This window comes from Flavivirga aquimarina (assembly GCF_030540835.1).
In the GTDB taxonomy this organism is placed as follows: domain Bacteria; phylum Bacteroidota; class Bacteroidia; order Flavobacteriales; family Flavobacteriaceae; genus Flavivirga; species Flavivirga aquimarina.
Genome location: NZ_JAUOEK010000045.1, coordinates 57,672 through 150,951 on the forward strand (window position 1 = coordinate 57,672; position 93,280 = coordinate 150,951).

Sequence of the window (93,280 nt, forward strand, 5' to 3'; positions counted from 1 at the left end):
TTTAAAAGATATTAAACATTCTTCAGAGTTTTATATCTAGAATCTAAAATAATACAAGCTTACCCGCTTTAAACTTATTCTAAATCGAGATCTGTTATTCTTTTAATTATTTCCTTCAAACAACGGTATAAAGTGCAATGCACGTAAATTCATAAGATCGCCTTTAGGAATACTATCAGAATGAATCTTAATCACCTGCTTACCCGATAAGAGGTCTATATTCCCAAGATCATGTTTAATAAAACCTTTTTCATTGGATCTTGTTGTGTCCGATAATATAGCCTTCCCAGCCTCAATAATAAACTTATTTGATTGCTTGAAAGGTTTATATTCGGCTATGACTTTAAATTTACCTGCTTCAGAAAGATACACTGGCCATGTCATTAATTGATCATTATGTTTCCAACCAGAAACACCGTTATCTGTTGATTTACCGTTTCCGTATTTAAATTCACCGCCAACAGCTAATCCATCAAAAGCGCGAAGCATATTGTCTTGGGTTGTTGAAATTAGACGGTGTGAATCGACATTCTCTGCGTCATCTACCTCGACAACAATCACGCTGCTAGCTAAATCAGGAGCTTCCGTTGGAACCTCAAATTGTACAGTCATGTCATCAGTACGTTTATGTGCTATAGCTGTTTGATTTTTATCAGACAAAAGCCATGCTTTATTCACCTTTCCTAAAAATCCTCCTAATTTTAGAACGCCGTTGGTAGGCCAATTAAAGACATGTAAGTAAAATGTATTTTTCTTTCTTGTAGACTCACCCCACGCTTGTACCGGGAGTGTGGTACGAACCGTACCACGTATACTCGCTTCATTAACATCCATCCACTTACCGATGCTTTCAAGTATATTAATATCTGGTGTATCAATTACTCCGTCTCCTTTAGGGCCAATATTAAGAAGCATATTTCCACCTCTTGCTACTGCTTTTACCAAAACACGAGTAAGGTATTCAGGTGTTTTGTGGCTACGATCTGATTCACTATAACCATATGATTCATTGGTAGTAGGAATGGCTTCCCAATCACCATCTCTTGTTGGGAAATCAACTGCTCGATCACCAGTACTCCTATAATCACCAAAATGACTTGGCATACCATCATAGGGCTGAACACCACGACTATTGATCACAATGCTTGGTTTGGCGGCACGTGCAGCTTTTAAAATACGAAGATTCTCTTCGGGTGGTAGCTTATGTGGTGTGTCAAACCATAAGAAATCAGGATCATACTTATTGATGAGTTCTAAAACTTGCGGTATTGACTTCTCTTCTACATATTTACGAATTCGAGGAGCGATCTCTGGGTGCTCATCATACCATTTAGTTTCTCTTGTTGCAAATAAATGTTTGTCGCCTCCAGGGTTTTCATAATCCCAGTCATTTCCAGATCCATTAGGTTCTCCCCAATCAAATGCATGTGAATAATAAAATCCAAATTTTAATCCATTTTTATCACAAGCTGCTTTTAGTTCAGCCATTGGATCACGACCAAAGGGAGTGGCTTTTAGCATATTATAATCGCTAACATCCGAATCATACACTGCAAATCCATCGTGATGTTTAGCTGTGATTATTACATATCGCATGCCTGCTTTTTGAATAGTATTTGCCCATTCATCGGCATTGAATTTGGTGGGGTTAAATTTACCAACAACATCGCGTCGGTATTCCTCACAAGGTATTTTTGCCATTCGTTGTATATGCTCTCCATAACCACGATAGGCTTTTCCTTTCCAGGTACTTCCCAGCAATGCAGAGGCATTCCAATGAATAAAACAACCAAATCGAGCATCACGCCAGTCTACTAAACGCTGTTCTCGAGTTATTTTAGCATCACGCCACCATTGTAAATCAGGACTACCCGCTGCTATATCCACCTGTAATCGTGGTTTTGGTGGAATAATTGGTTTATGACTAGATTGTTTGTCCGTCTTTACTGTATTATTACATCCAACAAATACCAATAACATCGCAATGTTAATGACTGCTATTAAGGTTGTTTTTAAATTATTTTTCATTTGCATTCTTTTACTTTTTATATAAAAACACTAATACAATTTTACTAATTTACGTGTTTTCCACTTACTTAATATTCATTATACTTTGCTTAAATCTTCTAGTCGTTTTCTATTAGAAGACACATCACAAATAGTTATTGTTTCCTTGAAAATAATAGATCTGTAATGTAATAAAAAGTCTTATTAATTAAAAGACAATTTTAACTAAATAATTATACAATACTGCTAATTAATTGTGAGTAAAATATTAGGCTTGGACTAAATTACGAACCTTAACTCTACCTGAATAAACACACGTTAATAAAAAACACATAAAACACTAATAATAAACTAATTAACAAAATCAATCTAAAATGATTCTTCAATAAATTCTAAAGCGCGTTTTTCATTGTAATAGACGTTTCTTTTATCAACAAACCCTACGTGACCTCCATATTTTGGCATTTCTAAAAAGAGGTTAGAATTTTCTTTAGCTTCTTTTACAGGATAACATTCTGGTGGTAAAAAAGAATCATTAAGAGCGTTTATAATAAGTGTTGGTATTTTTATTTTATTTAGAAACTGCAAACTACTACACTTTTCATAATAGTCTAAAGCATCTGTAAATCCATGTGCTTTAGAGGTGTATACATCATCAAAATCTAATAACGTTTTAATAGACTTTATATCTTCTATACTTAGGTTCTTTTCAAACTTTTGTTGTTTTATTTTTAACCTACCTACTAAATGCTTTTTAAAACGGTCATGATATAATTTATTCTTTATTTTATGCAGTTCTTTAGAAGATCCATACAAATCACATGGTACTGATATTGCTATTGCTGCTTTTATTTGGTTATGAATTGTATTTCGTTCTCCTAAGTATTTTAAAATTAAATTGGCTCCCAGACTAATACCCTTCAAATAAATTTCGGTGTAATGTTTTGATGAAATTACATGTTCAATTACTGCTTCTAAATCTTCTGTTGCACCAGAATGATAACTTCTATATTTCAAATTATCTTCGCCACTGCAACCTCTAAAATTAACACAAACGGCATCTATTCCTTTAGTATTAAAAAGTTTAGCCGTGCCTGTAACGTATGGCCTTTGTCCATGCCCTTCTAATCCGTGTAATAAAACAATGAGTTTATTACTTTTTTCTTTCGAATAACTCCAATCTAAATCTAAAAAATCACCATCATTCAAAGTAATACGTTCTCGTTCTTGCTTTAAAGAAACACGTCTTGCTAAACCTGAATATACTGTTGAAACAAATCCATTTTTAAAATAAAATGGTGGCTTGTAGGTTGGTTCTATTATTGGCATATGTTAGTTTTCGGTTTTCGGTGGTCAGTGGTCAGTGTTCAGTGTTCTGTATTTTGCGCTTTGTGTTTGGTGATTAATTAGACCTCTAGGGAAGTAAATTTAAAATCGGTGCCGTTAAACAACCCTTTATCACTTAGTTTTAATGATGGGATGACTAACAATGCCATAAACGATAGAGTCATATAGGGGGCATTTAATTTGCTTCCTAGTTGCTTTGCCATAATATCTAATTCGGCATATTGTTTTCCTACGGTTTCACCATCTTTATCGCTCATAATACCTGCTATGGGAAGTGGAACTGTTTTCTCCTCGGAATTTGAAATAGCGCAAATACCTCCTTTATCCTCAATAAGTAAGTTTACTGCTTTACAAATAGCTTCATCACTAACGCCAACTGCTATAATATTATGAGAATCGTGACCAACAGATGAGGCTATAGCACCTTCTTTTAATCCGAAATTTTTAATAAAAGCAATAGCGGGTTTTTGATTTTGGTATCTATTTACAACTGTCATTTTAAGAACATCAGCCTCGATATTGGAAACCAGATTTCCGTCTTGTACAGAGGCTTCTTCTATGAGTTCATTTGTTACTAGCTGTCCTTCTAAGGCCTCTATTACACGGATTTGTTTTAATGATGGTTCAAATCGGAAATCTGATATTTCTTTTTTATTACAATTAAAGTTATTAAGTTTTTTAAAAGCTACTGATTGTATTAAAGAGGTTCCTTTATCGAACACCAATTCACCGTTTATATAGGTTTGAATCGTTTTAAAGTCGATGAGATCTTCAACAACTATAAAGTCTGCAAAGTCATCTTCTTGCAGTAAACCAACATCTAAACCATAATGCTTTACGGGATTAACACATGCTACTTTTAATACTTTGAAAACGTCTACCCCTTTTGAGACAGCTCTGGCGCATAAATTATTAATATGGTGTAATAGTAAGTCGTCGGGATGTTTATCGTCACTGCAAAACATCATTTCTTCAAAATGCTCAGGTAGTAAATCTATTAAAGCGTCAAAGTTTTTAGCTGCACTTCCTTCTCGAAGGATAACTTTCATGCCTTTTTCAAGCTTTTCTAAAGCTTCTTCATAAGTAAAGCATTCATGGTCTGTAGAAATTCCAGCATTAATATATTTTGTAATATCATCGCCTCTTAAACCGGGAGCATGGCCATCAATAGGCTTATTATAATGCTTAGCCCAAGCTATCTTTTTCATCACTTCGGCATCATCAAACAACACCCCGGGGTAATTCATCATTTCTGCTAAATACTTGATATCTAGGTTTTCAAGAAGTGTTTTTATGGCATCTGAATCTATAGTGGCTCCTGCCGATTCAAAATTTGTTGCCGGCACACAAGATGGCGCTCCAAAATTGAATTTAAAGGGTACTTCCTTTCCGTTTTCAATCATGAATTCGACACCTTCTATGCCTAGAACATTGGCTATTTCGTGTGGATCGGAAACCGTTGCTACTGTGCCGTGCGTAACTGCCAAACGTGCAAATTCACTAGGTACCAGCATAGAGCTTTCTATATGGATATGTGCATCTACAAAACCAGGAAGAATGTATTGATCTACATTATGTTCTTTTTCTTGAATTGTAGAAATCTTTCCGTTTTCAAAAGTAATTTCTCCTTTAAAAATGCGTTTATTTTGTATGTCTACTATATTTCCTTGAAGTTTCAATTTATATTGTTTTTTAAACTAAAGTTTGCTTTTCTATGTTTTTTTCAAAGCAAATACTGTTTTCAGCATTTATATATTCTCCAAAATTTGGAATTATTTTATAATTATTCTTTTTGTAAAACTTAATGACAAAAGTTAACAAATGAAGCTACTTTTTTAATTCAATTTTTAGAATGTTTTTCGTCTTCTTAGCAACTCTAAATCTGTTATCTGCTCTTCTATTAATTATCCAAACAATGTTCCCCTTCGAACATAATAACCATGTGTTTTCTTTATCTAAAAGTGATAATTTTTCGTCTTTAAAATATTTGCTCAACTTCTTTTTACCTGTCATTCCAAACGGATAAAAATAATCGCCTTCTTGCCATTTTCTAACTGTTAATGGAAACTCTAACAAATCTTTATCTACATAAATAGCCTTTGATATTTTTTGTAATACATCATCGCCTTTTTCAAAGTGTAAAACGCCTAAAGAGATGCTTTTTTTTTCTTCTTTGTCACTTATAAAAAACACGTCACTTTCGCTTAGAATAACATCTGGTTTTAGTTCTGTTAAAAGTAGAAACTCTCTATCCTTTATTAAACGGTGTGTTGAAGAAAGTATCTGTTTTCCAGATTGAGCATCTAATAAATTAGTAACATCATTCCATTCCGTGAATCCGTACGCCTTAAACGCTTCAAATAAATAAGCTTTTGAATTATTTACTTTTTTAAATTCTGAAATCTTGTATGTTACTTGATTATTTTTGATTGTTTTGGCTCGTTTTAATAGCGCTTCTACACTTTCTTTAACAAGGTCTACTGTATCGTTTAAGTGACTTAGTGTATTCTGGAAGTTTTGTAATAATTGTGGGTTGATCTCTTTTAAAACAGGTACGACATCATGTCGCAGCTTATTCCTTAAATATTTTGTAGAGGCGTTACTACTATCTTCTCGCCATTTTAAATGGTTGTCTTTTGCATACGTTTCAATAACGTCTCTTGAGAATGGCAGCAATGGTCTAACGATATTATCATTCACTTCTGGAATCCCTTTTAAACCATCCAATCCAGTTCCTCTGGATAAGTTGATTAAAAAAGTTTCTAAATTATCGTCTGCATGATGTGCCGTTAATATATAATCGAATTGTAATTGTGCTGCTAATGTTTCAAACCAATTATAACGGAGTTCTCGAGCTGCCATTTGTGTTGACAGCTTATTTTTATTAGCATAATTTTCAGTATCAAAATTTTCAATAAAAACTTCTAAGTCTAAATCTTCTGCTAATTGTAACACAAAATCTTCATCGGCATCACTTTCTTGTCCTCTTAAATTAAAATTACAATGTGCTAAGGCAATGTTTAAGTTTAATTGATGACATAAATGAGTTAAAGCGACACTATCTAATCCTCCGGAAATGGCTAAAAGAAGTTTGTTCTTTTTTAAGAATGAAAACTTAGAATTTAAGTGTTGCTGAAATTGCTCAATCATGTTTCAAATATACAACTTTGAATATTCAATTTAGTATCATAAACTAATTATCAAATGACATTTATCATGTTAAAATATAGCAGGTTTTGTAACTTTAAAAGTATTAATTCTAATCCTTTTTATTATGTGTTCTATAGATAAATTAAATGATAAAACAACGCAAACTACTTTTGATAAAAAAGTGGTTTCTGCTACGCAACATTTAAAACCTTACGTAAAGCATCGATTATATGTTGCCGAATCTACTGGTGTCATTCCAATAAACATGTATACCTCCAATGATCTTATTGATGAATGTATTGCTAAATTTTATGAGAGTGGGTATGATATAGATTTAGACACGATGTCTATAAAAATTAAACTATTTAAAATTGTGGACTATGATCTAGATGAGCTTTTTAAAAAAGAAGATTTTCATAAAAACACAGTGAGTACTAATTCTATTTTAGAAGAAGAATTGGATTCTTTGGAAGAAAAATATACTATTGATGAGGGGTTTGATTTTATTATGAATGAAGAGTTAGACGATATTTCATATCATCAAAATACCAAACACAAACATTTATTTTTGTACGATGATAATTCTACATCTGTTTTAAGTGCTTTTGAAGTAGGAGATACATCATCTATAAATACGAAAAAAGTATTAGGTAAGTTTTACTCGTGGCTTCCATTAAATATTACTAATGTTGTTGATCTATTCGTGTTTGGAAAATTACAATTTGAGGAAATATCAAAAATTAAGAATATTGAAATTGGTCGCATTGTAAATATAATGGATGCTGTTGAAAAAAGTTTAAGAAAGCATTTGAGTTAATTTTCTAAAACTTCTCTCATTGCTTTTGCTTTGACTAAACATTCTTCATATTCTTTTAACGGATCACTTTTTGCTGTTATAGCGCCTCCTACCGAATAAGACACGTATTTTTTGGTTTCGTTATAAAGAATACTTCTTATAACCACATTAAAATCGAAATCGCCAGTTGGAGAAAAGTACCCCACAGACCCAGAATATAAACCTCGTTTGGTTTCTTCTAAATCTTCAATAATTCGCATGGCCGAAATTTTTGGTGCCCCTGTCATACTTCCCATGGGGAATGTACTCTTAATAACATCGACTGCATGTGTTGTTGCTTCAATCTTTGAGGTTACTGTAGAAATCATTTGATGTACTTGATCGAACGTATATACTTTAGTTAGTTCTTCGACTTCTACACTGCCTTTTATAGCCGTTTTTGATAAATCGTTACGCACCAAATCAACTATCATAATATTTTCACTGCGCTCTTTTATGTCTTGGGATAAGGCTTCTTTTAACGCCTCATCTTCCAGTATATTCTCCGAACGTTTAGCCGTTCCTTTTATAGGTTGCGAAATAACGGTTTGCACTTCCTTTTTTAAATAACGCTCTGGCGATGCAGACAACAAATATTTATCTCCACACTTTAAAAATGTTGCAAATGGTGGTTTGGAAATTCTGTTAAGCTTTAAATAGGTTTCCAATGGATTAATACGTGTGTTTTCTGCGTAAAACTCCTGACAAAAATTAGCCTCGTAAATATCACCTCTATGAATGTGTGCCAGCATTTTATTTACTTTATCAAAATAGGCATCTTTATGTATACGAAGCTTTATTTTTACTTGGTTTTCTTTATTATTATCTCGTTCCTCTCTGCAATGATGTATGCTTTTTAAATCGTCTTCTAATTCATCATCAACACAATTTAAATATTGTATTTCAACCTGATTTCCTTTAAATAGAAACAGTTTTTTAGGTTGAAAAAAATACAAATCTGGAAACCCTAAACTATCAAAATTGTTAGAGTTTAAATCTTCAACATCGTTTTTTAAATCGTAAGTTAAATACCCAAAAATCCAATCGTTTACATTGGTTTGATATTCTTTAAGCATGTCAAAACTGCCTTCAAAATGCGTTTGAATACTTGTGAAAGCATCCACGGCCAATACTGCTTCGTAGTTTGAATAATTTTGTTCGTAGTTGTTAGAATCTAACCAAACTACATCATCAAATTGCTGACTCCAAATCAATAATTGATTTTTAAATTGATCAGCATTATCTAATTTGTGAATTTGTGTTGTTCTCAATAATAAAATTTAATGTGTAAAGTTAGTTAGAATCCTTAAAAAATTAAGAATTTTGCGAATTAGTTTAAATATTGGTTTCTATGTACACTATACAAAACGATACACTTAAAATAAGCGTAAAAAAAATTGGGGCTGAACTATGTCAAATTTCATCAGTAAAAAACAATACCCAATTTATGTGGGATGCCAATCCAAAGGTTTGGGGAAGTTATGCTCCTAACCTATTCCCTATTATTGGTGCATTAAAAGACAATACCTATTTTTTCGAAAATAAAAAATACGCCTTACCTAAACATGGTTTTATAAGACACAATGGTAACATAGCTTTGCACGAGCAAAATCAGGATTCTTTAACCTTTAAATTGAGTTATGATGTCGACTTATTAAAAATATACCCTTTTAAATTTGAGTTTTATATTACTTATAAATTAGTAGATAATACTATTGAAGTTATACATAACATTAAAAACTGCGATATAAACCCCATGTATTTTTCACTTGGCGGACACCCTGCTTTTAAATGTCCGCTTTATGACGATGAAAAATATAACGATTATATTTTAGAGTTCGATCATATTGAAAATTCTGAAACTCATTTAATAAATGCTGATAACGGACTTGCAAATTCGAAAACCAGACCTTGTTTAGAAAATTCAAATCATATCCAATTAGAATATAATTTATTTAATGATGATGCACTTATTTTTAAAGATTTAAAGTCTAAACGCATTACTTTAAAAAGTAAATTACGGGGTGAAATTGTTTCGGTAAGCTATAATGATTTTCCATATTTAGGTATTTGGGCTAAACCAAATGCTAATTATGTTTGTATTGAACCTTGGTTGGGTATTGCCGATAACGAAAATACCAATCAGGAGCTTACTACTAAAGAAGGGGTTATAAAACTAAACGGCAATGATACTTTTACGGCATCTTATACTATTGAGATACATAACAAGCATCTTAGTTAAACGAAATATTAAGTGTAACTTTGCCTGCTAAATAACAGATTGTGACATCATTTCAAGATTTAAATTTAAATACGCCGCTAAATAATGCTTTAGACGATTTAGGGTTTACTATACCTACGCCTATTCAAGCCCAAGCATTTAATGTTGTTTCTTCCGGGAAAGATATGGTCGGTATTGCGCAAACTGGTACAGGAAAGACATTTGCTTACATGCTTCCTATTTTAAAAAACTTGAAATATTCAACACAGGAAAATCCACGTGTTTTAATTTTAGTACCAACTCGAGAATTGGTGGTACAAGTTGTTGAAGAGGTTGAAAAACTTTCAAAATATATTAATAATCGCATTTTAGGTGTTTACGGTGGTACTAATATAAATACCCAAAAAGAGGCTATTGCCGCTGGTTTAGATATTTTAGTGGCTACTCCCGGACGTCTTTATGATTTGGCTTTAACACGTGTTTTACAACTTAAATCGATTCAGAAATTAGTGATAGATGAAGTTGATGTGATGCTCGATTTAGGTTTTAGGCATCAACTGATTAATATTTTTGATATTTTACCAGAACGTCGACAAAACATTATGTTTTCGGCAACGATGACACATGATGTTGATGTGTTGATTCATGAGTTTTTTAAAAGCCCGGAACGTGTTTCTATTGCTGTTTCGGGAACTCCGCTTGATAATATTTCACAAAAACGTTATAACGTTCCAAACTTTTACACCAAAGTAAATTTATTAACACATCTGCTAAACGATACGGAACACTACAATAGGGTTTTAATTTTTGTGGCTTATAAACGCATGGCAGATCGTTTGTTTGATAAATTAGACAGCATTTTTCACGAAGAACTCTGTGTGATTCATTCTAATAAAACACAGAATTATAGATTACGTAGTATAGAGCAATTTAGAAATGGAGAGAACCGTATTTTAATTGCTACCGACGTAATGGCTCGTGGTTTAGATATTGACAACGTTTCTCATGTTATTAATTTTGATACGCCTGATTACCCCGAAAATTACATGCATCGTATTGGTAGAACAGGACGTGCTGAACGCGAAGGTGAAGCTCTGGTTTTTTCTACGGAGAAAGAACTGGAAGCTATTGAAAACATAGAGAACTTAATGAAAATGGAAATTCCTGTTTTAGAAATTCCAGAATTTGTTGAAATTTCTACTGAACTTATTGAAGAAGAGCGTCCGCAAATAAAAGAACGTAACAATCCTTTAAAACGAAGGGACGACGATACTTCCGGACCTGCTTTTCATGAGAAGAAAGCTAAAAACCAAAAAGAAAATTTAGGGGGTTCTTATAAGTTTAAAATGGCTGCTAAGTACAAAAAGCCTAAAACGAAGGGTGACAAGAATTATAATAAGAGGAATAAGAGGAAGTAGTTGGTTTAGTTGTTAATTGGCAGTAATCAAGTTCATTGTGTTCAGTTATCAGTTACGCTTTTCTAATTCATTATCGTTGCTTTAAGTCGTTTTCGATATCACTGAGATGGTGTTTCAATGCTTTTGACGAGATTTGTATTTCCCATATCAAAAAACCCAGAGATATAATTAATAGTATCAAAGCGATACCAAATACCCAAACAGCTATAACATTATAGTCTACATAGATTAAAAACATGGTTAGTACACAAAGCAAAAGGCTTGTAATTCCAAAGATTTGCATATAACGTGTTAGGTTTAATCTAATTTTCAAATTATTTATTTGCCTTAATAAAGACGCTTCTTGCCTTTGCAAATATTTATCTCTTAAATCTCTAATAACAGCAGCGTATGCCAAAAACCTATTGGTATAAGCAAGCATAATCAATGAAATTGCTGAGAATAAAAGTGCTGGTGTCGTAAGGGTTAGTGCTTCCATAATTATACTGTTTTTTCAAAAGTAAAGAATAAAATATAGAGGTATAAAAAATTGATGAATTTATGAAAGAGTCATAAAAAAAGTATTAATGGGTTATTCCCTTGAAAACCTTACTTTATTAGACTTAAGTTTTCCCCCGTCAATAAGCACGGTTTTTGAAGTAATATAGGCAAAAACAAAATCTTTAAATCTTGTATTATCAAAAGTTATATTGAATTCAAGTTGTATTCTGCTTAATGAATCTGATATTTTTTGAATTTCTCCTATTTGCCTTACGTTTTCAATTTCACCTCTCTCACTTAACTTAAAATCAATTAAATTTTCTGAAGTATAATTCTTTAATTGAAGCGTTATATCTTCGTTAAACTTAGTATGTTGATTTTTTAACTTCACTAAATCAAAATACTCCTTAAGCTTCTCAATTGACAAAGTCTCGTAGCTATTAATTTCAGACAACTCAAGAGTATTACTTTCTATTACTGTTTCATAATCAATATCTGCCGCTTCAAATAAAGGCGCTTTGTTAGATTCTCTTTTACATGAAAAACCTAAAACAATTAATAATATATAAGCTCCCTTTTTCATTTCATTATAAATTTTAGCTTAACTATTTTTCCGTTTCTCATTCCCTTACCTAAAACCTTAACTCGTTTTAAACTTTTCGTTGGAATAGTTAACAATCTTATAAACTCGTCTTTAGTAAATAATTCAACACCAAAATTATTATCAAACAATTGATAAATTTCTGCATCATCTGCTATAAGATTACTTAGTTGTTGTTTATGCTTTTTCCAATCTTTTACATTTCCATTCGAATAATAATGAAGCATTAAAGCATAATCATCAGTTATAAGTTTTACTATTTGATTTGAATTAGAATCGATAAATCTTATAATAGTGTCTGTTTTATGGTAAGGAGATTGAACCACAAACTTAATACGGTTATCTTTAGTTTTATAATCGAAACAACCTAAAGTATCGGTTTTAAAATACAAAGGAGACTCTTCGTTTTGTAATATTTTTATATTTATGGGAATACTAGTAATAGGTTGATTTTTAATATCATCAACAAAACAAAAGTGAAATTGATTTTTATTGAATACAAATAGAAAAAAAGCAGTAATTATTAGACTTATTAATAGTAAAAATACATAAACTAATTTTTTACTTGTTATGGTAAGTTTATTTTTGTGTGAAGCTTTAAATGTATTCCAATTTTTTAATCCAACATACTCACTTAATAAATTAAGTATATCTATTCTAGGTAATTTTTTAGCATCATTTTTAAAGTAGGTATAAAACCATTTTTCACTCACTTTGGCTTTAACTTTTACAAACAAGTCTTCTTGAAATGCCACAATATCTTCGCCTTTCCATTCTTCTATTAAAATAGATGCATTGTTATCCTTTAAAAAAGTATTAGTAACTGACTTTTTTAAAAGATTGAAATAGTATAGATCTTGTTTATTCAAATTATAAATACACTGAAAACCAAACAAAAACGCTTTGTAAAACAATTTACAAACCTTTTACAGCCATTTTACAATACTGTATTCCGGTTGTATTATATGTTTACTCATAATCTTTAAAAATATAAAATTATGAAAGTAAATCAGTCAAAAACAATATTTAAATTTTTCTTAATTAGTTTAATTCTATTTTCATTTTTAGCTTGTAATAATTCTTCAAATTATAAAGAAGATATTATGGTAGCCGATGTTGATATAAATGAAGACTTTGAATCTGTGAAAGAGGATGATTATAATTTTGCGCTAAATCAAGACGCATCAACAAATTCGCTTCCCGAAAATTTAAAAATAATTAAATCTGCTAAAGCAAAGTATAAAGTTAAGAATGTAAAAAAAGCAACAGATCAAATTAAAAAATTAGCTCAAAAACACAATGCTTATATCTCTGATTTAAGGTTTAAAAGCAATTTATATAACAAAGAGAATAGATTTACTATAAAAGTTCCTAAACAATATTTTGAGTCTATAATGGATTCTGTAAGCTCTCTTGTTGAGTTTATAGACTATGAGAATATAACAACTCAAGATGTTACTGAAGAGTATATCGATATACAAACCCGCCTTAAAACAAAACTAGAAGTTAAAGCTCGTTATGAATCTATTTTACGCAAAAATGCTAAAACAGTTGAAGATATTTTAGCGACTGAGGATAAACTACGAATTATTCAGGAAGAGATTGAAGCTGCTCAAGGAAGGCTAAAATATTTAACGAATAAAGTTTCATATAGTACAATACAAATTGATTTGTATGAAACTGTAGAATATAAAGAAGAGCCTAACACTTACAACAAAACATTTTGGTCTAAATTTAAAGAAGGTATATCTTTTGGTTGGGATTTTATTGAATCTTTAGTTATAGGCATCATTCATATATGGCCAGTAATTATTATTGGATTACTAACTTTTATTTTTATAAAAAAACGACTAAAACACAAAAGTTAAACACTCTAAAAAAGTATTTAATAATCTTTATAAAAAAGCCCCTTTTCTTAATTGATGAAAAGAGGCTTTGACTCTATTATTTATTTACATTGAAAGTTACAGCGATTATTTAAAAATCCATTTAAATAAAGAATTTCTTGAAACCAACTATCCTCGAGGCAGAGCCATAGAGGTATTTCACTGGTTTCATTTTGACCTAAAAAGGTCAAAAACCGAAATTCTGTATTTAGATTCCCGTTTTCACGGGAATGACAATTTCAACGGAAACCCCGAGGCAGAGCCTCGAGGAATTCTTTTCGATTAAAGAAACCTTAATAACTCGGAAAACCATTAGTGCTATTGAGGCTAAACTACCAACTAAAAAGTTTATAAGAATTCATTACCCATTAGTCGAGGTTATAAAAAAGAAGTATTACAAATCTTGGAAAAGTTTAAAAAAAGACGCCCCTTTCCAAACCTGATAGTTATCGAGAAATGAAAAGGGGTTTTTATAGAAAGTTGCTAAAAACTCAGAAAAGTAACCAACCAAAACTTTAACCCTAACTAAAGTTAATCCTTAATTTTTACTTGGCTCTCTACAATATCTTTTATAGGAACGACTAATTTTCCTTCCTTTGTTTTTAACGTAATAGATATACTATCTATTGTCTCAACTTCACCTTTAATATTGTTAAATTCGATAACCTGTCCTATTTCGTAAAGTTTTCTGGTATAAAAAGCTTTTAAAACATCCCCGACTACCCTTTGTGCACCAAACCCAAATGCTAAAGCGAATGCCAATAAAAAGGCTGCCAAAATCATAGTTAAATTACTTGTAATGATTTCTGTATTAACACCTGCCTGATTTAATGCCGTAATTGAAACAAAAATTAATATGATAAAGAATACGACCTGACTTACAATTTTTGCTCCAGATAAATCCATGGATTCAAAAAATCCTTTTATACCTTTTTTGAGAGCATTTGCTAATACTAATCCGACTGTGAATATGACTAATGCAGCAAATAATTGTGGTAAGTAACCTAAAAGATTATTAATCTGTTCAGAAATCATCGTTAAATTCATGATATCTGATACTATAATAATCAACATAATGTACATGATCCATTTCACAAAGTTTGAAATAACTTTAATGGCGTTAAAGTTTAACTTTTTGCCTTCAACAATTTCAATGTCATTTAATTTATCATCTAACTTATTAACTTTAGCCAGTTTTAAAGCTTTCCTAATAATACGAACCACTAATTTCGTAACTAACCATCCTACAAATATGATAACCAGCACTACTATTAAATTAAAAAGTATTTTGGTTATTTCAGGCCACATATTAGCTATAGATTCCATGGTCTTATCTCTCAATCCTGTTACTTTTTCCATGTTTTATTATTTTTTGTTAGGTTATATATATTTAGTTATTTTTTATCTTTTCTTTGTTTCATAACAGATTCGATTAAGTCACCAATGTTATAAGAAAATAGCGCAGCTAGATCCATAAGTAACTTAGCCATAGCAATATCACTCATAACTTTAGACTTAAGTTCCTTTGGAACATGCTTAAGCGGCTTGTTTATGTCTTTAAACGGATTATTTTCCATTATTTAAGATATTATCGTTATACACTGTTACCAATTTATCTTTAGCACGTTTAATTCTCATTTTAACGGCACTTTCTCCAATTTCCAAAACACTTTCAATCTCTTTAATAGAAAGAAAATCTTGGTATTTTAGTAATAAAATCATTTTCTCGTCAGGAGAAATTAGTTCCAAAGCTTCTTTTAGCTTATCTACTTTCATATCCAGAAAATCATAATCATCATTATCATCTTCAGAAAGGTTTTCAATATCTTTATAATCTACAGATTGTTTTTCGAATTTTTTAGCTGTATTTCTAGTTACATAATTTACACAATGGTTATATGTAAAAGCATACAGCCATGTTGAAAATTTGGCTTTTTCTTTAAAACTCCCCAGCTTAACAAAAAGTTTTAAAAAGACATCTTGAGTTAAATCCTGGGCTTCAGCTTCATCTTTAGCAAAACCAAAACACTTATTATATACCAACTTAGCATACCTATCGTATAAAATCTCAAAAAGCAATGTGTTATTATCTTTAACAATTGCTTTTACCAGATCTTCATCGGATAGTTTATTAATATCTTCGAGGGTTTTCAAGTGTTATGCAGACTCTTTTAGCTGTTCATGGTTTTTAAGACAAATAATACCTTAAAAGTAATATTTTTTACATAATTCATCGGGAAAAATTAAATTAAATATGCATTTTCTTAAAAGCATTTAAAAAAGTTTATTATTTTGTAAATCAACTTTTTACTAAAAGAAGTGATTTAAACTTTTTATAATTGGCTACAAAAATGTGCTTTCATCTCAGCATTTTATCTTTTTTTACTCCGTAGCGATGCTATGTAGCTCAAAAAAGTCTTTATTCGGAAATGAAGTTACCATGTTTCAATCTAAAAAATTTAGACTACTTCAAATAAAACTTTACAAAATGAAAAAAGGTATATTATTATTCATTTCCCTAAATTTATTTTTTTCTTGTAAAAAGACTAACGAACAACCTCAAGAGCTTAAAGCAAAAACCACAGCTTCTTCTAAGTACGCTTGTGTGCCACAAATTACAGATGCAGCATGGTACAAAAAAGATAATATAGCTCCGCTTTTAGATGGCTATGATGCTGTAAACTATAAAATTACGACTAAAAATGCTTTAGCTCAACGTTATTTTAATCAAGGTATGACCTTAGCTTATGGCTTTAATCATGCAGAAGCGGCTCGCTCTTTCTTCTATGCCACCAAGCTAGATCCTAACTGTGCCATGGCATTTTGGGGGTATGCTTATGTATTAGGCCCAAATTATAATGCCGGTATGGAAGATGATAACTATGAACGTGCTTATGAGGCCATACAGAAGGCAAAAGCATTATCTAAAAATGCTACCGAAAAAGAAAAACAATTTATAAATGCCATGGCTTTGCGTTATGCACCCGAACCTCCGGAAGACAGAACGGCATTAGACACCAAGTATTCTGAAGCCATGAAAACGTTATATGCGCAATACCCTGAAGATACAGAGATTAGTGCTTTATATGCCGAATCGCTTATGAATTTACATCCTTGGGATTTAAATGAAAAAGATGGTACTGAAAAACCTTGGACTGTGAAAATTGTTACCCTTTTAGAAAAGCTCATTGCTCAAAATCCAAAACATCCCGGAGCGCATCATTTTTATATTCATGCTGTTGAAGCTTCGGGCACACCGGATCGTTCTTATATATCTGCAAAAGCTTTTGATGATGGTTTGGTTCCCGGTTCTGGGCATTTATTACACATGCCTTCTCATACCTACATAAGAACTGGAGATTACCATAAAGGAACCTTATCTAATATCGCTGCTGTTAAAGCAGATAGTGCTTATGTTACCACCTGCCATGCACAAGGAGCTTACCCACTTGCCTACTATCCGCATAATTATCATTTTATGGCAGCTACTGCAACTCTAGAGGGTAATAGCCACTGGGCTATGATAGGTGCCAATAAAGTATCGGAACATGTGCACCCTGAAATTATGAAACAACCCGGTTGGGGCACGTTACAGCATTATTACACCATTCCATACTATGTCGCTGTTAAATTTAAACAATGGGATACTATTTTAAATATGAAACTAGAAACCTACGATTTAAAATACCCAAAAGCGATTAGGCATTATGCAGAAGGTATGGCGTATTTAGGAAAAGGTGATTTAGATAAAGCCAAAGCTGAATTATTGGAACTTGAGATATTAGCAAAAGACGAAACATTAAGTGAAGTAACTGTTTGGGACATTAACTCGGTTTACGAATTAGTTAAGATAGCCGAAAAAGTTTTAAAAGCTGAAATACTAGCTAATGAAGGTGATTTAAAAGCAAGTATTATTTTATTAAAAGATGCTATAATAATGGAAGATGCTTTAAATTATAACGAGCCACCAGATTGGTTTTTTTCTATTCGACATCATTTAGGCCCCATTTATATGCTTAACGGACAACATAAATTGGCCATTGAATTATATCTTGAAGACCTTGCTCGTTTGCCTAAAAATGGATGGGCATACCATGGTATAAAAGCTGCTTATAACGCATTAAATGATGAAGAAAACATGAACCATTATGATGCACTTTTTAAAGAAAGTTGGAAACATGCCGATTTTAAATTGTGATCATTCACTTTAATTCTTAAAAAAACAAAACCACCAATTATATAAAAATTGGTGGTTTTCTGTTTTTATTTAAAGACTAAATTTATTGAAATGTATAACTCGTTCGTACAACTTGTGTTAATCTAAAATATCCAAAAGCATAATTATCTGCATTTGTAGTATTAATACAGTTTCCTCTTAAAGGCACTGGTGTTGTGCTAAAAAGACCTGCTCCCCAAGACTGTTCTATTAGAATTCCAATATAATTTGAATAGCTTTCAGAAATACCGAAAAAATCGATATTTACTGTATCTCCAGGAAGAAATGCTTCAATTTTATCAGTCTCATCATCTTCTTCTTTTTCGAACCACCAGGTAATTTCATTGCCATTAACAAACTCATCATCCCCTTCTTCTAATACCGGTAGTAAATCTCCCTGTTTATGGAATTTGAATAAATAGTAGTTTTCTTGCTCTTCTGGATCTGTAAAAATTACATTAACTTCTAAATCTTCTTCATCAAAACCACTTTCTATTGATTGTGTAATACCATCAATATCCACAACCGGCATTAAGGTTTCATTTGCTATATAAGTTTCTCCTTCATGAACAACTTCTAAAGTATAAGATTGACCTATTACAGGAATAAAATTAGTAGTTGTATATTCTCCATTGCCTTGATGCGTAAAAACAAATTCTGTATTGTCATTATCATTAGTCACTCTTACCGAAGCATTTGTAACACCTGTATTTGTTGTAGTATCGTAATAAGGTGTCGATTTACTTAATTTTATGGTCTGATTATTTCCTGTAGTTCCTTTTTCCCAATCAAGAGATGCTTCTATGACCAATCTACTTGGTCCTGTTTGTACATCTACATCTATCACATCTTCACAAGACGTAAACACAATAGTTAAAAACAGTATGGTTAATTTAAAATATATTTTCATTTCCTTAAAATTTAAAGTTGTAAGTTACTGATGGTACCATTCCAAAAATAGCTGTTCTGGTAGCTTCGTTATTTCCAAAATCTTCGTTTTGAGTAAAAGAAATTGAAGCTGCGTTTTTATGATTATAAACATTGTATATACCAAATACCCATTCGCCTTTCCATCGTTTATTAGGCTTTCTATTAGGTTTATAAGTCGCAGAAACATCTAATCTATGGTATGCTGGTAATCGATCTGAATTTCTATCTGAAAAACTAGCCACAGATTGTCCTTCGTATTGATATTGACCATTTGGATAGGTTACAGGTCTTCCTGTTTGGAATACTAGATTACTACCAAAACTCCATTTATCGTTTAACTCATAAGCTCCGGTAATTGATAAATCTTGTGTTCTATCAAATGCCGAATTATACCAGTTACCATTATTAATTCCGGGGCCTCCAGCAATTCCACCTAAGGTTCTCTGTTCTGCTTTCGATATAGTATATGCTAACCAACCGGTAAACCTGCCTTCATTTTTTCGAACTAAAAATTCTAAACCATAAGCGCGAGCTTCGCCATGTAAAATTTCGGTTTCAATAGTATTTTGTCCGATTAAATCTGATCCGTCTATATAATCGATTCGGTTATCTGTCGTTTTATAATATGCCTCCACTTCTAAGGAATAGATTTTATCTTTAAAATTTCTAAAATACCCTAAAGCAAACTGATCGGATATTTGTGGTTTTATATATTTTCCACTTGTTGTCCAAACATCTAAAGGAGTTATAGAGGTTGTATTTGATAATAGATGAATGTATTGTGCAGATCTGGAATACCCTGCTTTTACAGAAGCATTTTCATTTAGTTGATAAGCTAATGATGCTCTAGGTTCTAAGTTTGAAAACTTTTTTATGGTTTCATCTTTTTCATAGTTGGTCTCTCCTATTTCTGTACCGCGTTCATAAATTCCTAAAGTATTATTATAAACTACAGGTTGGTTGTTGGCATAATCTACCATAGCTTGCCCTCCTAAACGACTAAAACTACTTAACCTTACTCCGTATTGTGCTGTTAGCTTATCTGTTAACTTATGTTCTGCATTAATATATAAGCCGCTTTCTAATGCTTTTTTACGGTCTAGGGATAACGGGTTTATAGGAGATGTTTCTGAAGTAGGTCGTACTTGTCCTGGATCAAAATCATAATAAATGGCACTGGCTCCAAAATCTAATTTAAACTTGTCGCTGGCATAATACTTAAGGTCGTACTTTGCATTGTAATTTTTAATTGAAGAAATCCAATCAAATTCATCGTCTGTAATCCCTAAATCGTAGTCATATTTACTATAAATTAAAGACAGGTTAGAAAATAAACGATCGTTAAAAATATGGTTCCATCTTATATTTCCTGAGGCATTTCCGTAGCTACTTCTAAAGCTTTCACCAAATCTAAATGAATCTCTTCCAAAATATCCTGAAAGGTATAATTTGTTGTTCGCATTTAGTTTATAATTAGTTTTTAGGTTTAAGTCATAAAAACCTAGCCTGTTTTTTTCATCGGCTGCTTTTAAAAACAGGTTTATATACGAACTCCTGCCTGCAATTAAAAAAGAGCCTTTATCTTTAAACATAGGCCCTTCTACTGCCAATCTACTGGATATTAAACCTAATCCTCCCGTAAAAGTAAAGTTCTTGCTATTTCCATCTTTTTGACGGATGTCTAATACTGAAGAGGTTCTTCCTCCAAATCGTGCAGGAATACCACCTTTATACAATTTAATATCTTTAATAGCATCTGCGTTAAATACAGAAAAGAAACCTAGCATATGCGAGGTATTGTATATAATTGCTTCATCTAACAATACCAAATTTTGATCTGCAGCACCTCCTCTTACATGAAAACCTCCACTTCCTTCTCCATTTTTAGTAACTCCCGGAAGCATCTGCAACGATTTTATTACATCTACTTCTCCTAAAACCACTGGCATTTGCTTTACGGTTCTAATGTTTAATTTAGAAACACTCATTTCTGGTTTTTTAAGGTTTGCGCGTTCGGTTTCTTCAGCTACAACTATGACCTCATCTAATTGGGTTGATGCTTCCTCCATTTCAAAATTTACTTTTTGATTTTGGTCTAAAGTTATTTCCTGACTCATATTTTCGAACCCCATATAAGACACTACGAGCGTATAAGTCCCTTTTGGTGCTGTTATGGAAAAGAACCCATACTCGTTACTAATAGAACCTATACTGGTTCCTTTTAAAAATACTGATGCCCCAAAGGCGGTTTCTCCGTTTTTTGCCTCCTTAATAATACCGCTAACAGTATAATTTTCTTGGGCCGACAAAACTGCGGTACATAACATAAATAATAATACTAAGTTTTTCATTCTTTTTTGATTAATGATTTTTCTAACAACTTATCTATAGACAAGAAAAATGATTAAAGGTTGCACGAATTGATCTTTTATTTTTTTGTTAAAAAGCTCTTGTTTGAGTTATTGGTAAAATTGCTACAGATTTAAATACTTAAAAACCAAGTTTACAAAGTGCTTTAAAACAATAGTAAACGCCTGCAAGGACACATTTTTAAAGGGTTAAAACCAGCAAATTAACTCGTATTTAACACATAAAATCAGGTATGAGCACTTAGGGAAGAGAAAATATCTGGCTAAACACTTCTTGTTTTAAAATATTCGGTAGTGCTTTGCCTTTGTATAATTTAAAATGTTTGTTAAATGTAGGTTTTGTACCAAAACCACAATTATAGACTAAAGAAATCATGGTGTGTGTTTTGTTCTCAGAATGTGATGTCAACGCAATAAACTCTTTTTTAACGCACTAACATAATTTTAAAAATTCTTCCTGCCATTTCATTAATAACTTGCAATAAATGGTTTGGGTGAATCTCTGAAAACGTTGACCATGATAATTTAAAAAGCTCTTTAGAAATTATTCTAAAGAGCTTTTTAATGAAATAACATTTACTTACTCATATTAAAAGAGTATCAATATTTTGATAAAGTAAGTAAATGTTATTTATTCTATTTCTGATATTTTAACACATAATTATTTGTGCCATCACTACCATCTAATGCAACACCACTAGGACAATAAAGGTACTCTGGTTCATTATTAGCATTCATTAACAACTGAGGCCGTTCGAATTTAACTTTTTTACCACCATAGCGTATATTAGCTTCTTTTGGAAAACTACCTTTAAGGTAAAAATCCTGATAATTATGAAACCCTGATAAAGGTTTAGAATTAAATTTAAGCCCATCTTCAGAAACCCAAAGTAAACCTCCCCCTTTTTCTAAAATCCCATGATTATCTGTAGTTAACAAACATACTTTGTTTTTCCACATGAAAGCATAGCCATCTTCAATTCTAGTTTTATTTGTTGTGATGGGTTCTGGTTGAATTTTATATGGCCCCTCTAATTTCTCAGAAACCGCTACTCCCATACTAACTTTTGCACCTGTACCTTTAGGACCAGCCATAGCTTTAAAATACAAATAATATTTCCCATTAGGGTGCTTAATAAGTCCAGGATTATTTACACCTAAACCACTATTATAACACCAAATTTTATCATCATCTGGAGGGCTTAATAAAGGTTTGGTTTTATTTGGAACTTCTACCCAAGGTCCATTAATAGCATCGCTAATAAGCATACCTATTCTTTGACTAGGGCCATGTTTGTCTGAACCATCATTGGCAATAAAAATTAACACATATTTATTATCAATTTTTTTTACGCTAGGGTTATGAAAACCTGCTGCATTCCATTTTCCATCGTTCTTTCCTTTTCTAACTGTTTCAACATATTTAAAAGGCCCTTCTGGTTTTTGAGCTACATAATGAGCAATTTCACTATTGTAACGCCATGCTTTTTTAAAAGGGATATCAGAAGACCATCTTGCACTAAAGAGATGAACATTTCCATGGTCGTCTCTTATTGGAGAACTTCCCCATACATCATACCCAGGTTCGTTTACTGCTTCTCCAATAAATTTCCAGTAATCTGACAAGGCAGTTGGAATTTGTTTTTCTTTTTGAGAAGTCTCATTTTTTTTAGTTTCTGAGTTCTTACTTTCTTTGTTTTGACAAGAAACAACAAACATTGAAAGTATTATGGTGCTTAATATTATTTTTTTCATTAGTGGTTTAATTAAAAAACTTTAGATTATTTAAATAAAAAAATTCTTGAAAACTGACTATCCCCGAGGCAAGCCATAGGGGTATACTTCGGCTCCGCTCAGCACAGGTTTTCGCCAGTTTCATTTTGCCTTTATAGAGGCGAAAATCGAATTTTGTTATTTTGCCTCACCCAGAACTGCCTTTTTTTGCAGTTCTGACCCTCTCCAAAGGAGAGGTTAATTGGAAACCCCGACCCAAGGGTCGGAGAATTTTTAGATTAAAATGTCCAGTCTTATTGTGTTATCTTAAATGAAACATGTGTAAATGAACCTGTTGTTATGTCTATAAGAAATTGATTTTCTGTTATAGGTTTAATAACAAAAGATTCTCCTGAAGGTTGATCATCATCATCCCATTGAGTTACACTTATATTACCATCAATTTTAAAACCATCTAGAATCCCAACAGGGTATTCTTCGTAAAAAGGAGGTGTGAAAGTTGTATTACATGGACTCACAGTATTAATAAAAAACACATTTACTTCATTATCTCTTATATATGCTCTACTATGAAGTTTCAACCTACTTAGTACTTCTTCTCCATCATGATCTAACATTCTTATAGGTTGCGAACCAATCAATGATTCAGTATAAGCTCTCATTATATAATTTCTTGGTGAATTACCTCCAGATAAAGAATAGTCCCACCAGCTTACTAGATCTAATCCAAGATCAGTCCAATCAAACATACATCCAATAGCATATTCAGAAGTCCAGATATCTGATTTTTTTTCATAATTTGAACTACACCTAATTTTATCCCAATGCGCTTCAGTAGCCCATGCTTCACGATATTTATCACTTTGAGCTAATTCATATTCGAATTTTAGATCTGGATGATTTGTTACATTATGGTGATTTAAGTAATAGTGATTCCCAAACACATCGAATCTATCTTGTCCATTAATTTTGTATAAATCGTTAAAAGATCCAGATTCACCTAATGGTTTATAGAATTCTGGAGCCACAATTTTAGGTACCACATAACCAAGGCTTGCAGTCCTTGCTCTTAGTTCATCAACAGCTATCGTAAAATCTGTAACATCCATTCTAGCAGCTTCTTTATCAAAAGCGACATAATTTACTTCATGTCCATGTTCATGCATAAACTCAATATAGTCAACAACCAATTGTGCATATTTTACAGGATTAGGCACAGTTGGTGCTTCTGTTGTTACCCAATCAGGAAAATACTCTGCTTTATCTGATGTTAACACTTTTAATCCTGCAAAAATCATAAAAGGTTCAGCACCACTATAAGCTGCTTTAGCATTCTCTATAGATTTTAAAACAGTTGTGTAAACACTTTCTACTACCACGCCTTCTTCAGGATGTCCTCCAAAAGCATCACCACAATATAATGGGACTCTAAGACCATTCATTTTAGCTTCACCAAAAGCTCTCTCTGCATTACTTATGTTATTTAAAGCTCCAGCATTATGATTCATATCAAACATATGGTATTTTGTAACCCTTCCAAATTTTTCAAGTGGAGCTATGGTTGCTTTATTTTCATACGTACGTTCTACATAATCAGGAATTTCAATGGTATACTCTTCATAGGCTTTATTAGAATGAAGTCTAAACTTTTCTATAGTAGTCCATTTACTGATTATTGTTGATGGATTTGGAGTTATTAATAAAACATCTTCTGAATATTTGTAATCAACAGAGACAATATCTAAAGGTTCCTCTATACCATTTAATAATATACGCTTGTTTTCTTCATCAATGATTCCGATGGATTTTTCTCCTGTTGATAATGTTATATCAAATTGAGTGAATTTCAAATCTACTTCAATAATCTCATCATCTTTAGCATCTTTATCACAACTTATCAATATAAAGAAGGATACAAAGGATACAATTAATAAAATTTTATTTCTCATAAGTATTTAAATTATATGGTTAACAGACAATAAAACTACAACAATTGAATACTTCATTTTTTTCAAAAAAGGGTGTAATATGTTGCATATTCTTTGAAAATCAATAAGATATTAGCCTATTAAGTGTTAATACAGGTGATATTTAATAATTGAATTCTAAAACTTCTCCTTTTTTAGTCTCTATTTTCTTTACTTCATTATTATAACGAAGGTTTAGTGTATTACCTAACTTAGATATAACAACTAAAGTTTTTAACTTACTTTCTTCCCATTTCATATCAATCTCAAATCCTTTTTTTGCAACAAGACCTTTGATACTTCCTGATACCCATGTTGAAGGTAATGCAGGCAATATGTGAACCTCATCATTGTGGCTTTGTAGTAACATTTCTGTAATTCCAGATACTACACCAAAATTACCATCAATCTGAAAAGGAGGATGTACATCTAAAAGGTTTGGCAATGTTGATTTTCTTTGCAATGCTAAAATATTTTCATAAGCTTTATCTCCCTCTAACAACCTCGCATAAAAATTAATAATCCAAGCGCGGCTCCAACCTGTATGTCCACCTCCTTTAGATAATCTTCCTTCAATTGTTTTTTTAGCAGCTTCAAACAATTCTGGGGTTTTTGATTTCGTAATTTGGTTTGAAGGGTGCAAGGCATATAAATGAGAAATATGTCTGTGACCTGGTTCAGCCTCTTTTAATTCATCTGCCCATTCTAATAACCTACCATCACTACCAACTTTAAGAGGAGAAATTTGTTTTATTTTACTTTTTAAAATAGCACTAAAATCATAATCTATATTTAAAATATCTGCTGCTTTAACACAATTACGGAATAACTCTAAAATAATAGCACGATCCATAGTAGGCCCCATGTTTAATGTCGCCTTTTCTCCATCTTTTGTCATAAATCTATTTTCAGGAGAAATAGAAGGTCCACTAACTAAAAAACCTGTGTTAGGATCTGTGACCATAAAATCAATAAAGAACAAAGCTGCTTCTTTCATAATAGGATATGCTTTGTTTTTTAAATATTCTTGATCTTCTGTATATTCATAATGCGTAAATAAATGTTGGCAGCACCAAGCTGCTCCCATAGGCCACATCGCATGTCTGGCTTTTCCAAATGCAGCTGTAGAATGCCAAGCATCACTAGTATGGTGTGCAACAAATCCCCTTGCATTATAAGTTCTCTCTGCAGTAAGACGTCCCATTTCGCGTAAGTTGTCTATATAATCTAAGAAAGGTTCATGACATTCTGCTAAATTTGTCATCTCTGCCATCCAATAATTCATTTGAATATTGATGTTAATATGGTAGTCTGAATTCCAAGGAGGTCTAAATCCATTAGCCCAAATGCCTTGTAAATTGGCAGGTAAGTTGCCAGGTCTTGAACTACTAATTAATAAATACCTTCCAAATTGATATTGTAATTGTGTTAAATAATTATCTGTAGCTCCTTTTTTAACTTTTTTCAATCTAACATCTGTAGGGAATTCTTCTCCAGTATGGTCTGATATTTTAAAAGAAACTCTATTGAATAAAGATTGATAGTCCGTTATATGTCTATCTAGAAGGGCCTTATATGGTACTTTTATTATTTTATTTAATGCAATGTCACATGCTTTTTTAGGATTTAAACCACGATAATTACTAGAGCCCACTACTTTAATTAATAATTCATCTGCATTTGTAATTATTAATTTACCATTTTCTACTTTTGAAATTCCTCCTTTATTTTCAAAATAAACAATGGCATGAAATTTAACTCCATGACCGTTACCCACATGTTCAGAAAATTCAATACGATTTTCTGATACTAAAATTTGGGTTTTCTCATTACGTTTTACCTGAGCAGAAATATTGATTTCTCCTTTGGTATCTGCTGTATATTTGTAAACCATAACTTTATCTGGAAAGCTAGAAAAATATTCTCTTTTAAAAGCAATACCGTTATTCTTGAAAGTAGTGGTAACCATAGATTTATTAATATCTAGCTCTCTTTTATAATTTGTTACAGAATCTAAATCAGGCGCTTCAATAAATAAATTACCCAACATTTGATACGTGTTTTTTTCTCTAGGATATGCCTTGTTTAAAATCTTATCTTGGACCATCTTTTCTGCACCAACATATTCTTGAGCAAACAACAGTTTTTGAATGCTATCAATATATTTACCAGCATCTTTTTTGTCTCTATCATAGTTTTTACCTCCGGTCCAAATGGTTTCTTCATTTAAACAAATAATTTCTTTTTTAGGCGTACCGTAAATCATAGCTCCCAAATTTCCGTTCCCAATAGGAAGGCCTTGGTTCCATTTAGTTGTAGGTTGTTCAAACCATATTTTTAAAGGTGTATTAGGTGAATCTTCTTTAAGTTGCTCACAACTGATAAAGGTAATGAGCAGGAAAAAGGATAAAATTAGTTTCATTAGTGTTTTAGTTTTTGTGTCTTTCTTAAGTTTGTTTATTATCATAGCGCTTTGTAATCTTTATCATTAATTATTTTCTTTTAATGGAATGAAAATGGTATAAGAATCGTTTCCTTTTTTAATAGCAAGACATAAAGTCTTAGGCTGATTGTTTTCTGTGTAAACAAAAGGACGTTCCATACGGCCAGGGGTTAAAAAAGAACCATCTTCAAGTAGTATTTTTTTATCGGTAATGTGATAGTGTTTTGCTTTTCCCCAATTCAAACCATCACTAGATGTCATCAACCCGATATAAGAGTGTGCATGAAAAACAGCATAAAAAACAGATTGCTCATTATCATACCACATAGAAACATCTTCGGTATCTAAATTACCTATCACAGGGTTGGTATGTATAGCAAAAGGGCCTTCTGGGGTTTTAGACACCGCTATTGCTTGATTTCTGACAAACCTTTTTTCATCGGGTTTATCTCCTTTTATTATTAGATAATAACGATCATCTTTTCCTTGACAAATTGCTGGGTTTACTGCTATAGTTTCAATAGGTCCAGAGGGCTCTATCAATGCTTTGTCCATTCTTTTCCATGGGCCGTTAATAGAATTAGAAACAGCCACTCCTGTTCTTTGGTTTTTACGAAGTGTTCCTCTATCTTTATTTTTTAATGATTTTGTGCTTAGGGCTACTAAATCTTGATGTGTGTATTCTTCGCCGTTTAAATTTGTAGCGATATAGTACAGATAGTATTGGCCATTAAAATATTTAATTTTAGGATTGTGAGCAGTAATTTCGTCCCAATTACCTTTACCTCTACCTTTTAAAACCGTTTCTTTATATTCCCATGGTCCAGTAGAATTAGTTGATACGGCATGTGCAATTTCAGAAAAAGTTAGCCATCCATTAAATGTATATTTTCTCTTCCATCGTGAATAAAACAAATGGTATTTACCACATTGTTCTTTTATGATGGAACCTCCCCAATTATAATATAATGAATCACGAAAAACTCCTTCTTTTTTTAAAGGCTTTATCTTTTTAGCAATATCGAGCTCTGCTACAGTTTTTTTCTGACTGAACACCCAATCAATCAATTTTGCTTCTTTCCATGCTAATTCATAAGAATTATGTCCCACATTTTTATAGACAGTTAAGCGAGCTTTGTTATTTTTTTGATTATAAAGAGATTCTATCATATCTGTAGATCCAGAAAGTGGTACCGTTGGGTCTTTATCACCATGAAATGCCCAAATAGGAATTTTGCTTATTTTGTTAGCCATAGAAGGATCACCAGCTCCGCAAATTGGAATAGCTGCTGCTATTTGTTCGTGGTAACGCATTAGAAAATTCCAAGCAGCATACCCACCCATTGAAACTCCCGTAACATAAATCCGATTCTTATCTACCGCGTTTTCATGTATAACTTTGTCAAATATTTCTTTAGCCAATTTCATAGGGGTGCTTAAAGGGATACTGTCTATTGAATATGAGCCCTTTTTCCAAGGAACATTTACCCATTTTTGTTTTACAGGGCATTGAGGCATTAAAATAATACACGGGTTTTCTTTTTGAACTTTTTCATCCATCCAACCTGCAACCCAAGAACGTAGCTGTTTTACATTATCATTTCCACGTGATCCCGCTCCATGAAAAGAAAGTAACAAAGGATATTTCTTTTTAGGGTTATAGTTAGGAGGCAAAAACAATCTATAAGGCATTTTCGTTCCATTGCTATCTGTATAAACATGAGCAGTTGTGTTTTGCACATAAAAAGATTGTTCTTTTTCTTTAAGGTTATGTATGGAAAAAGCCCCCTCTGAATAGATTGTTTGGGAAAACTGAAGCTGTGCTATTAAACACAAAAATAATACTATGACTTTTTTCACACTTATTCTATTTCAAATTGAACTAAATATTCCAACCCTTTCTTTTGAATTATTGAAACTCCCCAACTTGGAATTTCTTTTTCCAGATTCCCTCTTTTAAATGTGGACTATATAAACTTGGTGCTTTTAGTTGTTTTTTTAGACTATTGTATATTATTATATAATCTGCTCCGTCTTTTGCATAATTTATCTTGCATTACATAGATTAAGCTCAAGATCCTGTATTAATTTTTAAATAATAATGCTTTCATGTCTTTAGGATTATCATATAACACTTCCTTATTTTCCATTAACCTTTTATGTATATGATATGTAACATCCATCCAATCTCTGTCTTCAGCCCAAAGCGGTTTCATTAATTGTGTTTCCCATACCTTAAATTCATGTATTGCATCGTTAAAATCTTTCTTTTTTTCCTGAGACAAATCATTAGTTTCTGCTAAATCATGCTCAAGATTATAAAAGGTATAGCCATGGTTTTCTAAACCTATTAATTTATATAGCCCTATTCTTGCAGCAGATTCTTCCAACTTCCTCCAAAATAATTTTTTGTGAGGGTTTCCTTTTTTTTCTCCTTTTAAATAGGGTAATAAATTAACACCATCTAAAATTAAACCTTCTTCTTTATTTATATTGGCTGCTGCAATAGATGTTGTAAAAATATCTAGCGAGGAACTCAATCCAGAAAACATTTGATCTGACTTAATTACCGAAGGCCAACTTACAACAAATGGTACACGATGTCCTCCTTCAAATTCATTCCCTTTCCACCCTTTTAAAGGGCCTCCGCTAGAGTTGTTATTTGCTGCTCCCCCATTATCGCTTAAAAAATAGATAAGTGTGTTTTCTTCTAATTTTAAAGCTTTTAGTTTTTCTTGAATTTTTCCAATATTCTCATCTAAAGACCAAGTCATGGCTGCTAACTTTTGTCTTGGATGATTTTTATATTTTTCTAAATGTTCTCGCTTAGCTTCCATTGGTGTATGTACAGCATTGTAAGCTATATACATAAAAAAAGGTGTATCCTTATTTTGTTGTATGTATTTAACTGATTGATCACCTAATACATCTGTCATATATCCTTCAAAAACAACCCGCTCTCCATTATGCTGTAACATTTGTTTTTTTTGTGGGTTCTTTAATGGAAAATAAGATCGACTTCCTGTCTCAAAGCCATAAAACTCATCAAATCCTCTTTCATTTGGGTGATCAGATGTATCAAACCCTAAATGCCATTTCCCTAAGGCTATTGTTTTATATTCATTCTTCTTAAAAACATCTGCTATAGTTATTATATCGTCTGGAAGTCCAATATCACCCACATGGTGATCACCGGTGTTATTGGCTTCAAACCCATAACGCTGTTGATATTTTCCCGTTATTAAACCTGCCCTAGAAGGTGCACAAACCGAAGCACTTACATGAGCATCAGTTAAAATAACGCCACTTTTTGCTAATCTGTCAATGTTAGGAGTTTCAAGATCTTTACTCCCCATAAAACCAAAATCGGCATACCCAGCATCATCAATTAAAATGACAATGATATTGGGTTTTCTTATCTCCTTTTTTTCACTAACAACTACCTCATCTTTATTTTTTATTGTGGCGCCTATCATGAATACCGCAGTAATAATCAATGAGGTTATAACCCAAATTTTTATTTTAGTAATTAATTTTATAGTGTTTTTACTAAACATAGAAACTCTATTTTTTATGTAAAACATCTTTAAGATTCAATAAATACTCCAATACAGAAAGTTCAATCTCTTTAGTCTTCTTAATATTTGTTACTTTCATGTTTACATATTGATACACATTAGACCAAAATAAACACAATTACATTTCATCTTAAGCTTTTTCTTTTTTTGATTTTACTCAAAACTAATCTTAAACACATGCGAACTACTGCCATATCCAGGTTTAACCTGAACGCCTGTAGCTAGATATAAGTAAGAGGGTATACCATCTTTAAAAAGTAATTGTGCGCGTTCTAAATGACCATCTTTTTTTCCTCTATATGAAACAGCATCTTTTAAATGCTCTTCTCCAACATAATGAAGCAAATCTTCATAAGAACGTTCTGTTTTATCAGCAGGAAAAGAAAAACCATTTCCAGATTTCCACAACAAACCGCCTCCTCTATTTCCTAAAGAGCCTCTAAAATCTCGACTCATTAGATATACTGAATCTTTCATTGTAAATGCGTAAGCATCTTCAAGTGGCATTTTTTCTTCGGTTACTCTTGTAGGCTTATGCACATAAGGCCCTTCAACAGCATCGGCTATTACAACACCATAGGAATAAACATATCCTTTCGGTTCTTTTCTTACTACAGATTTATGATATAAAAGATATTTACCCTTGTACTTTATTAATGAGGGATTTGAAACTCCCAATCTTGCTGTATAATTCCAAACTGTTGAATCTTTTGTTTGTCGTAAGATCGTACCATCAGCTTCTGCTCCCTTAGCTGGTCTCCAGTTATCACTAAGATCATTGGCCACATACATGACAATACGCTGTGTTTTTAAATCGTTATTTTCATTTACTATAAAACAAAGTTGATATTGCCCGTCTATATTACTAATGGTTGGATTGTGCGGCGAATTGAAAAGACTGTCTTTATCTTGTACAGCCACACCTATATATTTAAAAGGGCCTTCTGGATTATCACTTACGTAATGCCCAATTTCACAATCTTTAAACCATCCACTAAAATTTTCAGGTTGCGTTTTAGTAGACCATTGAGCAGCATATAAATGGATTTTCCCATCTTTTCCTTTTATAGGTGATGATCCCCAGACATGCATACCTTCATTTTCAGCAGCGCGACCTATATATTCAAATTTCATTTTACCAGTAGTAATTTTTGTTACTTGTTTATCATTAGCATCTTCCGTTTTTGTTTTCTTAGCTATGTTATTACAAGATAAACACCCAAGTATGAGTATTAATAATAATATTTTTTGTGATTTCATTTTGTTCTTCATACTGGTATTTTCAATAATGATTCTTTATGTTGATTTAAAAAGTAAGATATACTTCTTATTTAGTTACTATCATCAATCTTTTCTATTTAGGTAGCCTCTAAAAAAACAAAACATAAAATTAATTAATGTTATCTCAAAAAGCGGGGTCATTTTGACTATAATTAGGGTGAATTATGTCTATTTAAAAGAGAAAACCGAAGATTTAAGTTCTAAGAAAATCTAACAATCATGGCTTTAAAAAGAAACATCTTTTTATGTACAGATTAATATTAACTCTCTTTTTTATATTCGAAGTAACTAAAGACCATTATATATACAAAATGATGAAATAACACAGAGTTACAAAAACCGTTTAAATAGATATTTCGAAAAAATTTAGACGATTTTATTGATTATATTATTTCACCATTTTGAATATAATAACTTAATCGTTTAAAAATATTTCAATTACAGGAATTTCAACATTTGGTTTGTTAACAGGTAATTTTAAGTTTATATCTTCTTTTTTCATTTTTTCTTTACCCCAGGCACCATGAGTTTTTCCTATTTTTATTTCTGAGGCATCGTGTAAAAATTGTGCATATTTTATTTTTCCTTTCATTCCTTTCATTAAAAAATTCTGAATTGGGTAATCCAATAAATGCACGTACAAACGATTTGTTTTAGGATTGTAAGTTAACAACGAATTGGGTGGTGTAACAAATCCTTCGGGAGCTTGTGTGCAACTATAAATGGATCTAGAATTGTATTTCATCCAATTCCCCATACCTTCTAAGGCTTCATCGGCACGATAATCAAATGTTCCTCTTGCTGTTGGTCCCACATTTAATAGCACATTTCCTCCTTTACTTACAGATTCAATTAATAGGGTTAATAATTGTTTGTTGTCTTTCCAAGTGTGTTCATCTCGGTAATATCCCCATGAACCAGAAAAGGTTTGACATGTTTCCCAAGGAACTTTTTTTCCATCTACTTCTGGCCATTTTTCTACTTTAAATTGTTCTGGAGTTGTAAAATCCCATCCACCAGCATACTCTTTTAAATCCAATCGGTCGTTAACCAAAATTTTTGGCTGAAGTTTACGAACCATTTTTATCAATTCAACAGATCCCCAATCGTCTCTACCTTTTCCAAACTCTCCTGGATAAGAAAAATCTAACCATAATAAGTCTACTTTTCCATAATTAGAAAGCAATTCTTTTACTTGATTTTTAAGGTATTTTCGATATACGGCCATATCGCGATTTTTGTTCAACTTGTCGTACTCTTCTTTATTATTTGCTTTTATAGAATGTCTACTATCGATGGTAAAATCTGGATGATGCCAGTCAATTAACGAATAATAAAACCCAATACCCAAGCCTTCTGCTCGAAAAGCTTCTACCCATTCTTTAAGAATATCTTTACCGTAAGGCGTCTTTGTAATGTTATAATCTGAATAATCAGAATTGAACATACTAAATCCTTCATGATGCTTTGTGGTAATAACAGCGTATTTCATCCCAGCTGCTTTTGCTTTTTTTGCCCATTCTCTAGGGTTAAATAGGTCTGGGTTAAATACATCAAAATACTTTTGATAATCTTTATCTGAAATACGTTCACGCTTTTTTACCCATTCGTGACGTGCAGGTTGTGCATACAAGCCCCAGTGAATAAACATTCCAAACCTAGCTTCTGTCCACCAAGCCATACGCTCGGTTTTTTCTTTTTCAGTTTCGTTCCATATTTTCTTTTGAGAAAAACTTGAACCCCCTATTGCTAAAGTCAATAGTAAAATAAGATGAATTTTTTTCATGTTTTTTGATATTATAATATATTATTCTTTGGATTGATTATTTACTTCACTTCCCCACCAATCTTTATTAGGTTGCCAATTTGGAGAAAGCATCTTTTTACGATGTTTTTCTTGATTTGGTAAAGACTTATTTTTTTGATTTTCCAGCCATTTTTTACGAGCAGCTTTGTCCCATAAAGGATCAACTTCTGCATAATGCGTATTCATAGATTCTAACCAATTTAAAAGTTGCGTCTCCATTTGTTTAGCAATTTCAGGGTTGTTTTTTGCAACGTTATTACGTTCACCTAAATCGGTTTCTAAATTGTACAATTCGGCGCGAAGATCTTCCCAATAATAAATAAGTTTCCATTTTCCTTTTCTAATAATTGAACTTGGTTCGCCTCCTTGATTTCCATAGTGAGGATAATGCCAATAAAGCGGTCTTTCATCAATATTTTCTCCTAATAAAAGTGGTTTTAAACTAACACCATCTTTATGTGCTTGTGGCTTAAGTGGTAAATCTGCTAAATCTAATAATGTTGGATATAAATCTGTACCAGACACAGGGGTATTAATACTTGCTCTATTTTGTTTTACCCATGGTACATGAATAAAATATGGAACTCTAGTTCCTCCTTCCCATTGGTATCCTTTTCCTCCTCTTAAACTAAGTTGATTGGTAGAAAAGTTATCTCCAGACGTAACGCCTCCATTATCTGAAGTAAAAACAACGATGGTGTTTTTATCTAAATTCAAATCTTTTAATGTTTTCATTACAGTTCCAATAGCTTCATCTACATGTTCAATTAAACCAGCATATACTGGGTTGTCTTGATATTTCCTTGCTGGTAAAACACGCTCCATTTCAAATCCTTTTTCATGGATTCCCATTTTTTCTGCTTTGTTACGATACTTTGTCCATTTTTCTTTAGTGGTTTGTATTCCTCCATGAACGGCATAAAAAGAAAGATATGCAAAAAACTGATTGTCTTTATTTTTCTCTATAAACTTACTAGTCTCATTTGCCAATTTCATAGATAAATTAAGTCCTTTTTCTTCTGGCAAATTTGGCAAGTTTGGATTTTTAAATGGAGAAAAATAGCCTCCATTTGGCCCTCCTGCATGGTTTCCACCTATATTAACATCAAATCCATGATCTGTTGGTAATGATCTTTGTGCTGCACTACCTAAGTGCCATTTGCCTGCAAAGAAAGTGGCATAACCGTTTTCTTTAAAAGCTTCTGGCAATGTTATAGCACTAGAGTCTAAATGATGTTTATATTCTGGTGGTAATAATTTGGTATAACGTTTACGCTCTTTCCAAGATTGACCACTATTTCTTTTTCCTTCAAATTGGGTGATTCCATGTCTTGCGGGATATTGCCCTGTCATTAAACTTGCTCTTGATGGGCTACAAACCGTACAAGCTGCGTATCCATTTGTAAAAACAGTTCCTGAATTTGCAATTTTGTCGATGTTTGGTGTTTCATAATATTTACTTCCCATCACACTTAAATCTGCATACCCTAAATCATCAACCAAAATAAATAAAATATTAGGCTTTTTCGAAGTTTCTACTTTGTTATTATCTTGTTTACAAGATAATAACAAAAATAATATTGCAATTATTGATATTGTTTTTTTCATATACTTGATTTTATTCAGGCCTAATCCACATACAATGACCTCCTCCAGGAGCCATTATTGCTTTTATTATATCTCCTTTTTTAACTTTTCCTGTTCTAACTTGATACGCCTCTGGGTTTTTCATACCATGAGTCTCTTCTGTATCTTCATAATAGGTTACAACATAAGTTTTACCGTCTTTTAAAAAATCTAAATCAATATCGAGTGTTCTTTCTTGTTTATTGGTCACAGAACCTATAAACCATTCTTCTTTATATCTTCTAGCTGTAGAAATATACGCGTCCATTTTACTATTTACTACCATACTCTCATCCCATTTCCCAACAGGCATTTTTTCAATAAATTCGAATAAATCTGATTTTTTATTGTACGCTTCTGGTGCATCGGGAAGACAAACGAGTCCACTAAAAATAATGAGTGTTCTTGCTGCTTCTGAAACTACTGTAGCGTAATAAGAATTTGGTTTCTTGGGGCCTTTTTGTCTATCGCCTCTATTAATACCTATTAAATCAAAATTTCCATTATTCATATCCAGAGGTCCTTGAATCGCATTAATTAGTGCCATTTTTATAAAGGATTCTGGAGTAAATGCTCTTCTAGAATCTTGTTGTGCATGACAATATTCTCTAGTTATTGCATTAGGAAATGTACGTTCTATTCCTGTGAAAGGCACAGGGGAATCATGAAAATTCACTAACAAATGATTTTTTGCGCTTTTCTGTATGGCATCACTCGTAAAAGACACATTATTACCCATAAAGCCATATTTAATACCGCTCATTCCTAGTGATTTGAAGTAAGAAAACAAGCCTTCATCTCCATAGTCACCTTTATGTCTATCATAATAAAGTATAAGTTTAACACCGCTTTCTTTTGCATAATTAGAAACTTTTTCAAGATCTAATTTATCAGTTATCTCAAAATGTCCTTTTGTAACTTTAGTAAACCAATTCGCATCAATTAAGAAATATTCAATGCCTTTTTCTGCAGCAAAATCAATAAACCGTACGTAACTTTCTGTATTTATACCATAGACAAAACCATCTTCTGTTTTATAGTCATGTACTCTCCAATCCCAAAGTGTTTTACCTGGTTTAATCCAAGAGGCATCTTCTATTTGGTTTGCTGTTGCTAAGTTTAATGGTATTGTGTTGGTAACTAAATCACCTATTTGTTCTTCTATTAATATAACTCGCCAAGGCGTTTTTATTTTTGCCCCTTTAAGTTTTGTTGTATTTGTAGAAACCAGAGCCTTTTTATCTTTAAGAAACTTAAATTTTATGGTACCAAATTCTGGAGCAACATATAAATCTGATTCTAAAATAGATAGATGATTTTTTTCAGATTTTTCTACAACCAAAGGCGTCATTAATTTAGGTTGTTTTTTAAGTTTAGTTAATTTTTCAATAGTTATAGGGCCTAAAGGTGATCTTTCTCCGTTTGGAGCATACAATGCATCGTTGTTATTTAAATTGTATTCACAATAAAAATTAGCCTCGACTCCTTCTTTATAATCTTCTAACTCATATCTAAAACCAACGCCTTTATTAAAAACACGTACATAAAGTTTAGCTGTTACGTTTTCTATTAATAGATTTAAAACAAGCTCATTATATTCGTTTTTAACTTCGCTAAACTGCCCCCAAACTGGTTGCCATGTTTTATTCTCAGAATTTAAGAATGTACCTTTAATTTCTGTGTGGGCATATGGAAGTATTGAAATTTCTGATGATTTTATAAGTTCTTTTTCATCTTTAAAAAGAGCGTAAGTAATTTTTCCTTTTTCATTAATTAATTTAACGGTTACATGACCATCGGAAGAACTTACTGAAAAATTAGTATCTTTTTTATCACATGCATTTATTGTGGCAATTAAAACAAGAAGAACTAAATTATATTTTATTTTTTTAAACATATTAAAAGTACATTCTGTGTCATAATTAATAAAAAAAATCTATAGTTTATTGCTATAACCTTGCTTTTTATATTTTTTTAAAAGTTGTTCTAATTCTTTAACAACTTCTGGATAATCTTTATAAAGGTTATTCTTTTCCTCCGGATCGTTTACCATATCATATAAAGTTCCTGAAGCTTCGTTCGCTTTTGGTTTTATTGATTTTGGTTTTGTAAATCCACCAGATCCTAAATTAGGCGTATATTTCCACTTGTCTTTCCTAATAGAAAACATGCCATTAAAAGAATGATGAACAATCGCTTCTCTTATTGGTGTAACTTTATTAGATAGGTATGCTGGCCAAAGATTATAACTATCTTCTGCCCCACTTTCTACATTTGGCTTATTTAATATACCAGATAGTGTAGAAAACAAATCTGTTGTACACATTATTTGGTTAGATTGAAGTCCTGCAGGAATAACCCCTGGCCATTGTGCAATGTATGGTACTCTATGTCCGCCTTCGTATATATCTGCTTTCTGGCCCTTAAATTTATAGTTTGCACGATGTGCAAACTCCTTTTTATCTTGAAGTTTCCAGTGTGAACCATTATCTGAAGTCACAATAATTAAAGTATTTTCTAATTTTCCTGCTTTTTCTAAAGCATCAACAACTGAGCCTACTGCATCATCAACCATAGTTACAAAATCACCATAACGCCCCGCTTTAGATTTCCCTACAACTTTACCTACTGGCAACCAAGGTGTATGTGGAGCCGTTAAAGAAAAATAGATAAAGAAAGGCGAATTAACTCTTTTTTGATTATCGATAAAAGAAACCGTTTTCTTTGTAATGTTATTTAGTACGTTTTCAAACACAAAACTAGGTGCTTTTTCCCCTTGTCTCCAACTTACACCACGACCTTCTTTATTTTGACTTTTTCCTTTAGTGTATGCTGAAGGTAATTCTAATACTTTTCCATTTTCTATATATACATAAGGAGGCATATCTAATGACGCTGGAATTATATATGAATAATCAAAACCTAAAGCATTCGGTCCTTTTATTTTTTTGCTAAAATCCACATTTGTATTAAGACCTTTTTTATTACCTATAGGTTTATTTGAATCTTCTGACTGGAGTCCCAATCCTAAATGCCATTTTCCTATACAAGCTGTTTTATAGCCATTAGTTTTAAGATATGAAGCTATAGTTGGTCTATCATCTTCAATTAAAGGTTTATCGTAACCATATAAAACACCTTCTTTTAAGCGGCTTCTCCATGCATAACGGCCTGTTAAAATACCATATCTGGTTGGTGTGCACACGGAAGAATTTGTATGCGCATCTGTAAAATGAACACCTTCTTTTACGATTTTATCCATATGTGGTGTTTGGATGCCTGATTCAGGATTTAAAGACGAAAGGTCTCCATACCCCATATCATCTGCCAGAATGTATACAATATTAGGTATTTTACTTTTAATAGTTATATTTTCTTTTTTAACATCTTTATTGTTTATACAAGAGGTTATCGAGATTAATAATGTGAAAAAAAATAATCTATTCATTACTATGATCTGCTTTTTTAATTTATAAAGGTGAAATATTCAAATTCTTATTCTCAGAAAGTAAAGCTTAATAAAACATGTCGTTTTAACTGTTATCTAAACCAGTATTATTAATTACTAAGACAAAAATATTCGCTTATAATAGTTTAATCTGTTTCTATACTTTTATGCGGTAACTTACTAAAAATACTTTTTCCATTAGTATTTATAAATGCTTTAATTGTGTACTTTGATTTTTTTTCCAATTCAGTACTTGGTATAAACACTTCAAAAACTTTCATGTTATGCGATAAATCTCTTCCTTGAATCAACTGTTCTTCAACTGTTAAGTAAGAGATGTTTTCTATTTTTATGCCATATGAATAGTCACCGTCTAACAAAATATTTTTAAACGCTACTTTTAACAAAAACCCCTCTTTTTGTTTTTCAATATCTGTTATTTCAATCGCATATTTTTTATCTGAACCAAATAGTGTTGCCGTATTTGGATAAAAATTACTTTCACCTGCTACAGTTTCTGCTTTTACGGTATAGAAATAAACAGTGTTTTTTTCAGCAGAAGTATCTTTAAAAAAAGGTCTCTTAATTCCGCTAGCTATTTTTTTATAATTATGAAGCTCCTTTCCTCGATAGACATTATAAGTTGTTTCTGGAAGTACGGAATCTTGCGTTATCCATTTTACAGATACACTACCGTCTGTATCTCTAATTGCGGACACATTTCTTGGACTTAGCGGAATTTTTTCTGATAAAATAAGTGTTACTGGTTTCGAAAAAATACCAACTCCCAAACCATTATAGGCTGCCACCGAAAATTTATAAGGCATATGATATTTTAAACCTTCTACCCTATACCCAAAAACATTATTAGCTTCTACTAAAGTTTCTTTGCCCGTATTAGTATTGATATATTTAAGTTTATACCCAGATGTATTTGGTACACTTTTCCAGAAAATAGTGGCTGTTGTATTTCTTTTAGATGTTTTAAATATTTCCGGTGTTTCTGGAACACTATTTTTTAGAACAATTTGATTTGAAAAGTCACTTATACCTTGCTTATTTTCAGCATTCATTTTAAAATAATAAGTAACATCGGTTTTCAAGTTTTTAATATCGATTGAATTTACCAAAGCTCCTTCAACTTTAATTTGTTCTTTTAAATCATTAGGATCTTCACCATAATAAATGGTATAATTTTCCACATTTTCAATAGCCCCCCAAGTAATATGAATACTTTTAGACAGTACTTCTCCCTTATAAATAGTTGGATTAGCAGGCTTGGTTACAAGCATTGATGTCCATTTAGCGACCGATACACTAAATGGTGGAATATTAATTTTTCCGTTATTAAAAGCTGCTGTTTTTATATCTGTATTTTCAACTTTTAGTGAGTCTGCTGTTATATAATTTACCTCAATTTCTTTATTCAAAGAAACACCGTCTATTTTTATATGAAAATCTTTAGACTGTTCTGTTCTATTAGTAAACACTAAATAATCGTAGCCATTAATCCCTCGATATGCTTGTGTAAAGAAACCTGTTTCAACAGTATTTTTCATACCAGATGCTACAAAACCATTTGTAACATTTGAGTTGAAAATAAAATCTGAATGATTGGTTACATCATGATAAATAGCATAAGCTTTTCCTTCTAGTGTTTTATCAATTCCTGTTAAAATACTATCGGTTTTAAGTTTAACACCATTTTTATAAGCAGCCTCTATTTCTTCATTGATATTTTTTTCTGGCGCATACTTACTACTAACTTCATGTGCACCTACAAACCAAGTATTCGTATGCTGCAATTGGCGCATCACATATTCAATATTATAAATACTAGAATATATACCATTTAAAGGCCTGTTCCACACTCCAAATTCGGTGATAACCATGGGTATATCTTTCCAATTATAATCTTCAATTTCTTGCATTGCTGCTGCAGAAGTTGCCTCTATAAGTTTTGTATTTGCTCTTTTATAAGCATTATCTATAGTTTCTTTTTTTCCTGCATGTGGTGCATAAGAGTGTTTAGAAAATACATTCCAATAAGCGCCATGTTTTTTTTGATAATCATTAATCTCTTTCATAAACCCCCAAATACCATCCCATGTACTGTTTAAAGTAAGAAATGCATCAGGAAAAACGGTTTTAATAGCATCTGCATGCGGTTTCATTTTAACGGCATAATCGTACCCATTATTCCACCAATATCGTTCTCTGTGTGGTACATAAAAATAAGGTTCGTTACAAAATTGCCATGTTGCTACTTCAATATTATTGTTTTTACAGAATCTCGCTAGCTCAAGGGTTATTTCTGGTGTTTCCGAAAATCCATTTATAGTAACTATTAATTTACCATTTATTTCTCTTAATAAATCATATAAATCGATAATGCGGTGTGGTCCTTTAACTTCTGTAAATCGGTAGCCTTTGAGGTATTGTTTCGAGTGGTCGAACATCATGGCATAATCGATATCATACTGCCCAGTGGCGCTGTTAAAGGCATCTCCCATAGTCCCAGAAAAATAACGAAGCCAACCTGGTTTTAATTGATGCACCGCTTTTCTAAAATCTGGATGTAAGTAACTCCAACTTTTATCTGCTATTCTAACATTAAATCCGCTAGAGCCTATTTTAATAGCATGTCCGTTTTTTGTGTCTATATTTATTATACCTGGGGCTTCTTGTGAATTCGACAACTGAAAAAGGGCATTAATAAACAGCAGTAGAATCAATTTTTTTATATTCATTTATTATAGGCTCATCAATTTTTAACTAAAGACAAACACAACGGATATGTGTTTAATTCTCTTTAAAACTTTTAATTTTTAACATGATAATAGACATGATATCTACCATCTATAGCTATTTCAAAAGTATTAACTCCAATGATAATAGAATTCTCATTTGAGGCCTCTAAATGTTGCACAATACTTAAAAATAAATTCATAAACATAACGATGTCAATAAAATATCAATTTCAATAAAAACGCCGAAAACAAAGCCTCTGCTTCTGGTTATTCTTTTCGAATAAATAAAAAGTATTAAACCTAGATCCCGCGATTAGTTCAAGATTATCTTAAACATAAAAAGGCAGCATCTATAAAAACAAGATGCTGCCCATTATGACTACTTTTATATTTTAATTTAGTCCTTAACTATCTTATAAGTTTTCGAATGTTCAACACCTTTTAGTTTTAATAAATAAATACCTTTTGAAAATTCACTTACGTTAATCTCAATCTCACGTACATTATCTATTGTATCACTTAATAGTTCCTGTCCATTAATGTTATATATAGTATACTGATTAAACTCAGCATTTGGAGATACTATGCTTAACTTATCAACAACTGGATTTGGATACATCGCTACTTTTATATTCTCATTATCTTCTGTTGATAATTGAGGTAAAGCTTTAACTTCTACTTCGGCTATATTCATATTTGTACCAACAATATTTGATTGAATTCTAACAAATCTCCCTGTTACACCTCCAGTTTCAGCTGTAACCGAAGGCTGAGGCTTAGCGGTATATTCTTTAGAATAAACCTCATCTCTATTGTTGTCTAATACTATTACTGTGAAATTGGTTAAATTGTCTGTACAACAATTAGTTCTATTATATACTTTAATATCACCTATTGTTTTCTCTGAACCAAGATCGACCTCCCACCAAGCATAATCTGTACTAGTCACAGGCCCTGGAATTGATATAGATCCATCTGCCCAATGACCACTAGTATTACCATCGTTTGCTTTATCTGCAGTAGCTCCATTATACCCTAAAGCCGATTGGCTAGCTGTACCAGTCACGGCATGGTTAACAAAAACGGGGATTGTATAATCTTTTAAATATAAAAGCATCATATCCTGTGCAGCTCTAGTTATTGAACCATCTGTTAAACTTATTGTGTTCCATACATTATATAAAACCAAACCATCTACTTCATTTTCTATTGCTTTTTCTAGACGTGTTCCGTTACCTTTTGCATCATTATGGTTAACCTCAGAATCCCAAACAGGTAAGCTTTCGGCATCAGCTAAAGCAATGAAGGTAGGCCATTGCCCATGATGAAAACCTAAATTATGTGTTGCAGCAACAGTAATATAATCGGCTATATCAGTATTTTGAAGCATATCAATACCTGCAGGAAGTCCCCAAGTACAAGGGCCTATTAATTCTGCACCGTTTACATTATTATAAAGCGCTGCATAAATGGCATGTATTTGGTCTATGGTCCAAGTACTACTAGTAGCCCTTCCATCTTCATTAAATGGATTCAGCCATTTACATTCTGGGTATTCAGCTGAAAACTCTAGCACTCTAGCTATTAATTCATCGGTAGCAGCTTGTACACCATTAACAGAAGGAACAGTTCCATTGAGCATATTATTCGCTACTCGAGCACCACCACCACCTTGAGCTGGGTTAGCAAAAATTGGTAGTCCTTGAGCTATAACTTGTGAATAAAAATAGTCAAAAATTGGTTTATTGGGGTTAAGATCATCTCCATTAACATCTCTCCCAAAAATAGGGATACGAATACCATTCACTTGCATCTCAATAAAACCTTTTAATAGGTTATCTGCATGTTCTTCTGTTTTTATTGCATTAGTAATAAAAGCTTGTTTACAATCTCCTATAACATAATCCATGTCATTGGTGTAAATGGTTTGGCTAAAAGCACTAATAGTACAGTAGATTAGTGTTAAAATAAAAAGCAATATTTTAATACTTGTCCTTTGGGTAGTTTTTTTCATTCTTTCTGGTTTTAATAAGTTGTGTTTTTTAATAAAGTTTTTATCAAAAAACATTGATTAGTCTGTATTTTCTTATGTAAATATCTAATAAACAGAAACATAAGAGGGTTTAAAATATTCACTAGAACAAAAAAAACATTTTTACACCTTTTAAAATTCTCAATTACGGAGTCTATTTGTTGCTAAAACACGACGTATAACAACTTTATGACGCAATTTTCTGTCATTTAAAGTCTTAACTACTAAAAATCGACACAGGGATATTCTGGTTATAAATCTTTAATGCAATAAAGAATTTCTTGAAACCAACTATCCTCGAGGCAGTCCCGATAGCTATCGGGACATAGAGGTATTTCGCTGGTTTCATACCCAATCAAGTTGAGCACAGGTTTTGACCTAAAAAGGTCAAAAACCGAAATTCTGTATTTAGATTCCCGTTTTCACGGGAATGACAACTTCAACGGAAACCCTGCCTTTGCCGGTAGGCAGGCCCGACGCAAGCATCGGAGAATTCTTTTAGATTAAAAGTTAATCCTTAACAACCTTGTAAACTTATAAAGATTTTACCCTATGGAATTTCAGAGAATACGTATATACGCCTATTGAATAATAATTTTTTCGGTGAAATATCTCAAACCAGATGTTATTTTAACAATATACAAACCACTAGAAAGTCTGTTAACATCAATTTTAGGGCTTAAGCCTGATACTTGCTTTACTAGTTGCCCTGCAGTGTTATAAATGGTTAATTCTATGTCGTTACTTTTAATTTCATCTGAATATTTCAAATTAAAAAACCCATCAGTAATTACTGTTGGAGACAATAAAACCTGAGATGAGATTGAATTGTCATTTGTAGATAGTGGTTCTCCCTGCTCGTAAGTTTCTTGTGTATAGGCTACTGGCGATTCGTGATTTGCATAAAACTCCCCTACAGAATTTAAAGTCACTGGGTTACGCACGGACATAAGGGAATGTCCACCACCTGGAGTTTGAGAAGGTTGCCATGTAAAGACACAATAACGCTCAACAAAATAAGTATCATCCAACATATTTATAAACGAAGTCAAACCTGCCAAAACTTGTGATTCTGTTAAGTTTGGATTATCATGAATATCTCCATAATTAAACTCCGTAATCCATAATGGTATTTGATAGGTATCGTAAAGGTTTTTTAGCCAATTATAAAAACTAGTAGTTGTTGGTTTTTTATAATAGTGCACTGGTAAGTAATCTATGCGATAACCAGCAGCAATTGCTTTTTCCATAAACTCATCAAGCCAAGCTCTACCTTTAGCACCATCGGTTACAGCTGGTGCACCCAACCTTAAACCTGAAGCTTGTAAAATTTTATATTGTGCAATAGCATTATCAACCGTCATATTTGCTTGATTTGAACCATCAGGTTCATTAAATGCAAGATGGTGCGTTACATCCATAATGCTCCCCAATGACTCCATTTTATCTATTCCACCACCACCACTCCAGTTCATCACAACATATTCAGTATCTGATGTACTAACATCTCCATTTCCCCAATCGTAAAACCAAGTAGAATTAAGAGCGGCTACCACATCGTTTCCTTTGCCACTTGCGCCTTTTTTATGCACATCATTCCATGGGGAAACACGAATAAAAGAAGCTTTCTTTTGTAAATCTTGAGTTAAGTTAATACTTAAATCATCCTCTGCAGCTACATACACTTTACTTGCTCCAGTCCCATTTATATTCTCTGCAAAAGTTGCCATATACCCTTTTTCTAGCGTAAATGAAACTGCCCAATCATCATACGCGCCTAGAGTGCCATTATAGTAGCCACAATATATTTCATGTTCTTCACCTGAAAAATCATAACCAGAATATATTTTAAGTACTGGATCATTAACTCTTGATGCTAAAAATACTTCTTGAGCCAATTCAAGGTTTGAAATTGAACTATCTATTGTAGCAGAAGTTGATTCACAATCTGCTATTACAGCAATTGCATCATCAATTACTAACTGAAAAGCATTGGCAGCAGATTGTGGATATTGATTATAAGCAGTACCTATAGTTACTGATTCTAATAAACTTTCTGCTGCATTTATATTGTTTGTTAAAAGCAAACGATTTTCTTCTCCACTTAATAAAGAGATATTATCAAAGTAAAATTGACCATTATTGGCATACATATAAATCAACTGAATATCAATTTTAGTAATATCTTCAGCATCTTCTAAAAAAGGAATATCGGTTGCCATTAATTCTCCATTACTATAGAAATTAACTTTTTTTGAATCAAAATCAACTTGAGTAGAAATCGTAAAAACAGTATTGGTAGGAAAACTTACTGCTGGTGTGCTTGATACAAAACTGCTTGGAACACCACTCTCCATTGCGGTTGCATATTTTATAGTAGCTGTACCAATACCAATAGCAATACTAGACAAATGCTTACCCGTTGATGAAACTAAATGTATCCGACAATTTACAGAATTTCGAGTAGCAGACACATCAAAAGAAAAAGTAGGGTTATTAGATGTAGGACTAAAAGTATGATACACAGAAGGCATATATGTATTGTGATCAAATTTCAACTTACCCGCTTCAACAGTAACTCGACCAGAAGTGTTGTACTCTGTCCAACCTTCTGGCAGATCTCCAGGGGTACTAAATGTATTATTTACTGTTATACCACAGGTATTTGTCTGTGCAAAATTACTAATAGTAAAAAGAAAAATTATCACATATAAAAACCTAGTTTTCATATACTTAAGTTTATTATTTATTAATAATAATTTTTTTAGTCACATCAACATCTTCAGAGGTTATTTTAACCAAGTAAAAACCATTACTTAAATTAGAAACATCTATTTGATGAGGTGCGCCAACCTTTATCATCACTTCTTGTCCATAGGCATTAAATAACTTAACAACTGCATCGTTTGAAACCGATAACTCCACATAATTAATAGTTAGTATTGGCGTGGTTACTGGATTAGGGTACAACAATAAATCATGCTTATTTTTTTTAAAATTGCTTGTACTTAACACGCCTTGTTCATATACTTCTTGAATATATGAAGGGACTCGTGAATCAAGGTCTCGATAGAATTGTCCAGTAATGTTCAGTTCCCCATTGTTCATGCCACCTATACCTGTAGCTGGTCCAAAGAAATAATACCAATTATAGCGCTCGATAAAATCAGCTCCTTCAAGAACTTCAGTCAAGCCTTTTATATTAGCATAACCTTGTTCTACTGTAAGATTTGCAGATCCAAAATTGGGGTTACCATAGTTATACTCTGTTACCCATATTGGAAGACCATATCGGTCATGAAGACCTTTGAAGCGCTCTAAAAATGCAGATTTTGAACGACGTACATAGTCATGTGCTGGAATAAAATCGACACGGTAACCACGTTCTATACACGCGTCCATAAATTCTTTAATCCAAGCGCCGTCATTAAACGAATCATTTGTTGTACTATATTGTACATTCTCAACACCTGGAGCTCCTAATCTAAGACCAGAAGCTAATAGTTTTGGATAAGCTTCTAAAGCCTCTTCTACCGTTAAGTTTGATTGATGTATGTTATCAGGTTCATTAAAAGCCAAGAGATGATTGAAAGACATATTCTGTCCAATTGCTTCCATATTTTCAAGCGATGTCCAATTATCACCCTTACTCCACGACATTGGGACAAATTCAACTCCACTTGACTGCTGGTCATTTAAGCCCCAGCTATAGTGCCAAGTGGTGTTATAATTATCTGCGCTACTCCATTTTATATCTCCTCCTAAGCTTCCTTTTTTACCTACAGGAAACCAAGGACTCACACGTATGAATGAAATAGAACGCTGCAAGTCAGCAGGCAAGTTAATTTCTAGAGCATCATCTTGAGCAATATATACTTTACTAAAACCTAATCCGTTGATGTCTTGCGCAAAAGTAGCCATATATCCTTTTTCTAATGTAAAAGACACCGCCCAATCTTCATAATCTCCTAAACCACCATTGTAATAACCACAATAAACTTCGTGTTCTTCTCCTGAAAAATTATAACCATCATAGAGTTTAAGAACCGGATCATTAACTCTGGAAGCAATAAAAATATCTTGTGCAGTTTGTAGTTCTGAAATTGAACTATCTATTGCACTAGAAGCTGAATCACAATTAGCAAGTACAGTATTAGCACTATCAATTGCTAACTGAAAAGCATCGGCAGCAGATTGCGGATATTGATTATAAATAGTACCTATAGATGCAGAAGTGAGTATGTTTTCTGCTGCATTTACATTAGTTTTTAATAATAAACGATTTTCAGCTCCACTTAACAAAGAGATATTATCAAAATAGACTTGACCATTATTATTGTACATGTAAAGCAATTGAATATCAATTTTAGCTATGTCTTCGGCTTCTTCTAAAAAAGGAATATCTGTAGTCATTAATTCTCCATTTACATAAATCTCAACTTTTTTAGTAGTAAAGTCTACCCGAGTAGAAATTGTAAAAGGCGTGTTTGCTGGAAAGCTTATTGCTGGTGCTCCTTCTGTAAAACTGCTCGGAACCCCATTTGCCATAGCTGCGGCATACTTTATTTTTGCAGTTCCAAGACCTAAACCAATACTAGATAAATATTCTCCTGTAGATGAAATTAGGTGTATTTGACAATTTAAAGCAGCACGAGAAGCTAATACATCAAAAGAAAAAGTAGAATTCTCAGATGTTGGTGTAAAATCATGAAAAACAGAAGGCTTATAAATATTGTGATTAAATTTTAACTTACCTGATTCAACTGTTATTCTTCCAGAAGTATTGTATTCTGTCCAATCTGATGGTAAAGCTCCTGCTTCATCAAATGTGTTGTCTACTGTTATTCCACAAGTATTCGTTTGAGAGAAACTTTCAACAACAAAAAAAAGAGCTATTACATATAGTAATTTTAGTTTCATATATCTTTAAATTTTAGTTTAACACTTAAAAACAAGTTTTTATCTACCTCTAAAACAAAGTAAGTGTTTACAAGGGAATTAAAATTCTCAATTAAGGTGTCTATTTGTTGCTAAAATTTTAAAGAATTACCTTTTATCAAAAAAACATTTACATTAATCGATCGTTAGTTAATTATCAATTCTGGTTGATAAATTTTATCAATATTCACTATTTTTAATATCAAATTATTGAAAACAGTATTTTACTTTATAATCTGTTAGTTCTAAAAACTAAAGTCATTAAAATATCTATTTAGAGCTTTATGAAAAAAAATGTAACTTAGGTCTTAAAATTTGTCCTACTTTTTGTTGCAAGTCTACAAACAGAATAAACTCAAAAGAATATAAAAACAAAAAAGGTAGCAATCTAAAATCACTACCTTATTATTTATTAATTCTGTAACACTATTTTAGAATGTTACATGACATACTACTGAACAACAATTTTCCCTCTTTCTATAGATTTAATATTTTGATCGTTTATATAAGTGGCTTGAAAAATAAAAATCCCTTTTTGTTTTCCTGATGGGATCCATGCTTCCTCCATATTGGATGTTGTGAATATAAGTTTCCCATCTAAACCATAAATATTCAAAGTATAATTAGACCTGTTTTCTAATAATGTTAGTGGTTCAAAATTAGGGTTTGATGAATTAATTAGACTTGGAAATGTAAGTTTCGATGTTGCTTGAACCTCAATTTCTTTTGAGTTAGAACTTTTTGATTGGCTACCAAATCCTAGGCTATTTTCATCAACGGCTGTTAATTTCCACTGTACAAATGGACCATTCCAACTACTTTGACCTACTGAAACTTCTTGAGAGTTATTTATATTTAATCTTGTGTTAAGTTGTTTATTCTGAATGAACCAGTTATCTCCTATAGGTATCATTTCCCATTGTACCAAATTACCAGTAAACGAAGAATTTATGATTCTAACAGAAGCCTCATCATTTAAAGTAGTAGACATTGCTTGTAACTTTTTTCCATTAGCAACATTTTGTACATAATAATAACCATTACCTGCATCTACAATATCCCAAAATCCTTTCGATCCAGTTTCATTTGTTCCTGAAGTTATTACATCTGTAGCAGCATCATTAGTTCTTAATCTTACATTTGTAGCAACATGATCGATATAGACCCTATTAGGTTTAGGCTCATTTATCTTAAATGAAACATGGGTAAATGAACCTGTTGGTATGTCTAGTAAAAATTGGTTCTGATTCTCTTCTACGGATTCTATAATAAAAGATTCTCCTGCAGGCTGATCATCATCATCCCATCGTGTTACACTTATATCACCATCAATTGTAAAACCTTCTAGAATTTCTACAGGGTATTCTTCGTAAAAAGGTGGTGTGAAACTTGTATTACATGGGCTTACAGCATTGATAAAAAACACATTTACTTCATTATCTCTTATATATGCTCTACTATGAAGTTTCAACCTACTTATTACTTCTTCTCCATCATGATCTAACATTCTTATAGGTTGTGAACCAATCAATGATTCAGTATAAGCTCTCATTATATAATGTCTTGGTGAATTACCTCCAGATAAAGGATAATCCCACCAGCTTACTAAATCTAACCCAAGATCAGTCCAATCAAACATACATCCAATAGCAAGTTCGGAAGTCCAAATATCTGATTCTTTTTCATAGTCTAAACTACACCTAATTTTATCCCAATGCGCTTCAGTAGCCCATGCTTCACGATATTTATCACTTTGAGCTAGTTCATATTCGTATTTTAAATCTGGATGATTGGTTGCATTATGGTGATTTAGGTAATAGTGATTCCCAAATACATCAAATCTATCTTCTCCATTAATGTCGTATAATTCATCTAAAGGCCCATTTTCTCCTAATGGCTTATATAATTCTGGAGCCACAATTCTAGGTACAACATAACCAAGACTTGCTGTTCTTGCTTTTAATTCATCAACAGCTATCTTAAAATCTTCAACATCCATTCTAGCAGCTTCTTTATCAAAAGCAAAAGCATCAATTGTATGTCCTTTTCCATGCATAAACTCAATAAAATCAACAACTAATTGTGCATATTTTAAAGGATTAGCTACAGTTGGTTCTTCTGTTGTTACCCAATCAGGAAAATATTCTGCTTTATCAGAAGTATTTACTTTAAGACCTGCAAAAATCATAAAAGGTTCAGTACCATTATAAGATGCTTTAGCATTCTCTATAGATTCTAAAACAGTTGTGTAAACACTTTCTACTACCACACCTTCTTCTGGATGTCCACCATAATAATCGCCACAATATAATGGAACTCTAAGGCTGTTCATTTTAGCTTCACCAAAAGCTGTTTCTGCATTACCGATATTATTTAAAGATCCAGGGTTATGATTCATATCTAACATATGGTATTTTGTAACCCTACCGAATTTTTCGAGCGGATTTATAGTCGCTTTATTAACAGTTTGTCCATAATTGTTGTTAATGGTAAAAAAAATGACCATTAAATAAAGTAATTTTAGTTTAATTTTCATGTTGGGTAAATTTTAAGTTAGTTTATAATTATACTTTGTATTATATTGATAATAAATACAAATACTCTTTAAAGTAAATATTTTTAAATGAAGTAAAAATCTCAATTTAGGGGTGAATTTGTTACTACATGATTGTAGCGTACTTTATATTTTCTGTTTGAATATTTACAAAAAATGATAAATATTTCCCTGTAGATGACATTAAATGTATTTAACAGTTTACAGAAGTATGCGTTAACAAACCATGGATTTGAAATCCATAGTTTTAAACAAAAGAATGAAATTCTTTTCTGAGAATAGCTTGTCATTCCGAATGCTACAGAAAGTAAAATGTATTTTACTTGAATGTATATAGCGTAGCTAACGAAGAGGAATCTCATTATTATAAGATGTCTCAAAAGTTTATAGAAACTAAAGTAACTGAAATAAAATTACAGGGTTTTATTACAATATAACCCATTTTCTTTCATTATTTACAAATGAGTAAATAATTTCAACATTTCTGTTTAACTGCTCTATTCAAGTTCATACTCTTAATCTATTTAGTTCTAAAGCAAAAAACGAAACAATATCTATTTTTGATTATTTAATAATAAATCTTAGCGAATTTGAAGTTTGATTTACAGATATTTTTAAAACATAAATGCCACTTTTAAATGCCTTAGTTTCAATACTAATTATATTATCTTCAATAGTGTAAACTCTCTTAATCAATATGATCTGTCCTAGTTGATTCATTATTTGAACGTCTACTTTTTCAGAATTAAAATTTGATTTTAATTGAAGATTATCGCCTTTTTTAACAGGATTAGGGTACGCTTTTATTTTATCGCTATTATTAATAATATCTGTAACACTTAGACTTTGCCCATCAAGTATTCTATTTATAAATCCAACCATTTCAATTAAAACATCTTCATATGCAGGCTTACCTGGATTAAAAAAAGCATGAACTTCTCCAGGATATATTACAGCTTCTGCATCTCCACCTTTGGCGTTTATAGCATCTGCAAATAAAGTACTTTGTTTGTGCGATATTGTTGTATCTGCATCACCATGCATCAGGATTACTGCAGGGGGTGTATCACTCAATTGAAAAATAGGAGAATTCGCTGCTTCACTTGGTATATTTTGTTTATACCAATTACCTACACCAAAGTCTCCTGCATCATTTACAAAATCATAAATACCATTGAATCCAATAAATCCTAAAACGCCTTCATACCGTTGAGCTATCAATGCAGCTAATGGTGTACCTGCAGAACCTCCGCTAAAAAACACTTTTGTCATATCAAAATTATATTGTTCAGCGTTTTCTAAAGCCCATTGATAGGCTGTATCTACATCTTCTAATGCTAAAGAGAAAGTTCCACTAGAACCTGAACATCTGTAAGACACGCCTAAAGAAGCAACACCTAAGTTCTCTGCTAAATACTCTCCATGAGGAGAATAAGAAGCATCAGAAGACTCTGGACGTCCACCAGCCCATCCACCTCCATGTACCCATATATGTACAGGAAACTTTTCAGTAGTGTTTTCATTAATAACTGGAGTTGTTAACCTTAAAGGCAACTCATGTCCTACAATAGGAAAATCTACTGTAGCTATAGGTTCGTCTAGTTGATAACTTACATATTCAAAAGTTTTTTCAGCCTCTACTATAAAATTATAAGTATTTCCTTTAGGTAAAGCAATTGAAAGATCATCAGTAGATTTTAGACCATCTTGTATTTGTACTGAAACCAATCCGTTATTTGGCCAATTTTCAGATGGAGTAAAAGTAAGAACGTTAGAAGGAGATAGAGTCCAAATTCCAGCAGCTTCTGTGTCACTTTTGTTTACATAAACTTTTGGGTAATCTGATGTTTCATCTATAGGTTGATCAAATATAATTGAAATAGGACTATCAACAGATAATCCTGTTTTGTCTTCGGGTAAAACTTCTCTAACAGAAAATTCAGGAATCACTAAATCACTATATTCAGTTGCCAAACGGTTATATTCATTTTGAAAATCAGTATCATTAAGGGTACCGTCATACAATGAAAACTCCACCATTTCTGTATGAGAATAAGTTTTTGCATCTCCTTTAATAGCAAAAAGATTAAATCTAAGACCATCATTACTGGTGATCATAGTATCATTAATTTTGCCTACAGTAATAATAGGAGACGTATTGTCAAAATACTTGTAATTTCCATTTGCATCTATTTTAAAACCAAAAAAGAAAAATCCATCTATAGGAACAGTCCCTAATGTTAAACGCCTATAATTACCTGTCTTAGAGTAGTCTAAGCAAACTCTACCATCAGAAGTTCTAACCAATCTTATTCCTGTAACAGAACTCCAGGTAGGGATGCTATAGTTGCTCACTAAAGAAGCTTCTTTATCTCCACTTTTTTGATCAAGCACACTACCTACATAAAATATACTATAAGTTTTATCTGAAACATATGCTCCACTTCCTTCTATTTTAAGAAAAGAACCATCTTTATTAAAACGTACAGTAGTTTTTCCTGGGTAAGTTTCATGAGATTGTTCAGCTCCAAGATTAGTATTACTCTGTGTGGCATCTGGGTAGCCATCAATTTGATTTTCCCAAAGCGTTACAGATCCTAAATTATCTGCTACAATGCCTTTAGCATTTTCTAATAGTACTACTTTTGTTTGGCTGAATCCGGCCAAACTAGATAATACAAATACAAAAATAAGAGCATTTAAGTTTTTCATAATTATTTATTTTAAAGAAAAAGAGAATGCTTCTATAGTTTCAACCCTTCAAAAATTTGAATCATTTCTTTTAACTTTTGGGGATTTTCTTTTGCTAAGTTCTTTTGTTGACCAATATCGTTTTTAAGATCGTACAGTTTGTATTCTAAAGAATTTCCAGTTTCGATCCCTACTTTTTTATTGATAGTATTTCCTTTATATGGCGGAATCATAATCCAATCGCCACTACGCAAAGCAGTATGAGATTTAGCTTCAATTATTAAATGATCACGACCTTTTTGAGATTTTCCTAATAAGGTGTTGAGTAAATCTTTACTATCTGTTGTACTCTCATCTATACCTACAAGATTCCCTAAGGAAGCCAATAAATCTATTTGGCATACTATAGCATCAGACACATTTGGTGTGATATGATTTTTCCAGTAAGTAATAAAGGGCACACGTGTACCTGCCTCAAAAAGACTGTATTTACCACCACGTAAACCACCTTTAGGATCATGATTCCCTAATTTCTCTACAGCTTCATCGTAATAACCATCATTTAAAACAGGGCCATTGTCACTAGAAAATACAATTAATGTATTTTCTAAAACGCCTTCTTCTTCTAATGTTTTCATAAATTCACCAATACACCAATCAGCTTCTAAAATAACATCACCTCTTGGTCCCATACCAGATTTTCCAACAAATCGAGGATGCGGTGTTCTAGGTACATGAGGTTGCTGCATGGCATAGTAAAGAAAAAATGGTTTGTCTTTATGTGTCTTTACATAGTTTTTTGCTTTTTCTAAAAAATGATCAGCCATATCTATATCGCTCCATTTTGCAGCTTCACCACCTTTCATATATCCAATTCTTGGAATGCCATTTACAATACTATTATTATGTCCATGATGCCATGTCATAGTTAGCATTTCTGGGTTAGATTTTGCTGTAGGTTCTCCTTTAAAATTCTTTTTATAATCAACTTCAATAGGATCCTTTTTGTCTAAGCCAACAACATGGCCATTATCAATATATACTGTCGGCACACGGTCTTGCGTAGCAGCTAGAATATAAGAGTCATCAAAACCAACTTCATTAGGGCCTGGTTTAATCGTTTCGTTCCAGTTTACATACCCAGAACCTAAGCCTAAATGCCATTTTCCTATAATAGCTGTTTGATACCCTGCTTTAGATAGCATTTTGGGTAACGTTTGTTGTTTTGTATCTATTAATAATGGCGCATTACCTGCTAATATTCTTGCTTTTTTATTTCGCCAAGGGTACACCCCCGTTAACAAAGCATAACGACTTGGTGTGCAAGTAGCTGAAGATGCATATCCATTGGTAAATTTCACACCTCCAGTTGCTAAGGCATCTATGTTAGGTGTTTGAAGCTCAGTAGCTCCATAACAACTTAAATCACCATATCCTAAATCATCTAAATAAATGACAATAATATTTGGTTTGTTATTTTTAGTATCAACAGCAGTTTGTGATTCCTTTGTACTGTTTTTACAACTAAAACTCACAAATATGATAGCTACTACTAATAATCTGTAAAATGTATTTCTCATTTTTTTTCATTTCTAAATACAAAGGCACATTCAAATATTCATTATTTATTGTTACAGCACTTATAAAACCTCTAACTGATAATATCCATATTGTATATCTCGTTAAAGGTTTTAAAGTCTGCTTTCGTACGTTTAAATAATCTTGCAAACAGTAAGTCTGGAGCAACTGTGAGCACTTACAATCACAGAAATCATTAGCACAAAAAAGGTTAGAGCAGGTTTTTCATTTTTATTTAATTTATGCTTTTGAGTCTCAAAAAAACTAATATCATCCTAATAACATAATCTGTTTCGTATAACTTATTTCTTATAAAAACTTAATTATAGCCTAATTACAAAGTTAATAGGTTTGATCTGGTTTAATTTCTCAATTTAGGGAGGAGAATGTTTCGCTTAAGTGTTTTTCTTACAAAAAAAGATATAAAACACTTTAAATTTCTAGTGTATTCTTTTTGACTAAATAGCCCCTAAAAAAGCAAACAATTAATATGAAACAAGCGATTAAGTATCTTTAGAATCTACGCATAAATTTAAGACTGAAATACCATTATATAATCACTTTAACATTTATTCTTACCGCAAGAATGCAAACACCAAAAGAATGTATATGTTGCAAATACTTGTTTTGCCTATTTTGCAACATATGTAGGTGGTTTTTGGTACGCAAAGAAACATTCAAGTTAATATATTTGAATATATTTCAAAACACATAACATTTACATTATATGAAAAAAACAATACGCATTAAGAACTTCGTTCTTCTTTTTGCTCTTAGCTTAGCATTATCAGGGTTTAACAACAACAATCCCAAAAACAGCATAATAGATAGAATTAGTTTTGATGCGAATTGGAAATTTATTCAACAAGATATACCTGGTGCAGAACAAATTGGTTTTAATGATGCTTCTTGGAAGACCTTAAATCTGCCCCATGATTGGAGTATTGAAGGTGCGTATAATGAAAATAATCCCATGGGAGGACAATGTGGTTATTTACCAGCAGGTTATGGGTGGTATAGAAAAACCATTACCGTTCCTCAAGATTGGAAAGGAAAACATATTGAAATTGCTTTTGATGGTGTCTTTATGAATAGTACCGTTTGGGCAAACGGACAAGAACTAGGAACTAGACCTTATGGATGGGTTTCTTTTGCTTATGATATTAGCGATATAGCACAAAAATCTGAGACCATCACTTTTGCAGTTCGTGTTGACAATAACAAACAACCTTCGGCGCGTTGGTACACAGGAAGTGGTATTTATGCACATACCTGGATAGACATAAAAAATAATACCCACATTGATAGAGATGGCATCTTTATAAGAACAGAAGGAGAAAATATATTTATAGAAACAGATCTGTTTAATAAAGACGAAAAATGCAAAAACGCCAAGCTAGTTACTTCTATTATTGATGAAAATGGGACAACGGTTGTCTCTACTAAAGACAAAATAAAATTAGAGAAAGATTTACTAGTCAAAACAAAATTACATATCGAAAACCCGAAACGTTGGTCAACTGAAACCCCATATTTATATACACTAAAAACAGAATTACTTAGGGGTAAAAAAGTTGTAGATGTTGTTGAAACAAAATTTGGTGTTCGAGATATTGAGTGGAAAGCAGAAACAGGCATGTGGTTAAATGGCAAAAACGTAAAACTGCAAGGCGTTTGTAACCACCAAGATGCTGGAGCTTTAGGAGCTGCTGTACCCTATAAAATTTTACGTTTCAGAATTCAACAATTAAAAGACATGGGGGTTAATGCTATTAGAACAGCCCACAATCCGCAAACACCCGATTTTTATGATATATGCGACGAATTAGGCATGCTGGTAATGGATGAGATTTTTGATGGTTGGATGAAAAAGGCTAAAAACGACTACGGAGCACATCATTTTGATACATGGTGGAAACAAGATTTAACCGATTGGATTAAAAGAGATAGAAACCATCCATCAATAGTTATTTATAGTGTTGGTAATGAAACACGAGGAGTTATAGGTAAAGATTTAGTTGCTACCTGTAACCTTTTAGACCCTACACGCCCAGTAACATCAGGACATTCTGGTTCGGAATATATGAATGTTTTAGGAGTAAACGGAAGTAGTGAAAAGAAAGGGTATTTAGAAAATTTGAAAACCAAACAAAAAGGAAAAGTTTTTATTGGTACAGAAAACACGCATACATGGCAAGTAAGAGGTTATTACCGAACTAAAACTTGGTTTAGAGATGGTTTTCCTAACAAAAACCAAAGACCTTATGCCATTGCGGATTTAACAGAAAAAGAAGTTTTTACACACGATTGGACCGAAGAAGCTGATAGAAAAAACAGAAAACAAATTTTTAATTCAAGCTATGATAATGCTACAGTACGAGTATCTTCTCGCTTAAACATAGCACAACTTCGTGATATTCCTGCTTATGCAGGATCTTTTCGTTGGACAGGTCATGATTATATTGGAGAAGCAGGCTATGTACACGGAGGCTGGCCTTTTAGAGCTTTTATGGGAGGTGCTATAGATTTAGCAAATTTCGAAAAAGACTTATTCTATTTATATCAAAGCCAATGGACCACTAAACCAATGGTACATGTATTACCGCATTGGACACATCCTAAAATGGCTTTAGGAACAGAAATTCCTGTTTGGGTGTATTCTAATTGTGATGAAGTGGAATTGTTCTTTAATAACACATCATTAGGAAAACAAAAGCCAGGGAAAAACTGGGAAAACATGCAATGCCAATGGATGGTAAAATGGCAACCAGGAACTTTAAAAGCTATAGGTTACAAAAACGGAACTGTTGTTTCTGAAAAAATTATAAAAACAGCTAATACGCCTTCTTCTATTGAATTATCTATAGACGGAGATCCTCTAGAAAATAAAACGGATGATATTGTACAAGTTCGTGTTACTACTACAGACAATAAAGGAACATTTTATCCGTATGGAGAAAACAGAACGTATTTTAATGTATTAGGTTCTGGTAAAATAAAAGCTTTAGATAATGGAAGTCCCGTAGATGTAGAACAGCATGTAGGGCCTAATCATAGAAAAGCATTTTATGGATTAACTCGCGCTTACATTATACCTACAAACTCATCGGGAAGTATCAACTTGTTAGCGAGCTGTATTTTAGGAGAAAAGAAACTAATTACCTCTAATAAAATAAGTATAGATACTAAAATCATCAATTTAAGAGGTGATAAAATCACTCCCAAAACTCAAATTTTCTACACAACAAATGGTGATACGCCAACACAGAAATCAACGCTCTATAATGGTAGTTTTGAAATTAGCATAGAAACTACAGTAAAAGCATTAGTGGTTGTTGACGGGAAACCAATACAAATTTTAGTAGAGACTTTCGGAAAAAATGAAGGGTTTACATGGAATAAAATAATAGGAAGCAATATTTTAATTGGAGAACAAGCTGAAGAAGCTACCTTAAATAACGCAATAATATCATCAAAAGGAACGAATTTTAACGGTAAAGGTTTTGTATCCCTAACTAAAAAAGACGCATCTATTTCATGGTATCAAGAAAATGATGGAGGTGCTGGTAAAGCAAATTTATTCATTCGCTATAGCTCTAACATAGAAAATGCTTCTGGAAATCATATCAAATTGACTGTGAATGGAAAAGTAATCAAAAACAAACTCTTTTTACCTAATACAAACCATCTAGGAAATTCGTGGAATAAAGTAAAAATCCCTATTCAAATAGATCGTGGAGCTAACACCATAAAATTAGAAACACTAAACAATAAAAAACTTTTAATTGACGAGATTTCAATCAATTAAATAAAATTAATAAACGCAATGCTGTTTTTTAAACAATTCTACTGCTATTTATAAAAAACTGACTACAAGACATTTAACAAGATTTATTAACGTTCTGGTAACATTTTAACCCCTTAATTGAGAAAACCAGAACATCTAAACCTTTTAAATTTGTCCATATAACACCCTGATTAAATTACTCTTAGTCAGGATTGAATAAAAACTAAACAATCAACAAACTAAATTAAATTATGAAATTAAAGTTAATTACACTTTTTCTATGCTGTTTTAGTCTTGTTTCGGCTTGGTCGCAGACCGTTACTGGTATAGTGATGGATGGATCAGGATTACCGCTAGCAGGTGTCAATGTTATTATTAAAGACACTCAAACAGGTGCTGTTACAGATTTTGACGGAAAATTTAGAATCAAGGCCAAACAAGGAGACGTCCTACAGTTTTCTTATATAGGTTACATTAACCAAGAGGTTACAATTGATTCTCAACAAAATGTAAGTGTCTCAATGAAAGAAAATCTTTCTGAATTAGACGAAATTGTAATTGTAGGTTATGGAGAACAAAAGAAAGAAAGCGTCGTAGGATCTATTGGGCAAGTAAAAGGGGCTGAGTTATTAGAAACGGGAACTCCAAATGTAACTAACGCTTTAAGTGGTATTTCACCAGGGCTTCTTATAGTTCAGGAGTCAGGAGAACCAGGAAATGATGATGGAGATATTTTTATTCGTGGTGTTGCAGAACCTTTAATATTGGTTGATGGTGTTGAAGTTGTTGGTGGGTTTTCCAATATTGACCCAAGAGATGTAGAAACTATTAGTATTTTAAAAGATGGGTCGGCAACAGCTGTTTACGGTATTAGAGGTGCAAATGGGGTTATTATTATAACAACTAAACGAGGTAAAATAGGAAAGCCTAAAGTAAGTTTTTCTAGTCAGTATTCTGTAAAAACATACCCAGACAGATATGATTCTTTAAATGCTTATGAAGCTGAAAGTCTTCGTAATGTTGCTCTGTATAATGATGCAGATTTCGGTAATGGATTTAATTCTCAAGAAGATTTAAATCATTGGAGAGATGGAAATTTACCATACCTCTATCCAGATACCGACTGGGTAGATTTTGCAACCGAAGATTTTGCTACTAGTTTTAATCAAACTGTATCTGTTAGAGGAGGGTCCGATTTTGTAAAATATTATGCTTCTGCTGGGTATTTACAAGAAGGTGACATTACGGCTTCAAGAAAATTTTTTAATTACGATCCTGAGTTTAAATTTAAGAGGTACTCATTCAGAGGGAATTTAGATTTTACCTTATCTAAATCAACACGATTAATAACAAGTATTAGTAGTCGTATAGAAGATAGAAACAAAGCTGGAACTGGTGAAGATAATGATAATAATAACTTTTTAGGATATTTCACAAATGCCCCAGGTACAATCCCTTTTTATCCTGCAGAAGCCTTAGAAAAATACCCAGATCCTTTTTTCCCAGGGGTGGAAGAAATTAGATTCCCTATTACAAGTCAAATAGGTAGCGATGTTAATGGAGCATCTAGACGTACTAAAACTATTTTTAATATAGATTTAGAACTGCAACAAGATTTAGATTTTATTACAGAGGGGTTAACTGCTAGTGTTAAATATAACTATGTAAGCAACTATACAACAAGGCAAATAATTAATTTTGACTCCTCTCTAGAAGTAAGGCCAGATAGACATGATTTATTGCGTGATGGTACATGGGACTCTTTTGAAAGTCCAGATTACGAACGTCCATTCGATTTTAATATAGGAAATGAAGCAACAAGCGGTACAGATGAGATATCTTATTTCAAAACACAACTAAACTATGGCCGTTCTTTTGGAAAACATAATGTAACAGGAACTGTACTTTTTAGCCGTAATAAAAGAATTAATGGAACTCAATTTCCCTTTTTTAATGAAGATTATGTAAGCCGTCTTACTTATGACTTTGATTCCAAGTATTTTTTAGAAGTTGCAGGAGCATATAATGGCGATGAAACTTTTTTTACAGGGAAGCGTTTTAAATTTTTTCCATCTATTTCCGGAGGAATTAATTTAGCTAAACTAAAGTTTGTAAATAATATTATTCCAGAACTTAATAATTTTAAAATTAGAGCCTCTTATGGTGAAACTGGAGATAAATCTGGTTTAAAAGTTAACAATGTACTATACCGTTGGCAATATTTAACATTCTTTGGCTATACAAGTGGTAATACTGATACAAGAGCAAATCAAAGATTCTTTTTTGGTGAAGGTGAGACTCAAGAAATTGATGTTATTGAAATAAAGCAATTAGGTAATGAAAATTTAACATGGGCTACAGTTATTAAAAAGAATATTGGAGTTGATTTTGGTTTTTTAAACAATAAAATATCTGGTAGTGTTGATTTTTTTAGAGAACAGCGAGAAGGCTCAATTGCTAGACCTACAAATGCCACCTCTCCAATTTTCTTAGGTTCTGTTGTTGAATTACCTTTTGCTAATTTAGGGGCTACAGATAGAAAAGGTTACGAGCTATCTCTAACTTATAAAAACAGAACAGCTGGTGGGTTGTCTTATTCTATAAATGGATTTTACGCATTTTATGAAAACCGTGTTATTTTTAGTCCAGCTGATGGACCTGGAACACCTCAATATACCACAGTAGCAGGTAAACCTAGTGGAACTACAGCTTTATTACAAACAGATGGTTATTTTCAAAATATAGATGAATTATTAAATTATCCTACCTATGCAGGCGCTCCTGGATTGGGAGACTTAAGATATATAGATTACAATGCTAACGGTACTGTAATAGGTGCTAGTGATGAAGACATGATAAGATTTGATTTACCAAAAGCACCTAAACATAGTTATAGTTTAAGGCTAAATGCATCCTATAAAGCATGGTCTTTTAGTGCTTTAATTAATGGTATAGAAGGGCATAAAGGTCTTGCCAATTCTAGTTTATATTATTCATTACCAGGAACCGCAGCGGCAGGACGTATTGATCATTTAGATTATTGGACACCAGATAATCCTAATGCAGAATTCCCTGCAGTACATATAGGTAGTAATAATCCTAATACTCTGGTTGCTACTACAGATAGAGTTGTTGATTTAGATTATATTAAATTAAGAAACGTGAATATAGGTTATAATTTTGATATGAGCGAAAGTGAAATCGGGATTAGCGCTTTAAAAGTCTACGTTAGCGGTAGTAACCTTCTTACTATTTCAGATTTAGGTTATGCAGATCCTGAAGGAAACAAACCAGGAGCTTACCCTACATTAACCAGGTTTAATTTAGGTTTAGATATTACTTTTTAAAAATTAAAAACAAAGAATTATGAAAAATAAAAAATATTTATATGTTTTAACCATAGCTATTTTGTTTTTTAGCTGTGAAGAATATTTAGACGAGCAACAACAATTTGAAGCTTTAGACCAGAACGATGTTTTTTCTGATATTCGTTTGGCAAGTGACTTCTTAGATGGTATTTACACAAGGATGGTAACCGAAGTATCGGCAATAGGTTCTAATCCTGATATATTACCTGCAATGGTAATGTCTGACGAAGGCTACCCTGGAAGGATGGATAGTAGTGTTCCTACAATTTATAACTCATATAAAAATTCAGACTATTTAGGTTTAATGAATCGCAATCCTGCAATCAATTCATTTACAACACCTCAATTTGTTTCTAGATATACTGAATCGTGGAAAGGTATCAATACTGTAAACACTTTTCTTGCAAATGTTGATAAAATTAATAACGGTACCGAAGAGGAAATTGATCGTTTAAAAGGGCAGGCTTATTTACTAAGAGCATACTATTATCATTTAATGACTAAACGCCATGGTGGTCTTATTTATTTAAAAGAAAATTTAAATCTAAATGAATCTTTTGATAGAGAACGAGAAAGTTATGCTAGTAATTTAGCAGATATTATAGAAGACCTAGATATTGCTTTTGATTTATTACCTGTAAGATGGGAGTCTGAAAATGTAGGAAGACCAACTAAAGGGTTTGCTTTAGCATTAAAATCTAGAGTTACACTCTTTGCAGCCAGCCCACTTGTAAACACTAATAACGATCAGCAAGCATGGGTTAATGCTGCCACAGCTGCTTCAGATTTAATTAATTATGCAAATGCAAATGGATTATATGAATTAGCAGATGCCTCTAATGCTATTAATATGGATGTGGATCATAATGGTGCTGATCTTTTCGTATCAGAAGCCGAAGAATTATTACCCTATAGAAGTATTTTTAACGGCCCAGGTCGGTCCAAAGTATTTCCTAACGAAGTTATTTTTATGGAAAGTATTGAACGTACTGCTGGAGGTGGTAATGCCACAAATCCTTTACCTAGATTGTATTTAACTGTTGGTTTTGATATAGCCAAAGGTAATAGTAGACCTATGAATGTTGGAGCTACAGCTAACATTGTTGCTAAATATGAAACTAAAAATGGTTTAGCTATTGAAGATGATCCTTCTTATAACCCTCAAGAACCTTTTATAAATAGAGACCCTAGGTTTTACAATAATATATTATTTCATGGAGTGCCTTGGATACATACAACATCTGGACCTAAAAACCCTACAAATGTTGCTGACTTAGCTCGAATAAATGAAAATGGGGTTCTTGGATTAGATTTACATGACCCAGCCACACCTGCTAATAGATTATGGGAAGTTAGGAATCACACGGGCTATCGCATACGAAAATGGGTACCAAATGGATATTATTTAACGGGAGGTAGTAGAGGTCAATTAGATTTTCATGTAAATACTATTGTATTTAGAATGGCAGAAGTGTATTTAAATTATGCTGAAGCTGCAAATGAAGCCTATGGCCCAAGTGGAACAGCCCCAGGAAGTACATTAACAGCTCTTGATGCGGTTAATAAAATACGAAATAGAGTAGGAATGCCTAACGTTAATGCCATGTATGCAGGGTCTAAAGAACTATTGAGAGAGCGTATTAGAAATGAACGTGCTGTAGAATTATGCTTTGAAGGCTTTAGATATGATGATATGAGACGATGGAAAATTGCACATTTAGATGAAAACAGAAAAGTAAAATATTTGTTTATGCGTTGGCAAGGTGGTGAGTCTGCCCTTTATCCAACAGGATTTAGTTATGAGGATGTTGAACAAATAGATCTTGAAAAAACGTTTACTGATAAAAATTATTGGTGGCCAATTCCATCTTCAGAAAATATAGCATCACCATCTTTTAATCAAACCGAAGGTTGGTAAAATGTAATTGTATTTTCATAAATATAATCTAGATATACTAAACTAAAAATTATAAAAACAAACAAATGAAACTAACCATAACAGAAATCAAAATTTTTATTTTCTGCTTACTTAATATGCTAGTCATTAATATTTGTGTTGCTCAAAACAACACATCATTAAATGCTTTAGCTGTTCAGGATTCATTACCAAAAAGCAACGACGAGATTCTGACTACACCGTTTGGAATTTTCAATTTAAGCAAAACTACAGCTCCTGTGTTCAGAATATCAGGAGATGTACTAAGACAGACACCTGGAGACCATGTGTATAATGCCTTAAGAGGAAGAGTGCCTGGTTTAAGAGTAACTAGAACCAGTAATACTCCTGGTGCAGATGGATATTCAATTAGTTTAAATGGTGGTTCACCAACAGTTTTAGTTGATGGATACCCAGTCGGTTTACAAGTGGATTTAAGGGAAGTTGAAGAGGTTATAGTCTTTACAGATGCAACGTTTAATTCTATACTTGGGAATTTAGGAGATAATGGCCTTATTTATATTGTTACTAAAGGTGGTAAACTAGGAAAGCCAACAGTTGAGGTTAATTATCACAGTGCGTTAAATTCAGCTACACGCTTACCTAGATTACTATCAGCATCAGAATACGCTACAGTAATAAATCAAGCTTCAAACAATGATGGATTTGGAGATATATATAGCCCTGAAGCTATAGCTGCTTACAATAATGGATCAGATCCTATAAGATTTCCTAATGTAGATCGTCAAGAAGCATATTTGGCTGGAACATCAATATCTAATTATGCCTCCCTTAATGTATATGGTGGACAAGACAATGTGGCTTATAGTGCTTTTGTTGCATATTCAGATTGGGAAGGTCTTGAAAATGTTGATGAAGGAAAAATAGACGGAAGAAATATTACTTTTAGAACAAAAATAAACGCTAAAGTTAGTGATATAATTGAGGCTCGTGCTAGTATCTATGGTAAATTTAGAGAAAACAAAAGACCTGTAATTGGACCAAATGATACTTTTAGCTTGATTAGTAATACACCGGCAAATGCTTTTCCTTTAAAAGTTGGAGATACTGCTTATGTAGTAAACAATCAATTTAGATCTAACTTATTATCTGAACTAGAAGCAGGTGGTATTTATACTGAATACGATGCCGCCTTAGTGTTTAATATCGGTATAGATGTTAATCTAAATAAGTATATTCCTGGCCTTAGATACAGCACTCATGGTATGATAAGAACTTCTAATGGAAAAGCACTTTTCACTAATAATAGACCAGGGTTATATACAATAGAAAATTTACAGGATAGTGATGGTCAAGATTCTTTAGCATTAAAAGTTCAAACCTTTGATGCTTTAGATCTTACTGTAGGTAGATCAGGTGCAGATGCAGATATACGAAAAACATTTACTTATGGAGGGTATTTAAATTACTCCAAAAAAATGAATCAATCTACATTAGACTTAAACTTAAATCATTTTTTATTTTATGAACCTAATATAAACGCTTCACAGCCAGATAATCGTAACCTAACTTTTAATTTAAATGCATCTTATGCACTTAAAGACAAGTACATGTTTTATGCTAACTTAAATACAAGTAGTAGTAGTAAATTTATTGGAAATAATAGGACTAGTTTTTTTCCTACAGCTGGCATAGCTTGGGTAGCTTCAAACGAAAATTTTCTAAAAAATAGTAAAACTATTGATTTTCTAAAATTTAGAGCTTCTTATGGAGAAATAGGAACAGAATATACTGCCGAAACGTTTTATTATTTAAATACATGGTCAGGTGGTTTAAATAACAATACTATTTATCTTGGTAATGCAAACACAACTCAAACACTAGATTTTGGTTATAGAATAGGCAATATAGCAAATGACGCTATAGACTGGATTGTCTATGATCAATTCTTTGCTGGTGTTCAATTAAGTATGCTTAAAAAATTAAGTTTAGAGGTAAATTATTTTAATATTGATATTAATAATCAAGTAACGAAAGCTAGTGCATTATTTGCAGATGCCTTAGGAGGTGATGCTTTTTTACCACAAATGAATTTTACAAAAAGAAACAATCAAGGTTTTAATGCAAACTTGATGTTTAACGATAATATTGGAGATTTTAAATATTATTTGAATGTAAATGCAGGCTATAACAAAATTACAGGAGAAACAATTGCAGAAATACCATATCCAGATGAATATAGACTGCAACAAGGAGACCCTGAAGATAATTTCATAGGCTATGTTAGTGACGGTTTATTTACAGCAGAGAATATAGGTAGTGCACTACCTCAATTTGGTGATGTACAAATTGGAGATATTAAATATGTAGATCTAAATGGTGATAATGTTATTGATTCTAGAGATAGAAGAGCTGTTGGAAATACAACTCCAAGATTTAATTATGGAGTAAATTTAGGCTTTGAATATAAAGGGTTTAATTTAGATGTTGTAGGCATGGGTGTTGGTGGTTATGATGTTAGTTTATCTGGAAGATCTTATTATACACATTATGGTTTAGGAACTTATTTTGCAAGTGTTGATAGTAACCTTCCTAATGGCAACGCTAACCCTAGGCTTAGTACAACACAAAGTATTAATAATTATGTAAATTCTGACTATTGGTTAGTAGACGGAAGTTATTTTAGAATTTCTAACTTAGAATTAGGGTATACCTTGCCAAAAAACTTAATGGACAAAAGTATATTTTCTAATGTAAAACTATTTTTAAGAGGTAGTAATTTAGCATTGTTTAGTAAGTTCGATGATTTAGATATAGAAGATCTATCGGCTGGAGTTTCTGAATATCCTATGATGAAGAGTTTCGTCTTAGGTTTTTCTATGGATTTTTAATAAGTAAATGGCAAAAAAATATAAAAAGATGAAATTAACTAATAAAGTATTAACAATTATTATCTTAGTATTATGTCTTTCTGGATGTAGTAGCTTCTTTGATGAGGAATTACAATATACACATGAAGAAGAAGTTTTAGACTCTGGAAGAAAATCTAGAGCTCTCATAGATGACATATATAGAGACTACTCATTTCGGTATTTTACGGATTTTGGAATAGAATACCTCACAGACAATAGCGTATTAAACTCATCAGAAACAAATTTGGCAACTGGCTATTGGGGACCTACAAGTAATCCTTTAAGCTATGTGTGGCAACAATCATATAATAACATAAGAGTTGTATATCAATATATAGATTTGGTCCATAACACAGGTTTACCCTATTTACCTTCTGAGGGTAGTGCAGACTTAAGTGATGCAATAGTACAAAGATATTATGGTGAAGCACACTTTTTAAAAGCCTGGGCAGAATGGGAATTACTTAAAGTGTTTGGAGGTCCAGACGAAAGTGGAAATATGCTAGGTTTCCCTATAGTAGATGGCATTTTAGAAAATGATGCTTATGCTACTTTAAGCAGAAATACTTTTGATGAATGTGTAGATCAAATTATGGCAGATTTAGATGTGGCAATTGATAATCTACCTCTTATATATACAGGTACTGAAGACACCGATGCTGGTACTAATTTAGGAACAGCTGCTGCCGAAACGGGAAGAGCAAGTGGTTTAGCTGCTTATGCATTAAAAGCTAAATTAGCACTATTTGCTGCAAGTCCAGCATTTAACCCTACAAATGATCTTACTAAATGGGAATTAGCAGCAAATTTAGCTCATGAAGTTATCGAACTAAACGGTGGTTTAAGATCATTACAAGCTTATGATTTTGACAGAGAAAACAATCCAGATCATATTTGGAGAATGCGTAATTCTAGAAATGATAATAGTCTTGAAAATCGTTTATATCCCCCAACATTATATGGTCAAGGAGAAGTAAATCCATCACAAAATTTAATTGATGCTTTTCCTGATGCAAATGGTTACCCAATAAATAATGCTTCTAGTTCTTATGATGCTAACGAACCATATACATCAAGAGATGCTAGATTCTATAAATTTTTCTTTTATAATGGTGACCAATGTTTTACTTCTGCAACATGCAACAATTATGATCCAATAGAAACTTTTCAGGGTGGTTTAGATAATTTTGGTGGTTTTATTCCTAATGAAGGGACAAGAACTGGATATTATTTAAAAAAGTTTTTAAATAATTTAAATTTTAATCCTTCAGAAGAGAATAGAGTGACTACGCTCCCTAAAGTATATGTACAATTAGGACTTACAGATATTTATTTAAGCTACGCAGAAGCGTTAAATGAAGTTTCTGGACCTGATGCTACTCCCCCAACTGGTTTTAATTTTTCTGCTAAAGACGTACTAGCTAGAGTTAGACAAAGAGCTAGCTTATTTTCAGACCCTTATTTAGATGAAGCTTCAATGAATCAATCTGATTTTAGAAATTTAGTTAAAAATGAAAGACGTATAGAATTATGTTTTACAGGAGAAAGATTTCATGACTTAAGAAGATGGAAAGACATAACAAATATTGAAAATCTAAATGGTGTTAAGATTACTAAAAACCCAGATGATTCATTTTCATATAACAATATAGAAGTAGAAAGAAGAAATTACGAAACTAAAAATTATTATTTACCATTACCATACGATGAGTTACAATTAAATAAAAATTTAAAGCAAAACCAAGGTTGGTAAACAAAAACAAATATTAAAGATTATGAAAAAAAATAAATTAAAAGTTATTGTACAATCCTTAGTTCTTTTCTTAGCTATAGTTATAAGTACAGCTTCATGTTCTTATGACGATTTTGTTGAAAATGAATTCGAATTCACATCTGTATATTTGCCTCATACTCAAATTGATAGATCTTTTATAATGGGAGAAGGTATGCAAATTGGTGTTGGTGTTGTATTAGGTGGAAGACTTTCTAATACTGAGAATGTGGAGGTTACTTTTTCACTAGTTGATTCTGTTGTAAACAATGCTGGTCTTACCATTTTACCTACAGATTATTATGAGTTAGTGGATAGTGAAGGTAACCCAGCAAATAACAAAATAGTTATTCCTGCGGGTAAAACTCAAGGGTTTGTTTATGTAAAAGCAGACTCTATTAATTTTCTTGCAGACCCAGTATCTTTAGGTAATAATTATGCACTAGGTTTTCAATTAGAGAATGTTGTTAAAGCAGACTCTATTCTATCAGATTTACAGAGGTCAATGATTACGTTTACTTACATTAATCAGTTGTATGGTAATTATGTTCAAAAAGGGCAGGTTATTAAAACAGGAACTTTAAATCAAACTTTTGTCTACCCAGCTGGTATTACTGATATTTTAGAATTAACAATGGAATCTCCAAATACACTAGTATGTAGCGGTCTTGCTGATTTAAGAGGAGCCGATAAAAAATTGAATGTTATTATTGCTGATGATAACACAATAACTATTGAAACTGCAACTGGTGGTGTAGCTGTTGTAGATAATGGAGGTTCGTTCTACGATCCATTAACAAGAGAAGTTACTCTTAATTACTCTTTTGACTTTAATGGTACAAGCTATACGGCAACTGATGTCTTAGAGTTTAGAAATAGAATTGTTGATGGTGTAAACCAGTTTGATTTGTAATTAATTTTGTTTTAGCCATAATTAAAAAGCCTCTCATGCCTTTCATAAAGTTTAAGCTCAAAACTTAATGAGAGGCTTTTTTTTGAAATAATAATAGAAATTTATTTTATACAACTTCTCTCCTTTTAGTTTTAATGGTTTTATAACTTTTTAACCAAACTAAAACTAGCTTCAATTCAAATATCCAATCAAAATTTAAATTGATAACTTAACTAACTACATATATACAATTCGTTTTCAGTTTTTAAAAACCTTTGACGTGAACCAGCCTGCCGGCTGGCAGGTTTCTCGAATTCACACGAATTCTGTTTTTATAATGCTTATTACTTTATATTGGTGTATGTAACACGACGCAAACTTTCAGGTTCATCAAACGAATCTATGTAACTTTCTTCATTCGACAGAAATCATTTTTGCTTAGTTTAAATTTAAAAGATAGATGAACGATTTCGGAGCAAAACCAAAGTCAGTCTATCGAAATATTATTAATTATTCTGATTATCCGTTTTGTGTCATAACAATGTTTTTGGGCGTCATTTAATTATAAAAGTATTGGGTTTTAACGTCCTCTTCCCCCCTATACAGAGTCTTTAAGAAACTCTTAGGCATCCATTTCATTTTCTAATGAAACGGTGAAATGATCTTATAACATTCCCATTAGGAACGTTGTTATTAACTTGGCTAATTCCTTTAATTTGTATAATATCCCAATGACCACCTCTCTGAGCCACTTTTCAATTTTTTCTAATCCGTTTTCTAGTATCTTGTAATTGCCTGTTCTTTTAAACTTTCTTTTACAAATGGAATATATCCAATAGAAATAGAATCACCAATTATTAGCACTCTTGGTTCTATTTTATAAATTATTTTAAGTCTAATTTATTTATTATTTCAAAGGAATTATTTTATATGAATATTCTAAATCTGCTGGTAGTATTCTAAACTCTTTATGTGCCAAAGCTTTTTTACTCCAACTGTTATCCCCTCCAATTCCTGTTTGCTTGTAATCAACATTAATGCTTACAAAATCTCTTTGAGGAATATCTGTTGTATGACGTTGTTGCTTTGTTTTTCCTGCATCAAAATCATCATTGTATTGGTGGTGTGCACTAAAACCCAGTAATTGAGTTCCCTCAATTTTAATGCCTTTACCTTCGCTATTTGTACATGTAAACCAACGTACATCTGTTTTATAGCCATTTTCTTGTGGACGAATATATGGGTAATACAAATCTGCAACAGACGACTTATAGACACCAACTAATGCAGCTGTATTTCTATCGTTATAATTTTCGTGAGGCCCTCTACCAAACCATTCTATATTTTGATATTCCTTTTTTATAATGACATTATTTCCAAACCTAGGTAAGTGTGGTAATTCAGAGCTTAGATTATTTAATTTATTCTTCACCATAATCTCACCAGAAGAATTTATAATATATTCAATAGCTAGTTGTCCTTTAACCGAAGTTAAATCAAAAATGGTCTGAATACGAATGTCTCCAGTTACTTTCGAATTTTCTGAAACTGGTAGCTCTTTTAAGTTGTTATATAATTTAACAGCATTAACAGATTGATTTTTAGTCGTTTCTTTCCAAACGTTTAATTTTTCTGGTGATTTGGCTCCAAAATCATTATCAGTCACCGCTCTCCAAAAATTAGGTGTGACACTTTCAATTAAAATATTTCCATTACCATAATTTAAAGACGTTATTTTACCTGTTTTAACATCCAATTTCAACTCAAAATTGGCACTATAAATTTTAGTAAGATCTCCATCTTTTTCTACCGAAATAGCTTCATTAGATTTTGATAACTTAGTATTAAAATGAGTTTCATTTAACTGAAATTGCTCAAAGGCTACAACATGATTTAATGGTAATAAAGCTGTTTCTTTCTTATTTAAAGCATAGATATTTAAATGATATTCTGCTTTTGGCTTTTCTAAATACGGTAAATTTATTTTTACTTTTTTGGTTTGATATGGTTCAATATCTAGCTGTGCTAATGTACCGGTTGTTTTTTCTATACCATCTTCTAGCAACGTCCATTTAAAATCGTAATCCTTTAAATTAGTAAAATCATAGATATTTTTTATTTCAATTTCACCAGCTTTCAAATTTGAAGCTTTAAATTTTACGTATTGGTATACTTTTTTAACCTCATATAATGCAGGGTGTGCCGTTCTATCTGGGTTTACAATACCGTTTAAACAAAAGTTTACATCATTACGAAAAACGTCACCCCCTAAATCACCACCATAAGCCCAAAAAGGTTCTCCCGCTTCATTTTTAGTTAATATACCCTGGTCTACCCAATCCCAAATAAAACCTCCTTGCATAATATCATACGATTCAATAACATCCCAGTATTTTTGTAAGTTCCCCGTACTATTTCCCATAGCATGCGCATATTCACACTGAATTAACGGACGATTGGGATTGTTCTCGGCATATTCTATCATTTTTTCAATAGTCCAATACATGGGTGCCTGAATATCTGTATTCGCGTAATTTGTTGCTCCTTCGTATTGTGTTGGTCTCGTCGTATCATTGTCTTTTAACCATTTATAGGTTGCAAAAAAGTTCTCGCCATTTCCAGCTTCATTTCCAAGTGACCATGTTACTATACATGGGAAATTTTTATCACGTTCAAACATTCTAACCGTTCTATCCATATGCATGGCTTTCCACTGTGGTAAATAAGCAGGATGTACAGCTTGCCCTTTTTTGTTTTTATCTAAACCTTGGTTGGTTGTTCCCATACCATGGGTTTCTATATTAGCCTCATCAACTACATAAAACCCATATGTATCGCACATTCTGTAAAAATGTGGGTCTTTTGGATAATGACTACAACGTATAGCATTTAGGTTATTTTGTTTCATAACCTGTAAATCTTTTAAAGTAAGCGCTTCAGATACAGTATGCCCTTCTGTATCGCTATGATCGTGAAGATTAGCGCCTTTTAAAAGTACTGGCCTTCCATTTACTAAAAACTGATTGTTTTCAATTTTAATATTTCTAAAACCAACTTTAATCGACGTTGCTTCTATTGTTTGATTCTCTCTATCTTTTAAATGAATAAGTAATGTGTATAAATTTGGTTTTTCTGCATTCCAAGTTTTAACATTATTTATAGTCTGTGCAAAATCAACCGTAGTCCTGCCTTCTTTTAGCTTAACGGTTTTCGATTCTGTATAAACAACTTCTGCCCCATCCATTAATTTTAACTCAATAGAATTTTCGGCTTCACTTTTAGTATTATTATCGACTTGCAAACTGGCATTAAATACACCATCAGTATAATTGTTTTCTAAATCGGCAATAATCCTAAAATCTCTAACAGTAATTTTATTTGATGCGTATACATACACATCACGATCAATACCACTCAATCTCCAAAAATCTTGATCTTCCATATAACTGGCATCAGACCAACGTAGTACTTGAACAGATACGCTGTTTTTTCCAGTTTTTACAAAATCGGTTATATTAAACTCGGCAGGTGTTTTACTACCTTCATTGTACCCTACTTTTTGCCCGTTCACCCACACATACATAGCACCACTTACACCCGCAAAATGAAGATAAATATCTTTACCATCCCAATCTTCCGAAATCTCAAAGTCTCTTTTATAGCTCCCTACATTATTAATATTATGTGGTATAAATGGAGGGTTTGCAGGAAAAATATAAATCCTATTGATATAAACCGGTATACCAAAACCTTGCATTTCCCAGTTTGAGGGCACATTAATTGTATCCCAGTTTTTTATATTGAAATCGGTTTTATAAAAATCTGTTGGACGTGCAGAAACGCTATCAGCATAATAAAAATTCCATTGGCCGTTTAAAGAATGATACAATGTAGAATTATTCCAGCTTTCATTTTTCAAGGCATCATCTACCGTTGAATATTTATAAAAAGAAGCGGTTGGCTCTTCTCTATTAATTTGAAAAATCTCAGGGTTTTCCCATTCTGGATTTTCCCATTTTTCGGCAAAATATATAGGCTTTTGGTTAACGTTATTACAAGATAGAACAACAAGACAAATTATTATTAGATAAGAGTACTTATTCATTTATAAGATTATTTATTTTTATATTGACTTATATGGTTGAAAAATAAAATTTTTAACCATCTTCAAATTTATAAGAAACAAAAGAAACTGTTTTATCATAAATGGAGTAAATATGTTGCAACTCTAAGATATATACACCTAATAAAGAAAGCTAAATATTTAAAGCTACTTTCTCAATACTTTCTGCCTTAACACTATAAGTTTGATATTAATGTTTCTCTTACCATTGATACATTATAGGGTTAATTTCAGAGTTATTTTCTACCACCAATGCAACATAATAGTTGTACAGCAACGTCATATTCCTTTTCTATATCTAAATGCTTTTATTTTCTAAATAATAACTTTGAATATCGTGAATAATTTATAAATAATTTGTTTTAGAAATTTTTTAATTTCTGTGAAGTAAAAAAACAAAGAAGAATGTATACACACTCTTCTTTGTTAAAAACAAAGAATTTCTTGAAACCAACTATCCTCGAGGCAGTCCCGATAGCTATCGGGACATAGAGGTATTTCGCTGGTTTCATTTTGACCTAAAAAGGTCAAAAACCGAAATTCTGTATTTAGATTCCCGTTTTCACGGGAATGACAATTTCAACGGAAACCCCGAGGCAGAGCCTCGAGGAATTCTTTTCGATTAATAGTGCAATTTAAAAATCTCTATAATTCCCATCTAAAAATGCATTGGCTTCTTTTTCACGAAATCTAGCAGTAGCATCATCCCAATGAAGTTTTTTGTTTGGAAACCTACTTGCTATAACCCCTAAAAGAATTGTTTCTGTTAAGCTAGATGCATAAGAAAAAGGAGCTGTACATGTGTCTTTTCCAAGACAAGCATCAACAAATTGATGGTAATGCTTTTTCCCTTCAACACCATAATTTCTTATAGGAGTTCCTAAATCTGGTACTAAGGACATATCTAATTCTTTGTATGCTCCATCAACAATCAGTTTTGGAAGTTTCATAAAATGTGGCAATAGTAATCTTCCTTTCTCTCCAATAAACATCGCACCTTGGTCGGGAAGCTTTTCTCCATTTGGTAATTTTAAATCTTTATGGGCTTCTGGTGCTCCCACGCCATCATACCATACCCATTTTAAGGTTTTGGATGTATGTTTTGTACCGGGAAATACATAAGTTACTGTATTCTTTTCCGGAAACCCAAACCCATTAGGTTTTCGGCAATTATTTTTAATTGTTTTAGGAACTTTCAATTCCAGAGCATTGTATGGTGTATCAAAAATATGTACTCCCATATCCCCTAAAGTTCCACAACCGTAATCTATAAGTTTTCTCCAATTTCCTGGATGATAAAAACCTTCTTTATAGGGTCTTTTAGCCGAAGTACCAAGCCATAAATTCCAGTCTAAATTTTCTGGTACAGGATCACTCCCAACTGGTTCCGGTCCGTCGTATCCCCAATTTTTTGGAGACCATGCTCTAACAGTTTTAACTTTTCCTATAATACCTGCTTGAATTAACAATGTGGCTAATTTATAATCATAAAAAGAATGTACCTGAATTCCCATTTGGGTAACTAAGTTTTTCTCTTTTGCTATTTTCTGCATAGCCCTTGCTTCTGAAACATGGTGTGTTAATGGTTTCTGACAATACACTTGTTTTCCTAGTTCCATAGCCATTATAGATACAGGAGCATGTGTATGGTCTGGTGTTGAAACAATAACAGCATCAATATCATTACCCATCTCTTTAAGAAGTACCCTGTAATCTGAAAAAAGTCTTGCATTTGGGTGTAGTTTTTTTGCTGCTTCTAAAGCATTAGAGTCTACATCACAAAGTGCCATAACCTCAACCATATCATGTGATGAGATTGCATCAAGATCTTCTGCCCCCATGCCTCCTACTCCAATATGTGCCGTTCTTAATTTTTTATTACTCCCCGAAATCATAGACGATGCAGCCGATGCCGGTAATTGTGTCAATAATGTTGCTAATGCAGTATTCCTTATAAAATGTCTTCTTTTCATTTTTACGAATTTTAATTATGATCCTTATCTATATTTTCAAAACCTAACTTTATGTTTTCTAAATTCCTCAATTTCATTAGAAGTTGTTGGCAATCTATTTCCTAATTTACGATAACCATCTTTTGTAATTAAAAAATCATCTTCTATACGTATGCCTCCAAAATCTTTATAGTGTTCTAATACCTCATAGTCAATAAACTCCATATACATGTTCTCACTTTTTCTCAACGCTATAAGTTCCGGAATAAAATAAATACCCGGTTCGACTGTCAATACCATGCCTTCTTCTAGCACTTTTCCTAGCCTAAGCGATTTAAATCCAAATGCTGTACTTTGTTTTAATGTATCTGTATACCCCACGTACTGTTCGCCCAGATTTTCCATATCATGCACATCAAGTCCTAACATATGGCCTAAACCACATTGAAAAAAAACCGTATGGGCACCTAATTCTACAGCTTTATCTACATCACCTTTCATAATACCCAATGCCATTAATCCTTCCGTTATTTTTTTACATGAAGCAAGATGAATGTTTTTAAATAATTGTCCGGGTTTTAAAAGATTTACAGCCGTTATATAAGAATCGTAAACAATATCATATATCTCCTTTTGCTTGTGAGTGAATTTTGTATCCACCGGAAATGTCCTTGTTAAATCTCCTGCATAACAAGAATAGGTTTCTGCACCGCAGTCACATAAAACCATATCTCCTTTTTTAAGCGTATTACCCCGATAGTGATTATGCAATATTTGACCGTTAATAGTCATTATAGTTGGAAAGGACGTACTATTTCCATTCGCTAATGCAACATCTTGTACAGCACCATATAAATTAGCTTCTGTAAGTCCTTCTGTAGCCATTTCCATGGCTTTATATTGCATATTAACCGTAGTGTTTACCGCTTTTTCAATTTCTTTAATTTCTTCACTAGATTTAATTGATCGTAATTTTACTATAGCCTTTATTAATTCTACCGATTCTTTATCCCTAACTTCTGTCGTTGAAACATTAAGGATTGATGCTAATTTCAACACATGATCTGGACGATAAGGCGATATAAAGTGAATTTGTTTTCCTTTAGCTATCGCTTCGGCCACGTAACCATTAATACCCAAAGAAGGGCTTATTTGGGAAACACCTACATTATGGGCCTGTTCTTCAATAGATTCAACAGGTCCCGTAAATACGATGTCATCAATAGAAAGATTATCGCCAAATATAATTTCGTCATTGGTATCCAAATCTATTGTCGCTATTAAACCAGGTTCATTTAAACCAAAGAAGTATAAAAATGTACTATCTTGCCTAAAAGGGTAATGGTTATCTTTAAAATTAATGCTACTTTCCTCATTTCCAAAAAAAATGATCAAGCCATGAGTCATTAACTTTTTAAGTTTTTCTCTTCTAGTTATATATTCTTCCTTTAGAAACATTAAATATTACTTTCTATCTACCTCCTGCGGGTAAGTTTGTTTTCCAAAAAGCCTCCATAGTTTGACGCAAATGATAGGATGTATTCTCTCTTTCATAAATTGAATGTGCCCGCATTGGATACGACATCATATCGAACATCTTATTATGTTTTATTAGCTTATTTACAAGCATTTCGAAACTTTGATAATGCACATTGTCATCGGCAGTTCCATGAATAATCATCAAATTACCCTCTAAGTGCTGTGCAAAATTAATTGGTGATCCATCGTGATACCCTTTAGCATTATCTTCTAAAAGCCCCATATAGCGTTCTTGATAAGTCGCATCATACAACCTTTGGTCTGATACAAAAGACACTGCTAATCCAGATTTATAAATTTCTGGATACCTAAACATACAGTTAAGTGTCATTTGGCCACCACCACTCCACCCCCAAATACCTAGTCTATCTGGATCTATAAAGTTGTATGTGCTCAATATTTTTTTTGCAGCTTTACTCTGATCTTCGGAAGCAAGTATACCTATTTGTCCGTAAATTGATTTACGCCATTTATTTCCTCTGGGAGTTTTTGTTCCTCTATTATCAATACTCATAACAATATAACCTTGTTGTGCCATATATTGATGCCACAAATCACCACCACTCCAGCTGTCTTGTACGGTAGAACCTGCTGGTTCTCCATAAACATAAAATAGTAACGGATATTTTTTATTAGGATCAAAATCAATAGGTTTAATCATCCACGCATCCAACACATCATCACCAATATCGATTTTTATAAAGTCTTTTGGCTTAAGCGCTAAAGCATCATATGTCTTCTTTAAGTCATTATTAGCTTCTAATACACGTATTTCTTTATGCTTTGGAAGGCTTACTAAAGCATATTTTGGAGGTGTTGTTGCATTTTGAAAAACTTGAATTCCCCATTTGGCATTAGCAGATATTTGATAGGCGTTTTGTCCAGAATTAGACACAGGTGTAATTCTTTCTGCCTCCCCTTTACCATTAATACGGCTTCTATATAGATAACGTTGTGTAAAATTATTAGGAGAAGCTATATAATATACATAGCCCCCTTTAGGATCGATACAATTAATTTTTACAACATCAAAATCACCCTTTGTAATCGGCTTTACCTCTTTGCCATCTCTTGAAACTTTAAATAAATGAAACCAGCCATCTCGCTCGCTAGACCAAGTAAAATATTGTTCATTTTCCAACCAACGAATATCATCATGGACATCAAGAAAAGCATCATCTTTTTCAACCAAAATATTATTAATAGCCATGGAGTAAATGTCTCCAACCCAAATTTTATTTGTGTTTTGACGGCGATTAAGTTGCTGAATCATAACTTCGTTGGAATTTGGAATAAAATCCATACGCGCCAGATAATTATTTTTTGGATCACCGGGGATATTAAACCACTTTGTCTCTCCACCGTTTGCTGAAATGACTCCAACTTTAACCGCAGACAATTTTGTTCCTACTTTTGGATATGGCAACGGAATTGGTTTTGAGTAAATAGAGTCAATATTATTAATCATATAAAATGTACCAACGTCTTTTGTGTCTGATTGCCAATAGGCAATATTTTCACCATCAGGACTCCAACGAAAACCATCTCTACAACTTAATTCCTCCTCATATACCCAATCAAACGTGCCATTAATTATATGATCACCCCCATCGGTAGTAATTTGTTTTATTGTATGCTTATTTAAATCTTCAACATAAATATTAAGATCACTTACATAAGCAATTTTAGAAGCGTCTGGTGAAAATTTAGCAAACATAAGCGTTGATGACGGTAAAGATTTCCCTAACCGATTTAAAGTGTTGGTTTTTAAATTCAGCACCCAATAATCACCACGCGTATGATACCTCCATACTTTACGGGTATTAGTAAAAATTAAAAGTTTACTATTATCTTCAGACCATACATAATCGTAAATTATGATAGGTTTTGTTTCTCCTTTTGGAACTAAACTGGAAGCAGAAACTATGATTGATTTTTTACCTGTCTTGGCTTCATATCTAACAATATCCTTACCTCCAACTTCTGTGTTTCTTTTTAATGTGGAATAACCAGCATTATCTTTCATCCACCTAACAGGACCAAATCTCTTTTGCTTAAAAACATTGTTTTTATAAATGTCTTCTAATTGTAGCGGTTTGTTTTTTTGGGCAAAGCCACTAATTGACACTAGTAAAACACATATAATTTTCACTAATACTCCTCTTCTCATACTCTAAATTTATATAAGTAACTTAGACAATATTACTAAGTATCCCTTATCTATTTATTGCTCATTTTAGCAAATAATAATACTAAACCACCTTTTGTTAATTTGAAATGACATTAACAAATTTCTATTTTATTGTTAATCTTATGGCGGTATTCATGTGGGGACATCCCTGTATGTTTTTTAAAATGTTTATGAAAATTTGATAGATTATTAAAGCCACTTCCGTAACAACAATCAAAAATATTATGGTCGTTATTATGTAACAATTCACATGCATTCCCAATTCGTACCTCGGTAAGATATTGTGAAAATGTTTTTCCACTTTTAGCCTTAAAAAATCTACAAAATCCCGTTGGGGACATATTTGCCGTATTTGATATGGCTTTTAATGTAATTTCTTCTTTATAATTTGCTTTAATAAAATCATAGATTTTACGGACTTTCGGATCTCCTTCTCCAACCATAGGTTTAGGTATCGCTTTTAATGATAACACTGCTGTTTTTTCGTTTTTTGATACAGCATTTAGGAATTTTAAGAAAAACAAAAACTTCTCTAATCCTTTCATCTTTGCCAATTTCTTAACATAACCTGTTAAATGTTTTGCGTCTTTTTTTGAAATCTTAATACCGTAATTGGAATAATCAATGAGTCTGTTTATTCTAGAAGCTTCCGGAAGACTACGCAACGATTCTTTTATTTTATTCTGATCAAAAAACAGATTAATAGCCTTACAGTGTTGAAGTGTTTCTCCCTTTTTATTAATATCTGAAACCTTTAACGCATGAGGTAAATTACTTCCAAAAAAATACAGATCTCCTTCCTTAAAATCTACTACATTATCTGAAACAAAAAGAGAACCTCTACCTTTTTGTATTAATGTAATTTGAAATTCACTATGAGAATGAATAGGTTCGTAAAAACTATCCATAGCCCATGTTTCCACTTTAGGCATACTAAGTTGTGGTAGTGAGATATTATATTGTTGTACATTCATATTTTACTATAAAAAATGACTCACTAAGCAATACTTTTAGTGGCACTAAACTTATATTGAGTGGGAGTCATACCCATTATCTTTTTAAAATGACGATGAAAATTAGAGATATTTGTAAATCCGGAATTATAACAACTTTCTGTGGTATTATAAGCACCGCTTCTAATTAACTCACACGCTTTTAAAATTCTTATTTCTATTAAATATTGAGAAAATGTTTTTTGGGTTCTTAATTTAAAAAACCTTCCAAAAGTAGCAGGAGTCATATTAAAACGATTTGCTATACTTGCTAACGATATCTTTGTACCATAATTAGAATTAATGAATTTGAAAATCTCATTAATCTTATCAATATTATGCATATTACGGTTATGCTCTTGACTTTTGCCCGTTGTTAGATAATCATGCTGATTACCTCTAGAAATAAGATCAAGTATATTTAATAATTCCAGAACCTTATCAAAGCCATCCATACTAGCAAGTGTTTTCATTGTATCTGATAAATACTTCGTATCAATATTAATTAGCTTTAACCCAAACAAAGACTTTGCTAATAAATCCTTTATCATGCTAGTCTCTGGGTTTTGTTTTAATAAAAAGCTATATGCATCCATATTAAAAAACACACTTATATGGTGTGCCTTTACTTCGTTGTCACCAAACGTTTCATCATTCCTAAAACCATGTGGCAAATTTTTTCCGAATAAATAAACATCTCCGGGTTTAAAATCGTAAGTGTTAGTACCAACAATAAGTTTACCTCTTCCTTCAACAATTAAAGTAAGCTGACATTCTTTATGAAAATGAACAGTATTATAGAATTGAGAGTCATTCCACTCTTCAACTCTAACCGAGCTATCCTTATACAAAGGGACTTTAAAACTCACGAAATTTAGCATACACACTTTATAAATATATATTAAAAAGTCGTAAATTACGAAAAAAGTATTGATTTAAGCTATTATGTCACACGAAAAAATCTACCTAAACATATAAATTTGGTGTCCAATAACACCATTTAACATTTCTATTATTCAATAAAAGTATTAACGTAAATATATTATTATGAAATCATACCCAAGCATTTTTAATGACGTCATTGGCCCTGTAATGAGAGGGCCTTCAAGCTCCCATTGCGCAGCTGCATTAAGAATTGGCAGGATTTGCAGAGATTTAATGAGTGGCAATATAGACGATGTTTACATTGAATTTGACCCCAACGGCTCGCTGGCAACCACACATTCCGGACAGGGATCAGACATGGGGCTTTTTGGAGGTTTATTAGGATGGCATGCAGATGATGAACGCCTAAAAGATTACGAATTTCATACAAAAGAAGCTCGTATTAATATAAAAATAGACATTCATCCTATAGGAGCCACACACCCTAACACCTACAAAATAACATTAAAAAACAAAGCTGAAACCCATCAAGTAATTGGTATTTCTACTGGAGGCGGTATGATAGAAATTATTGAAATTGACCAAGCACCAATATCAATTATGGGCGGTTTTCACACAACCCTTCTCTATTTTAAATCGGTAACAAAAGAAACCCTAAACTACATAACCAAGTTAAATTTAGGTCTTGTAAGCCTACATAAAGGCCCTTCTGATTTTGTTGCAATACAATCAAACCAAACCGACCACCAAAAGCTTATAAAGAAATTAGCCGTTGTGAAAAACTTTTTACACATTAAAATACTACGGCCTGTACTCCCCATTAAGTCTAGAAAAAACTTAAAAGTTCCATTCATTACAGTAGAAGAATTACTAAAATACAATAAGGATAAAGATTTAAAACTATGGGAACTCGCAATTGCATACGAAAGCGAAAGGGGAAATATTTCTAAAACTGAGGTTATGAATAGAATGGGCGACATTCTAGATATTATGCAAAACTCCATAAATATTGGGCTAAAGGGAACACATTACGAAGATCGTATATTAGGAAGTCAATCGCTTTCTTTTAAAAAGAACATGGAACAAAAAAAACTTGTACCCGGAGATGTGCTAAATAATTCCATTATGTACACATCATCAATGATGGAAGTTAAAAGTTCTATGGGGGTTATAGTTGCAGCACCTACTGCTGGGTCATGCGGAGCCTTACCCGGAACCCTAATTGGAACTGCAACAACTCTTGGGCTGTCTCGAGAAAAAACAGTGCAAGCCATGTTAGCCGCAGGACTCATTGGTGTTTTTATAACAGCTCACGCAACTTTTTCTGCCGAAGTAGGAGGTTGCATGGGCGAATGCGGATCTGCTTCCGGCATGGCAGCCGCAGGCGTAGTAACCCTAAAAGGAGGCTCTTTAACCCAATCGCTTTCTGCAGCTTCTATAGCTTTACAAAGTTCGTTAGGACTTATATGCGACACCATTGCAGATAGAGTTGAAGCCCCCTGTTTAAACAGAAATGTTATGGCCACCTCAACTGCAATATCTTGCGCAAATATGGCATTGTCTAATTACGACCAAGTAATCCCTTTAGACGAAGTAATTGAAACCATGAAAAGAGTTGGAGACGCCATTCCTCATACGCTTAGATGTACAGGACTGGGCGGACTTGCCATAACGAAAACAGCAAAAAAGATTGAAAATTCTTTAAACAAAAATAAAGGTGATTCAAAAAATGGCGCTTTTAAATATTGCTAATTGTTTTACTTTATAAAACGCTGCGAAATAGCAATTTATTAAATACTTTTAAATATATAATTAATAAGTATTAAAAATTTATTATATTTGGCATTATTGGAATAATAACAGCCTAGTATTATGTCATATTTAATAATACGTTAACACAGTGTTACAATACAGCATTATTATATTTATTCTAGGATAAGAAGTTATATTAATCAATAATAATTATTTAGTTAAGGTTTTAAATTAAGTATAAGCAAGAGAATATCTCACACAAATACTATTTAGCTTTAATACATAATAGAGAATGTTTAGCACGTCTTAAAGAACGGTTTTTAATTAAACATTAATTAATCGTATTAAAGTAAATTTATGAATATGATTTTACATCCAATTTTCAATGAAGTTTTTAAGTTAGTTTATTTTGAGTTTAGTTTAAAGAGTAGCATTATTATTTTTTGCTACTCTTTTTCATTGTACAATTCACAACACAGCTATTAGTTATAATTGGTGTTTTTATGCACACATATACTTAATAAGCATGAATAATTAGAGCTTTATAGAAATATATATAAACGTAAATCTGAAAATGATTTCTATTAAAAAAATATTATCACACACTTGAATTAAAAACTTGAAATTTTATTTACTAAAATATATTTTCAAGACAAATTATATAAATCAATTATTATGAAGATAAAGTATGTTTTACTTTTTTTAGTTTTTTTTATAAACTCCTTTTGTATTGCACAAGTAACAACCACATCAAAAACAGATAAAAGTAATTTTGATGCTGCTACTGTATTATGGTTTAACAAACCTGCCTCAATTTGGGAAGAAGCACTTCCTGTGGGCAATGGTCGTCTTGGAGCTATGGTTTATGGTAGACATGGTGAAGAAAAAATACAGTTCAATGAAGATACTTATTATACAGGAGGCCCCTACTCTACAGTTGTAAAAGGCGGGTATAAAAAACTCCCCCAAATTCAAGAATACCTGTTTAATAATGAACCTATAAAAGCCCATAAACTTTTTGGGCGCGCCTTAATGGGGTATCCCGTTGAACAAATGAAATACCAATCCATGGCAAACCTGCATCTTTTTTTTGAAAAAGATAGCGTAACTAACTACAAACGATCCCTAGACTTAAAAACAGGAATCGTTACAATTAAATATAAACGCAACGGAGTTACTTATACCAGAGAGGTATTTGCTTCTGCCGTAGATCAAACCATAGCCATACGCATTACAGCCGATAAACCTGCAAGCATCTCTTTTAATGCCGAATTAAGAGGCGTTAGAAACAGCGCACATTCTAACTATGCAACAGACTACTTTCGAATGGATGGGCTTGGAAACGACCAATTAAAACTCACAGGAAAATCTGCCGACTATCTGGGAATAGAAGGCAAATTAAAATATGAAGCACGAATAAAGGCTATTCCAGAAGGAGGCACGATGGAATTGGACGACACTATACTTCGTATTAAAAATGCTAACGCCGTAACGCTATACTTCGTAGCTGCCACAAATTTTGTGAATTATAAAGATGTTAGCGCAGATCAACATGCTCGTGTTGAAGACATGCTGGCTAAAGTAGAAAACAATTCATATTTCAATATCAAAGAAAAGGCATTAGCCGATTACAAAAATTATTATGACAGGGTTTCCCTTACCCTACCAACAACTACAAATTCTTCTTTACCAACCGATGAACGCATGGCTAGCATTCAAAGCCAACCCGATCCGCAACTAGCAACCTTATGCTACAATTTCGGAAGGTATCTTCTTATTACGTCCTCAAGGCCAGGCACACAACCTGCCAACCTACAAGGCATATGGAATAATGATATGAACCCTGCATGGGACTCAAAATATACGACCAATATAAATACAGAAATGAACTATTGGATAACGGAAACTGGTAACCTTCCAGAACTTTTGGAGCCATTAACCACCATGATAAAGGAACTCACAGATCAAGGTAGTGAAGTTGCCAAAGAACATTATGGTGCTCGTGGTTGGGTCTTTCATCAGAACACTGATTTATGGCGAGTTGCAGCTCCCATGGATGGCCCAACCTGGGGTACCTTTACTGTTGGCGGTGCATGGCTTACTACACATATGTGGGAACATTATCTTTTTACACAGGATAAAGCATATTTAAAAGACATTTATCCTGTTATGAAAGGTTCTGTTGAATTTTTTATGGATTTCCTAGTCGAATACCCAGGCAAAGATTGGTTGGTTACAAACCCATCAAACTCTCCAGAGAACCCTCCCAAAGGAGAAGGCTACGAATATTTTTATGATGAAGTTACCGGAATGTATTATTTCACAACCATTTCGGTAGGAGCAACTATGGATATGCAGATTTTAAAAGATCTTTTCAGTTATTATGCCACTGCTACAGAAATTTTAAACATAGATAATGAATTTGCAGCAAAGGTATTACAAGCTCGAAAACGATTGGTGCCTTCACAAATTGGAAAAGACGGCACACTTCAAGAATGGACAGAAGATTATGGTCAAATGGAAGAAAAGCACCGACATTTTTCCCCTTTATATGGGCTTTACCCAGGTAATGTCATTTCAGTAAACAAAACACCAGAATTAATTGCACCCGTTAAAAAATCATTGGAATTAAGAGGTGATGGTGCTTCTGGATGGTCTCGTGCTTGGAAAATGGCATTGTGGGCTCGACTAAATGACGGCGATAGAGCTAATAAAATTTTTAAAGGTTATTTAGTAGAACAATGTTACCCTTCCCTTTTTGCTATATGTGCCAGACAGTTTCAGGTAGACGGTTCCTTAGGAGTCGCAGCTGGAATAACAGAAATGCTAATACAATCCCATGAAGGCTATATAGAACTCTTACCCGCACTGCCATCTGAATGGTCTAGCGGTCAATTTAACGGCGTTTGCGCAAGAGGCGGATTCGAACTTGACTTTAGTTGGAAAGATAAAATACTTACTTCTGTAGAAGTAGTATCAAAAGCAGGTATACCATGTCGTATAAAAACCCAAAATAGAGTAAAGGTATTTTCAAACGGCAAACAAATAAGCATAAAAAAGCGTTCAAAAAATATTATAGAATTCAAAACTATAAAAGGCAAAACCTATACAATAAAAGGATTATGAAATCATTTTTGCTATACGGTAAAGAAGATGTAAGGTTTTGTGAAATACCCTACCCAGATGCAGATTATAACGAAGTTGTTGTAAAGGTTAAATCGGTAGGGATTTGTGGATCCGATATCCACTATTACAAAGATGGAAAAATTGGTGATTTTATACCTAAAGCACCGTTTGCCCTTGGTCATGAACTTTCAGGAATCATAGATAAAGAATCCCCTTTGTATCCACAGTTAAAAAAAGGCACACGAGTAAGCATCAACCCTTCAAGACCATGCAAAACATGCATACATTGCAAGGCAGAAAAATACAACTTATGTCCTTCTATGAAATATATTGGATCAGCAAGTGTTTTTCCACATCTTAATGGTGGTTTTTCCGAATACATAAAAATTCCTGCCGAAAATTGTATGCCTTTGGATGATTTTATAGGCTTTGAGATGGCCGCATTACTGGAGCCGCTTTCGGTAGTTCTACATGCTTTATCAATGGCAGGCGACCTAAAAGGGAAGTCGGTACTTATTACAGGAGCAGGAACCATTGGGCAATTATGCCATATGGTAGCCGCACTCCACACATCTGCCCCCATAGTAATTACAGATATTAGAAATCAAGCATTAGATAAGGCAAGAGACATTGGAGTAACAGCCGCATTAAATCCAAAAGATTCCAATTTTGAAAAAGATTTATTTGACTTGGCAGCTAATGGATTTGATGTTTTATTAGAAGCATCTGGTGCTAGTAACATTTTAAGCAACACCGTGAAATTTTTAAAAAAAGGAAGCAAAATAGTTCAATTAGGCATGTACTCCGATAATGCACAATTTCCATTTGCTGCATTTATGAAAGGAGAGTTAACCTATCAGCCTTCTTTCCGTTTTAACACAGAATACACTCAAGCAATGGAACTATTAAAAACTCGAAAATTGGACTTAACAAAGATTGTTTCCAAGCGTTTTCCTTTTGATAAAATTCCTGAAGCAATGAAAAAAGCAGCTAGTTCTTTAGAAGATATAAAAATTATAGTAGAAAATTAAAACACCTGTCATGAATTATAACACATTAGGGGAAACAGGCATAATAGTTAGCGAATTGGGCTTTGGCGCTTCCGGAATTGGTGGCATGTTTGGAAAAACGACTAAAAGTGAAGCTTTAAGAACCATCCACCAAGCTTTTAATCGTGGTATCAATTATTTTGATACGTCGCCTGCTTATGGAAGACATAATTCTAGTTTCGGACCATTAACATCAGAAATAATTTTAGGAAAAGGATTAGAAACCATTAACCGTTCGGAAATAATACTTTCTTCAAAAGCAGGAAAAACAGCTTCACTTCCTCCCAAATTCAATTTTAAATATGATTCTATTATAAATTCTGTAGAATCTAGTTTGAAACGTCTTAAAACTGACTATATTGACATGGTGTTTTTACACGATATTGAATATGATGAAGGCAAACACTTGGATATCGCCATGAATGAAGGTCTAAAAGCCTTAAGTCAACTAAAAAAAGATGGGAAAATTAGATTTTATGGTGTTTCATGTTATCCTATAGAACTCCTTCATAAGGTCATAGAAAATTATGATATGGATGTTATTTTAATACATAACCATTACACACTCATAAACGATTTATTATTGGAATTAATATCAAAAATAAAAAACAAAGGTATTGGCTTGATAAATGCCTCTCCTTTTGCTAGCGGATTGTTAACTCAAAAAGGGCCTCCAGACTGGTATCCAATTGCCCAAACAGAACTCTCGGTTGTTAAACAAGCTACCGATTTTTGTATCAAGAATGGTATTTCTATTGAAAAAATTGCTTTGCAATTTTCTTTGAGAAATTCAAAAATACCAACTACTTTATTTAGTTGCACTCATGAAAAAACACTTAATCAAAACATAGATTGGATCGAAGCTCCTATCGATATGTTAATGATGGAAAAAATATATTCAATTCTTGAACCCTTGAGAAACAAGGATTTTGATTTCGGGGCATTTAATCGTTAATATGGAACATATAGATTTAGTTATTATCGTCTTCTATTTAGTAGCTATTCTAGCGCTGGGTATCATCTCAACTTTGAAAGCTAAAAAGACTTCGGTTAACTATTTTTTAGCAGGACGCAGCTTAAATTGGGTTATTATAGGTGCTGCTCTTTTTGCAAGCAATATATCTACTATACACTTAGTAGGTTTGGCAGCTTCTGGGTTTGATGATGGCTTGGTTTGGGGGAACTTTGAATGGATGGCTTCCATAGTCCTTATTTTTTTAGGACTTATTTTTGCGCCTTTTTATTTTAAAAGCAAAATTTCTACCCTTCCAGAATTTTTAGAAAAACGATATAGCTCACCCTCAAGATCTTTTCTGGCCTTTATGGCGATTTTAGGAGCCTTATTTGTCCATATTGGCATGAGTCTCTATGCAGGAGCGATTGTCTTTAAATCTTTTTTCGGAATCGACGTATATGTTTCTATTCTAATCATTTCTATTATAACAGCCACTTATACGATTCTTGGAGGCTTAAAAGCCGTTGTTATAACTGAAACAGTACAAACTATGATCTTAATTATTGGTGCTGTTATATTAACATTTTTTGCAATTAACGCACTGCCTGAAGTTGGAATAAACTCTCTAGCCGATTTTAAAGATCACATAAAACCAGACCAATTAAGTATGCTTAGAAGTGGTGAGAATGCAGGTAACTCAGGGTTATCATGGTACGCCATATTTTTGGGTTATCCAATACTAGGGTTGTGGTACTGGTGTTCGGACCAAACAATAGTACAGCGAGTCTTGGCTGCTAAAAGTGAAGATGATGCCCAAAAGGGCCCCATATTTGCTGGATTTCTAAAAATCCTTCCCGTATTTATTATGGTCTTACCAGGTGTTATAGCTTATGTCTTGTTTAAAGATAAAATATCTACAAGTAACGAAACTTTACCTGTATTAATAAACGAACTATTACCTATTGGAATTAAAGGCATATTTGCCGCCGCATTACTATCAGCTTTAATGAGTACCATCGCAGCAGCCCTTAATAGCTGCTCTACCTTAGTAGCCATTGATATTGCAAAAAGAATAAAACCATCTTTATCTGATGAAAAACAAATAAAAATAGGAAAATATGTCGCTGTCGTGGTTATGATTCTTGCTATAGCTTGGTCAACCCAAGGCAATAGGTTTAATAGTATTTTTGAAGCAATCAATAAAATTGCAGCTGCCTTAGCTCCGCCAATAGCTACAGTATTCCTTTTTGGTGTATTTAGTAAACGGGGCACAAAAGAAGCATCTATAGTTACTTTAATCTTTGGCTTTTTAATCGGAATCGTAGCTTTTGCTGCAGATTTTGTTCCGGTACTCTATAAGAAACCAAGTATCATAACCGATACATGGGGCATTCCTTTTATGATGCAAGCTTGGTGGTTATTTTGTATTTGTTCGGTTGTATATTTTGTAATGAGCTATCTAACCCCAAAGCCTAGCATTGATCAATTGCAATACACTTGGGATAGTCCGTGGCAGTTTCTTACTAATAAAAAATTTCAGGGACTCAAAGATGTCCGTTTATATGCAGCACTATTATTACTAACAATTACTATATTATATATCCTATTCCAATAAATAATAAATCACACTGCTTGTAAAACGATAAAACAACCCATGAACGATGAGGCAACAATCCAAATTAAATCAATATCTATTCCTCTTTATTATAGTCACACTATCTATTAGTTGTAACTCAAAAAAAACTAAAGAAGAAGCCCCAAAACCAAACATTATTATTTATTTAACAGACGATTTGGGATATGGGGATTTAGGTTGCTATGGTAGTCCTATTATTAAGACCCCGGCAATTGATAAATTTGCATCAGAAAGTGTTTTGCTTACCGATTGCCATTCAGCGGGAACTGTATGTTCTCCTTCAAGAGCAGGAATTTTAACTGGAAGAAACCCTTATAGAAGTGGCTTTTACTATATTCAAGGCGCTTATGGATCTTATCTAAAGAATGAAGAAGTTACCATGGCCGAGCTTTTAAAATCTGGTGGTTACGAAACCGCATTTATGGGAAAATGGCATCTATCCAGATTAGAAAAAACAAAAAAATATGATGAACCAAGCCCTAGCGATCAAGGCTTTGATTATTGGTTTGCTTCTACACATAATGCTTTTGGCGGACCCAAAAATTTTGGAAAATTCATTAGAAATGGTGAAGCAGTAGGAGACGTTGATGGCTGGTATTGCGATGTGCTTACCAAAGAGGCCACAAATTGGCTTACCAACATAAGAGATAAATCCAAACCTTTTCTACTCATAGTTTCCACCCATGAGCCTCATACACCAATAGCCCCCCCAAAAGAATATAGCAAATTGTACGACAATGTAAAGGTGGACAGTCTGGAAAAATCAATCAATTATGGTGGGGTGGCACGACCAGAATATGATATCAGTCAAAATAAAAAAGATTACTATGGTACCGTTTCGCAATTAGATAATGCCTTTTCCAATTTAATGAAAACGGTTGACCAAGAAAATTTGAAAGACAATACCATGGTTATTTTTACAAGTGACAACGGCCCTGAACATCCAGTCAACTTAGAAGAATCTAGAGGTGAATGGGAAGACCACATTAGAGATGCTTGTTTTGGAACTCCAGGTATTTTTAAAGGGATGAAACGATATCCTTATGAAGGCGGACACCGGGTACCTGGAATAATTAGGTTTCCTAAAAAAATTAAAGCAGGAACAACAAGCGATAAAATGGTCGTGGCAACAGATTTTATAAATACAATAACCACACTAGCAAATGTTGATATGCCTAAAGGTATTAATACAGATGGTGTAGATGTATTTCCTGCCTTTCTAGGAGAGCAAATTGAAAGAGACCAACCTTATTTATGGCTTTTTCCAACGCATGAAGACACCTATTATAGAATGCCACATATAGCAATGCGACATAACGAATACACACTTATTGGATGGTTTCCAGAAAAAAAAGAAGATGCAACACTTATAGAATGGATGAAATCTTCTGTACCTGTAACCTTTTCATTATATAATCTCAACTCAGATCCTGCGCAAGCACATGATATTTCTGAAACAAATCCAGATTTAGTTAAACAACTCATTCCTAAAATGATACATACTTGGACTGACATTAGAGATGAAGGTCCCGATTGGTCACTAATAAAATAGTTATGATAATTGATGCGCATCAACATTTTTGGAACTATGATCCCTTAAGCCATATTTGGATTAATGAAAATATGTCCATTTTAAAGCGTCATTTTTTACCTAAAGATCTTAAAACAGAATTAACAAATAATAGCGTTGATGGCAGCATTGCTGTTCAAGCGAGCCAGTCTGAAGATGAAACGGAGTTCTTAATGTCACTAGCCCATGAAAATGATCGTATTAAAGCGATCGTGGGATGGGCTAATTTAAAAGCCAAGAACATAGACGAAAGGTTAAATTATTTTACAAAAGCCAGTCCCAAAATAAAAGGTTTTAGGCATGTAGTGCATGATGAACCAGATGTTAATTTTATACTTGGCAAAGATTTTATGAACGGAATAAGTAAATTAGAAAAATATGATCTTACTTACGACATTCTAATATTCCCTATCCATCTTAAAGCTACTATACAATTCGTAAAAAAATTTCCAAATCAAAAATTTGTAATAGATCATATTGCAAAACCTTATATCGAAAAGGGAGAAATAGATGCATGGAAAAACCATATACAAACATTAGGAGCTTTAGATAATGTCTGGTGCAAATTATCAGGAATGGTTACAGAAACTAAATGGCAGCAATGGACATACGATGATTTCGAACCCTATTTGGATGTCGTATTTGATGCTTTTGGCACAAACCGATTAATGTTTGGTTCAGATTGGCCAGTGTGCTTACTAAGTGCTTCTTATTCTGAAGTAAAGAATATTGTAGACCAATATATATCAAAATTTACCAAGGATGAAAAAAATAAAATTATGGGAGAAAATGCTGCAAGATTTTATGGTATTGATGATTGTTTGAAATAGAACTATACTATAAATACCATTTGCAGTCAGTTCGAGACTCGTGTTAAAATTTAACTAGCGTAAGCAATGACGTAGTCGAAATGATAGTTCCATTGTCCTCCTGAGCGCAGTCGAAGGACTTGTTAGTTATTACCTTTAAAGCGTTTCGACTTTAGTTTATGCTGAG

The 93,280-nt window shown here is 32.6% G+C and carries 55 protein-coding genes; 19 read left to right on the forward strand and 36 right to left on the reverse strand.

Annotation, left to right across the window (positions count from 1 at the left end; translation table 11 throughout):
• Positions 1-102 precede the first annotated feature (102 nt).
• The 4 genes from Q4Q35_RS02555 to tilS all read right to left on the reverse strand — a co-directional run bounded on the left by Q4Q35_RS02555 (position 103) and on the right by tilS (position 6,504).
• The gene (locus Q4Q35_RS02555) at positions 103-2,028 is read right to left on the reverse strand and encodes an alpha-L-fucosidase (RefSeq protein WP_303276356.1); all 1,926 of its coding nucleotides are present in this window, start codon (positions 2,026-2,028) and stop codon (positions 103-105) included.
• Between the two features lie 348 nt (positions 2,029-2,376).
• Positions 2,377-3,336, reverse strand: coding sequence for a YheT family hydrolase (locus Q4Q35_RS02560; RefSeq protein ID WP_303276357.1), 960 nt, complete (start codon positions 3,334-3,336; stop codon positions 2,377-2,379).
• 77 nt (positions 3,337-3,413) lie between these two features.
• On the reverse strand, positions 3,414-5,033 hold the full coding sequence (ade, locus tag Q4Q35_RS02565; RefSeq protein ID WP_303276358.1) for an adenine deaminase: 1,620 nt from the start codon (positions 5,031-5,033) through the stop codon (positions 3,414-3,416).
• Positions 5,034-5,181: 148 nt separating this feature from the next.
• Positions 5,182-6,504 carry a tRNA lysidine(34) synthetase TilS gene (gene tilS / locus Q4Q35_RS02570; RefSeq protein ID WP_303276359.1) on the reverse strand — a complete coding sequence of 441 codons (1,323 nt, stop codon included), beginning with the start codon at positions 6,502-6,504 and terminating at the stop codon, positions 5,182-5,184.
• 124 nt (positions 6,505-6,628) lie between these two features.
• Between tilS and Q4Q35_RS02575 the strand changes: the two genes are divergently transcribed.
• Entirely contained in the window at positions 6,629-7,321 is a 693-nt protein-coding gene (locus Q4Q35_RS02575; protein ID WP_303276360.1) for a hypothetical protein, read from the forward strand.
• Here Q4Q35_RS02575 and Q4Q35_RS02580 read toward each other — a convergent pair.
• The gene (locus tag Q4Q35_RS02580; protein ID WP_303276361.1) at positions 7,318-8,610 is read right to left on the reverse strand and encodes an anthranilate synthase component I family protein; all 1,293 of its coding nucleotides are present in this window, start codon (positions 8,608-8,610) and stop codon (positions 7,318-7,320) included. The genes Q4Q35_RS02575 and Q4Q35_RS02580 overlap by 4 nt on opposite strands.
• Positions 8,611-8,690: 80 nt before the next feature.
• Between Q4Q35_RS02580 and Q4Q35_RS02585 the strand changes: the two genes are divergently transcribed.
• Entirely contained in the window at positions 8,691-9,581 is an 891-nt protein-coding gene (locus tag Q4Q35_RS02585) for an aldose 1-epimerase family protein (protein WP_303276362.1), read from the forward strand.
• Positions 9,582-9,622: 41 nt separating this feature from the next.
• Positions 9,623-10,978 carry a DEAD/DEAH box helicase gene (locus Q4Q35_RS02590; protein ID WP_303276363.1) on the forward strand — a complete coding sequence of 452 codons (1,356 nt, stop codon included), beginning with the start codon at positions 9,623-9,625 and terminating at the stop codon, positions 10,976-10,978.
• 70 nt (positions 10,979-11,048) lie between these two features.
• Here the strand turns inward: Q4Q35_RS02590 and Q4Q35_RS02595 are convergent, their stop codons facing one another.
• The 3 genes from Q4Q35_RS02595 to Q4Q35_RS02605 form a co-directional block, all read right to left on the reverse strand.
• On the reverse strand, positions 11,049-11,456 hold the full coding sequence (locus Q4Q35_RS02595) for a DUF2721 domain-containing protein (RefSeq protein WP_303276364.1): 408 nt from the start codon (positions 11,454-11,456) through the stop codon (positions 11,049-11,051).
• Between the two features lie 93 nt (positions 11,457-11,549).
• On the reverse strand, positions 11,550-12,041 hold the full coding sequence (locus tag Q4Q35_RS02600; protein ID WP_303276365.1) for a hypothetical protein: 492 nt from the start codon (positions 12,039-12,041) through the stop codon (positions 11,550-11,552).
• Positions 12,038-12,928 carry a hypothetical protein gene (locus tag Q4Q35_RS02605; protein WP_303276366.1) on the reverse strand — a complete coding sequence of 297 codons (891 nt, stop codon included), beginning with the start codon at positions 12,926-12,928 and terminating at the stop codon, positions 12,038-12,040. Before Q4Q35_RS02605 ends, Q4Q35_RS02600 begins: the two co-directional genes overlap by 4 nt.
• A 129-nt stretch (positions 12,929-13,057) precedes the next feature.
• Between Q4Q35_RS02605 and Q4Q35_RS02610 the strand changes: the two genes are divergently transcribed.
• On the forward strand, positions 13,058-13,927 hold the full coding sequence (locus Q4Q35_RS02610; RefSeq protein WP_303276367.1) for a DUF4349 domain-containing protein: 870 nt from the start codon (positions 13,058-13,060) through the stop codon (positions 13,925-13,927).
• Between the two features lie 67 nt (positions 13,928-13,994).
• Positions 13,995-14,231 (forward strand): hypothetical protein, encoded by a 237-nt coding sequence (locus Q4Q35_RS02615; protein ID WP_303276368.1) that lies wholly within the window; start codon positions 13,995-13,997, stop codon positions 14,229-14,231.
• Positions 14,232-14,476: 245 nt separating this feature from the next.
• Here Q4Q35_RS02615 and Q4Q35_RS02620 read toward each other — a convergent pair whose 3' ends face one another.
• From Q4Q35_RS02620 to Q4Q35_RS02630, 3 genes are read right to left on the reverse strand one after another with little or no spacing between them, the layout of a single operon-like run.
• Positions 14,477-15,304 (reverse strand): mechanosensitive ion channel family protein, encoded by an 828-nt coding sequence (locus Q4Q35_RS02620; RefSeq protein ID WP_303276369.1) that lies wholly within the window; start codon positions 15,302-15,304, stop codon positions 14,477-14,479.
• 35 nt (positions 15,305-15,339) lie between these two features.
• A complete protein-coding gene (locus tag Q4Q35_RS02625; protein WP_303276370.1) occupies positions 15,340-15,522 on the reverse strand; it encodes a hypothetical protein in 183 nt (60 codons plus the stop codon).
• A complete protein-coding gene (locus tag Q4Q35_RS02630) occupies positions 15,512-16,099 on the reverse strand; it encodes an RNA polymerase sigma factor (RefSeq protein WP_303276371.1) in 588 nt (195 codons plus the stop codon). Before Q4Q35_RS02630 ends, Q4Q35_RS02625 begins: the two co-directional genes overlap by 11 nt.
• Before the next feature lie 334 nt (positions 16,100-16,433).
• Here Q4Q35_RS02630 and Q4Q35_RS02635 point away from each other — a divergent pair, with 334 nt between their 5' ends.
• Entirely contained in the window at positions 16,434-18,143 is a 1,710-nt protein-coding gene (locus Q4Q35_RS02635) for a tetratricopeptide repeat protein (RefSeq protein ID WP_303276372.1), read from the forward strand.
• A gap of 82 nt (positions 18,144-18,225) precedes the next feature.
• On the opposite strand, the gene Q4Q35_RS02640 is transcribed toward Q4Q35_RS02635, so the two are convergent.
• The 19 genes from Q4Q35_RS02640 to Q4Q35_RS02730 form a co-directional block, all read right to left on the reverse strand.
• Positions 18,226-19,071, reverse strand: coding sequence for a DUF4249 domain-containing protein (locus Q4Q35_RS02640; RefSeq protein ID WP_303276373.1), 846 nt, complete (start codon positions 19,069-19,071; stop codon positions 18,226-18,228).
• 4 nt (positions 19,072-19,075) lie between these two features.
• Entirely contained in the window at positions 19,076-21,442 is a 2,367-nt protein-coding gene (locus Q4Q35_RS02645; RefSeq protein WP_303276374.1) for a TonB-dependent receptor, read from the reverse strand.
• Between the two features lie 654 nt (positions 21,443-22,096).
• A complete protein-coding gene (locus Q4Q35_RS02650; protein WP_303276375.1) occupies positions 22,097-23,215 on the reverse strand; it encodes a glycoside hydrolase family protein in 1,119 nt (372 codons plus the stop codon).
• A gap of 272 nt (positions 23,216-23,487) precedes the next feature.
• Positions 23,488-25,143 (reverse strand): DUF4971 domain-containing protein, encoded by a 1,656-nt coding sequence (locus Q4Q35_RS02655; RefSeq protein ID WP_303276376.1) that lies wholly within the window; start codon positions 25,141-25,143, stop codon positions 23,488-23,490.
• Positions 25,144-25,285: 142 nt separating this feature from the next.
• Positions 25,286-27,583, reverse strand: coding sequence for a glycoside hydrolase family 95 protein (locus Q4Q35_RS02660; RefSeq protein WP_303276377.1), 2,298 nt, complete (start codon positions 27,581-27,583; stop codon positions 25,286-25,288).
• Between the two features lie 66 nt (positions 27,584-27,649).
• A complete protein-coding gene (locus Q4Q35_RS02665; protein WP_303276378.1) occupies positions 27,650-29,464 on the reverse strand; it encodes an alpha/beta hydrolase-fold protein in 1,815 nt (604 codons plus the stop codon).
• 224 nt (positions 29,465-29,688) lie between these two features.
• Entirely contained in the window at positions 29,689-31,188 is a 1,500-nt protein-coding gene (locus Q4Q35_RS02670; RefSeq protein ID WP_303276379.1) for a sulfatase-like hydrolase/transferase, read from the reverse strand.
• Positions 31,189-31,335: 147 nt separating this feature from the next.
• A complete protein-coding gene (locus tag Q4Q35_RS02675) occupies positions 31,336-32,454 on the reverse strand; it encodes a glycoside hydrolase family protein (protein WP_303276380.1) in 1,119 nt (372 codons plus the stop codon).
• Between the two features lie 424 nt (positions 32,455-32,878).
• The gene (locus Q4Q35_RS02680; protein WP_303276382.1) at positions 32,879-34,249 is read right to left on the reverse strand and encodes an alpha-L-fucosidase; all 1,371 of its coding nucleotides are present in this window, start codon (positions 34,247-34,249) and stop codon (positions 32,879-32,881) included.
• A 21-nt stretch (positions 34,250-34,270) separates the two neighbouring features.
• A complete protein-coding gene (locus Q4Q35_RS02685; protein ID WP_303276383.1) occupies positions 34,271-35,878 on the reverse strand; it encodes a sulfatase in 1,608 nt (535 codons plus the stop codon).
• Positions 35,879-35,888: 10 nt separating this feature from the next.
• On the reverse strand, positions 35,889-37,793 hold the full coding sequence (locus Q4Q35_RS02690) for a glycoside hydrolase family 97 protein (protein ID WP_303276384.1): 1,905 nt from the start codon (positions 37,791-37,793) through the stop codon (positions 35,889-35,891).
• Positions 37,794-37,832: 39 nt separating this feature from the next.
• The gene (locus tag Q4Q35_RS02695) at positions 37,833-39,344 is read right to left on the reverse strand and encodes a sulfatase family protein (protein WP_303276385.1); all 1,512 of its coding nucleotides are present in this window, start codon (positions 39,342-39,344) and stop codon (positions 37,833-37,835) included.
• Between the two features lie 146 nt (positions 39,345-39,490).
• Positions 39,491-42,094 carry a fibronectin type III domain-containing protein gene (locus Q4Q35_RS02700; protein WP_303276386.1) on the reverse strand — a complete coding sequence of 868 codons (2,604 nt, stop codon included), beginning with the start codon at positions 42,092-42,094 and terminating at the stop codon, positions 39,491-39,493.
• Between the two features lie 397 nt (positions 42,095-42,491).
• Positions 42,492-44,108: a T9SS type A sorting domain-containing protein gene (locus tag Q4Q35_RS02705; protein WP_303276388.1), complete on the reverse strand. Its 1,617-nt coding sequence runs from the start codon at positions 44,106-44,108 to the stop codon at positions 42,492-42,494.
• A 599-nt stretch (positions 44,109-44,707) separates the two neighbouring features.
• Positions 44,708-46,855, reverse strand: a complete 2,148-nt coding sequence (locus Q4Q35_RS02710) for a T9SS type A sorting domain-containing protein (protein WP_303276389.1) — start codon at positions 46,853-46,855, stop codon at positions 44,708-44,710.
• Positions 46,856-46,868: 13 nt separating this feature from the next.
• On the reverse strand, positions 46,869-49,046 hold the full coding sequence (locus tag Q4Q35_RS02715; RefSeq protein WP_303276390.1) for a T9SS type A sorting domain-containing protein: 2,178 nt from the start codon (positions 49,044-49,046) through the stop codon (positions 46,869-46,871).
• A gap of 469 nt (positions 49,047-49,515) precedes the next feature.
• Positions 49,516-51,600, reverse strand: a complete 2,085-nt coding sequence (locus Q4Q35_RS02720) for a ricin-type beta-trefoil lectin domain protein (RefSeq protein WP_303276391.1) — start codon at positions 51,598-51,600, stop codon at positions 49,516-49,518.
• A 582-nt stretch (positions 51,601-52,182) separates the two neighbouring features.
• Positions 52,183-54,330: an alpha/beta hydrolase fold domain-containing protein gene (locus tag Q4Q35_RS02725; RefSeq protein WP_303276392.1), complete on the reverse strand. Its 2,148-nt coding sequence runs from the start codon at positions 54,328-54,330 to the stop codon at positions 52,183-52,185.
• A gap of 32 nt (positions 54,331-54,362) precedes the next feature.
• Complete coding sequence (locus tag Q4Q35_RS02730; RefSeq protein WP_303276393.1) at positions 54,363-55,889, reverse strand: sulfatase family protein; 1,527 nt, start codon at positions 55,887-55,889, stop codon at positions 54,363-54,365.
• Between the two features lie 725 nt (positions 55,890-56,614).
• Here Q4Q35_RS02730 and Q4Q35_RS02735 point away from each other — a divergent pair.
• From Q4Q35_RS02735 to Q4Q35_RS02760, 6 genes are all read left to right on the forward strand, one after another.
• Positions 56,615-59,695, forward strand: a complete 3,081-nt coding sequence (locus tag Q4Q35_RS02735) for a glycoside hydrolase family 2 TIM barrel-domain containing protein (protein WP_303276394.1) — start codon at positions 56,615-56,617, stop codon at positions 59,693-59,695.
• A gap of 230 nt (positions 59,696-59,925) precedes the next feature.
• On the forward strand, positions 59,926-63,021 hold the full coding sequence (locus Q4Q35_RS02740; RefSeq protein WP_303276395.1) for a SusC/RagA family TonB-linked outer membrane protein: 3,096 nt from the start codon (positions 59,926-59,928) through the stop codon (positions 63,019-63,021).
• A 19-nt stretch (positions 63,022-63,040) separates the two neighbouring features.
• Positions 63,041-64,960 carry a RagB/SusD family nutrient uptake outer membrane protein gene (locus Q4Q35_RS02745; protein ID WP_303276396.1) on the forward strand — a complete coding sequence of 640 codons (1,920 nt, stop codon included), beginning with the start codon at positions 63,041-63,043 and terminating at the stop codon, positions 64,958-64,960.
• Between the two features lie 65 nt (positions 64,961-65,025).
• On the forward strand, positions 65,026-67,830 hold the full coding sequence (locus Q4Q35_RS02750) for a SusC/RagA family TonB-linked outer membrane protein (RefSeq protein ID WP_303276397.1): 2,805 nt from the start codon (positions 65,026-65,028) through the stop codon (positions 67,828-67,830).
• A gap of 28 nt (positions 67,831-67,858) precedes the next feature.
• Positions 67,859-69,604: a RagB/SusD family nutrient uptake outer membrane protein gene (locus tag Q4Q35_RS02755; RefSeq protein ID WP_303276398.1), complete on the forward strand. Its 1,746-nt coding sequence runs from the start codon at positions 67,859-67,861 to the stop codon at positions 69,602-69,604.
• Between the two features lie 22 nt (positions 69,605-69,626).
• Complete coding sequence (locus Q4Q35_RS02760; RefSeq protein ID WP_303276399.1) at positions 69,627-70,535, forward strand: BT_3987 domain-containing protein; 909 nt, start codon at positions 69,627-69,629, stop codon at positions 70,533-70,535.
• An 886-nt stretch (positions 70,536-71,421) separates the two neighbouring features.
• Here Q4Q35_RS02760 and lacZ read toward each other — a convergent pair.
• The 6 genes from lacZ to Q4Q35_RS02790 form a co-directional block, all read right to left on the reverse strand.
• A complete protein-coding gene (gene lacZ, locus Q4Q35_RS02765) occupies positions 71,422-74,619 on the reverse strand; it encodes a beta-galactosidase, LacZ type (RefSeq protein ID WP_303276400.1) in 3,198 nt (1,065 codons plus the stop codon).
• A 653-nt stretch (positions 74,620-75,272) separates the two neighbouring features.
• A complete protein-coding gene (locus Q4Q35_RS02770; protein ID WP_303276401.1) occupies positions 75,273-76,610 on the reverse strand; it encodes a Gfo/Idh/MocA family protein in 1,338 nt (445 codons plus the stop codon).
• 36 nt (positions 76,611-76,646) lie between these two features.
• Complete coding sequence (locus Q4Q35_RS02775; protein ID WP_303276402.1) at positions 76,647-78,047, reverse strand: aminopeptidase P family protein; 1,401 nt, start codon at positions 78,045-78,047, stop codon at positions 76,647-76,649.
• Positions 78,048-78,060: 13 nt separating this feature from the next.
• The gene (locus Q4Q35_RS02780) at positions 78,061-80,298 is read right to left on the reverse strand and encodes a S9 family peptidase (RefSeq protein ID WP_303276403.1); all 2,238 of its coding nucleotides are present in this window, start codon (positions 80,296-80,298) and stop codon (positions 78,061-78,063) included.
• Positions 80,299-80,411: 113 nt separating this feature from the next.
• Complete coding sequence (locus Q4Q35_RS02785) at positions 80,412-81,293, reverse strand: AraC family transcriptional regulator (RefSeq protein ID WP_303276404.1); 882 nt, start codon at positions 81,291-81,293, stop codon at positions 80,412-80,414.
• Between the two features lie 23 nt (positions 81,294-81,316).
• Positions 81,317-82,192, reverse strand: coding sequence for an AraC family transcriptional regulator (locus Q4Q35_RS02790; protein WP_303276405.1), 876 nt, complete (start codon positions 82,190-82,192; stop codon positions 81,317-81,319).
• Positions 82,193-82,358: 166 nt separating this feature from the next.
• Between Q4Q35_RS02790 and Q4Q35_RS02795 the strand changes: the two genes are divergently transcribed.
• From Q4Q35_RS02795 to Q4Q35_RS02825, 7 genes are all read left to right on the forward strand, one after another.
• Positions 82,359-83,948 carry an L-serine ammonia-lyase, iron-sulfur-dependent, subunit alpha gene (locus Q4Q35_RS02795; RefSeq protein ID WP_303276406.1) on the forward strand — a complete coding sequence of 530 codons (1,590 nt, stop codon included), beginning with the start codon at positions 82,359-82,361 and terminating at the stop codon, positions 83,946-83,948.
• 675 nt (positions 83,949-84,623) lie between these two features.
• Positions 84,624-87,074, forward strand: coding sequence for a glycoside hydrolase family 95 protein (locus tag Q4Q35_RS02800; RefSeq protein WP_303276407.1), 2,451 nt, complete (start codon positions 84,624-84,626; stop codon positions 87,072-87,074).
• Positions 87,071-88,105 carry an alcohol dehydrogenase catalytic domain-containing protein gene (locus Q4Q35_RS02805; protein ID WP_303276408.1) on the forward strand — a complete coding sequence of 345 codons (1,035 nt, stop codon included), beginning with the start codon at positions 87,071-87,073 and terminating at the stop codon, positions 88,103-88,105. The genes Q4Q35_RS02800 and Q4Q35_RS02805 overlap by 4 nt, the downstream gene beginning before the upstream one ends.
• Before the next feature lie 10 nt (positions 88,106-88,115).
• Entirely contained in the window at positions 88,116-89,078 is a 963-nt protein-coding gene (locus tag Q4Q35_RS02810; RefSeq protein ID WP_303276409.1) for an aldo/keto reductase, read from the forward strand.
• A gap of 1 nt (position 89,079) precedes the next feature.
• A complete protein-coding gene (locus Q4Q35_RS02815) occupies positions 89,080-90,693 on the forward strand; it encodes a sodium:solute symporter (protein WP_303276410.1) in 1,614 nt (537 codons plus the stop codon).
• 46 nt (positions 90,694-90,739) lie between these two features.
• On the forward strand, positions 90,740-92,266 hold the full coding sequence (locus Q4Q35_RS02820; RefSeq protein WP_303276411.1) for a sulfatase family protein: 1,527 nt from the start codon (positions 90,740-90,742) through the stop codon (positions 92,264-92,266).
• Positions 92,267-92,268: 2 nt separating this feature from the next.
• Positions 92,269-93,114 (forward strand): amidohydrolase family protein, encoded by an 846-nt coding sequence (locus Q4Q35_RS02825; protein ID WP_303276412.1) that lies wholly within the window; start codon positions 92,269-92,271, stop codon positions 93,112-93,114.
• The last annotated feature ends 166 nt before the right edge of the window (positions 93,115-93,280 follow it).

Excerpts from the sequence above, each read along its gene's own strand:
- Q4Q35_RS02740 (WP_303276395.1), top strand. The coding sequence starts at position 59,926 with ATGAAATTAAAGTTAATTACACTTTTTCTATGCTGTTTTAGTCTTGTT.
- Q4Q35_RS02645 (WP_303276374.1), bottom strand. The coding sequence starts at position 21,442 with ATGAAAAACTTAGTATTATTATTTATGTTATGTACCGCAGTTTTGTCG.
- Q4Q35_RS02650 (WP_303276375.1), bottom strand. The coding sequence starts at position 23,215 with ATGAAAAAAATAATATTAAGCACCATAATACTTTCAATGTTTGTTGTT.
- Q4Q35_RS02560 (WP_303276357.1), bottom strand. The coding sequence starts at position 3,336 with ATGCCAATAATAGAACCAACCTACAAGCCACCATTTTATTTTAAAAAT.
- Q4Q35_RS02675 (WP_303276380.1), bottom strand. The coding sequence starts at position 32,454 with ATGAAGAACAAAATGAAATCACAAAAAATATTATTATTAATACTCATA.
- Q4Q35_RS02800 (WP_303276407.1), top strand. The coding sequence starts at position 84,624 with ATGAAGATAAAGTATGTTTTACTTTTTTTAGTTTTTTTTATAAACTCC.
- Q4Q35_RS02690 (WP_303276384.1), bottom strand. The coding sequence starts at position 37,793 with ATGTTTAAAAAAATAAAATATAATTTAGTTCTTCTTGTTTTAATTGCC.
- Q4Q35_RS02735 (WP_303276394.1), top strand. The coding sequence starts at position 56,615 with ATGAAAAAAACAATACGCATTAAGAACTTCGTTCTTCTTTTTGCTCTT.
- Q4Q35_RS02680 (WP_303276382.1), bottom strand. The coding sequence starts at position 34,249 with ATGAAAAAAATTCATCTTATTTTACTATTGACTTTAGCAATAGGGGGT.
- Q4Q35_RS02815 (WP_303276410.1), top strand. The coding sequence starts at position 89,080 with ATGGAACATATAGATTTAGTTATTATCGTCTTCTATTTAGTAGCTATT.
- Q4Q35_RS02730 (WP_303276393.1), bottom strand. The coding sequence starts at position 55,889 with ATGAGAAATACATTTTACAGATTATTAGTAGTAGCTATCATATTTGTG.
- Q4Q35_RS02610 (WP_303276367.1), top strand. The coding sequence starts at position 13,058 with ATGAAAGTAAATCAGTCAAAAACAATATTTAAATTTTTCTTAATTAGT.
- Q4Q35_RS02750 (WP_303276397.1), top strand. The coding sequence starts at position 65,026 with ATGAAACTAACCATAACAGAAATCAAAATTTTTATTTTCTGCTTACTT.
- Q4Q35_RS02755 (WP_303276398.1), top strand. The coding sequence starts at position 67,859 with ATGAAATTAACTAATAAAGTATTAACAATTATTATCTTAGTATTATGT.
- Q4Q35_RS02745 (WP_303276396.1), top strand. The coding sequence starts at position 63,041 with ATGAAAAATAAAAAATATTTATATGTTTTAACCATAGCTATTTTGTTT.
- Q4Q35_RS02575 (WP_303276360.1), top strand. The coding sequence starts at position 6,629 with ATGTGTTCTATAGATAAATTAAATGATAAAACAACGCAAACTACTTTT.
- Q4Q35_RS02790 (WP_303276405.1), bottom strand. The coding sequence starts at position 82,192 with ATGCTAAATTTCGTGAGTTTTAAAGTCCCTTTGTATAAGGATAGCTCG.
- Q4Q35_RS02640 (WP_303276373.1), bottom strand. The coding sequence starts at position 19,071 with ATGAAAATATATTTTAAATTAACCATACTGTTTTTAACTATTGTGTTT.
- Q4Q35_RS02705 (WP_303276388.1), bottom strand. The coding sequence starts at position 44,108 with ATGAAAAAAACTACCCAAAGGACAAGTATTAAAATATTGCTTTTTATT.
- Q4Q35_RS02775 (WP_303276402.1), bottom strand. The coding sequence starts at position 78,047 with ATGTTTCTAAAGGAAGAATATATAACTAGAAGAGAAAAACTTAAAAAG.
- Q4Q35_RS02810 (WP_303276409.1), top strand. The coding sequence starts at position 88,116 with ATGAATTATAACACATTAGGGGAAACAGGCATAATAGTTAGCGAATTG.
- Q4Q35_RS02780 (WP_303276403.1), bottom strand. The coding sequence starts at position 80,298 with ATGAGAAGAGGAGTATTAGTGAAAATTATATGTGTTTTACTAGTGTCA.
- Q4Q35_RS02635 (WP_303276372.1), top strand. The coding sequence starts at position 16,434 with ATGAAAAAAGGTATATTATTATTCATTTCCCTAAATTTATTTTTTTCT.
- Q4Q35_RS02655 (WP_303276376.1), bottom strand. The coding sequence starts at position 25,143 with ATGAGAAATAAAATTTTATTAATTGTATCCTTTGTATCCTTCTTTATA.
- Q4Q35_RS02585 (WP_303276362.1), top strand. The coding sequence starts at position 8,691 with ATGTACACTATACAAAACGATACACTTAAAATAAGCGTAAAAAAAATT.
- Q4Q35_RS02715 (WP_303276390.1), bottom strand. The coding sequence starts at position 49,046 with ATGAAACTAAAATTACTATATGTAATAGCTCTTTTTTTTGTTGTTGAA.
- Q4Q35_RS02700 (WP_303276386.1), bottom strand. The coding sequence starts at position 42,094 with ATGAATATAAAAAAATTGATTCTACTGCTGTTTATTAATGCCCTTTTT.
- Q4Q35_RS02710 (WP_303276389.1), bottom strand. The coding sequence starts at position 46,855 with ATGAAAACTAGGTTTTTATATGTGATAATTTTTCTTTTTACTATTAGT.
- Q4Q35_RS02725 (WP_303276392.1), bottom strand. The coding sequence starts at position 54,330 with ATGAAAAACTTAAATGCTCTTATTTTTGTATTTGTATTATCTAGTTTG.
- tilS (WP_303276359.1), bottom strand. The coding sequence starts at position 6,504 with ATGATTGAGCAATTTCAGCAACACTTAAATTCTAAGTTTTCATTCTTA.
- Q4Q35_RS02760 (WP_303276399.1), top strand. The coding sequence starts at position 69,627 with ATGAAAAAAAATAAATTAAAAGTTATTGTACAATCCTTAGTTCTTTTC.
- Q4Q35_RS02820 (WP_303276411.1), top strand. The coding sequence starts at position 90,740 with ATGAGGCAACAATCCAAATTAAATCAATATCTATTCCTCTTTATTATA.
- Q4Q35_RS02795 (WP_303276406.1), top strand. The coding sequence starts at position 82,359 with ATGAAATCATACCCAAGCATTTTTAATGACGTCATTGGCCCTGTAATG.
- lacZ (WP_303276400.1), bottom strand. The coding sequence starts at position 74,619 with ATGAATAAGTACTCTTATCTAATAATAATTTGTCTTGTTGTTCTATCT.
- Q4Q35_RS02770 (WP_303276401.1), bottom strand. The coding sequence starts at position 76,610 with ATGAAAAGAAGACATTTTATAAGGAATACTGCATTAGCAACATTATTG.
- Q4Q35_RS02720 (WP_303276391.1), bottom strand. The coding sequence starts at position 51,600 with ATGAAAATTAAACTAAAATTACTTTATTTAATGGTCATTTTTTTTACC.
- Q4Q35_RS02695 (WP_303276385.1), bottom strand. The coding sequence starts at position 39,344 with ATGAATAGATTATTTTTTTTCACATTATTAATCTCGATAACCTCTTGT.
- Q4Q35_RS02595 (WP_303276364.1), bottom strand. The coding sequence starts at position 11,456 with ATGGAAGCACTAACCCTTACGACACCAGCACTTTTATTCTCAGCAATT.
- Q4Q35_RS02825 (WP_303276412.1), top strand. The coding sequence starts at position 92,269 with ATGATAATTGATGCGCATCAACATTTTTGGAACTATGATCCCTTAAGC.
- Q4Q35_RS02620 (WP_303276369.1), bottom strand. The coding sequence starts at position 15,304 with ATGGAAAAAGTAACAGGATTGAGAGATAAGACCATGGAATCTATAGCT.
- Q4Q35_RS02625 (WP_303276370.1), bottom strand. The coding sequence starts at position 15,522 with ATGGAAAATAATCCGTTTAAAGACATAAACAAGCCGCTTAAGCATGTT.
- Q4Q35_RS02555 (WP_303276356.1), bottom strand. The coding sequence starts at position 2,028 with ATGAAAAATAATTTAAAAACAACCTTAATAGCAGTCATTAACATTGCG.
- Q4Q35_RS02670 (WP_303276379.1), bottom strand. The coding sequence starts at position 31,188 with ATGTTTTACATAAAAAATAGAGTTTCTATGTTTAGTAAAAACACTATA.
- Q4Q35_RS02600 (WP_303276365.1), bottom strand. The coding sequence starts at position 12,041 with ATGAAAAAGGGAGCTTATATATTATTAATTGTTTTAGGTTTTTCATGT.
- Q4Q35_RS02660 (WP_303276377.1), bottom strand. The coding sequence starts at position 27,583 with ATGAAACTAATTTTATCCTTTTTCCTGCTCATTACCTTTATCAGTTGT.
- Q4Q35_RS02785 (WP_303276404.1), bottom strand. The coding sequence starts at position 81,293 with ATGAATGTACAACAATATAATATCTCACTACCACAACTTAGTATGCCT.
- Q4Q35_RS02685 (WP_303276383.1), bottom strand. The coding sequence starts at position 35,878 with ATGAAAAAAACAATATCAATAATTGCAATATTATTTTTGTTATTATCT.
- Q4Q35_RS02805 (WP_303276408.1), top strand. The coding sequence starts at position 87,071 with ATGAAATCATTTTTGCTATACGGTAAAGAAGATGTAAGGTTTTGTGAA.